We start from the raw sequence: 108656 nt of genomic DNA, 5'->3' as shown, positions 1-108656 counted from the left end.
TCAAGGCGATCGTCTCGGGCGTCAACCGCTCGATCCGCACGCGCCAGCTGGAGCTCGCGGCAGTCTGACCTTCGACGAGAACGCCCCCTCGGTCATCGAGCGAGGGGGCGTTCGTCGTCCAGGATGACGCTGAAGTGACCGGATCACTCGGCGCTGGGCTTGATGATGGGGATCACGCCCGTCTCGGCTGCGACCTTGCGGCGGTAGATCCGGCGCTGTTCGGGGAGCGAGACGTCGAAGGTGACGGCGAGGATGCGGATCACGCTCGTCACCGCGATGCCGATGACGGCCGCGACGGTGATGGGCATGCCCAGTGCCACCGCGATGACGATGAACGCGCACCCCGCACCGGCCGCGACCGCGTAGAGCGAGCCGACATGCATGATGGCGGTCGGCAGACCCATCAGCATGTCGCGGAGCACGCTGCCGCCGACGGCCGCGCAGACGCCGATGAAGACGGCCGGGACTTCGGGGATGCCGAACGCGAGCGCTTTGCTCGTTCCGAAGGCGCCGAACATCCCGATCACGACAGCATCGAGCACGACGATCGCCGTGTTCAGCCTGGTGAAGAGCCCGGCAAGGAGCATGCCGAGCAGCGCCGCACCACCGGCGGTCACCAGATACCACTGGTTCTGCAACGTCGCCGGGGTCTGTCCGAGCAGGATGTCGCGGATGAGACCGCCGCCCATGCCGATCATGATTCCGATGATCGCGACGCCCAGCCAGTCGAGGCGTCGCTGTCCTTGGAATCCCGAGGCGAACATCGCGCCCTGCACGCCGCCGAGTCCGACGCCGAGCAGGTCCGCCCAGAGCGGAATGATGAAGAGCGGTTCGGTCACGCCTCTATTCTCCTGCACGGAGGATAATCGAACGGTGCCCACTTACCGAGACGAAGCGGTGATCCTGCGCACCCACAAGCTGGGTGAGGCCGATCGCATCGTCACGATGCTGTCGCGACGGCACGGCAAGATCCGAGCCGTCGCCAAGGGCGTCCGTCGCACCTCGTCGAAGTTCGGGTCTCGTCTCGAGCCCTTCATGGTCGCCGATGTGCAGCTCTACCAGGGGCGCACACTCGACATCGTGCAGCAGGCGGAGTCGCTCGGCTCTTACGGATCCGACATCGCGGCGCACTACGACCGCTTCACCTCTGCCAACGCGATGGTCGAGACGGCCGATCGGCTCAGCGACTCCGAGGCGACGCCTGATCAGTATCTGCTGTTGGTGGGTGGACTGCGTGCGCTGTCTCGCGGAGAGCATTCGCCCCGCAGCATCCTGGACTCCTATCTGCTGCGCGTGATGGCGCTCTCCGGGTGGGCACCGTCGCTCGACGACTGCGCGCGATGCGCCACTCGCGGGCCGCATGCGCATTTCGTCGGTCAGCTCGGTGGCGCCGTGTGCCCGAACTGCGCGCCGGCGGGCAGTCCGAAGGTCGCGGAGAAGACGCTGTCGCTGCTGCGGTCGCTCATGGCCGGCGAGTGGGAGGCGATCGACGCTGCTCCGCAAGCCGACAACGCTGCGGCATCCGGCCTTGTCGCCGCCTATGCCCAATGGCACCTGGAGCGCGGCATCCGCTCGCTCGAGCACCTGGTGGCAGACATCCCCCGAGAAGGAGCACGGTGAGCCCCAAGCCCTACACCCACAAGGATGCCGTGGCCTATCGCCCGCTCGACTGGACCGGTGCGTATCCTCCGAGCTTCCGGGCCGTGCCGGAGCACGTCGCGATCGTCATGGACGGCAACGGCCGGTGGGCGAACCGTCGCGGCCTCAACCGCATCGAAGGGCACAAGGCGGGGGAGGAGGTGCTCCTCGATGTGGTCGCCGGTGCGATCCAAGCGGGGGTCAAGCACCTCTCCGTCTATGCGTTCTCGACCGAGAACTGGGCGCGCTCTCCTGACGAGGTGCGCTTCTTGATGGGGTACAACCGCGACGTTCTGCATCGCCGTCGCGATCAGCTCAACGAGTGGGGCGTCAGAGTCCGGTGGGCGGGCCGCAAGCCGCGGCTCTGGGGCAGCGTCATCAAGGAGCTGCAGTACGCGGAGCAGTTGACCGCGAACAACGACGTCCTCACCCTCACCATGTGCGTGAACTACGGCGGTCGGATCGAGCTGGTCGACGCGATGCGCTCGATCGCCGCCGACGTCGCCGCTGGTCGGGTGAAGCCGAACGCGATCTCCGAGAAGATGATCCGTCGCAACCTCTATGTGCCTGACATGCCGGACGTCGATCTGTTCCTGCGCAGCTCCGGCGAGCAGCGCACCTCGAACTTCCTCCTGTGGCAGGCCGCGTACGCGGAGATGGTCTTCCTCGACACGCTCTGGCCCGACTTCTCCCGCGAGGAGCTGTGGCGTGCCATCGAGGTCTACCTGTCGCGCGACCGACGCTTCGGCGGGGCGATCGACACACCCGACGCCCCCGCCTGACAACGCAGCCACCGTTCCGTCTCTCGCGGGTGGCGCAGCCTCACGATGATGAGGTGGGGGAAGCGCTCTCGTTTCAGGGGCATCTGGGCGGTCCAGAATCTGCGGGTCTTCGTCTGCCAAGCCAAGATGTTCCGCGCAGGGTCCCGGGTCGAGAGCACCTGCCAGATCGGCTTCTCCACGTTTCCGTTGTACATCTCCGTGCGCAGGATGCTGCGGCTCACAGTCCGTCGCAGGAGACGCGCTCGAACGATCGGCCAGGGGTAGTCCAGCCAGACCACGAGCTGCGCACGCGGAGTCATGATCTCGTCGGTGCCCTTGCTCGTGTACTGCCACTCGGTGACCCAGCGGTCTTCGGAAGCGAAGGCGCGCACGTCGTCGAGAAAGGACGGCCGCGGCGTCCACTTCTCGCCGTGGAACAGCGCGTCGATCTCGTGGTGTTCAAGGCTCCAGAGCATGGCGAGTCGGCCCGCGAGGGTGGTCTTTCCCGATCCGGTCACGCCGGCGATGAGGACTCGCTGCGGGCGGAACGGAAGCGGATCGTCTGCCGTGAGCATCCGAGACGTCACGATGCCAGGGCCCGATCGACGCGCCCGAGCCAGGTCTCGAGAGTGCGAGGGTGATCGAAGCGAACCACTTGCAGATGCGGATGGGATGCCTCGATGTGAGGCATGCGCTCCATCCATTTGGTGCGCGTGTTCTTCTGCCAACGCAGGATGTCGTTCTCGCCGGTCCATCCCTCGCGTTCCCACAGCGCCGGTTCGACGTTGCTGTTCCAGAGCCGCGTGCGCAGCAGTCGCCGCTTCAGCGTGCGGAGCAGGAGACGTCTACGCACGAGGGGATACGCGTAGTCCAGCCAGATCACGAGCTGCGCACGAGGAGCGAGGATCTCGTCGGTGCCCTTGCTCGTGTACTGCCACTCGGTGACCCAGCGGTCCTCCGCAGCGAAGGCGCGCACATCGTCGAGGAAAGACGGCCGTGGAGTCCAGTTCTCACCGTGGAAGAGTCCGTCGATCTCGACGTGACGCAGATCCCAGAGGCCGGCGATGCGCCGTGCGAGCGTCGTCTTGCCCGATCCTGTGACACCCGCGATCAGCACTCTCTCTGGCCGGAGCGGCAGAGGATCATCGGCGGAGAGCATCTGAGAATCCTAACGACGGAATAGCCCATAGGTGCATACGGTTGGATGTCAGTGTGAGTGAAGCCATCTCGATTGACATCTGGTCCGACATCGCCTGCCCGTGGTGCTACATCGGCAAGCGCAACCTCGAGAAGGGTCTCGAAGCCGTCTCCGGCGACGACGACGCCCCGCAGGTGAACATCACCTTCCACTCGTTCGAGCTCTCGCCCGACACCCCGGTCGACTTCGACGGAGATGAGATCGACTTCCTCGCCGGTCACAAGGGGATGCCGCGTGACCAGGTCGAGCAGATGCTCTCGCACGTCACCGGCGTCGCAGAGAACGCCGGTCTCGCGTACCGCTTCGACCTGCTGCAGCACACCAACACGGTGAAGGCGCACGAACTGCTGCACTTCGCGAAGGCCCAGGGTGTGCAGCATGAGATGGAAGAGCGTCTCATGTCGGCGTATTTCACCGAGGGCAAGCACGTCGGCCGCATCGACGACCTCGTCGAGCTCGCCGTCGAGGTGGGGCTCAACCCCGATGACACACGTGAGGCCCTCGTCTCCGCCCGTCACCTCGCCGACGTCCGCCAGGATCAGGCACAGGCTCAGGCCTACGGAATCCAGGGCGTGCCGTTCTTCGTGATCGACGGTCAGTACGGCATCAGCGGAGCGCAGCCGCCCGCAGCATTCGAGAACGTCCTGCGTGACCTCTGGGCCAAGCGCGGCGAGGCCGAAGCCGAGCCTGAGGCTGCAACAGCCGTCTAGCGGGTCAGCGCATCGAGCCAGACGGCTCGGTGCGCGCCCACGTAGTCGACGACAGCGGCCCAATGCGTGCCGTGGCCATCCGCGAACATGGATGCCCACGGCTCGCGGCGCTGCTGGTGAGCGGTGGTGAGCAGATCGAGCATCGCTGCGGCCCGCCGATGCATCGCAGAAGGAAGCCCTCTGCGGAGGTTGAGGTCTGCACCGTAGCCGTCCACGAACGCCCGCAGGCGCGTCGCCGCCAGCCCGGGTGACGCATCGGCGGAGAGTGTGAAGCTCTGCGCCGCATATGCGAGATCCCAGAGACGAGTGCTCGGTGCTGCGGCATCCCAGTCGATGAAGACCCACCGGTCTCCGACGACGAGGTTCCAGGGCGCGAGGTCGTTGTGGCACACGAGATCCGCACCGGGAGCAGCGATCGCCGTCTCCCACCTGATGTCGGCCGGATGCGAGAAGTCCGCGCTCGCGTCATGGATCGCTCGGATCATCGCCCCGACTCTGCGCAGTTCGTCGCAGGTCAGCGGGGGCGCATCTATTGCGAGGCGTCCTGGCACGTACTCGATGATCTGGCGTGCGGCGGCGTCCCGGCCGAGGGGCGAAGGAACATCGACGCCGCGCTCGCGCACGTGCACCATCAACGCATGGACGCCGGGCGTCGCCGCGGTCCAGATCTTGCGGACCGTATCGCCGACTCTGACGACAGGGCCGCTCGCGTTGCCACCGGAGAGTTCCTGCTCGTGATCCACGTCCCGCTGCCGTCCAGATCGCGAGTGACGCCGCGGTCGTCTAGCGCGTCAGCGCGGCTTCGATCGCGCCGACGATCTCGGGATCGTTCGGCTTCTGCTTCGGGCGGAACCGGACGACTTCTCCGTCGGGGAGCACGAGGAACTTCTCGAAGTTCCACTCGACGCGGCCGGCCTTGCCGCCGGCATCCGGCGTCTCCTTCAGCGTCTTGTAGAGCTCGGTGGCGTTCCTGCCGTTGACCTTCACCTTGTCGTTGATGGGGAACGTCACGCCGTAGGTCGTGGAGCAGAACTCCTTGATGTCCTCGACGGAGCCGGGCTCCTGCCCGAAGAACTGGTTGCAGGGGAATCCGACGACGCTGAACCCGCGGTCGCCGTAGAGACGCTGCAGTTCTTCGAGCTGCTCGTACTGCGGAGTGAGTCCGCACTTGGACGCGACGTTGACCACGAGCACGACATCGGCGCCGAGATCGTCGATCGTCTTCTCGTTGCCGTCGGCGTCGGTGAAGGGGATGGAGCGCACTGCGGGATCGGTCATATTCACAGCTTAGGTCGATGCGCCGATACCGGCTCCGTGTCTGGGAGAATGGAAGGGATATGACTCTCGCCACCGCCTCCGCTCGCACCCTCGACATCGGTCCGATCGCTCTCGACGTACCGGTCGTGCTCGCACCCATGGCGGGTATCACGAACACTGCTTTCCGACGTCTCTGCCGTGAGTACGGCGCTGGGCTCTATGTGAGCGAGATGATCACGTCCCGCGCGCTGGTCGAGCGCAACGAGACGACGATGCGACTTATCCGCCACCACGAGTCCGAGACCCCTCGGTCGATCCAGCTCTACGGCGTCGATCCGCACACCATCTCCGAGGCAGTCCGGATCATCGTCGCCGAGGACCACGCGGACCACATCGATCTGAACTTCGGCTGCCCGGTGCCCAAGGTCACCCGCAAGGGCGGGGGAGCAGCCCTGCCCTGGAAGAGCTCGCTCTTCTCGCAGATCGTCACGCAGGCCGTCAAGGCCGCCGGAGACGTGCCGCTGACGATCAAGATGCGCAAGGGTATCGACCCCGATCACCTCACCTTCCTCGATGCGGGTCGCGCGGCCGAAGACGCGGGTGTCTCGGCCATCGCCCTGCACGCGCGCACAGCGAGCGAGTTCTACTCCGGCTTCGCCGACTGGAACGCGATCGGCGAGCTCAAGCAGGCCGTGACGAGCGTCCCGGTTCTCGGCAACGGCGACATCTGGTCGGCCGAAGACGCCGTGCGCATGATGGAGCAGACCGATTGCGACGGCGTGGTCGTCGGACGCGGATGTCTCGGTCGCCCGTGGCTGTTCGGCGAGCTCGCTGCGGCGTTCGGCGCCGAATCCCACCCGGTCGATGCGACCCTCGGCTTCGTGGCCGACGCCTTCCGTCGGCACGCCGAGCTGCTCGTCGAGTTCTTCGAAGACGAGGACCGCGGGTGCCGGGACGTCCGGAAGCACGTCGCCTGGTACTTCAAGGGATACCCCGTGGGCGGCGACATCCGCACCGGCCTCGCGACGGCATCCAGCCTGGCGGAGATCGACGACCTGCTCGGCCAGCTCGATCACACGGCGCCATACCCCGGGGCGGATGCCGAGGGCCAGCGCGGGCGGTCCGGACGCCCGAAGCGTCCGGCGCTGCCGGACAAATGGTTGGAGTCGCGGGAGCTCGCGGCGTCGGCGTCCGAGATGATGCGAGGGGCGGAGATCGAGAACAGTGGCGGCTGATCCTCAGGCATACCCGGCGCGCGGTCGCTCGGACGGATACGACCCGCGCGACGCCGAGCGATTCTTCGCCGAGACCCATCGATCCGAACGCGACGACTTCGCCCGCGACCGTGCGCGGGTGCTGCACTCCGCGGCGCTTCGGCGCCTGGCTGCCAAGACGCAGGTGCTCAGCCCCGCGAGCACGGCGGACTTCGCCCGCAACCGTCTGACACACTCACTCGAGGTCGCTCAGGTCGGACGCGAACTCGCGACCGCGCTCGGGGTCTCTGCCGATGTCGTCGACACCGCCTGCCTCAGTCACGACCTCGGTCACCCTCCGTTCGGGCACAACGGCGAGCGCGCGCTCAACGAGTGGGCCGAGCCGATCGGCGGCTTCGAGGGCAACGCGCAGTCGCTGCGCATCCTGACGAGGCTCGAGGCCAAGGCCATCGATGACAACGGGCAGTCGGTCGGGCTCAACCTCACCAGGGCGAGCCTCGACGCGACGTGCAAGTACCCGTGGACCGTCGACAGCCCGGTGCCTGACCCCGGTGGGCGCCTCAAATTCGGCGTGTATCCCGAAGACGAAGCGGTGTTCCGCTGGATGCGCGACGGTGTTCCCGGGCGTCGACGCTGCATCGAAGCCGAGATCATGGATCTCTCCGACGACATCGGCTACTCCGTGCACGACTTCGAGGATGCGATCCTCAACGGCTACGTCGATGTCTCCCAGCTCGCCGATCCGCAGGCGCACGAGGCGCTGATCGATCGCATCCAACAGTGGGTGGGCTACGACTTCACCCGCGATGAGCTCGCCGACGCGCTCTACCGGCTGGCATCGCAGCCGATGTGGCTGCAGTCCTTCGACCGGTCGCGTCGAGATCTCGCCCGGCTCAAGAACCTCACGAGCGACTTCATCGGTCGGTTCGCGCGCGCGGCCGTCTCGGCCACGCGCGAGGCGTATGCCGGCCCTGCGCTCGTGCGCTACAACGCGCACGTCGTCGTGCCGCGCGTCATCGAGGCGGAGATCGCCGTTCTCAAGGGCATCATGGGGCAGGCGATCGTCACCATAGAGGCGCGTAAGGGCGTCTACAAAGAGCAGCGCCGCGTGCTGAAGAGGCTCGCCGATGCGCTGTGGTCGACCGATACGCTCTGGTCGGCAGGAGCGGATGTGCTCGAGCCTGCCTTCTCGGCCGACTTCGTCGCCGCGACGACGGATGCCGAGCGCGCACGGGTGATCGTCGACCAGATCGCGAGTCTCACGGATCAGAGCGCGATCGACTGGCACAACAGGCTGGTCGGCGAGATCGATCCCGCAGAGGTCGGCATCTGGACACCCCGTCACGCGCGACCGGGTGCACGGGAGCACACGCCGCGGCAGGCGGTCGTCGAAGGGGCAGGCTGATGCCCCGCATCCGTCAGGCCGACGTCGACGAGGTCAAGGCCCGCATCAACATCGCCGACATCGTCGGAGAGCGCGTCGCCCTCAAATCTGCAGGCGTCGGGTCGCTCAAGGGGCTGTGCCCGTTCCACGACGAGAAGAGCCCGAGCTTTCACGTGCGGCCTCAGGTCGGCTACTACCACTGTTTCGGATGCGGCGAGTCGGGCGACGTCTACTCGTTCCTGCGCGAGATGGACCACGTCAGCTTCACCGAGGCCGTCGAGCGTCTCGCCGGCCGCATCGGATATTCCCTGCATTACGAAGACGGCGGCTCCGCTCCGGAGACGAGCGGGCGCAGCCGCCTCTATGCCGCCAACACCGCGGCAGCGGAGTACTTCCGGGCGCAGCTGCTCACCGCCGACGCCGAGGCAGGACGCCGTTTTCTCGGTGAGCGGGGATTCGACGCCGGCGCTGCCGCGCATTTCGGTGTCGGCTTCGCTCCGCGCGGCTGGGACAAGATGCTGAAGGCTCTCACCGCGCAGGGGTTCACCCGCGACGAGCTGAGTGCCGCCGGCCTGGTGTCGACGGGGCAGCGCGGCGTCTACGACCGCTTTCGCGGCCGTCTCGTCTGGCCGATCCGCGACGTGTCGGGTCAGACCATCGGGTTCGGCGCGCGCAAGCTGTTCGACGACGATCAGGGCCCGAAGTACCTGAACACCCCCGAGACCCCGATCTACAAGAAGGCCCAGGTGCTCTACGGTCTCGATCTCGCCAAACGCGACATCTCGCGCGGTGACCCCCGTCGGGTCGTGGTCGTCGAGGGATACACCGATGTCATGGCCTGTCACCTCGCGGGGCTCACGACCGCGATCGCGACGTGCGGCACCGCGTTCGGAACCGACCACATCAAGGTGCTGCGTCGCGTCATGGGCGACGACAACGCCTCGGGAGAAGTCGTTTTCACGTTCGATGGCGACGAGGCAGGCCAGAAGGCGGCTCTCCGTGCCTTCACCGAAGACGATCGTTTCAACGCGCAGACGTTCGTCGCGGTGGCGCCCGACGGGCTCGACCCGTGCGACCTCAGGCTGCAGCGCGGCGATGCCGCCGTGCGCTCCCTGATGGAGACGAAGCAGCCGATGTTCGAGTTCGCGATCGACAGGAAGCTGAGCGGCTTCGATCTCTCGACGGTCGAAGGCCGCGTCGGCGCCCTTCGCGCGGCAGCGCCGATCGTGGCCGAGATCCGTGATCGGCTGCTGCGACCCGGCTACGAGCGCGTGCTGGCTCGGCGGCTGGGCATGGACCCCACAGAGGTGCGCAACGAGGTCGAGCGTGCGGCGCGCGGGGGATCGCAGTCGTCGAGACACGAGTCGACCAGGCACGAGAGTGCGAGCGACTCCGCGACCGGCACGCCAGGCGTGGCCCCGGTCACCCTTGCGAGCCTGCCGCGTACTGCGGATGCGGCAGTCGAGCGAGACGCTCTGATGGGGGCGCTTCAGTACGGACATCAGATCGATCAGGCGCTGCTCACGCGGGCCCTCAGCGCGCCGTTCCGGACACCTGGACTGGACGCCGTGCGCGAGGCCGTCGCATCGGCACCTGATCGGACCCGCGCCGGGTGGGTGACGGATACCGTCAACTCGGTGCGAGAACCCTACCGATCGCTCGCGGGCGAACTGCTGATGACCCCGTTCCCGGCGCGCAACGAAGAGGGCGCCGTCGCCTCGACGACCGACCTCGCCAAACGGCTCATCATGCGCATTCTGGAACACGAGAAGCAGGAGCTCCTCGGAGCCGTGCAGCGGGTGCCGGCGGACTCCGACGGCGGGCGTGCTCTGCGCATGCGCCTTCGTGACATCGACGTCGAGCGTCAGCGGTTCGCCGAGTCGTAACGGCGGCTGTCAGGCGCGGCAGGGCAGGATGGAAGAATGTTCTCTCGGCCCGAATCGACCAATGCGATCGACACCTCAGATCTGGTGATCGACCGCATCGGGCACAGCGGCCCGACCCGCGCCATCGACGGGGTCAGCTTCTCGCTCGCGCCTGGCGAGCTCATCTGCGTCGCCGGCCCGACCGGCTCGGGCAAGTCCACTCTGGTCGCCGCCCTGGCTGGTTCGACCGATCCGTCCGTCCGGGTCGTGGGCGGCAGCGCGCAGGTCTGCGGAGTCGACATCCGCAGGCCGGGACGCAAGCATCGCGTGCTCACCTACCGCACCGGTTTCGTGCCGCAGGGGGCCGGCGCCGATCTTCCTCCCCAGCTCACGGTCAACGAGGTCATCGCCGAGCCGATCCTGATCCGCGAGAAGCGGGTCAACACCAAGGCCCTGTCCATCCGGGTCGCGACGCTTCTCGACGAGCTGCACCTGCCGCTCGGAACAGCCGCGAAGTTCCCCTACGAGCTCAGCGCCGGGATGCGCCAACGCGTCGCGATCGCCAGATCGTTCGTGCTCGAGCCCCGGGTTCTCATCGCTGATGAGATCCTCGCCAACCTCGACCTCGAAGTGCGACCCGTGGTGTTCGATGCCATCACGCGGCGTCGCAAGGAGCAGGGGATGGGTGCGCTGCTGGTCACGAACGACGCCGACTTCATCCGCGAGCTGAACGCAGAGACGCTCATGCTGCGCGGCGGTCATGTGGTCGCCCGCGGCGTAGGCAAGGACCTGCTGTGGGCCCCGAATGCCGAGGCGGATTCGGGCCACTGACGGAGCTGTGGCCGACACGCCCGACCTTCGGCCCGTGTCACGACCACGCTCTGGAGTTTGCTAGGATTGACGAGTTGCCCGCGCAGCGGAGCACATTCCTCGGTAGCTCAATTGGCAGAGCAGCCGGCTGTTAACCGGCAGGTTCTTGGTTCGAGTCCAAGCCGGGGAGCCAATGAAAAGCCCCTCTTCGGAGGGGCTTTTCCCTTTCGCTCGTCAGTTCTCGGGTCATCTTCCTCGACCAAGGCGAAGACAGCACCGACAACGCGAACGAGGCCCCGTCGACTGACGGGGCCTCGTGCTGTGAAACGACGCCGGATCAGCGTGCAGCGCCCTTGAGCGAGCCGGTGGTCTGACCGGCGGGGTCAGAGATGACGCACTGCACGACGCGGTCGTTCAGCTCGTCCCACGTCTGCTGGGTGGGCGTGATCGGGTAGACCTCGAGCACGGAGTCGTTGAACGCGATGCCGACGAAGGTCGTGTAGGCGTCGCCGATGCACTCCTGCGAGGCGGCGTCGATGTTCTCCTCGGAGAACTCACCGTCGTCCATCGTGATCTCGTAGTAAACCTCTTCGTCGTGCGGCTGGTCGCACGGCACGACATCGGCGTCCTCGATCAGCCCGGTCGCACTAGCCATCTTGCAGTCGCCGAGCTTCAGCGCGAAGATGTCGATGTTCGAACTCTCGGTGACCTGTCCGGTGTCCTCGTCGCGGTCGGCATCGCCCGATCCGCCCCCCAGAATGCCGTTCAGCGCGCTACAGCCGGTCAGTGCGACCGACAGCGCCACAGCAGAACCTGCCAGCGCCAGTGCGCGTCGCGTGCGCATCTTCATCATTTCGTCCCCTCCAGAGCCTCTTGGTGCGCGGGTATATCGATATCCCGCCTCAAGCACGCTATCCGGCTCGGAGTCTGTGATGCAACTCCGAGAAGCCTTTGACTGGGCTGAGAGGTAAGGTCAGCCTTCCAGATCGTCGATGCCGGGCATCCAGCTGGCGCCGGGCTTGCCCCATCCGCGTTTCTTGGCGATCTTCTGCACCGTCTTCCAGTCTCCGTCCGAGAGGCGGTCGATGTAGAGGATGCCGTCGAGGTGGTCGAATTCGTGCTGCATGATGCGTGCACGCCATCCATCGACGGAGATCTCGACAGGAGAACCGTCGATGTCGGTGCCCGTGACGCGCACCCGCTCGGAGCGACGCAGCGGGAACCGCTCGCCGGGGAAGGAGAGGCATCCTTCGGATTCGAGCTCGTCGTCAGGCTCGCCCGGCTCCAGCGGCACCATCCAGAGCTCGGGGTTGATGATGACCCCGCGCCATGGCTGGTCGTCGTCGTCGACGTAGGCGTACGTGTAGATACGCAGGGGCACGCCGACCTGAGGCGCGGCGAGACCGACGCCGGGCGCGATGTCCATCGTCTCGAACATGTCGGAGACGAGGGTGCGGATGTCGTCGGTGATCTCTTCGACGACGGATGCGGGGGAGTGCAGGACGGGATCGCCCATGATGCGAATAGGAAGAACAGCCACGCCATAACCCTACTCGGCGCATATCGCCGGGTAGGGTCGTAGGGTGAGCATCTCCGTATGGACGGCTGGGGCGGAAGACGTCACCGACCAGCTGGTAGGCGCGTTCCAGAACCCGGGACTGCTCCTCGGCATCCCCCTCGCACTCGCGGGAGCGGTCTTCATGTCGCTCGGTGCTCAGTATCAGCACCGCGGCGTCGAGAAGATGGAGCGGCTGAGCGGTGCGGACGGGGCGTCCGGTCTGTCGATGGCTCAGGTGCGCGGGCTGCTGACGCGGCCGTCGTGGCTCGTCGGCACGTTGATGCTCGGCTTGGCCATCGTGTGTCAACTCGCGGCCCTGACCGTCGCGCCGCTGATCGTCGTTCAGCCGCTCGGCGCGATCGCGCTCGTCATGACGACGCTGCTCAATGCCCGCATCTCCGGGCACTCACCCACCAAGCAGTCGATCACGGCGATCGTCTGCTGCGTCGGAGGAATCTTCCTCTTCGTCTTCTTCGCGGCGATCTTCGCCACCGAGAAGGAGGTCACCGACACTGAGCTCTTCACGATCCTGGCGATCCTGCTCGTCGTGATCATCATCCTCGGTGCATGTTGGCTCGTGCTCCGTCACCGCATGCGTGCGCTCTTCTACATCGTCGGCGCGGGAATCCTCTACGGCTTCGTCGCGACGCTCGCGAAGGTCGTCATCAAGCGTGTTCAGGCGGGCAACTTCGACTGGATCACCATCGTCTGCGTGATCGCCCTGATCGCCGCGGCGGCCGTCGGCGCCTACTTCGTTCAGACGGCCTACAGCTCGGGTCCCCCGGATCTCGTCATCGCGGGTCTCACCGTCGTCGATCCGCTGATCGCCGTGCTCATCGGCATGGTCGTGCTCGGCGAGGCGGCCGCCGCACCGCCGTGGGTCCTCGTGATCTTCGCCATCGCCGGCGCGATCGCGGTATGGGGCGTCGTCGGATTGGCTCGCTACCACCCTCAGGTGCTCAGCGACAGCCAGGATCTCGGTATCACCCGCGGAAGCGACGACGCCACGGGTGGCGAGGCGAAAGAGGCCTGAGCCCGACCGACGCCGACCCGGCTCAGTACGCCGGATCGATGAGGTCGGGCGAGACCTCTGAGGCGGCGGCCTCGTCGACGAAGAACACCGTGCGCTTGCGGCCCTTGGCGCCGGCCGCCGGCACGTTCGTGTAGCTGGCGCCGGCAAGGGCGAGGCCGAGCGCCGACGCCTTGTCTGCGCCGGTGAGCACGAGCCAGACACGCTTCGAGGCGTTGAGCACCGGGCGCGTCAGCGTGACTCGCTCAGGCGGCGGCTTGGGGGAGTCCCGCACCGCGAGTGCGGCGGCATCCGTCACCGTGACTTCGGGGCGATCGGGGAACAGGGAGGCGATGTGCCCGTCAGGCCCCACGCCGAGGAAGCAGACGGCGAACGACGGCCACGGGTGCTCCTCGGTGCCGTAGCGCGCGAGCTCCGCGGCGTAGGCCGCGGCGGCCTCGTCGAGAGTGACCCCCTCGCCTGCGGCTGCGACCTCGTGCACGTTCTCGGTCGGAACCGGGATGTGGTCGAGGAGGGCCTCCCGCGACTGCACGGCGTTGCGGTCGGCGTCGTCGCGGGCGACGAAGCGCTCGTCACCCCACCAGAAGTGCACCAGTGACCAGTCGATCTGAGCCGACCGAGGGTCGTCACGCGTCGCGCGCAGGACCGCGGCGCCCATGGAACCGCCCGTGAGGGCGATATGCGCGATGCGGCCGTTGCGCGTGCGGGCGCGAAGCCGGGTCAGGAATCGGTCGGCCACGCTCGCGGCGAGTGCTGCGGGCGTCGGCTCGACCACGACTCGCTTCTCAGCGGATGCTGTCTGCGTCGACATCATTCTCCTGTCTCGGGCGGACCCAGCTTCTCCCAGCCCTCAGTGATCACTCGACCGTACAGGACGTCAGGGTCGAGGCGACGCAGCTCCTCGGCAAGGCACTCTCGCAGGGTGCGGCGGGGGAGGTGCAGGTCGTGATCGGGCTGATCCGGCTGCGTCAGAACCGCGACCCCGGGCGTGGGGCGCTCGAGCAGGATGTCACCGGACGAGCGGTGCAGCCGCACAGACTTGATGCCCTCCTGCCAGCGCTCCGGGTCTTCGTACGACCATTTGACGGGAATGTCGAGGGCCATCTGCAGCCAAGCGGCGAGCAGAGCCGTGGACGGAGAAGCAGAGCCGCCGCGAACCTCCACAGCAGTCACCTCTTCGAACGGGGGCTGATCGAGCACCGCGGCGAGCTGCTCGCGCCAGTGCGTGAGACGCGTCCAGGCGAGGTCGGTGTCTCCCGGAGCATGCGTCTTCCCGAGCTGAGCCAGGCGATCGCGGACATCGGGTGCCGTCGCGGCATCCGTGATGCGTCGCTGCGCGATCTTGCCGAGCGGAGACGCGGCCGGCGAGGTCGGTGCCTCTTCGGGCCACCAGGCGACGACGGGCGCGTCCGGCAGGAGCAGGCCGGTGACCAGGCTCTCTTCGTTGCTCGCGGCGTCCCCGTAAGCGCGGAGAACGACCACCTCGGAGGCTCCGGCGTCGCCACCGACGCGGATCTGCGCGTCGAGTCGTGATTCGCCGTCGCCCGTGGTGAGCACGATGACACGCATGGGATGCTCGCGCGATGCATCATTGGCCGCGTCGATCGCGGCCTCAGCGACGCCGTTGCGGGCGGAGATGATGAGCGTGAGCACACGGCCGAGCGCGACCGCTCCGCCTTCTTCACGCACCTTGACGAGCTGCTTGGCGACCTGGCTGACGGTCGTGTCGGGAAGGTCGATGATCATGGGCGTCTCCACACTCGTCCGTCACGGGCAAGGAGGTCGTCGGCGGATGCCGGACCCCACGAACCGGATGCGTACTGGTCGACCGGGCCGCCCTCGGCTGCCCAGTACTTCTCCACGGGGTCGAGGATCTTCCAGGAGAGCTCGACCTCTTCATGCCGCGGGAACAGCGGCGGGTCGCCCAGGAGGACGTCGAGGATCAGACGCTCGTACGCCTCGGGGCTCGCTTCGGTGAACGCGTGACCGTAGCCGAAGTCCATGGTGACGTCGCGCACGTTGGTCCCGTTGCCCGGCACCTTGGAGCCGAAGCGGATCGTGACGCCCTCATCGGGCTGAACGCGGATCACGAGAGCGTTCTGGCCGAGCTCCGACGTGTTCGAGCGACCGAAGAGGTGCTCCGGTGCCTTCTTGAACACGACGGCGACCTCGGTCACACGCCGTCCGAGGCGCTTTCCGGTGCGCAGGTAGAACGGCACGCCCGACCAGCGGCGGGTGTCGATCTCGAGCTTGATGGCGGCGTACGTCTCCGTGGCGGATTCCGGGTTCATCCCGTCCTCGTCGAGGAAGCCGGTGACCTTCTCGCCACCCTGCCACCCGCCCGCGTACTGCCCGCGGGCGGTGGCGACCGAGAGGTCTTCGGGAACGTGAACCGCGGCGAGCACCTTCTCCTTCTCGGCGCGAAGATGCTCGGCCGACAAGCTGATCGGCTCTTCCATGGCGGTGAGCGCGAGCAGCTGCAGGAGGTGGTTCTGAATGACATCGCGCGCGGCGCCGACGCCGTCGTAGTATCCCGCACGGCCGCCGACGCCGATGTCCTCGGCCATCGTGATCTGCACGTGGTCGACGTAGTTGCGGTTCCAGATCGGCTCGTACAGCTCGTTGGCGAAGCGCAGCGCCAGGATGTTCTGGACCGTCTCCTTGCCGAGGTAGTGATCGATGCGGAAGATCGAGTCGGCAGAGAACGCCACCTCGAGGGCGGCGTTGAGCTCGCGCGCCGACTCGAGGTCGTGACCGAAGGGCTTCTCGATCACGACGCGGCGCCAGCGCTCGTCGTCATCGTCGTTCGCGCCCACGAGACCCGAGTCCTTGAGCTGCTTCGCGACGAGAGGGAAGTCCTTCGGCGGGATCGACAGGTAGAACGCATGGTTGCCCATCGTGCCGCGCTCGACGTCGAGCTGGTCGACGGTCTCTCGGAGCTTGCGGAACGACTCGGGGTTGTCGAACTCACCCGAGACGAAGCGGATGCCCTGGAGCAGCTGCGCCCAGGTCTCCTCGCGGAACGGCGTGCGAGCGTGCTGCTTGACCGCGTCGTAGACGACCTGGGCGAAGTCCTGGTCCTCCCAATCGCGACGGGCGAAGCCGACGAGAGCGAATCCGGGAGGCAGGAGCCCGCGGTTGGCGAGGTCGTAGACGGCGGGCATGAGCTTCTTGCGTGACAGGTCTCCGGTCACACCGAAGATCACGAGGGCGCTGGGCCCCGCGATCCGGTTGAGACGGCGATCATCGGGGTCACGCAGCGGGTTGTGCCCGCGCGAGATGGGAACAGACATCGGTGGGGGATTCTCCTGGCTGTTACTTCTGTGCGGCTTCGAAGAGGGTGAGGACGTCGGCCGACGAGTCGGTGATCGTCAGGGAGACGACCGGGCGGCCGTGCTCGGCCAGAACGCCGGCGTCGCCGGCCGCCTGAGCCTCGATGAGCTGACCGAAGGTGAACGGACGCTCGGGGATCTCGAGATCGACGTCGGTGCGCTCCAGGATCTGCAGGAACACGCCCTGAGCGGGACCGCCCTTGTGATACTGACCGGTGGAGTGCAGGAAGCGAGGACCCCAGCCGAAGGTGGTCGGTCGACCGGAGTCGGCGGCGACGAGCTCGCGGAGCCCCTGCAGCTGCGGGACGTCGAGCCGGTTGACGTATGCCTGGATCGACACGTAGCCATCGGCAGGCAGCGCCGCCCACAGGGCGTCAAGCACGCCTTCGACGGTTCCCGACGCCGCAAGAGCGGGGTCGGACACACGCACCTCGACGCCGTTCTCTACGAAGGCGGGAGCGGTCGGCGCGGGACGCGCGTCGAGCAGACCGCGAGCCGCGACCTTCGCCGACTCGACATCCGGCTGATCGAAGGGATTGATCCCGAGCAGATATCCGGCGATCGCCGTGGCGTACTCCCACACGATCAGCTGCGCACCCAGCGAACCGCTGACGAGGATCTCGCCCTCGTGCTTCTCGCGCAGGTGGAACTCGTTCGCGTCGTCGACGAGCCGCACGATCTGCAGGTCGGACGGCTGCGAGTCGAGCTCGGGCGACACAGGCAGCAGCACGACGGGCAGGATGCCGGTCCCGTCTTTGCCGGTGGACTCCGCGATGAGCTGCTCGATCCAGTCGGGCAGGCCGTTGATGTGCGTGCCGTCGGTGATCAGGCCGAGCTTGTCACGACGCGGCACCGTGGCGGAGATCGCCGCGGCGAGGCGCAGCGCGGGGTTGTCGGCCGAATCGATCGCGACCTCGAGGAGCGAGGCCTCTGCCTCATCGAGGAGCTCATCGATGTCGGCGCCAGCGAGACCGGTCGGCACGAGTCCGAACGCGGTGAGCGCCGAGTAGCGTCCGCCGACGTGGGGGTCGGCGTTGAACACGCGATAGCCGGCTTCGCGAGCGGAGACGTCGAGCGGCGAGCCCGGGTCGGTGACCACGATGATGCGCTCGAGAGGATCGATTCCGACGTCGCGGAAGGCGGCCTCGAACGTGCGACGCTGCGAGTCTGTCTCGACGGTCGAGCCCGACTTCGACGACACCACGAGGGCGGTGCTCTGCAGGCCCTCATCGAGCGCGGCGAGCACCTGGCTGGGTGCGGTCGAGTCGAGGATCGTCAGCGGGACACCGGCGGTCTGGGCGATCACCTCGGGGGCGAGCGAGGAGCCGCCCATGCCCGCGAGAACGATGCGCGTCACGCCCTTCGCCTGCAGATCGGCGCGCAGGGCGACGATCTCGGCGACCAGAGGGCGCGAGACCGACACGGCCTCGACCCAGCCCAGGCGGATCGACGCCTCGGACTCGGCTGCCGGGCCCCACAGAGCCGCGTCGCCGCCGGTCACACGCGAGGCGATGAGATCGTGGACGAGAGCGGGAACCGTCTCGTCGATCGCGACCCGAGCCGCGCCAGAGGCGTGGATCGCAAAGGTCATCGCTGCGCCTCGAGGCCCTCGGCCACCTGCGTCAGCAGGTCGTGCCAGGAGTCGATGAACTTGGCGACGCCCTCGTCCTCGAGCACCTGCGTGACATCGGTGAAGTCGATCCCGAGGTCGGCCAGGCCGGCGAACACCGCGCGGGCCTCTTCGTAGCCGCCTGTGATGGTGTCACCCGCGACGACGCCGTGGTCGAAGGTCGCTTCGAGCGTCTTCTCGGGCATCGTGTTGACGACGTCCTTCGCGACGAGCTCCGTGACATACAGGGTGTCGGGCAGTGCCGGGTCCTTGACACCGGTCGATGCCCACAGCGGACGCTGTGCGTTCGCACCGAGCTTGATGAGGTCCTGAGCTCGCTTCTCGGCGAACTTCTGCTCGAAGAGCTCGTAGGCGAGGCGCGCGTTCGCGAGTCCGGCCTTGCTCTTGAGCGCTTCGGCCTCGTCGGTGCCGATCGCCGAGAGACGCTTGTCGGTCTCGGTGTCGACACGAGACACGAAGAACGAGGCGACCGAGTGGATGCTCGACAGATCGAAGTCGGCGCTGTGCGCCCGCTCGAGCCCGGTCAGGTACGCGTCGATGACCTCGGCGTAGCGCTCGAGGCTGAAGATCAGGGTGACGTTGACGCTGATGCCCGACGCGATCGCCTCGGTGATGGCGGGCAGACCCGCCTTCGTCGCGGGGATCTTCACGAGCAGGTTCGGACGGTCGACCTTGGCCCACAGCTTCTTCGCCTGCTCGACCGTGCCCTCGGTGTCGTGCGCGAGGTCGGGGGAGACCTCGATCGAGACGCGGCCGTCGACGTGGCCCGACTTCTCCCACACGGGGCGGAAGATGTCGAGCGCGGCGGCGACGTCCTGCGTGGTCGCGGCGAAGACGGCCTCTTCAGCCGTCGCGCCGGATGCGGCGAGCTCGGTGACCTGAGCGTCGTACGACGTGTTGTTCTTGTCGGTGATCGCGTTCGCGAAGATCGTCGGGTTGGTCGTGACGCCGACGACGTTGCGGGTCTCGATCAGCTCCGCGAGGTTGCCGGAGGAGATGCGGGTGCGTGACAGGTCGTCGAGCCAGATGCTGACACCGGCTGCTGCGAGGTCTGCGGTGGGGGTGCTCATGCGTTCTCCTTGATGGTCTCGCGTGCGGCCGCGATGACGGCCTCGGTGGTGATGCCGAACTTCTGGAACAGTGTTTTGTAGTCGGCGGAGGCGCCGAAGTGGTCGATGCCGACCGAACGGCCGCGGTCGCCCACGATGCCGCGCCAGCTGAGGACGGAACCGGCCTCGACCGAGACGCGGGCCGTGACGGCCTTCGGCAGGACCGACTCGCGGTATGCCTCGTCCTGCTCGTCGAACCACTCCAGCGAGGGAGCGGAGACGACGCGTACGTTGACGCCCTCCTCGGCCAGAGCTGCGCGGGCATCGACCGCCAGCTGCACCTCGGAGCCGGTCGCGATGATGATCACGTCGGGGGTGCCGTTCGGAGCCTCGGCGAGCACGTACGCGCCCTTCGAGACACCGTCGGTCGACGCGAAGACGTCGCCTTCGGCTGTGCCCTGGCCGCGCTCGAACACCGGGATGTTCTGACGGGTCAGCGCGATGCCGGCCGGGCCCTCGTGACGGCGCAGGATCTCGAGCCAGGCGGCCGAGGTCTCGTTGGCGTCGGCGGGGCGCACCAGGGTGAAGTTCGGGATGGCGCGCAGCGTCGCGATCTGCTCGATCGGCTGGTGCGTGGGCCCGTCTTCGCCGAGAGCGACCGAGTCGTGAGTCCAGACGAAGATGCTGGGGACGTTCATCAGCGCGGCCAGACGCACGGGCGGGCGCATGTAGTCGCTGAAGATGAGGAACGTGCCGCCGAACGCACGCGTCGGTCCGTGCAGCACGATCCCGTTGACGATCGCGCCCATGGCGTGCTCGCGGATGCCGAAGTGCAGCACGCGTCCGTAAGGGTCACCCGACCACTCGTGGGTCGACCACTCGGCCGGGATGAAGGACTTCGAGTCCTTGATCGTGGTGAGGTTCGACTCGGCGAGGTCGGCCGAGCCGCCCCAGAGCTCGGGGAGCTCGGCGGCGAGAGCGTTGATGACCTGCCCTGAGGCTGCACGGGTCGAGACGTCCTTGCCGCTCTCGAAGACCGGAAGGGCAGAGGCGATGTCAGCCGGCAGCTCCTTGGCCTCGAGGCGGTCGAGAAGCGCCTTGCGCTCGGGGTTGGCTGCGGCCCAGGCATCGAACGACTGCTGCCACGCTGCCCGGCTCTCGGCGGCGCGCTCCGCGAGGCCGCGGGTGCGGGAGATGACGTCGTCGGCGACGGCGAAGTGCTCGTCGGCGTCGAATCCGAGGACCTTCTTGGTCGCGGCGAGTTCGTCGCCACCCAGAGCGGATCCGTGGATCTTTCCGGAGTTCTGCTTGCCGGGCGACGGCCAGCCGATGATCGTCTTGAGGATGATCAGCGACGGCTTCGAGGTCTCGCCCTTCGCGGCCTCGATGGCGGCGTAGAGCTCCGAGACGTCTTCGACGTACTCGCCCGTCTTCTTCCAGTCGACGGTCTGGACCTGCCAGCCATAGGCCTCGTAGCGCTTCGCGACGTCCTCGGTGAAAGCGACGTTCGTGTCGTCCTCGATCGAGATCTGGTTCGAGTCGTAGATCGCGATGAGGTTGCCGAGCTCCTGGTGGCCCGCGAGCGACGAAGCCTCGCTGGTGACGCCCTCCTGGAGGTCGCCGTCACCGGCGATGACATAGACGAAGTGGTCGAACGGGCTGGTGCCCGCCTCGGCCTCGGGGTCGAAGAGACCGCGTTCGTAGCGAGCGGCGTAGGCGAAGCCCACTGCGGAGGCGAGTCCCTGGCCGAGCGGGCCGGTGGTGATCTCGACGCCCTTGGTGTGGCCGTACTCGGGGTGGCCGGGGGTGAGCGAGCCCCAGGTGCGCAGCGCCTTGAGATCGTCGAGCTCGAGGCCGAAGCCGCCCAGGTAGAGCTGCACGTACTGGGTGAGGGAGGAGTGTCCGACCGAGAGGATGAAGCGGTCGCGGCCCAGCCAGTCGGTGTCGGTCGGGTCGTGACGCAGGACCCGCTGGTAGAGGAGATACGCGGCCGGAGCCAGGCTCATCGCGGTGCCGGGGTGGCCGTTGCCGACCTTCTCCACGGCATCCGCAGCCAGAAGACGTGCGGTGTCCACCGCGCGTCGGTCGATCTCATCCCACTGCAATTCCGACACTGTGAAGCCCTTCTGCAACTGTTCGAGAGCGCCCGGATTGCACGATCGCAGTCCGCAACGCTACGGAAGGGTGTGATGTGCGCTGGGCGCGCGAGTCATTTCAGCATAGCGCCGAGGTTTGACCCATTACCCCCCTTTACAACGCTCCGCCCTTCCAGTAATTCCATGGATCTGTCACGGCTTCGCCGGGGCCATGGGACCGCGGCTCATCGTTGTTGAAACGCGATTCCGCGACGCCCGGGCGAGGCGGATGCGGAGGGTGGCCATGGGGCCATGACCGGCGACGGGCGAGCCCCTCGTCTCGCGTGCCCTAGACTGGGAAACGCTGTCGTGACGCGTGTGGAGGAGGCGATCGAGATCTCGACGATGTCTGATCAGACCGTTGTTAAGAAGTCCATCGGTCGCACCGTGAAGGCGTACGTCGCCCTCACCAAGCCGCGCGTCCTCGAACTGCTGCTGGTGTCGACCGTTCCGGTGATGTTCCTCGCCCAGGGTGGTCTGCCCGATATGTGGCTGGTGTTGGCCACCGTGATCGGCGGGTCGTTGAGCGCCGGGTCCGCCGCGGCGTTCAACATGTATCTCGACCGCGACATCGACGCTCATATGCATCGCACCGAGAACCGACCGCTCGTCACGGGTGAGATCACCCCGAGGGGCGCTCTCATCTTCTCGTGGACGCTGGCCGTCGTCTCGACCGTCTGGCTGTGGTTCACGACGAACTGGCTGGCGGCGACGCTGTCGGCATCCGCGATCTTCTTCTACGTCGTGATCTACACCATGATCCTCAAGCGCCGCACCGAGCAGAACATCATCTGGGGCGGTATCGCCGGATGCTTCCCCGTGCTCATCGGCTGGGCCGCGGTCACGGGTTCGCTCGACTGGCCGGCGTTCATCCTCTTCGCGCTCATCTTCCTGTGGACGCCGCCGCACTACTGGCCGCTCTCGATGAAGTACAAGGACGACTACGAAGACGTCGACGTGCCCATGCTCGGCGTGACCCGCAACGCCTCGCAGGTCGGGCTCCAGGTCATCCTCTATGCCTGGGCCACCGTGGCCTGCTCGCTGCTGCTGATCCCGATCGCGAACATGGGCCTCGTCTACGGCGTCTCGGCCGCCGTGTTCGGCGGCTGGTTCATCTACGAGTCGCACCGTCTCTACAACCAGGCGGTCCGGGGCAACGAGGCGCGGCCGATGCGAGTCTTCCACGCCTCGATCACCTACTTGACGCTGATCTTCGTGGCCGTCGCGGTCGATCCGCTGCTGCCCTTCTGAGCCTCGTCGTCCTCGTCGATCTGCTCGGCGGCCGCGTCCGTCGCGTCGCTCTCGACCGTCGTGCTCTCGTCGTCGTTGACGGCATCTGATTCAGCCGTCCAGTCGATCGGCTCGACGACCACGGGTGCGGGCGACGGCACGAGCGCCTGCACCGCGCTCAGCCCGACGGCGATCAGCACGCCGATGACGCCTGCGCCCAGAAGCGCGGCGCCGACGACCACGAGCGACTGCCCGACGTACACCTCGATGCCGGTGGCCGTGCCGTCGAGCAGCGTGCTCGTCATGGTGCCGATCTGGCCGGCGATGAGCCAGCCGCCCACGCCCGCTGACGCGAGCGAGAGAACGAGGAGGAGCCAGAAGCCGATGCTGCGTGTCAGGGACTTGTTCATGCCAGCCACGGTGCACGACGAACTGATGAGGGACTGATGTCGCAGCTATGCATCCCCCGTGCCGAGGTTCCGGGGCACGTCGATCGATCGGCTCACTCCGTCACTCCCGGGGCGCGACCGGCTTCTTCAGGTGCAGCACCACGACGGTGTACGCCGCGGCCGAGAGCGACGCGAGCACCATGTGGATGCCGACGAGCAGGGGAGGGAGACCCGTGCGCGCCTGCCAGATGCCGACGCCGACCTGCACGAGGATCGCGAGCACGAGCACGAGCAGCCACTTGCGGGGCTCGAGGCGCAGCACCCACGCCGAGATCGTGAGCGTGGCGACGAGCGCGGCGAGGACGTATCCGGGCCACGCGTGGACGTGCGCCAGGACGGTGGCGTCGAACCCGTGACGCAGCACGTCGGCATCACCTGAGTGCGGGCCGGACCCGGTGGTGAGCACGCCGAAGACGATCGTGACGGCGAGAGCCAGGCCGGTGACGTGGCTCAGGATCGCGAACCACTTCGGGACCGCGCGCTCCCTCGGGCCCGGCTGCCCGTAGAGACGCACCAGGAACGCCGCGGTGACGCACACGAGCAGCAGAGACGACACGTAGTGGAACCCGACGATGAAGGGGTTCAGGCCGGTGAGCACGGTGATGCCACCGACCAGCGCCTGTGCGACGACTCCGAGCAGGACGATCCAGGCGAGGGCGACGAGATCACGTCGTTCGGTCGTCAGACGCAACGAGCGCACCATGGCCGCGATCACGGCGATGAGCAGAGCACCCATCGCGAACGGCGTCGCGGGAAGTGAGAACAGCGACACGATCACGAAGGTGATGATGGCCGCGGCGATGCCGGCAGCCGCGAAACGCAGGGCGGAGAACACCAGCAGCCGGCCGCCGACACGGGCGAGGACGAGCAGCAGGACCGCGAGGGCAATGATGCCGACGACGCCCGTCATGACGCGGTTGCCGAACTCGATGATGCCGTGGATTCCCTGATCGGCATAGATCGGAACGAGCGACTCGGGAGTGCAGAGCGGCCACTCCGAGCATCCGAGGCCGGATCCGGTGAGGCGCACTGCACCGCCGGTGCCGATGATGATCGTCTGGGCCAGGAAAGACAGCCAGGCGAAGACGCGGAGCGCTCGTCCCCAGAGGATCGCATGCGGCGACGCCGGTGCGTTCACGGGGGAGGAGATCGAGGGCTGGGGCATAAGTCTTCTCCGAACCGCCCGGACACGGCGAGCGGCCCTGTCTTCAGGCGGAACCTGTAGAATCGGATTGTTGTGATGAGCGCTTACCGCGCTGAAGCATCACTAACAGTTTAGGCGCGATGGATGCGCCGGTGATGAGGGCCCACCAACGGCACCCGCTCCCGCAGACTCGACGGGGATCAGGTGTGTCGGGGCGGATGACACCGTTTGGGACCTGTGAGGAGAGTGTGTGATGTCGGATGTGCTGATCGACCGCCCGGAGCTTGACGGCCTGGGGGTGTACGAATTCGGATGGCATGACGAAGATGCCGCCGGAGCAATCGCCAAGCGTGGAATCTCCGAAGAGGTGGTTCGCGGGATCTCGGCGCTCAAGCACGAGCCCGAATGGATGCTGAAAACCCGTCTCAAGGGATACCAGCTCTTCGGCAAGAAGCCGATGCCGACCTGGGGCGCCGACCTCAGCGCGATCGACTTCGACAACATCAAATACTTCGTGCGTTCGACGGAGAAGCAGGCGCAGTCCTGGGAGGACCTGCCTGTCGAGATCCGCGAGACGTACGAGCGCCTCGGCATCCCCGAGGCCGAGCGCCAGCGCCTCGTCGCCGGCGTCGCCGCGCAGTACGAGTCCGAGGTCGTGTACCACCAGATCCGCGAGGACCTGGAGCAGCAGGGCGTCATCTTCATGGACACCGACACTGCCCTGCGCGAGCACCCCGAATTCTTCGAGGAGTACTTCGGCACGGTCATCCCGGCCGGCGACAACAAGTTCGCCGCGCTGAACACCGCCGTGTGGTCCGGCGGTTCGTTCGTCTACGTCCCCAAGGGCGTGCACGTCGAGATCCCGTTGCAGGCGTACTTCCGCATCAACACCGAGAACATGGGCCAGTTCGAACGGACCCTGATCATCGCCGACGAGGACAGCTACATCCACTACATCGAGGGCTGCACGGCTCCGATCTACAAGTCGGACTCGCTGCACTCGGCCGTGGTCGAGATCATCGTGAAGAAGAACGCCCGCGTTCGGTACACGACGATCCAGAACTGGTCGAACAACGTCTACAACCTCGTCACCAAGCGTGCGGTCGCGCACGAGGGCGCGACGATGGAGTGGGTCGACGGCAACATCGGCTCCAAGGTGACGATGAAGTACCCGTCGATCTACCTGATGGGCGAGCACGCCAAGGGCGAGACGCTCTCGGTCGCCTTCGCAGGCCCCGGGCAGCACCAGGACGCCGGCGCGAAGATGATCCACATGGCGCCGTACACCCAGTCGTCGATCGTGTCGAAGTCGATCGCCCGCGGTGGCGGTCGTGCGGGATACCGGGGCGAGGTCCGAGTGGACGCCAACGCGCACCACTCCGCCAACACGGTCCGCTGCGACGCGCTGCTGGTCGACACCAAGTCCCGCTCCGACACCTACCCGGCGATCGACATCCGTGTCGACGACGTGCAGCTCGGACACGAGGCCACGGTCTCGAAGGTCAGCGAAGAGCAGCTCTTCTACCTGCAGTCCCGCGGCATGCCCGAGGACGAGGCGATGGCGATGATCGTGCGCGGCTTCATCGAGCCGATCGCCCGGGAACTGCCCATGGAGTACGCGATGGAACTGAACAAGCTCATCGAAATGGGCATGGAAGGATCGGTCGGCTAAATGGCGGCCTCGACGACAGCGCCCAGTGAGGCGCAGCACACGAACGCGCACATCGACCCCGCAGCACAGGTCTCATCCGCCGGTTTCGTCCCGGTGCAGACCCGCTCGGAGCGCCCCCACTCCTTCGACCCAGACGACTTCGGTGCTCCCACCGGTCGCGAGGTCAACTGGAAGCACACCCCGGTCTCCAAGCTCTCGCCCCTCTTCGAGGTCGCGGGTTCGGGCGACGGCGTGAGCTACTCCTTCGGCTCGGGAGAGCAGTACGTGTCGGCGCCGCTGGCCGCGGGCGACGCACCGCGCGGAGAGGTCTTCCTGGCGGAGGACATCACTGCAGCGATCGCATGGCAGGGCTCGCCCGAGGCGCTGCACATCCGCATCCCGCGTGAAGAAGAGGTCGCTGAGCCCGTCTTCATCGCGATCGAGGGACTCGGTGCGGACCGTCGCGCAGATGCGCACGTCGTGATCGAGGCGCTCGAGCACAGCTCCGCCACCGTCGTGCTCCAGCATACGGGCGCGGCGCAGTACTCGCAGAACGTCGAGATCATCGTGCGTGACGGAGCGAAGCTCACCGTCATCAGCCTGCAGCAGTGGCAGGACGAGGCCGTGCACACGTCTGCGCACCAGGCCAGGGTCGACGCGGATGCCACGCTCAAGCACTTCGTCATCAGCTTCGGCGGTGGCGTCGTGCGCGTGAACCCGAGCGTCGAGCTCGCGGGTGCGGGCTCGGAGGGATACCTCTACGGCCTCTCCTACGCGGACGCGGGCCAGCACCTCGAGAGCCAGGTCTTCCTGCACCACAAGGGGCCGCACACCAAGGGCGACGTCCTCTACAAGGGTGCGCTCCAGGGCCAGGGCGCGCACAGCGTCTGGATCGGCGACGTGCTGATCGGCGCGCACGCGAACGGCACCGACTCATACGAGGCGAACCGCAACCTGGTGCTCACCGAAGGTGCTCGCGCCGACTCGATCCCGAACCTGGAGATCGAGACCGGCGACATCCTCGGCGCGGGCCACGCCAGCGCCACCGGTCGTTTCGACGACGAGCAGCTGTTCTACCTGCAGGCACGAGGGATCAGCGAAGAGGAAGCACGCCGCCTGGTCGTGCTCGGCTTCCTCACCGACATCGTCCAGCGTCTGGGAATTCCCGCGCTGGAGGCCGAGCTCCTCGCTGCGATCGAGACGGAGCTCGCCGAGGTGAACGCATGACCGCCGAGCGAGTCTGCGGTGTCGCCGAGCTCGAGCAGGACATGCCGCTGCGTGTCGAGCCGAACGGCGTGCCGATCACTGTCATCAAGGACTCCGAGGGCGTCATCCACGCCATCGGAGACACCTGCACCCACGGCGACATCTCCCTCTCAGAGGGCTTCGTCGAAGGAGAGACGGTGGAATGCTGGGCCCACGGCTCGGCATTCTCGCTGCTCACCGGCAAGCCCCAGAATCTCCCCGCTTATGAGCCCGTTCCGGTCTACGTCGTCGAGATCGACGGCGACGACGTGCTCATCGACCCGACTGTGACGAAGGAAGTCTGAATGTCTGTTCTCGAAATCCGCGACCTCTACGTGACGGTCGAGACCGAGGCGGGAATCACCCCGATCCTCAACGGAATCACCCTCACGATGAACACGGGTGAGACGCACGCGATCATGGGCCCCAACGGCTCGGGCAAGTCGACGCTCGCCTACACGATCGCCGGTCACCCGAAGTACACGGTGGCGTCCGGCTCGATCACGTTCGACGGCCAGGACGTCCTTGCGATGAGCGTCGACGAGCGCGCTCGCGCGGGCCTCTTCCTCGCGATGCAGTACCCGGTCGAGATCCCCGGCGTGACGGTGACGAACTTCCTCCGCACGGCCAAGACCGCGATCGACGGCGAAGCACCGGCGATCCGCGGGTGGACGAAGGACGTCAAGGCGGCCATGTCCAACCTCCGCATGGACCCGAAGTTCGCTCAGCGCAACGTCAACGAGGGGTTCTCCGGTGGCGAGAAGAAGCGCCACGAGATCCTTCAGCTCGAGGTGCTCAAGCCGAAGTTCGCAGTGCTCGACGAGACCGACTCCGGTCTCGACGTCGACGCGCTGAAGATCGTCTCGGAAGGCGTCAACCGCGCCAAGGAGGCGACGGGTCTCGGCGTGCTGCTGATCACGCACTACACCCGCATCCTGCGCTACATCCGCCCCGACTTCGTGCACGTGATCGTCGCGGGCAAGATCGTCGAAGAAGGCGGCCCCGAACTCGCCGACCGGCTCGAGGACGAGGGATACGACCGTTTCCTCGACCCCGCAGCCCCCATCGAGGCGTAGGCTGATTCGCATGACAGCCACCCTCACCGACGCGAAGTACGACGAGGTCACCGAGGCTCTCAAGGACGTCATGGACCCGGAGCTCGGGATCAATGTCGTCGACCTCGGCCTCATCTACGATCTCGCGTGGGATGACGAGAACGACGCTCTCGTCATCCACATGACGCTCACCAGCGCAGGCTGCCCACTGACCGACGTGCTCGAGGACCAGACCGCTCAGGCGCTGGACAGTGTCGTCGATCGCTTCCGCATCAACTGGGTGTGGATGCCGCCGTGGGGCCCTGAGAAGATCACGGACGATGGGCGCGACATGATGCGCGCTCTCGGCTTCGCCATCTGAGGATGCTCGAGGTCAAGGCTCTGCCTCTGGCCGAGCTCCGAGAGCGCAGCAGCGAGAAATGGCGGGAGTACCCCGCCGATGTGCTTCCGCTGTTCGTCGCGGAGACCGACTTCCCGTTGGCGCCGGCGATCTCATCCGCGCTTCGACGCGCTGTGGACATCGGCGACACCGGCTACATAGCGTCGCGGACCCCGCTGCCTGAGGAGTACGCGGCCTTCGCGCTCCGTCGCTTCGGCTGGCGCGCAGATCCTTCGCGGATGCGGACGACCGCGGACGTGAGCATGGGGATCGTCGAGATCCTGCGCCGCGTCACGCAGCCGGGGGAGCGCGTGGTCGTCACCCCGCCGGTGTATCCGCCGTTCTTCGACCTGGTCTCCGAGGCCGGAGCCGAGGTCGCTCGGGTACCGCTGATCGACACGGGCACCGAATGGGAACTCGATCTCGACGGCATCCGCGCAGCATTCGAAGACGGTGCGACCGCGATGCTGCTCTGCAACCCGCACAACCCGACGGGCACGGTGCACAGCCGTGACTCGCTGAGCGCTCTGGCCGAGATCGCCGACGAGTTCGGTGCTGCCGTGGTCTCGGACGAGATCCATGCTCCGCTCGCCCAGCCGGGAACAGGGTTCACGCCTTTCCTCGACACGGGCGACGCCGCCGAGCGCGTGGGCTACGCCGTCGTGAGCGCGAGCAAGGCCTTCAATCTCGCCGGTCTCAAGTGCGCCCTCATGGTGACCGCCTCCGATCGCCCCAGCGCCATCGTGCGCGGGCTCCCGATCGAGGTCGAGTGGCGCACGGGGCAGTTCGGGCTCCTCGCGGCCGTGGCCGCGTTCTCCGAGGAGAGCGACGAGTGGCTCGACGGCCTGCTCACGACCCTCGATGCGAATCGGGTGCTGCTGGAAGATCTGCTGGCATCGAAGCTCCCTGGCGCCCGCTACCGGATCCCCGATGCCGGATACCTGGCGTGGATCGATCTCTCGGGCCTGGAGTGGGGAGACAACCCCGCGCGTCGGATCCTGAAAGAGGCGAAGGTCGCCCTGCACTTCGGCCCCGCCTTCGGCGAGGAGGGCAGGGGGTTCGTCCGACTGAACTTCGGCACGAGCCCGGAGATCATCACCGAGGCCATCGAGCGCATCGCGACGCTCGTGGATCGATGACGACCGAACAGCAGCCGACCGCATCGATCTGGGACCGGGAGCGACTCTGGGTCACCGCCGGTGCCGTCTCGCTGATCTTCCTCGCCGCGATCGAGGCGCTGGCGGTCACGACCGTCATGCCGATCGTCAGCGAAGCGCTCGACGGGCGGGAGCTGTATGCCGTAGCGTTCGCCGGGACGCTTGCGACGAGCGTGATCGGGATGGTCGCAGCGGGTGCCTGGTCGGATTCTCGTGGGCCACGCGGTGCACTGTACGCAGCGGTGTCGCTCTTCATCGCCGGTCTGCTGCTGTCGGGGTTCGCGGTCTCGATGGATCAGTTCCTCGTCGGTCGTCTCGTCCAGGGCCTCGGCGCCGGTGGCCAGACGGTGGCGCTGTACGTGTTGGTGGCCCGTCTGTACCCGCCGCACCTTCACGGCAGAGTGTTCGCGGCGTTCGCCGCCGCCTGGGTGGTGCCGTCGATGATCGGTCCGTTCCTCGCGGGGGCGGTCGCGGAGTATCTCGACTGGCGCTGGGCGTTCCTCGGCGTCGCCGTGCTGACGACGGCCGCGTTCATCACCGTCGCGTCGCGGTTGCGAGGAGTCGACCTCGGTCACGGCGAACCGCAGAATCGCCAGGCGCTCGTCATCCGCCTTCTCCTCGCGGTGGTGGTCGCCGTCTTCGCGGTGCTGATCGGGTTCACCGCCGAGATGACCGTGCGCCTCGCATGGCCCGTGGCGATCGGGTCGGTCATCGTGATCGCCGTCGCACTGCTGCCGCTGGTTCCCCGGCGCACGCTCCGTGCCGGGCGCGGTCTGCCGAGTGTCGTCCTCATGCGCGGCATCGCCGCAGGCGCGTTCTTCGCGGCCGAGGCATACATCCCCTACCTGCTGATGGAGCGCTTCGAATTCACGGCGACCTGGGCGGGGATCGCGCTCATGTTCGCCGCCTTCGCCTGGGCAGGGGCATCGCAGCTGCAGGGGAGCTTCGGCGAACGCCTCGGCAACACCCGCATCACCGTGATCAGCCTGTCGCTCATCCTCGTGGCGCTCGTGCTCGTCTTCGCGTCGGCACAGTGGGGGGCGTCCCCGGTGTTCGTCGTCGTGGGTTGGGGGTTCGCCGGCGGTGGCATGGGGCTGCTGTATCCGCGCCTCACCGTGCTGACGCTCGCCTATTCGGACGAGGGCAATCAGGGTTTCAACTCGTCAGCGCTGTCGATCTCCGATGCCGCGGGTTCAGCGGTGACGATCGCTCTGGCCGGGTTGGCTGTTGCGACGCTGGGCGGGGATGCGGCGTCGTTCGGCGTGGTCTTCGCCTTCTGTTCCGGTCTGGTGCTGCTGGCATTCGTGCCGGGGCTCAGGCTGGGCCATGCCGCGGAGTCGTCTGAGGGCTGACGCCTGCGACGAGCGATTCCCGTGCGAGCGCGGTGACGCCGAGGTCGAAGACGCGGTCGAGGCCGGCGGTGACGTCGGACGTGCCGTCGGCGAGTGCCGCGCCATGGCTGTCAGCGTGCATGCGCTGCTGCACGAGCGTCGCGTGGCCGAGCACGAAGTGCAGGAGCGCTGTCGCACGCTCGGCGGCGTCTGAGTGCCCGTGACGTGCGAGGGCGGCTTCGAGCGCGGTCTGGGCGTAGGACGAGCCGAGGCGCAGGGCGTAAGTGCTGAGCACGAGCTCCGCCCCGTCGCGATAGGTGAAGAGGGCGTCGCGGATGCCGCGAGCGGTGGTCAGCACGTCGGCATCGTCGCGGGGGATCCCTGCGGTGATCCGGTCGGCGAGCTCCGCCAGAAGCTCCTGCTTGCTCGAGAAGTGCCAGTAGAGAGCGCTCGGCTGGACATCCAGCCTGCCTGCGATCCGCCGCATCGACAGATCGGCGAGGCCGACCTCGTCGAGAAGGGCCAGCGCCACGCGTGCGACGCCGTCGCGGTCGTGACGAGCGGAGTTGTGCTCTGGGCTCATGTGGTCAGTATAGTGAACACCGTTCAGGTGAACAGTGTTCAGGAAGGTGTCGGATCATGACCCAGCAACGCGATGACCTCGGTCGCGAACTCGCAAGAGTGGCGATCTTCGCCGCACTCATCGTCGTTCTCGGCATGGTGACGATACCGATTCCCGGCGGGGTGCCGATCACCGCGCAGACCCTGGGGGTCATGCTCGCCGGTGCTGTGCTCGGACCCCGTCTGGCCCCGCTCTCGATTCTTCTGGTGCTCGCTCTCGCCGCGATCGGGCTGCCCGTCCTCGCCGGTGGGCGGGGCGGCCTCGGTGTGTTCGTGGGGCCGACCGCCGGATACCTGCTCGGATGGGTGGTCGGCGTCATCGTGATCGGTCTCATCGTGGGCAGCGGTCGGCTCAGCTGGTGGCGGATCGCTCTCGGAGTCGTCGTCGGCGGCATCCTTGTGGTGTATCTCTGCGGGATCCCCGTGACGGCGCTCGTGCTCGGGCTCGGACTCGGGCCCACCGCGCTCGGGAGTCTGGTGTTCCTCCCGGGCGATCTGCTCAAGGCTGCGGCGGCGACGGCGCTGGTTCTCGCGCTGCGACGCGCGTACCCCAGGGCGTTCGGCGTGCGTGTCACCCCGGCGCCCGTGTCCGTTCGTGCGATCTGAGACCGCGGTCGGATCGATCTCTCTCGACGGTGTCACAGTCGAAAGAGAAGGGCGATCGATCCTGCGTGATGTGAGCGTCGAACTCGCAGCGCAGAGGATCGCGGTGATCGGGGCGAACGGATCGGGTAAGTCGACCTTCGCGCGCCTGCTGAACGGCCTCGTTCTGCCGGACGCAGGGCGAGTCAGGGTCCACGATCTCGATCCGCGGCGGGACACGAAGGCGCTGCGACGTCGTGTCGGTTTCGTCTTCACCGACCCTCAGTCGCAGATCCTGATGCCGACGCCCGCCGAGGATCTCGCGCTCTCGCTGCGTGGCTCGCCCCGATCGGAGATCGCCGCCCGGGTGGCCGGCGCACTTGCTGAGCACGGTCTGACAGACAGGGCGAATGCGCCTGCATCGGAGCTGTCCGGCGGTCAGAAGCAGCTGCTGGCGCTCGCGTCGGTTCTGATCACGGAGCCGCGATTGATCGTGGCAGACGAGCCGACGACGCTGCTCGACCTCCGCAATTCGCGAAGGGTCTCCGACCTGCTCCTGGCTCTGCCGTCGCAGGTCGTCATCGTCACGCATGACCTCGATCTCGCGGCGAGATGCGACCATGCAGTGCTCTTCGACGCCGGATCGCTCATCGCAGCCGGCGCCCCGGACGACGTGGTCGCCGAGTATCGCGGGCTGTGCGGATGATCCAGTCGTATCGGCCGGGGAACAGCCTCGTCCACCGGATGCCGGCAGGGCTCAAGCTCGCACTCTTCGCCTCGCTGGCGCTCGTGTCATCCGGATACCCTCATGATGCGTGGAGCGTCACGGTCTCGCTCGTCGTCGTGTGCTCGCTCTATCTCGTCGCCCGACTGCCGGCGAAGGTCCTGATCATCGAGATGTGGCGGATGCGCTGGCTCGCGCTGGTTCTCGGGTCAGCGCTGTGGATCTTCGTTTCGCCGCTCACTGCGTGGATCAGCACGATCAGGGTGACGTCGCTGCTTCTGCTGGCGGCGCTGCTCACGATCACCACGCGGATGGGGGATCTGCTGGGCGTTCTGCATCGGCTGCTGCGGCCGCTGGGTCGGCTGGGCATCGATGCAAATGCGGTCGCGATGACGATCTCGTTGACGCTCACGATGATCCCGGTGGTGGCCGGGTTCGCCCACGCCGTACGCGAGGCGCAGCGGGCACGAGGGCTCCGCCTCGGCCTGCGGACCGCCGTGCCGCTGATGGTCAGGACGCTACGCCACGCGGACGAGGTCGGTGACGCTCTCGCCGCTCGGCGACTGGTGTGATCTCCGGGCCAGGCGGAGGGAGAGCAGCATTGCGCCGACGGCGAGCGGGGCCGTCAGAACCGTCGTGCCTGCGATGAGGAGCAGGACGACCGAGGCGACGCCGAGCACCGCTGCGCTCTGGACCCGGCGAGCAGAGTCGGCCGCGGGGGGTGACGGCAGCGTCTCGATGCGAGTGAGCGACACCGCGATCACCGCTGTGAGGGTCAGTGCGGTCGCGAGCCAGAGCGGGCGAGACACCCACCATTCGAGGGTGCTCGGCTCGGGCAGGGTGATTCCGCCTGCGAGCGAGGCCATAGCGCAGATCCCGGCCATCGCGAGCAGCGCAGGCATGTGCCACAGGTAGATCGTCATGGTGCGTCTGTTGACGAATGCGCTGAACGCGGCCGGGACCGGGCGGCGACTGAGAACGCCGATGCGATCACGGAGAAGCGAGACGGCGCTCAGGTGCACGACCCCGACGAGGAGAAGGGCTGTGGTGGGCGGGTTGATGTTGGCCACGAGATCAGGGGAGTAGACCTCCGTCGCGAAGCCGCTGATGAGCGTGATCAATGCCACAGCTCCTGCGATCGCCCGTGTTCGTCGGCGGAGTCCGTCGATGGTGCCATCGGCGAGGAAGAAGCCGATCTGCTGCAGGGCGAGCCAGACGAAAGCGAGATTCAGGAAGCCCAGTCCCTCGAGCCCGGTGATCCCCCGGAGCGCGTCGACGCCGAGCGATGCCGCGACAAGTGCGGCCACCGTGATCAGCGGCTTCCGGGCGTGAGCTCCCGCGAGCGCAGGAAGAAGCGCCTGGCCGCCCAGGAAGACGGCGAGGAACCACAGGGGCTGGCTGTAGCGGAAGCCGGCCACGGCGATGATGTCGGCCGGCATGCCGGCGACGCTCAGGGCAGCGAGTGCCGCGCCGACGATCCCGATCGCGAACAGGGCCGGCCGCAGCAGCCGATGCACCCGGGCGGCGAGGAAGCCGGCTGCGGTGTCGCCGCGCTCCTGCGTGTGCCGGAAGGAGGTGTAGCCGGCGAACCCGCCGATGATGAAGAAGAGCGGCATCACCTGCAGAACCCAGCTGACGGGCACGATCCACCCTGTTCCTTCGCTGGCGTTCGAGAACACCGGGCTGCCGTCGACCACGGTGACCCCGACCATGATGGCGTGGAGCAGCACGACTCCTGTGACACAGATCGCACGCAGGAAGTCGATCGTGGTGTCACGCCCGCCGGGAGATGGCAGCGGCGGAGCGGTGCGCGGGGGTGCTTCGACGATGGCCATGTGTCCTCCTCGGATGGGGTGTCCGAGGAGCGTATGGACGCGGTGCCGTCCGGGGGATCACCCCCAGGACTGGTTCGCACCCCTACCGGAGTGTGATCCTGCGCAGGCTCAGGATGCGGGTTCGACCAGGCCGGAGTCGTATGCGAGGATCACGGCGTGCACGCGGTCGCGGAGCTGGAGCTTCGCGAGCACCTTGCCGACGTGCGTCTTCACGGTCTGCTCCGCGATGAACAGATCGGCCGCGATCTCGCTGTTCGACCTGCCCCGCCCGATGAGCACCAGCACTTCTCGCTCTCGGTCGGTGAGCTCGGCCAGCGATGTGGCGGCTCGCGGAGTGCGCGGCCGTCGACCGGCGAACTGCTCGATCATGCGCCTGGTCACGCTGGGAGCGAGCAGCGCGTCGCCGCCGGCGACCACGCGCACGGCGTGCACGAGCTCCTCCGGGAGAGCATCCTTCAACAGGAAGCCGCTCGCGCCGGCCTCCAGCGCGTCGTACACGTAGTCATCGATGTCGAAGGTCGTGAGCATGAGGATCCGCGGCACGTGGGCTGCGGGGTAGCCGGGGCCCAGGATGCGGCGGGTCGCCTCGATCCCGTCGATCTCCGGCATCCGCACGTCCATCAGGATGACGTCGGGGTCGAGTCGGGCAGCGAGCGTGACCGCCTCCGCGCCGTTGGCGGCCTGCCCCGTGACACGGATGCCGTCGTGAGCGTCGAGGAGCGCGGCGAACCCGGCGCGCACCATGGCCTGATCGTCGGCGATGAGGACGCTGATCGTCACGGAGTCTCCTCTGGTTGCCCTGGGGCGTTGTCGCGCGGGGTGAGGTCTCGGAGCGGCAGCGAGGCGACGACTTCCCAGCCGCCGTCCGTCGTGGCGCCCGCGGTGAACGTGCCGCCCAACAGCTCGACGCGCTCGCGCATGCCGCGGAGCCCGTATCCGCCGCCCGAAGACGCGGGTGAGCCTGATGCGCGGCCGTTGCGGACGCGGATACCGACCGCATCGGCGTCGGCCTGCACGCGCACGGTCACGGCGGCGCCCGATGCGTGTCGCACCGCGTTGCTCAATGCCTCCTGAGCGATGCGGAAGGCCGCGATCTGCACGGCCTGCGGCGCATCCGTCACTGATCCTGTGATCTCCAGGCCGACGGTCACACCGGCTCGACGGATGGTGTCGACGAGAGCGGGGATGTCGTCGACGCCCTGTTGCGGTGCGAGCTCGGCCGTCTGGTCTTCGGTGCGCAGCACCCCGAGCATCCGTCGCATCTCGGTCAGCGAGGTCCGAGCTGTGGCCGCGATGCTGTCGAACTCCACGGACGCGGCGTCGCCCATCTCCGGGAGCCGGTAGCGTGCGGTCGATGCCTGCACCTGGATCACCGACATGCTGTGCGCGATCACGTCGTGCAGTTCGCGAGCGATGCGGGTGCGCTCCTCGACGAGGGCCCGTCGCGATTCCTCGAGCGCGGAGTGCTCGCGCTCTCGTGTGAGCTCGGCAGACACCCGGACCCGTCCGGCGACGAGGATGGCCACCAGGAACATCGCCGCGGCCAGGGAGGTCGTGACGATGAGGTCGGCGGTGACGCTGCCGGCCGTGGCAGGAGTGGCCACGATCTCGGGGCGCAGCAGCGGCGCGGTGAGGGAGAGCAGAGCTCCGATGGCCAGCGGGAAGACGCCGAGCCTGGCCCCGTGGACGAAGGTCACGACGCCGACCAGGAGCACGAAGGTCAGCAGGGCGGGCACCGACCACGGCCAGGGCGCCTCGGTCGCGAGAGTCGGGACGACGAGGAGCGGAAGCGTGAACGCCGCAGCGCAGAACATCGCGATCGCCCAACGAGGGCGGCTCAGTGCCAGGAGGGGCGCCGCGCACAGCGCGGCACCCAGGATGAACGAGAGCGGCAGCGACGTGCCGTACAGCACAGTCTGGACCGGCACGAGCACTGCGAACAGCGCGAGGCTCGCCGCGCCGAGCGCCGCGAGCACGGCGGTCCGACGGCTGATGCGGGGAGCGCGCTCGGTGCGCGGCCGACGACGTGCCATGTCTGTCATCCTGCCAGTTGCAGAACACGGGCGCGCCTCCGGCGGGATGCCGTGACGCGGTCTATCACCAGCCCGACCACGAGCGCCACGGCGATGCCGATGCCGGCGCTCACGAGCGGCTGCTCCTTGATCCACGAGCCCGCGAGCAGTCCGATGGCGAGGCTCAGGGCGCTCCAGCTGATGCCTCCCACGATGCTCAGCGGAAGGAACCTCCGCCACGGAAAGCGCAGAGCGCCGGCTGACATGTTGACGGCGACGCGGCCGACCGGGATGTAGCGGGCACCCAGAATGAGCGCCGCACTGCGGTGCGTGAGCGCTCTCTCCGCGTGAGCGAATGCGGAGGCGACTCGCGGACGACGCATCCACGCCCACCGGGTCGTGCCCAGCCTGCGGCCGAGGGCGAACGCGATGTTGTCGCCGATGGTCGCGCCCAGGGCGGCGACGAGTCCGAGAGGCAGCAGCGCCCAGAACTCACCGGTCGACGCCAGTACTGCCGCCGCGGCCACGAGCACGGTCTCGCTCGGCACCGGTGGGAAGAAGCCGTCGATGATCGTCACTGCGAGCAGTACGGCGTACAGCCAGGGCGACGCGACGGTCTGCAGAATGAGCTCGTTGATAACATCCACCTCAGCAGGCTAGAAAGCAGGTGGCAGGTGGGGCATCACCCTGAGGTATCGACCGCATCCCCCCAGGGAGGTAGATCCGCCGACCGCCCGATCGAGGTCGGGGCGACCACCGTGCACGGTCTGATGGTCGACAGTCAGACCCGGTGCGAGCACTATCAGGGGCTGCTCGATGTCATCGCTCTCAGGTTCGCCTGCTGCGGTGACTGGTACCCGTGCCATCTGTGTCACGCCGAGCTCGCCGGGCACGAGGCGCACCAGTGGTCGACGGACGAGCGCGCGACGGAGGCGGTGCTCTGCGGCATCTGCGGTTCGCTGCTGCGCATCGATGCCTACCTCGGGACATCCGAGTGTCCGACGTGCTCGGCGGTCTTCAATCCCGGCTGCCGACTGCATCACGATCTGTACTTCGACTGAACACTCAGCCGGGCGATCTATACTGGGAGTTTGGCCCCTCGGCCTGAATCCCCTTGAACGAACGGACATCCCGCTGTGCTTGCCGTGCACGAACTCGAGATCCGCGTGGGCGCACGCCTCCTGATGGAGAACGTGTCGTTCCGCGTGAGCGACGGAGACAAGATCGGTCTCGTCGGCCGCAACGGTGCAGGCAAGACCACGCTCACCAAGGTGCTCGCCGGTGACGTCCTGCCATCCGGCGGAAGTGTGACCCGTTCAGGTCAACTCGGCTACCTGCCGCAGGATCCGCGATCGGGCAACCCCGAGGATCTCGCTCGCACGCGCATCCTCGACGCCCGTGGACTCGGCCAGCTCAACCTCGGAATGAGCGAGGCCGCGCTCGCGATGGGGTCGGACGACCCTGCGGTCGCCGACAAGGCGATGAAGCGCTACGCGCGCCTCACCGAGGAGTTCGAAGGGCAGGGCGGGTACGCGGCCGAGGCCGAGGCAGCCTCCATCGCGAACAACCTCTCGCTGCCCGACCGCATCCTCGACCAGCCGCTGTCGACACTGTCCGGTGGTCAGCGCCGTCGTATCGAGCTGGCCCGCATCCTCTTCTCCGATGCCGAGACGATGATCCTCGATGAGCCGACCAACCACCTCGACGCCGACAGCGTCGTGTGGCTGCGCGAGTTCCTCAAGAACTACAAGGGCGGGCTGATCGTGATCAGTCACGACGTCGAGCTCGTCGGCGAGACCGTCAACCGCGTCTTCTACCTCGATGCGAACCGCCAGATCATCGACACCTACAACATGAACTGGAAGAACTACCTGCGTCAGCGGGTGGCCGACGAGGAGCGCCGCAAGAAGGAGCGCGCCAACGCCGAGAAGAAGGCCACGACCCTGCAGCTGCAGGCAGCCCGCTTCGGGGCGAAGGCGTCGAAGGCCGCTGCGGCTCATCAGATGATCGCGCGTGCCGACAAGCTGCTCGCCGGACTCGATGACGTCCGCCAGGAGGAGCGCGTCGCCAAGCTGCGCTTCCCGAAGCCGGCCCCCTGCGGCAAGACCCCGATGATGGCGACAGGGCTGTCGAAGTCCTACGGTTCACTCGAGATCTTCACCGACGTCGACCTCGCCATCGACCGCGGATCCAAGGTCGTCGTGCTCGGTCTCAACGGTGCGGGAAAGACGACCCTGCTGCGCATGCTCGCGGGCGTCGACCAGCCCGACACCGGGCAGCTCGAGCCGGGGCACGGCCTGAAGGTCGGGTACTACGCACAGGAGCACGAGAACCTCGACGTGAATCGATCGGTGCTCGAGAACATGGTGTCGGCCGCTCCGCACATCACCGAGATGGAAGCGCGCAGGGTGCTCGGCTCGTTCCTGTTCACGGGAGATGACGTACTCAAGCCCGCCGGAGTGCTCTCGGGCGGTGAGAAGACGCGGCTCTCGCTGGCCACCCTCGTGGTCTCGTCCGCGAACCTGCTGCTGCTCGACGAGCCCACCAACAACCTCGACCCCGCGTCGCGCGAGGAGATCCTCGGCGCGCTCGCGCACTATGAGGGGGCGGTCGTGCTGGTCTCGCATGACCCGGGTGCAGTGCAGTCGCTCAACCCCGAGCGCGTGCTGATCCTCCCGGACGGCGTCGAGGACCTGTGGAGCCAGGAGTACCAGGACCTCATCGAGCTCGCCTGATCCTTCGCCTCTCGTGGCATAGTCGAGAGCGTGACGCACGACGACCATGACCTCGACCCCGCCCCGCTCAACGAGTGGCTGAAGGGCCGGCACGCTCTCACCGGGCTCGCCCCGGAGTGGGATCTCGGCACGCTGCCTGACGACCCGAGCGCACTCTTCGCGACATGGCTGCGCGCAGCGGCTGCCCACGGTGTGCCTGAGCCGCACACGGTGACCCTCGCTACGGTGGATGCCGACGGACTACCCGACGCTCGAACTCTCATCCTGAAGCGGATCGACGAGCGAGGCTGGGCATTTGCCAGCACGAGGTCGTCTCGCAAGGGCGCGCAGCTGGCTGCCTCGCCGGCCGCCGCGCTGAACTTCTGGTGGCAGCCCCAGGTGCGCGCGGTGCGAGTGCGCGGTCGTGTGGAGGAGGCGACGCCCGAGGAGAGCGCCGCCGACCTGGCCGCGCGCTCTCCGGCCGCGCGGGCGGACATCGCGGACGGTGACTGGGTGCTGTGGCGGATCGTGCCCACCCGAATCGAGTTCTGGCAGGGATCGAGAGACCGCCGTCACACGCGGGTCATCTTCGACGCCGTCGACGATGGATGGGAACGGACTGTCATCGGCGGCATGGCAGATCAGAAGACGGAGGGGTGAGGGGAATGAGCGGATACCAGGTGATCGAGATCGGTGCTCTCGACGAGTGGCGCGCACACCATGGCGGGTTCGACGCGCGGCGCTCGCGCGATGGCCGTCGTGTCGTCGATCACGAGCTGACGATGCAGTACATCGGCCTCACCGCGAACGCCCTCCAACCGGGAGAGGAAGCGGGCTACTGGCACGTCCATTCGCGGGTCGAAGAGCTCTATGTGTTCCTTGACGGGCGCGGGCAGATGGGCCTCGATGACGAGGTCGTGGAGGTGGGCCCGGGAACGGTGATCCGCGTGGGACAGCGCGTCGCGCGCACCTGGCGCGCTCGGCCCGACAGCCCGGGAGAGCTGCGCTGGCTCTGCATCCGAGCTGGAGGGGAAGAGCTTCCACATCTCCCCGATGACAGCGCTCGCCTGCCCGAGAAGCCGATGCCCTGGCGGGACTGAGCGGTGGCTGACCTCCTGCCACCGCGTCCATCATCACCGCCGGCTCTCATGGACGACTTCACGCGGGGGCTCGACGCGGAGAAGTGGATCCCGCACTACCTGCCGCACTGGACGGTGCCCGAGCGGTCTGAAGCGCGATTTGCTTTCGTCGAGGGCGGCCTGGAGCTCCGGATCGAGCACGATCAGCTCGACTGGCGGCCAGAAGACGCCCCGCTTCGGGTGTCGAATCTGCAGACGGCGACGTACTCCGGTCCGGTCGGATCGACCGTCGGCACGCATCGCCACCGCGAAGATGGACTCGTAGTTGAGACGGACACGCCGCAGCGACTGCTCTTCACACCCCGTCGCGGGCGGATCGACGTCACGGTCACGGCGAGCACCGACGAAGGATGCATGCTCGCGGTGTGGCTGGTCGGCACCGAACACCTCTCTGAGACAGACTCCGGCGAGATCTGCATCTTCGAGATCGACGCCTCAGCGATCGGGAGCATGACGAGGGCGCGCGTAGGCATCAAAGCGCACCATGACACGAGGTTGACGACCGACATGGCCGAGGTGACCCTCCCGTTCGATGCCCGGGAGCCGCATACCTGGACAGTGATCTGGGGCGATGGCGAAACGATCATCGGCTGCGACCGACAGGTCGTGCGCCGCTTCGGCCAGGCTCCGGACTATCCCATGGCCCTGATGATCGACCTCTTCGAAATCGGTGGGCCCAAAGGCGCGTATCCCAAGACCGCAGTCATCGGTGAAGTGACGGCCTGGGACTGATCGAAGGATCAGCGCGCGTCGAGCAGTTCGTCCTCGATGTCGGCATCCTTGTCGCGCCGCCGCGACTTCTTCACCGGCGCCGGCATCCCCTCGACCTCTTCACGGTGCTTCACGATCTCGGTGCGGATGATGTACCCGATGAAGACGAAGCCCATCAGTGCGAACAGGATCCACTGGATCGCGTACGACAGATGTGGGCCGGGGTCGTCGGTGGGCGAGTCGAAGCCGCCGAGGGTTCCTTCTCCGGATGGGTCCTCGCTGACGATCTGCCCGTATGCGCTGGTGATGACGTCGCCGCTGACCAACTCGGCGATCGACGGCAGGTTGATCGTGGGCACCTGCCCCTCGGGGGCGCCTCGCCCGGAGGCGGGGAGCTGCTCGCCCGGTCGCAGTCGGACGATGACTTCGACCTCGCCGCTCGGGGGCGCCGGAACAGAATCCGGGGAGTCGCCGTCGCCCGGCGGCACCCATCCACGATCGACGATGAACACGCGACCATCGGCGTCGCGGAACGGCACCAACACCTCGAACGCGCTCGTGCCGCCGTGCGGCCGGTTGCGCACCAGCAGCTGCTGGTCGGCGATGTACTCGCCGTTCAGCACCACGGGATGCCACACGTCACCGGGATCGAGCACTCCATCATCGCCGATGAGGTCGGAGAGCGGGACGGGGTCGGCATCGTAATTCTTCTCGACGAGCGCGATCTGCTCCGTCCGCGTCTCATTGCGCTCGAACTGCCAGTTCGAGAGGAACGCGCAGGCGATCGCGAATCCGATCGCGATCAGCACGTATATGGTCCATCGACCCATCCGGGCACTCACGAGGGCACACCATCTCTCACTGTCACGGGGAAGTCCCTGGCTGCCAGGTAGTCGTGGAGGAATCCGACGTGGTCATCGCACGCGAGCCAGACCTTCTCACGGTCAGCGGCGTGGATACGTGGATTGCGCCACACCACCTGCTTGGTCGCCGCGTCCCGGCATCCGGCACGCGAGCATTCCAGTCCACTCACTCGCGATCCTGGCGGCTCTCGTGGATGGTGAACACGTCAGGCGCGGAGTCGTCTTCGATCGGCAGGGTCGGGGCCGGAGCCGGAGCCTCCAGCTGCTGCACGGGGGACTCCGCCGTCGTCTCGGTGCTGTCGCTCCCCGCATTGGCGAACACGACCGCGATGTAGGGGAGGAGGGCGGCGGCCAGCGCGAACACCCAGGTGTACCAGCCGTACGGCTGAACGAACATCATCAGTGCGAAGCACACGATGCGGATGGTCATCGTGAGCGCGTATCGGCGCACGCGGTGGTCTGCCTCGTCTTTCGGCGATTGCGGAAGCGAGGTGACGGCAGGGACCAGGGGCTTGCTCTTCACGATGAGTCCAGCCTACGCCGGTGCGGGCACGACGGCGCGCCCGTCTGCCGCTCAGGCGGAGAAGAGGAAAGGCAGAGTGAAGGCGCCGAAGAACAGGGCGCTGATCACCGTCATGACGATCCCGATGACCAGGACGGCGACCATGATGTATCCCATGATGAGGCCGGCGAAGGCCATGCCACGGCCGCCGATCGCCGGGTTCTGCTTCGTCTGTCGCAGCGCCATGTGGCCGGTGATGACGGCCACGATCGACGCGAGCAGCGGCACGACCGCCCAGAAGAGCACGATGCCGGCGATTCCGCAGATCAGCGACGTGATCGCGAGTCCGCTGGCAGGGCGAGGAGCGGGGTACGGCGTCGCGCCGTAGTTCGCATAGCCGGCGCCTGGCTGACCCGGTGCAGACCCCCCGTAGTACGGCGGCTGCGCTGGAGCGCCGTACGGCTGAGCCACGGCGGAGCCATAGGGCTGCTGCGGAGCGTACTGTGGCGGCTGCGGCGACTGTGTCGCGTAGCCCTGCGGCGGGGCGACCGACGGCGCAGCGCCGGGATACGCCTGGTAGGGCTGCGCCGAGGGCGCCGGCGGGGCCGGGGGAGCCGATGCGATCGGCGCCGCCGGGGGAGTCTGCTGCTGTCCGTCCGCGGGGGTCGGGATGCTGTTGTCGCTCACGGTGGTGCCTTTCGTCGGGTTCAGCGTTCCAGCCAGGGCATGGATCTGTCAAACGTCCAGCCGGTGACGTCGAGGCATCATCGGTAGGATCGATCACGACCAGGCCGCCATACCCGCACCGGCCAGATCAGGAGTGGAAATGAGTTCTCGCGTCGTGCTCGTCACCGGCGGAAACCGCGGCATCGGTCGCGCGATCGCCGAACGATTCGTCAGGGACGGCTACCGCGTCGCCGTCACGGCTCGCAGCGGCGAAGGCCCCGAGGGCACTCTCACGGTGCGCGCCGATGTCACCGATGCCGCTGCGCTCGATGCCGCCTTCACCGAGGTCGAGCAGCAGCTCGGGCCTGTCGAGGTCGTCGTGGCGAACGCCGGGATCACCAAGGACACCCTGCTGCTGCGGATGAGCGAGGATGACTTCGACAGTGTGGTCGCGACGAACCTCGGCGGCACCTTCCGCGTCGTGAAGCGCGCATCGAAGGGCATGCTCAGGGCTCGATTCGGCCGGGTCATCCTCATCTCCAGCGTCGTAGGCCTCTACGGCTCGGCAGGCCAGGTGAACTACTCCGCGTCGAAGAGCGCGCTCGTCGGGTTCGCTCGGTCGCTCACGCGGGAGCTCGGGGGACGCGGCATCACTGCGAATGTCGTTGCCCCCGGATTCATCGAGACCGACATGACGGCTGAGCTTCCGGAGGAGACTCAGAAGCAGTACAAGGCGAACATCCCCGCCGGACGTTTCGCGACGCCCGATGAGGTGGCGGGCGTCGTCACGTGGCTCGCGGGCGATGACGCCGGGTACATCTCCGGTGCGGTCATCCCGGTGGACGGCGGACTCGGGATGGGTCACTGAGCCGAGTGCACGTCACTGCCTCAGCGTCGACTGATCGCCGCATCCATGAGGTCGGCCAGCCTGCTCGGCACCGAGAACTGCGGCCAGTGACCTGAGCCGATGCGCACGACCTCGGCATCGGCGATCGCCCGGAACTCGTCGGCGTACGGGCCCCACAGCTCGAGCTCGGAGTCGAGCGTCTCTCGGTCCATACCGCCCATGAGCAACGTCACAGGGACGGAATGCCGAGCCCCGGGGCCGAGCACGATCTCGTCGGTGGGCACTCTGGCAGGCACGCTGTGTGTGAGGGGCGTGGTGCGCGCACGCGTCGCGTCGTCGAGGTCGTCGACGTCTTCAGCGGGGAAGAAGTCCCACCCGGGGAAGGGGATGACACCGTCGACGACCTCGAACTCGCTGATGCCGAATCCGGGCGGCGGCGGCACGGTGTCGATGAATACGACCCGCGAGACGCGGTCGGGCCGCGCATCGGCGACACCCCAGGCGACATTGCCTCCGCCGCTGTGACCGACGACGACCACCGGCGTACCGACCGCGTCGACGGCGGCGACAGCGGCGTCGATCCACTCGGCGATGCCGATGTTCGCGGACTCGGCGGCGACCAGGCCCGTGCCGGGCATGGTCAGCGGATGCACCGTGTGTCCTGCGCGCTCGAGCTCGGTGGTCACGTCGCTCCAGCTGGATGCATCGAGCCAGAGACCGGGGATGAGGATGATGTCCATGCGCCCGAGGTTAGACGGGGCCTCGGACATTCGCTAGGGCAGCAGTGCGATGACCTCTGCGAGATCCTGCGGTCCGATGACCAGACTCGCGGCCTCCCGGACAGCGGGCTTCGCGTTGAACGCCAGACCGAGTCCGGCGACCGCCATCATCTGCAGGTCGTTGGCACCGTCGCCGATGGCGATCGTGGCGTGACGGGGCACGCCGAGCTCATCCGCCCACTCCAACAGTGAGGCGGCTTTCACCGCGGCATCAACGATCTCGCCGTCGACCCGACCGGAAAGAGCACCGTCTACGACCTCGAGTCGGTTCGCGCGCCAGCGGTCGACGCCGAGTCCGGGTGCGACATCGTCGAGGATCTCGTGGAACCCGCCGGACACTACGCCGACCACACCCCCGCGCTCATGTACGGCCGCCGTGAGCTCTCGCACGCCGGGAGTGGGCTCGATGCGTGCGAGCACACGCGCGAACCCCGACACCGGAACGCCTTCGAGCGCTGCGACGCGTGAGCGCAGGCTCGTGGCGAAGTCGATCTCTCCGCGCATTGCGGCTTCGGTCGCTGCCTGCACCTCGGCGCCGCGCCCCACCTCGTCGGCGATCAGCTCGATCACCTCGTTGCGGATGAGGGTGGAATCGGCATCGAGGACGACGAGGAATCGCGCGGCGGTCACGCCTCCGAGCCTATCGACCGGAAGCCGCTGGTCAGTGCACGGCGGTCTTCAGCCGACACCGTCAGCGCTCGATGAAGAGGCCCTTGCCCACCACGGTGATGCCGGATTCGGTCACGGTGAAGCCCCGGGCAAGGTCGCGTTCGCGGTCGACACCCACGGTCGCGCCGTCGGCGAGGACGACGTTCTTATCGAGGATCGCGCGATGCACACGGGAGCCCGCGCCGATTCTCACCCCGTCGAAGACGACGGAATCGGTGATGGTCGAACCACCGCCGGCAAGAGTCCACGGCCCGACGACGCTGCGCTCGAGGTGAGTGCCCGAGAGCACGGAACCGAGGGACACGATCGAGTCGATCGCATTGCCGATGCGCCCGACGGAATCGCGCACGAACTTCGCGGGCGGCGAGTTCACGGCCTGCGAGTGGATCGGCCACTCCATGTTGTAGAGGTTGAAGATGGGCAACGTGGAGATCAGATCCATGTGCGCGTCGAAGAAGGAGTCGATGGTACCCACGTCGCGCCAGTACGCGCGGTCGCGCGGCGACGAACCCGGGACGTCGTTCCGCTTCATGTCGTAGTAGCCCGCTTCACCCCGATCGACGAAGTACGGCACGATGTCGCCGCCCATGTCGTGACCCGACGTAGGCGACTCGCCATCCGCCTCGACGGCGGCGATCAGCGCGTCCGCGTCGAAGATGTAGTTGCCCATCGAGGCGAGCACCTCGTGCGGCGAGTCCTCGAGCCCGGCGATGTCGGTCGGCTTCTCGAGGAACTGCTTGATGCGCCCCGACTCCGTGTCCGCGTCGATCACGCCGAACTGAGAGGCCATCGCGAGCGGCTGGCGGATGCCGGCGACGGTGGCCTTCGCGCCCGACTCGATGTGCGCGTCGAGCATCTGCCGGAAGTCCATGCGGTAGACGTGATCGGCGCCGATCACCACGACGATGTCGGGCTTCTCGTCGTTGATGAGGTTGAGGCTCTGCAGGATCGCGTCGGCTGAGCCGGAGAACCAGCGCTTTCCCAGACGCTGCTGCGCCGGCACGGAGGTGACGTAGGAGTCGAGAAGCGCCGACATGCGCCAGGTCTGCGAGATGTGGCGATCGAGGCTGTGCGACTTGTACTGCGTGAGGACGACGACCTGGCGCAGACCCGAGTTGATGAGGTTCGAGATCGCGAAATCGATCAATCGATACTGTCCGCCGAAGGGCACTGCAGGTTTTGCGCGGTCGGCCGTGAGGGGCATGAGACGCTTTCCCTCGCCGCCGGCGAGGATGATGCCGAAGATCTTCTTTGGTGCGGACATGCACCAACCATAGATGTGATTCGGCTCGGCTAACTAGCATCTGGACAAGTGAGTCACTACCGTCTAGACATGCGCGTCGAGATGATCACGAAGGAATACCCGCCGGAGATCTACGGAGGTGCCGGTGTGCACGTCGCAGAGCTCGTCACGGCCCTGCGGCAGAATATCGATGTACAGGTCAGAGCCTTCGGCTCTCCCCGGAATGAGGCGGGTACTTTCTCGTATCAGGCCCCCTCCGAACTGGCTTCCGCCAATGCCGCGCTGCAGACGCTCGGAACCGATCTCGAGATCGTCGCGGCGATCTCCGATGCCGATCTCGTGCACAGCCACACCTGGTACGCGAACTTCGCCGGACATCTCGCGTCGCAGCTGCACGGCATCCCTCATGTGCTGACCGCTCACAGCCTCGAGCCGCTGCGCCCGTGGAAGGCGGAGCAGCTCGGCGGCGGCTACGCGGTGTCGAGCGGGATCGAGAAGCTCGCCTACGAGAACGCGGCGGCGGTGATCGCGGTCAGCGCCGGCATGCGCGAGGACATCCTGCGCAGCTACCCTTCCGTCGACCCCACCCGAGTGCGTGTGATCCACAACGGGATCGACGTCGAGAGGTGGCGTCCGGTGCAGAACCCCGCGTTCCTCGAGTCGGTCGGCATGGACCCCGCTCGACCGTCCGTTGTGTTCGTCGGCCGGATCACGCGTCAGAAGGGTCTGCCGTATCTGCTGCAGGCCGCTCGTCTGCTGCCCCCGGAGGTCCAGCTGATCCTCTGCGCCGGGGCACCGGACACCCCCGAGATCATGGCGGAGGTGCAGGAGGGCGTGCGACTCCTCCAGCAGACCCGCGAGGGAGTCATCTGGATCGATCGGATGCTGCCGCGTGACGAGCTCTCGGCCATCCTCACGGCGGCCACGACGTTCGTATGCCCGTCGGTGTATGAACCGCTGGGAATCGTGAACCTCGAGGCGATGGCCTGTGGTGCCGCTGTCGTCGGCACCGCCACCGGCGGCATCCCCGAGGTCGTGGACGACGGCGTCACCGGGCGCCTCGTGCCGATCGAGCAGCTGCAGGACGGCACAGGGACACCGGTCGATCCCGAGCGCTATGTCGCCGACCTCGCGAGCGTGCTCACCGAGGTGACATCCGATCCTGAGACGGCTCGCGCCTACGGCGCGGCCGGTCGGGAGCGCGCACGCGATGAGTTCAGCTGGGATGCGATAGCCGACACCACGCGCGCGCTGTACGCGGAGCTGACCGCTTGAGCCGATAGGCTGGAGGCATGTCGATCGCCCTGGAATTCACCGACGTCGTCGTGCGCCGCGAGGGGCGCGACATCATCGATCACGTGACCTGGCAGGTCGACGACGATCAGCGATGGGTGATCCTCGGACCCAACGGCGCCGGCAAGACCACGCTGCTCCAGCTGGCAGACACGCTGATGCACCCCACCGCCGGAACCGTCACGGTGCTGGGCGAGACGCTCGGGCGAACGGACGTGTTCGAGCTGCGGCCTCGCATCGGCTTCGCCTCCTCGGCGATGGCGAAGCGCGTGCCGCGCGACGAGACGGTGCTGAACACGGTGCTCACGGCGGCGTACTCCGTCCTGGGTCGCTGGAACGAGAACTACGAGGACATCGATGAGCGCCGTGCTCTGCGCGTGCTCGGCGACTGGCGTCTCGACCACCTGGCTGATCGCACGTTCGGCACCCTGAGCGACGGTGAGCAGAAGCGGGTCCAGATCGCCCGAGCGGTGATGACCGATCCCGAGCTGCTGCTGCTCGACGAGCCGACGGCCTCCCTCGATCTGGGCTCGCGCGAGGAGCTGCTCACGCTCCTGAGCGGCTATGCCTCATCGCCGACGACACCCGCGATGCTGATGGTCACGCATCACGTCGAGGAGATCCCGGTCGGGTTCACGCATGTTCTGCTCATGCGCGAGGGGCGCATCGTGGCAGCCGGCCCCGTCGCCGAGACCCTGACCGCCGACGCCCTGACAGAGACGTTCGGCATGCCGATCGTGCTCAGCAGCGAAGACGGTCGCTACGCGGCCCGCGCGGCATCCTGACGCGGATCTGATAGAATCGATCCTTGGTGCTCTCTGCACCGCAGACTTCCCTCGTCCCTGGCACAATCCAGGGCAGCAACTAAGGAATCCCATGAAGACTGACATTCACCCCGTGTACAAGGCAGTCGTGTTCCGCGACCTCGGCTCGGGCGAGACGTTCCTCACCCGTTCGACGGTCTCGAGCGACAAGACGATCGAGCTCGACGGCGTCGAGTACCCCGTCATCGACGTCGAGATCTCGTCGGCGTCGCACCCGTTCTACACGGGCAAGCAGCGCATCATGGACTCGGCCGGCCGCGTCGAGAAGTTCAACCAGCGCTTCAAGGGCTTCGGCGGATCGTCCAAGTAACGACCACCGCGATCGAAGGCCCCGTGTTCCTCGGAACACGGGGCCTTCGTCGTCTCCTCGCGGGTCGCGAGCGGGTCAGATGTCGATGACGATGCGTTCGCCGTCGATCCTGCTGGGCGGGTCGCCGGGAGAGGGCGCGGGCGCGGTGCGCTTCGTCTGGCGGTCGCGCTCCATCCCGGCCTCATGCGCCGACGGCATCCAGATCGCGTCGAACGAACCGCCCAGCCCGCCGCCTGCGCTCTCGTACTTCTTCTCGAGCGGCGCCTTCGCGTAGAGGGCCACGATCACCACGACGATCGCGATCACGACGACGAGGAGGATCGCGATCGTGAGGAGCATCCCGAGTGTGTCGGCCATGAGACCAGGCTATGCGGCTCCCGCCGCGTCGGCATCCGTCTGCAGGAGGATTCCGGCGGAGATGATCACCGGATGCGACGCCCGTGCGCGAGATCGATCAGATGCGTCAGCACCGGACCTGAGCGGACGCCGTTGTGCTCGTGCTCGCTGGTCACCCAGAGCGCCACACCGGGCAGGAGCCGGGCGGTCTCGAGCGAGAACTCCATCGGAACGTAGACGTCGTTCACGTACACCGCGGCGGCGCCCGTCGCACCGGAGCTCGCGAGGGCGACCTCGTTGTAGATCTGTGGCCACTCGAAGTCCGCCAGTGCGACTGTGACGTCGCGCCACGGCTGGAACGCCGGCACCGTCTCGGTCCATTCCCGGCGGATGTGCTCACCCGTGAACAGTGTGACGTCGTCGCGGAAGTCCTGGGGCTCGGTGCGTTCCGCCGACCAGCGCGTGGCCTGCCCGCTCGCGTAGCTCGACTCGTGGAAAGCGAAGTACAGAGGGTTTCGTCCGCTGTACGGCATGGCGTGCATCAGGTCATGGCGGAACGCGTTCGACGATGGGTCGCGCTCCAGCAGCGACCACACCGTCTGCCAGCCGTCGTTCGTGCCCAGCGCCGAGCCGACCGAGCGAAGGCGCGAGGGCGAGACCACTTCGCCGTCTGGGAGCACGATGTCACCGGCGTCTGCCCGGTCGACCAGGCGGCGCATGGCGTCCCGGTGCTCGGGGAACCTGCGGTAATACCTCTCGGAGGCCGAGCGCATCTTGTCGTAGCAGAGTGCATAGACGTCGTCGGGGTGCCGGTTCACGGTGCTGAGTCCCCCCGTGATGAACACGTCGGCGATCGAGTCCGCGTCGGTCGACAGGTAAGCCAGGGTGGTGAATCCGCCGAAGGACTGGCCGAGCACGCTCCACGTCTCCGCGCCGAGGTGCTCGCGCATCGCCTCGCAGTCGCGCACGATCGAGTCTGCGCGCAGATGCGTGAGGTATTCGGCGACCACGGCGGAGCCCTGGGCGAGATCGGCGTCGCCGACGGGGGTCGACAGTCCGGTGCCGCGCTGGTCGAGCATCACGACGCGGTAGTGCGCGAGTGCTTCGTCGAGCCAGGCCGGGGAGGTCGACGAATGGAACGGCCGGGGAGCCTCGTGGCCAGGACCGCCCTGCAGGAACACCAGGTAGGGGAGTCGCTCGCCCCCGTCGCGCGTGACGACGCGGGCGAAGACATCGATCGTCCGGCCGTCCGATGCGTCCCCCCACACCAGCGGGACTGTGAGCGTGTGCTCTTCGACGGTCAGATCGAGGAGGCGGCGGATGGTGGTCGTCATGTCACATCACATTCCCGATGTAGGAGTACTTGACGAACACCTCCGAGGCGATGTCCGCCTCGTGGAGCACGCCCTGCACTGCGTTCATCATGTAGTTCGAATCCCAGCCCATGTAGAGATGGTGTGTCTCGTCGAGCTGATCCCATTGACCTTTCCAGGCCATCGAGTCGTAGATCGGACCGCCGTGGGCGGTGCAGTACGACACGGCGGCGTCGCGCGTGTCCGTCCACGCACGGCGGAAGACGCGGTTGAAGAGATGCTTCACGTCGAAGACCTCCCAGCGCTCTCCGCGGTACTCGACGTACTCGAACTCCCGCTCCCACCCCGCCGGCCAGCCGCGTCGGCGGACCGCGTCGAGGACCGGTGTGAGGCCGTCGTCATCGATCTCGGGCAATGCAGGGCGAGACCAGATCCGCAGCAGGTCGGATGTGAGCCGGATCGTGCGCTGCGAGATGGCCGCGGTTCCCCATGCCTCTGTGGCCATGAGGGCCCTGGTCTCGGGGACGGAGCTGCGAGCGTATGCGGCGTCGCGTTTCGCGGCGTACGACTCTCCGAAGACCCGTTCGGCGAGCGACTGCTCGAGCAGCGTGAGGTTGCCGAGGGTCGGGGCGAGTGCGCGATGCGCGTTGCGCTCGTCATCCGAGTAATCGATCCACGGGCGCAGGCCGTCGCCTGACCAGCTGTCGCTGGGGACTGTGGGCACGATGTGCTCCACATCGAAACGGTCCGGGTCGTCGACCCCTTCGAGTCGACCGAGCACGTAGGCGGGGTGGGGGAGCTCGCTGTACTTCAGCACGGCGCTGACGCGCTCGTCCGACGGCGTGATCCGGGCGAATGCGCGCGCCAGAGCGTCTCGGCCGTTCGCCCTGGCGCGACAGAGCCGAGCCACGAGTCGCTCGTTCGGAAGATTGACGAGTGTTCGGCGCAGATACATCGCCTGGATCCACTCGAGTGTCTCGATGAGCTCGCCGCGTTCGATGAGTCCGCGGGAGTGGTCGCTGTAGACGCTCAGGACGAGAGGGTATGACGCGCGGCCGAAGGTGTTCACGAATCGCAGCTGCCGTGCGATCTCGAGGTCCCGCTCGAGCGACGGGTCGAGCAGGATGCCGTAGATCTCGGCGTAGTGACGCCAGACCTCGGCGTCCGCCTGCAGGTGATCGAGGTCGACGCGGGGGAACGACTGCCGGAAGGCGCTGTACACACCGTGCTCGCCGTTCGCCGCGACTTCGCGACCTGTGGTCATCACGAGATAGTGCCGCCAGAACGCCCCGATGGTCTCACCGGTGTGCTGCTCGATCGGGAGCCAGAACCGGGCCTCGACATCGAGCTGCTCGGCGTGGGTCAACCCCATCAGCATGTAGTTGTGGATGAGTTCGTGATCGCGCAGGGGCTCGCCCGTGGAGTTCAGGCTCTCGAAGATCTGCTGGGCGTTCGCGTCGGCGCCGAGCGTGATCGAGACGTGCTCGAGCTTCTGCAGCCCCGCCCAGATCTGCGGCGCCTCGTCGGCGTGCACCTGGCTGCGGAAGAACGCGTAGTTGTCATCGAACCGCGACTCGCGCTCTTCCTGCACCTCCCGATCCAGCACCACGGATTCGTAGAGCTCGGCCCACGCGTCGTGCGGCCGCAGCTTCGTGCGTGAGGGGTCGTCCGGGCGCACGAGCACTCGGTCGAGGTCGGCGGCGAGCAGAGGGTCGGTGTGCTGAACCGCATGCCGGAGTGCGGCGACGAGCAGCATCAACGTCGTGATGCGCTGCTGACCGTCGATCAGGACGAGGTCGGTGTCGGCCTCGCTGTCGTCCGCGGCCGAGAGGATCGATCCGATGAAGTGGCGGTGCGACGAGTCTTCGCGAGCGACTGCCCTGACGTCGGAGAGGAGCTGTTCGCAGCCGCCGATGTCCCACCGGTACTGACGCTGGTACACCGGCACGACGATGGTGGTGGAGTCCTGCGCGAGCCACTCGATCGTGTTGACAGCTTTCGCCTCGACGTTGGTCGCAGTGCTCATGCTGGTGTCTCGTCCTCCCGTAGCGCCCGGCGCCGAGGAGTCGCCAGGCGCCCGATTCAGTCTATTCGCTTATTCACGGTGGCCCTCGGCGGCGCTCCAGAGGTGCCCTGTTAGGCTTGCCTTATCAGGGCCTGTTAAAACGTGCTGGCCCCCGATGAAAGGACATGACCTAGATCATGGGATACATCAAATCGAAGGCGCTCGAAGACAAGGGCTTCGTCGTTCTCGACAGCTACGACCAGGAGCTCGACCCCAAGGAGTGGCTCGACATCGAGTACAACGACTGGAAGTCGTCGGGGGACACCCGCTTCGCTCCGCTCGCCAGTGCGAAAGGCGAGATCGAGTGCAACGGCTTCTGGAACCACAAGCCGCCGCGCACCGACAAGGACGGCGTCTGGATCGACTCGCAGACCGCCAAGGCGCCGAACCTCACGCGCCGCGCGCAGGAGCCGGGTGCCAACGTCGGCCGCTGCCGTGTGATCGAGCTTCAGCCGACCCCGTACGGCGAGTGCCTCTACAACCTGCACCAGGACGACAACAACCGTCTGAACCCCGACGGCACCGGCTGGGTCGTCCGAGGCTTCTTCAACCTCAGCGATGACAAGGACAGCTTCTTCGTCCTCCGCGAGAACCGCACCGACCCGAGCATCGAGTACCGCATCGCGCTGCCCGCAGGAGCGCAGCTGATCGTCGACACGCAGCGTCTGTGGCACGCGGCGACCCACGTCGGCACCGAGCCCCGCTACTGCCTCATCACGTCGTGGACGTCGGGCCCCGAGCTCGACGCCTATATCGAGAAGTACAACGGCACGCAGGATGTGCCGAACGTCGAGGTGCCGCAGGACGTGCTCGAGGCCGGCTACGCCGAGCAGGCTCGTCGTGACGCCGCCCGCGCCGCGTACTACGCCGCGAAGGGCCAGCAGGTCAAGCAGGCCATGAGCGAGGCGTGATCCTCGTCTGATACACGACCGCTCGCGGTCCGAAGGCCCCGGTCCTTGTGACCGGGGCCTTCGCCGTGTGAATCACATGCTTGTGATTTCGCCTGGTCTGGGCGAGAATAGCCCCATAACCGCATATTCACGCCAGTTCTCGTTGTTTCAGGTCGTTGGGGAAGACGCACCTGATGAAACGGAGAGATCATGGCGACGGCTTACGCACGCGGAGTGGTGTTCATCCACTCTGCACCTCGCGCGCTCTGCCCGCACCTGGAATGGGCGGTCGGACGCGCTATCGGTCGCGCGGTGAACTTCGACTGGAGCGACCAGCCGGTGCTCGACGGCGCTCGTCGTGCCGAGTTCTACTGGGACGGCCCGGTCGGCACGGGTGCTGCTCTCGCGACCGCGATCCGCGGATGGGAGCATCTGCGTTTCGAGGTGACGGAAGATCCGACGCCCCGCAGCGACGGCGGACGCTGGCTGCACACGCCTGACCTCGGCATCCACTACGCCCAGACGGATGCGGCGGGCAACATCGTCATCGGCGAGGACCGCATCCGCTATGCGATGGAGATCGCCGCCGGCAGTGCGACCGAGCTGCAGCGCGAGCTCGATATCGCGCTCGGCGCCGCGTGGGACGAGGAGCTGGAGCCGTTCCGTCATGCGAGCGACGACGCACGCGTCGTGTGGCTGCACAAGGTCGGCTGAGCCGACACCCCAGACCTGGAACGGGAAGGCGCGAGTATCGGATGCCGGTGAGTGATCCCGGACGCCGAGAAGGCGAATTCCCGTTCCACACATGACGAAGACCTCGTTCCTGAAGATCAGGGACGGGGTCTTCGTCTGTCAGATGACAGCCGAGCGCGGGATCTCGGACTCGGCCGCGGTTCCTCCGGCCATGACGTCCTCCCACGCGAGTCGGAGTCGGTCCATCGCCTCTGCGGTGCGCTCAGGTGTCAGGGTGATCGGAATCCGCAGGCGCCTCTCGAGCACGCCGCCGGTGGAGAATCGCGGCCCTGGCGGAAGGATCAGTCCGTGATCACGCGCGGCGAGCGATAGAGCTGTCGACACCGGGGCGCCCAGGTCGAGCCAAGCGGAGAGCCCACCGCTCGTCGGCGGCATGGACACGGTGTCGAAGGACTCGAGTCCCGCCGCCACGGCGGCGCGACCTGCCCGCAGGCGTGTCGCGACGTGCGCGGTGAGCGCCGGCATCTCCTGCAGCAGCTCGACGGCGATGCACTGTTCGAGCAGCGCCGTGCCGAGCTCGAACGAGGGGCGGGTGGCGAGCAGGCGGGCCATCACCGAGCGGTCGGCCCGGATCCAGCCGATGCGCATGCCGCCCCAGGCGATCTTCGACATCGAGCCCACGGTGATCACATGCGGGCTGAACGCCGAGAAGGGCAGCGGGGTCCACTCCCGATCGATGTCGAGTTCGGCGGTCGTCTCATCGATGATCAGGTGCGTGCCGACGCTCCGAGCCGTCGCCGCGATTCGCGACCGCTCGACATCCGAGAGCGTGGCTCCCGTCGGATTGTGGAAGTCGGGGATGAGGTAGGCGAGGTGGGGACGGCCGCGCAGCAGAGTGTCGGTGAGGTGGCCCTCATCCCATCCCGTGACATCGACCGGGGTCGGCAGCAGCCGGTAGCCGTGGCGGTGAAGTGCCTCGAGTGCATGCGGGAAGGTGGGCTGCTCGACGAGTGCGCGCTCGCCCCGTCGGCCGATCGTGGCGAGCAGCAGGTTGAAGGCGTTGAGCGCACCGGATGTGATCATGATCTCGTCGGCATGCGTCGGCACTCCCCGCTGCGTGAATCGCTGCGCCACCGCCTCACGTAGCTCGGGAAGGCCCCGCAGTGAGTAGCCGCTGGTGCCGCGCATCGCCGCGAGCCGGGGGAGTGATCGCACGGTCGCGTCGTACAGCCCTGGTGTCGAATCCATCGATGCGATCGACAGATCGATGGCCGACTCGTCTTCTGCACCTCTTCCCGGGGCGACGGTATGCGGCAGGGTGACCCGAGTGCTGCCCCCGTGCAGCCGTGAGACGTACCCGTCGCCCTCCAGAAGGTCGTAGACACGGGTCGTCGTCGAGCGGGAGCGACGCAGCTCCAGCGCGAGCGCTCGCTCGCTCGGCAGCCGTTCGCCCACAGTGAGTCGACCGTCGAGGATCAACGCGCGGATGTGCTCGGCGAGGGCCTTCGCCGTGGCGCCGGCGATGTTGTGGGCACCGAGCTGCTGGACGAGCCGTGAGGTCATGACTCCAGCATGCACCAAAGTGGCCTGAAGAAAGCAGGCCACTTCTCACCGAGTGGTCTCGTGAACGCGATGGACGACTGGGCCAGCATTGAGGGATGCGACTTCGTTCCGTCCTCCTCCCGATCAGCGCCACCAGCCCCCGCGACGTCGTCGAGCGCATCGTGCAGCTGCTCGTCGGCCTGTTCCTCTACGGCGTCGCCCTCGGGCTGATGGTGCGCGGCGGTATCGGCGTCGCCCCGTGGGACGTCCTCGCACTCGGAGTCTCGGGGCAGACGGGGATCGGATACGGGGCGGTCACCGTGCTCGTGTCGGTGCTGGTGCTGCTGCTGTGGATCCCGTTGCGGCAGCGGGTCGGGCTCGGGACGCTGCTCAACGCCCTGCTCGTCGGACCCAGCGCAGATCTGGCTCTCGCCGTCATTCCCGCACCGTCGTCGATCTGGGTCGGCGCTCCGATGTTCGTGGCCGGGCTTCTGCTGCTCGCCTTCGCCACCGGTCTCTACATCGCGGCAGACTTCGGTCCCGGCCCGCGAGACGGTCTGATGACGGGGCTCGTGGGGCGCACGGGGTGGCCCGTGTGGCTCGTGCGCACGCTCATCGAGGGGAGCGTCCTGCTGATCGGCTTCCTGCTCGGCGGTCCGGTGGGCGTGGGGACGGTGCTCTTCGCCTTCGGAGTCGGGCCCCTGATCGGCTGGTTCCTGCCGTGGACCACTCGCGTCCGTGCGGCGAGGTCGCGCCAGCTCGCACGCGCGTCCGCGCGCTAGGTCCTCAGAGACGAGGAGCGGCCCCCGGGATAACCCGGGGGCCGCTGTTCGTCTCTGTCGCAGGTCAGTCGGCGCTCGCGAAGACGGCGACGGCGTTGTGGCCGCCGAAGCCGAACGAGTTGCTGATCGCGATCTGCGGGCCGTCGCCGAGGGGCGTGGGCTCGCCGGAGAGGCGGAACGGCACGGCCGGGTCGGGCTCGGTCATGTTGATCGTCGGCGGGGCGACGCGGTCGCGGAGCGCGAGCAGCGAGAAGATCGCCTCGAGGGCTCCCGTGCCGCCGAGCAGGTGGCCGGTCGACGCCTTGGTGGCCGAGACGGGGATCTCGTCGATCCGCTCGCCGAAGACCTTCCTCAGCGCGACGTACTCGTTGGGGTCTCCCACGGGGGTCGACGTCGCGTGCGCGTTGATGTGGGTCACCTGGTCGGCGGTGATGCCGGCCTCGTCGAGCGCCTGCGTGACGGCGCGTGCGGCCCCGTTGCCCTCGGGGTCGTTGCCTGTGATGTGGTACGCGTCAGCGGTGACGCCACCGCCGAGCACGTAGCCGTAGATCTTGGCACCGCGCGCCTTGGCATGCTCCTCGGTCTCGAGGATGAGCACGGCTGCGCCCTCGCCCATGACGAAGCCGTCGCGGTCGATCGCGCCGGGACGCGAGGCTGTGGCCGGGTCGTCGTTGCGGCGGGACAGAGCCTGAGCAGAGGCGAACGACGCCATCGTGATCGGGTGGATGGCCGATTCTGTGCCGCCGGCGATCACGACGTCGGCGAGACCGTCCTGCAGGTGGTGGAAGGCGTGGATGATCGACTCGGTGCTGGAGGCGCATGCGCTGACGACGGTCTGCGCATACGCGCGAGCCTGGAACTGCAGCGACAGGTTGCCGGCTGCGGCATTCGGCATCAGCATCGGGACGGTCAGCGGCATCACACGGCGGGGGCCCTTCTCACGCAGGGTGTCCCACGCGTCGAGGAGAGTCCAGAGGCCGCCGATGCCGGTCGCGAAGTCGACTCCCAGGCGCTCGGGAGCGACCTCGGGGGAGCCGGCGTCCGCCCAAGCCTCACGTGCGGCGATGAGAGCGAACTGCGACGAGGGGTCGAGCCGCTTCGCCTCGTGGCGGGGCAGGACCTCTTCGGGGCGGACGATCGCTTCGGCCGCGAAGGTGACGGGGAGGTCGTATTCCTTCACCCAGTCGTGCTCGAGGGTGCGGGTGCCGGACCGGCCGGCGAGCAGGTTCGCCCAGTTCTCGGGGGCGGTCCCGCCGATGGCGGACGTGGCGCCGATGCCGGTGACGACGATGCGCTTGGTCATGTGTGGTTCCTTGTCGGGCGGGTCGAGCGGAGAACGGGCAAGGCGGAGGATGCCACGCCCCGCGAGCGCGGGGGTGGCATCCTGCGAGGATTACTCCTGGCCTGCGACGATGAAGTTGACGGCGTCGCCGACGGTCTTGAGGTTCTTGACCTCGTCGTCGGGGATGGTGACGCCGAACTTCTCTTCTGCGTTGACGACGATCGTCATCATCGAGATCGAGTCGATGTCGAGGTCGTCGGTGAACGACTTCTCGAGGGCGACCTCGGATGCGTTGATGCCGGTCTCGTCGGTGATCAGCTCTGCGAGGCCTGCGAGGACCTCATCGTTGGTGAAAGCCATGTGGTCTTCCTCTTTCTTACGGGTTGTATTCGGAACCGTGGAACAGTCTAGGGAAAGTCGGCGCGTTCTCAGGGGAGGACGACGACCTGAGCGGCGAACACGAGTCCGGCGCCGAAGCCGATCTGCAGCGCGAGACCACCCGAGAGCTCGGGGTGCTCGGCCATCAGACGGTGGCTCGCGAGAGGGATCGAGGCGGCCGACGTGTTGCCGGTGGTCTCGATGTCGCGTGCGATCACCGTGGACTCGGGGAGCTTGAGCTGCTTCGCGAACTCGTCGATGATGCGCATGTTCGCCTGGTGCGGGATGAACGCGGCGATGTCGGTCGGCTCGACGCCGGCCTTGTTGAGCGCTTCGCGCGCGACCTTCGCCATCTCCCACACGGCCCAGCGGAAGACCGTCTGACCCTCCTGGCGCAGGGTCGGCCACGGCACCTCGCCGTCGCGGAACTCGGTGAGAGTCGCGTTCATGCCGACCGCATCGGCCTTCGAACCATCCGATCCCCACACCGCCGGGGCGATGCCCGGCGTGTCGCTGGGGCCGATGAGGGCGGCGCCGGCGCCGTCGCCCAGCAGGAACGAGATGCTCCGGTCGGCCGGATCCACGACGTCTGACAGCTTCTCGGTGCCGATCACGAGGGCGTAGCGGGCGGCACCGGACTTGATCAGCGCGTCTGCCTGAGTGATCGCGTAGGCATAGCCCGCGCAGGCGGCGTTGACGTCGTATGCAGCCGCCGGGTTCGCACCGACGCGGTCGGCCACGATCGCCGAGACGGACGGCGACTGCTTGGGGTTGCTGATGGTGGCGACGATCACGAGGTCGACCTGGTCGGCAGGGATGCCGGACTTCTCGATGGCCTCTGCTCCGGCGATCGTGGCGAGGTCGATCGCATCCGTGCCCTTGTCGGCTCGCACGCGGGTGACGATGCCGGTGCGCTGGCGGATCCACTCGTCGCTCGAGTCGATCGGGCCGATCAGGTCGTCGTTCGGCACGGCGTTCTCGCCGCGGGCAGCGCCATAGGAGTAGATCCGCGTATAGGCGGGACCGGTGATCTGGTTCAGGATGGGGCTCATGCGGCTTCTCCGTTCAGCAGCGCGACGGCCGCATCGAGATCATCGGGGGTCTTCACAGCCACGGAGGGGACTCCGCGCAGGCCGCGCTTGGCGAGTCCGGTGAGCGCGCCCGCGGGTGCGAGCTCGATCAGACCGGTGATGCCGTGTTCAGCGAACGACGACATGCAGAGGTCCCAGCGCACCGGCGACGACACCTGGTCGACGAGGTAGCTCAGGGCCTGCGATCCGTCGGTGACCACGGATCCGTCGCGGTTCGTCCAGAGTGTGATCTCGGGGTCGGCCGGGGCGACCGTGGCGACCGCGTCGCGCAGTGCGGCGACCGCCGACGCCATGTACGACGTGTGGAACGCTCCGGCGACCTGCAGCGGGATGACGCGGGTGCCTTTGACGGGTTCGGTGGCGAGAGCGTCGAGCCCGGCGAGCTCGCCGGCGACGACGAGCTGGCCGCCGCCGTTGTAGTTCGCGGGGGAGAGCCCGAGTTCGGTGAGACGGGTGAGCACGGTCTCTTCGTCTCCGCCCAGCACGGCGCTCATGCCGGTCGGGGTCTGGGACGCGGCGTCCGCCATCGCCCGACCTCGGATGCCGACCAGGCGCATGCCGGTGTCGGCATCGATCACACCGCTGCTCACGAGCGCGGCGATCTCGCCGACCGAGTGTCCGGCGACACCGTCGGCTCGGCGACCGGCACGCGCATTGAGCGCGTTCGCAGCGATCAGCGACGCAGCGACGATCAGAGGCTGGGCGATGCGCGTGTCTCTGATCGTGTCAGCGTCTGACACTGTTCCGTGCTGCTGGAGATCGACCTCCGCCGCCTCGGAAAACGCGGCGAGGCTGTCTGCCGCACCGTCGAGTTCGAGCCAGGGGGAGAGGAATCCGGGGGTCTGCGAGCCCTGTCCAGGGCATACGACGACAATCACAGACCCCAGTCTGCCAACGATCTGCGGTGAGCGGTGGATGATCCATCACAAGATTCGAGAAAACCCTTGTGTGTGGCGTACAGCTGATCGGCGCGCGGAGCGCAGATCAGCGCGAAGGGCGACGCAGGGGAGCCCGGCGACGGACCTGCTCTGCGGCGCCGATCGACCCGAGGATGAGCGCGGTCTGCAGGATCAGAGCCTCGCGAGGACCCGTGGCGTCCCAGCCGATCACCTCGCTGACACGCTTGAGGCGGTAGCGCACGGTGTTCGGGTGCACGAACAGCTCTCGGGCGGTGGCCTCGAGCGAACGCCCGTTGTCGAGGTAGCTCCAGAGGGTGGTCACGAGATCTGTGGAGTGCGCCTGCAGCGGACGGTAGATGCGCTCGATCAGCGTCTGCTTGGCGAGCGGATCGCCCGCGAGCGCCCGCTCGGGAAGGAGGTCGTCTGCGTCGACAGGCCGGGGAGCGCTGCGCCAGGCGCGGGCCACAGCGAAACCTGCGAGGGCCGCCCGTGCGCTCTGACTCGCGTCGACGAGTGCGGCGACCGCGGGGCCGAGGACGACGTAACCGGGGCCGAACGAGGGTTCGAGGCGCGAGGCGATCTCTTCGAAGCCGAGTTCTTCCTCTTCGCCTTCTGCCGGTTCCTGGCCCGCGATGCGAGCGCGGCCGATCACGAGCACGAGTCGGGATCCCTGCACTCCGATCAGCACGTCGACCGCGAGCTTCCGCGCTGTGCGGCGCACGAGATCGACGTCGAACTGCGGGGGAGTCGTGCCGACCAGCACCGCGACTTCTCCGTGACCGTGCCAGCCCAAGGCGGCGATCCGGCTCGGCAGCTCTTCGTCCGCCTCACCGGTGAGGATGGAGTCGACGACGAGCGCCTCGAGCCTCGCATCCCACAGACCACGAGCCTCAGCGGCTCGGGCGTAGACGTCGGCAGCGGCGAAAGCCACGTCGCGCGAATAGAGCAGGATCGCCTCGCGGAGATCTGCGCCTCGTCCGGCGACGCGCTCCTCTGTCACCTCGACCGTGACACGGATGAGTTGCAGAGTCTGCTGCAGGCTGACGCTGCGCAGCAGCTCGCGCGGCGCCGCGGCGAAGATGTCGGCGGCGATCCATGGCGTCGAGGTCGGATCCTCATACCACTGGATGAAGGAGGTGATGCCCGCCTGAGCCACCAGCCCGACCGCAGAGCGGCGGGCTGGTGGCATGTCGGCGTACCACGGAAGGGTGTCCTCGAGGCGCTTGATGGTCACCGAGGCGATGTCGCCGGAGATCCGGCGCAGCCAGGTGAGCGTGGCGGACTTGTCCATGCCGCGCGAAGAGGAACCCGTCACCGATGGCTCAGCTTTCGCCGCCCGCGTTGCCGCTGGTGCCGGCGTTCACGTCGTGCAGGCTGTACTTCTGGATGGCCTGCGCGGCGAGAGAACGGTCGACGACCCCGTCTTCGGCGAGCGACTGCAGCGTGCGGACGACGATCGACGGACCGTCGATCTTGAAGAACCGACGAGCGGCTGCACGCGTGTCGGAGAAGCCGAAGCCGTCGGCACCCAGCGTCGCGAAACGCTGCGGAACCCACGGACGGATCTGGTCCTGCACGGCGTGCATGAAGTCGCTCACGGCGACGACCGGACCTTCGGCCCCCTGCAGCTTCTGCGTGAGGTACGCGGTGCGCGGCTCTTCCTCCGGGTGGAGGAAGTTGTGCTCGTCGGCGGCGAGTCCGTCGCGGCGCAGCTCGGTCCATGAGGTGACCGACCAGACATCGGCTATCACGCCCCAGTCGTTCTTCAGCAGCTCCTGCGCCTCGAGTGCCCAGGGGAGTCCGACGCCCGATGCGAAGAGCTGGGCGCGCGGGCCCTCGCCCTCTCCGACCGAGATGCGGTGGATGCCGCGCACGATGCCGTCGACGTCCACATTCTCAGGCTCGGCGGGCATCACCATCGGCTCGTTGTAGAGCGTGATGTAGTACATGACGTTCGGGTCTTCGTGGTTGCCGCCGTACATGCGCTCGAGACCGGAGCGCATGATGTGCGCGATCTCGTAGCCGTAGGCCGGATCGTACGAGACCGTCGCCGGGTTGGTGGCGGCGAGCAGGTGCGAGTGGCCGTCGGCGTGCTGCAGGCCCTCACCGGTGAGCGTGGTGCGGCCGGCCGTGGCACCCATGATGAACCCGCGGGCCATCTGGTCGCCGGCGGCCCACTGGGCGTCACCGGTGCGCTGGAACCCGAACATCGAGTAGAAGAGGTAGATCGGGATAAGCGGCTCGCCGTGCGTGGCATATGAGGTGCCCGCCGCGGTGAACGCCGCCAGTGCGCCGGCCTCGTTGATGCCGACGTGCACGATCTGGCCCTGCGGGCTCTCCTTGTAGGCGAGGAGGAGCTCACGGTCGACCGACGTGTAGTGCTGACCGTTCGGGTTGTAGATCTTCGCAGACGGGAAGTACGCGTCCATTCCGAACGTACGGGCCTCGTCGGGGATGATCGGGACGATGCGGTGGCCGAAGTCCTTCGAACGCAGCAGGTCCTTCAGCAGACGGACGAACGCCATGGTCGTGGCGATCTCCTGGGTGCCCGAACCCTTCTTGGGCAGTGCGTACGCGGTGTCGTCGGGGAGCGAGAGCCCGACGTGCGTGGAACGACGCTCCGGCAGGAAGCCGCCGAGGGCGTTGCGACGCTCGAGCATGTACTGGATCGTCTCGTCCTGGGGGCCCGGGTTGTAGTACGGGGGCAGGTACGGGTTCTCCTCGAGCTGCGAATCCGTGATGGGGATGTGCATCGCGTCGCGGAACGTCTTGAGGTTGTCCAGCGTCATCTTCTTCATCTGGTGGGTCGCGTTGCGGCCCTCGAAGTGCGGACCGAGGCCGTAGCCCTTGACGGTCTTGGCGAGGATGACGGTGGGCTTGCCCTTGTGCTCTGTCGCAGCCTTGAACGCGGCGTAGACCTTGCGGTAGTCGTGGCCACCGCGCTTGAGGTTCCAGATGTCGTCGTCGGAGTAGTCCTTGACGAGGGCTGCGGCGCGCTCGTCGCGGCCGAAGAAGTGCTCGCGGACGTACGCGCCGGACTCGGCCTTGTACGTCTGGTAGTCACCGTCGGGGGTGACGTTCATCAGGTTGAGCAGCGCGCCCTCGGTGTCGCGGGCGAGCAGGTCGTCCCATTCGCGACCCCAGACGACCTTGATGACGTTCCACCCCGCACCGCGGAAGAACGACTCGAGCTCCTGGACGATCTTGCCGTTGCCGCGCACAGGGCCGTCGAGGCGTTGCAGGTTGCAGTTGACGATGAACGTGAGGTTGTCGAGACCCTCGTTGGCAGCGACCTGCAGCTGACCGCGGCTCTCGACCTCGTCCATCTCGCCGTCGCCGAGGAATGCCCAGACGTGGGACTCGGACGTGTCCTTGATGCCGCGGTTCTCGAGGTACTTGTTCGACATCGCCTGGTAGATGGCGTTGATCGGACCCAGACCCATCGAGACGGTCGGGAACTGCCAGTAGTCCGGCATCAGTCGAGGGTGCGGGTACGAGGGGATGCCGTACGGCGCGTGCGACTTCTCCTGGCGGAAGCCGTCGAGCTGGTCTTCGCTCAGACGGCCCTCGAGGAAGGAACGGGCGTAGGTGCCGGGGGAGGCGTGGCCCTGCACGAAGATCTGGTCTCCGCCGCCCGGGTTGTCGAGACCCTTGAAGAAGTGGTTGAAGCCCACTTCGTACAGCGCGGCCGACGACGCGTAGGTCGAGATGTGACCGCCGACGCCGATGCCGGGGCGCTGCGCGCGGTGCACCGTGATGGCCGCGTTCCAGCGGATCCAGGCGCGGTAGCGGCGCTCGACCTCTTCGTCACCGGGGAACTCGGGCTCGTTCTCGGGCGCGATGGTGTTGATGTAGTCCGTGGTCGGGACCATCGGCACGCCCAGGTGCAGCTCCTTGGAGCGCTTGAGCAGGCTGAGCATGATCTCGCGGCCTCGACCGTGGCCCTTGGCGTCGACGAGCTCGTCGAGCGACTGCTGCCACTCGCCCGTCTCATCCGGATCGCTGTCGAGCGGGCCCTGGGAATACGGATCCTGGTCGTGCACAGTCACGGGGAGCCTTTCGTCAAGCTGGCAGGTCATGCCAATGAAACGGGAAGCGACGCGGGCAGCCTTGTCGGCTGTGCACAACGCGTGCCGCCCTCAGCCTATCCCCCTTCCACGACATCAGCGCGCACCGGGTCATCTGTAGACTGGACGCACCAGGGCCTTTAGCTCAGCTGGTAGAGCGCCACGTTTACACCGTGGATGTCGTCGGTTCGATCCCGGCAGGGCCCACCTCGATCTCGTCCTGGCTCTGGGCTGCGCTGGAAGATACCGCACGCTGGCGCTGATGGCTAGACAGGACGCCTTCTTTCCTGAGACGTCACGCCTCTCGTAGAGTTCTTCGTGGACTCTGAGCGGCTCGCGGACGTCAAGTCGATGCCGGGAAGGAGGCCACGTGAACACGTGTCAGAAGTGTCAGTTCGCAGTGGCCAATCCGGTCGGCAGCCTGAGCGTATCCCGCGTCGGACTGCTCTCGGACGCCCGGTTCCCCGGCCGCAGTGTCGTCAGCCTGCGCGATCACCACGACGACATCGCCGACGCGCCGCCGGCAGTCGCGGAGCTGTTCATGGCCGACATCCACTGCGCGACGCGCATCATCCGACGAGCCACCGGCGCCGACCGTGTCGATGTCGCCTTCTCCGGCGACACGGACTCGCACGTGCACGCGCACCTCGTCCCGCGTCGCCGCGACCGCGATCCGCGGCCGGACAACGGCCCATGGGAGGATCCGAGGGGGCACCGCCCGCTCGAGCCGCTGCCCGAGGCGATGGCCATCGGTCTGCTCAGTGCCGCGTTCGACGTCGCTGGCGCCGGTCCGCTCAGCTCATAGGCGAGTCATGATCGGGGTTGAGCGGCGCCACCGCTCTCAGAGCTCGTCCTGCCATCGGGTTCGCGGACGACGTACAACCCGGACGGTGCGTTCGCGGTGAACGCGAGCGCCTCGATCCACTGCCGGTTGAGGTCGGGCACCTGGCCGACGGAGTAACTGAAGACGAGGTTGCAGCCCGGGTGCAACCACACCGTGCTGCGACCGCCGCCGACGCTGGAGTCATCCCTCCACGTGAAGAGAAAGGGCTCACTTCGTCGTAGCTTCGTCGTCACGACCACCTGCAGATGGTGGAGCGTGCGATCGTCGATCTCGGCCTTCTGGCTTCCCTCGTACACGAACCTGCCCATGATCTGCCGTTGCCTGCTGAACTCTTGTCAGCGTGAGGTCGGCGGAAGCTTGTCGACGCCGTGCCGGTGGGGCTTGTCGGGTTCGGCGGCCGTCTCGGGCGTCGCATGCGCGCGCCCGGTCGGTGATCCGGAGCTCGGGTAGTGGGGCTCTTCGATCTCGATCGCCCTGTCACGCTCGTCGAGCGGAGGCAGATGATCGAGCGGTTGCTTGATGTCGTCCGGGTGGCTCATGGCGACAGGCTCCATCAGGCTCCGAGCGATGAACAGGGGCTTGTGATCAGGAGGATCCTGTGGTTCCGGACATCGGTCCGGGGCGTAGGGTCGACGCTATGCGTCCGAAACCGCTGCTCGTCTTCGACGGTGACTGTGCCTTCTGCACCACGTGGGTGCGGCGACTCGAGCGGTGGCTCGTCAGATTTCCCGAGGCTCAGCCGTGGCAGTGGCTCGACCTCGATGAATTCGGACTGAGCTCGGACGACGTCACCCGCTACGTATGGTTGCTGGTCGGCGAACGCCGGTTCCGCGGTCACGCGGCTTTCGCGGCGCTGCTGAGGATGCAGCGCTCGAGGCCCCTGCGCGTCGTGGGCCAGGTGCTGGTCACGCCCCCGTTCTCGTGGGCAGCGGCACTCGGCTACAGACTGATCGCCCGCTTCCGGCACCGGCTTCCCGGGGGCACCGCCGCCTGCGCCCTGCCGCGGGCCGAGAGTCGCGATGTCAACTGATCGCGACTCCGGTACTCTCGGCGCATGGCCACCGCAACGTCGCAGACCCCGAAACGCGAGGCCTTCGGCTCGCGCAACGTCTTCATCCTCTCTGCGATCGGCTCTGCCGTCGGTCTGGGGAACATCTGGCGGTTCCCCTACGTGGCGTACGAGGGCGGAGGCGGGGCGTTCCTCATCCCGTATCTGTGCGCGCTGCTGACCGCCGGAATCCCGCTGCTCTTCTTCGACTACGCGATCGGACACCGATTCCGCGGTTCCGCGCCGTTGGCCTTCCGGCGGATGCACCGCAGGGCTGAGCCGCTCGGCTGGTGGCAGGTGCTCATCTGCGTGGTGATCGCGGTCTACTACGCGGTGATCATCGCGTGGGCTGCGATGTACACCTGGTTCTCGGCGCAGTTGACCTGGGGGCCCGGCAACGAGAACGACTTCTTCTTCGTGGACTTCCTCCGCTCAGCCGACGTCGCCGAGATCGGCATCTCGACCGAGTTCGTGCCTCAGGTCGGGCTGCCGCTCGTCGCGGTCTGGCTGATCGTCATCGTCATCATGGCGCTGGGCGTCAAGCGGGGCATAGGCAGGGCCAACATGATCCTGATGCCTCTGCTGACGGTGATGTTCGCGATCCTCGTGGTGCAGTCGCTGTTCCTTCCCGGCGCGATGGACGGGCTGAACGCCTTCTTCACCCCGAACTGGGAGGCACTCGGAGACCCCGCCGTGTGGGCATCGGCCTACGGTCACATCTTCTTCTCGCTGTCGGTGGCCTTCGGAATCATGGTGACGTACTCGTCGTACCTGAAGCGCAAGACCGACCTCACCGGTTCCGGTCTGGTCGTGGCGTTCGCGAACTCCGGCTTCGAGATCCTCGCGGGAATCGGCGTGTTCGCGGCCCTCGGCTTCATGGCGCAGGCGCAGGGCACCGAGGTTGCCGGAGTCGCATCGTCGGGGATAGGCCTGGCGTTCATCGCGTTCCCGACGATCGTGTCGCAGGCGACCGGCGGCTCGATCATCGGCGTCCTGTTCTTCGGGGCGCTGGTCTTCGCCGGCGTGACCTCACTCATCTCCATCCTCGAGGTCATCGTCGCGGCGCTGCAGGACAAGCTCGGGTGGGCGCGCATCCGCACGACCCTCACAGTGTCGATTCCGCTCGCGATCGTCTCGATGGCCCTCTTCTCGACGACCACTGCTCTGTCGGTCCTCGATACGGCTGACGCGTTCGTCAACGCCTTCGGCATCATGGCCGTCGCGCTCGTGGCCGTGATCGTCGTGGCCTGGCTGCTGCACAAGCTGCCGGCGCTCGTCGATCACCTCGATCGCCGTTCGAGTTTCCGAGTAGGTCGGGTCTGGATGCTGCTCGTCGGTGCGCTCGCGCCCCTGGTGCTCGGCTACCTGTTGGTCACCGAGCTGATCTCGAAGATCGCAGAGCCGTATGGCGGCTATCCGGGATGGTTCCTCGCCGTCTTCGGATGGGGCATGGTGATCGCCCTCGTCGTGATGGCGCTGCTGCTGTCGGCGCTGCCGTGGAGCGGTCGTTCGCACGCCAAGGACGACCCGGAGTACGACGAGTTCCTCGCCGAGGAAGACTACGAACCCGATGCGGAAACCTCGTCGATTCCGACGGTGCCGGGCTCGGAACCTCGCACGATGGAGAAGGGAGCAGGCGCATGACCACGACAGCCATCGTCATGATGATCATCGCGATGGTCACGATCTGGGGCGGACTCATCGCCGCCGTCGTGAACCTCGCGCGTCACCCCGAGGTCGCGGACTCGGAACCCGCTCCGCCCGTGGAACTCTGACCGACGCCGGTCGCCGCGCCTGATCGCGGCGTCGCCCCAGGACCCGCACCCCGCATATCTCTTCTATCGTTCGTCGGCCGGCCAGCTCAGACGACTCAGCGCGCCGATCACCAGGGTCGCTCTCCCGTCGGCGCGCAGACAGGTCAGCAGCGTGCGCCCGCACCCGCGGCAGAGCAGGATCACGCCGGCCGGATCGAGCTCGGCGACGGCGTCGGCGAGGTCGGCTTCCCTCTCGCAGTGCGTGCATGCCGCTCGGGCAGCGGTCATGTCCCTGCCGAAGAACTCGAGCAGGATCCCGCCGGCGGCGTTGCCGTCGACTCTCGTGCGATGACCGGGGTGGACAGCGTCCATCAGGAACCTCCGAAACGCTCGGTGCGGATGCGGTCGGGCGGATGCCCCGTCGCAACGAGCAGATCTGCGACCGCCTCGACGAAGCCGGTCGGCCCGCAGACGTACACCGAGGGGCGCTGTGCGGCGGGGATGGTCGAGGCCTCGAGCGTCGCAGCATCCACCCTGCCGGCGCGGCGGGCGAAGCCGACGGGTGCCGAGCGGCTGTACGCCCAGTCGACGCTGAAGGCGTCGTCGGTGAGATCGCCCAGTTCGTCTGCGTAGAACGCGTCTTCCGCGGAACGCACCGCGTACAGGAGCCGCATCGGTGCGGAGCTGGCCGAGCGCGCATGTTCCCGGGCCATCGCGAGGAGCGGCACTATCCCTGATCCGCCCGCGATGAGCTGCACGGGTTCCGTCTGCGCAGGGGTCCACACGAAGTAGGCGCCGATCGGACCGCGAACCTCCAGCTCGTCGCCGGGTCGGACATCCTCGACGAGATACGGAGAGACCTCGCCATCCGGCAACTCGTCGACGGCCAGCTCGAGCACGTCGCCCTCCCCGGACGATGCGAGCGAGTACGACCGCACGGCCTGATAGCCGTCCTCAGCGGTCAGGCGCACGTCGACGTGCTGGCCGGCGAGGTTCCCCGGCCACCCGTCGACCCGTAAGGAGAGCACACGCCCATGCGGTGTGGCTCGTCGGACCTCCAGGACGCTGGCGACAAGCCACAGCGACGACGAGGTCACCAGTAACGCTCCTCTTTCCACGGATCGCCGTACATGTTGTATCCGTTCTGCTCCCAGAACCCCGGTTCGTCGTTCACGAGCAGATCCAGGCCGTGGACCCACTTCGCGGATTTCCAGAAGTAGAGGTGGGGGACGAGGAGCCGGGCGGGGCCGCCGTGCTCTGCGGCGAGCGGCTCGCCCTCGAACTCGAATGCGATCCACGCCCTGCCGCCGGTCAGATCGGCGCGCGGGACGTTGGTCGTGTACCCGCCGTAGGAGAAGACGCGGGTGAAGTCGCCGTCTCCGGCATCCTGCAGCAGATGATCGAGGGAGACGCCACGCCACTGGGTGCCGAGCTTCGACCACCGGGTCACGCAGTGGATGTCTGTGGTGATGGTGTCGATCGGCAGCGCCTGGAGGTCGTCCCACGACCAGGTGCGGCGGATGCCGTCGAGACCGACGACGGCGAACTCCCACGTATCGGTGGAGACGCGCGGCGTCGGCCCCGCCGAGAGGACGGGGAAGTCCTCGGTGAGGTACTGCCCCGGGGGGAGGCGGTCATCCGATTCGCGTCGCCGTGCACCGAAGCCGCGGGAGATCACACCCATGATCGTCTTCTTTCGTCGAGCCGGAGCGGGAGCTCGGAGTCGCTCCTGAGGAGGCGCACTCCGTATGCGACCGAGTCTAGGGCCGCGTCGGACCGAAGAGCTCGATCATTTTTTACTCATAAACGTGTTGTTCATGCTAGCTTCACTCGTAAAACAGTTGTTCAAGCCACGGAGTCACATTGCTGAGTAGTTTCGCTGTTTCTGCTGATTCCTCTCAGCCCGACAACACCTCCGTCTCGCCCGAGAGGCTGGCACGCGACAACATGCCGCTCGCGACCTTCCTGGCAGTCGAGAAGGCCCGCTCTGCGACACATGTCGACCTCGACGATCTGCTCTCCGCCGCGCGCATGGGCCTCGCACGAGCAGCGATGTCGTACGACGCAGCGCGCGGCATTCCGTTCGGCGCCTTCGCGAGCAGTCAGATCAACTGGGCGATGCTGTCGGAGATGCGTCGAGCAGACCCCGCCGGCGAGCGCAGCCGCGACAAGATCGAGCGCCTGCGGGTCGCCGCCGAGACAGTGCTCGCCCGCACCGGCCGCGTGGCGAGTTCGACGGAGCTCGCGAGGGAGTCGGGGTTCGCGGTCGACGTCGTCGCGGAGATGATGAAGCTCGACGAGATGGTGCGGACGGCGGTCAGCTTCGAAGAGCACTTCGACGCCGAGACCGGACGTCAGGCGGCCGACCTCACCGACAACGTCATCCTCCCCGAGCACGCGGTCGAGCAGTCCGAGACGCGGACGATGATCAACCGCGTGGTCGACGCACTGCCGGCGGCCATGCAGCAGGTGGTGCGTGGGATCTACCTCGAGGATCGGATGGTGAAGGACATCGCCGAAGAGCTCGAGGTCAGCCATGCCTACGTGTCCAAGCTGCGGTCCAAGGGCCTCTCGCTGATGCGCGAAGCCATGGAGGCGTGGGAGAACGGCACTTCGGGTGACCGCACGACCAAGGCGAGGGCCGAGTTCTTCGAGAGCCTGTTCGGGCCGGTGCGCGCCGAGAGCCGTGACCGGTCGAGCGAGCTTCTCGCCGCTGTCTGACGCCTCTGCCGGAATCTTCCGAATCGTTGGTTACGACCGCGGCGCATGTCGCGAATGTGGATTGTGCAGGCCCACGGATGGGCTCGCGTCCAGCCCCATAACCACGGAGGAATTCTCATGGGTCTTCAGATCGCAACCAACGTCGGTGCACTCAACGCGTACCGCAACCTCTCTGTCAACCAGAACGACGTCTCGAAGTCGCTCGAGAAGCTGTCGAGCGGTCTGCGCATCAACCGCGCAGCCGACGACGCAGCCGGCCTCGCCATCTCCGAAGGTCTGCGCTCGCAGGTCAACGGCCTGAACGTCGCAGCCCGCAACGCTCAGGACGGCATCTCGGTCATCCAGACCGCAGAAGGCGCCCTGACCGAGGTCCACTCGATCCTGCAGCGTGTCCGCGACCTCGCGGTGCAGGCGGGTTCCGACTCGAACAACGCGGATTCGCGTGACGCCATCAAGACCGAGATCAACACGCTCGGCGAGGAGCTGACCCGCGTCGCAGCCAGCACGAACTTCAACGGGATCAAGCTGCTCGACAGCGCGAGCACCCTGACGTTCCAGGTGGGTGCGGGCTCGGAGGCGGCCGAGGACCAGATCGCGGTCACCCTGACCGACTTCTCCGGCCTGGGTGCGACGATCAGCGGCCTGACCGTCGACTCCGCAGCGACTGCTCTCGCCTCGATCGCGACGATCGACACGGAGATCACCGGTGTCTCGTCGGCTCGCGCCGGTCTCGGTGCGGTGCAGAACCGCTTCGAGTCGACGATCAACTCGCTGCAGGTCTCGGCCGAGAACCTCGCTGCGGCCAAGAGCCGCATCGCGGACACCGACATGGCCGCCGAGATGGTCAAGTACACCGCCTCGAACATCCTGCAGCAGGCCGGCACCGCCATGCTCGCGCAGGCGAACCAGTCGGGCCAGGGCGTCCTGCAGCTTCTCCGTTGAGTCGCTGCGCCTGAGGCGCATCAGGCGCCCGGGCGGAGTCATCTCCGCTCGGGCGCCTTCCTGTAGGACACCCTTGACCGCATCGCACGGAAGACGACCGGGATGAAACTCGACGGACTCGTATCAGGGCTCAAGACCGAAGAGCTCATCAAGGCGCTGATGGACGTCTCGGCGATCCCGAAGACGCTGATCACGAATAAGATCACAGATCGAAACTCGATCATCACCAACCTCCAGTCGCTGAACACCACGCTGCAGGAGCTGGTCGCGAAGTCGAAGACCGCAGCGGGTGCGACCTCTCTGGCCTCATTCACCGCGTCCTCGTCATCCGAGACCGTCACCGTCACGGCCGGAGCCAAGGCCAGCGCGTTCTCGACCGCCATCGTCGTCGATGCCGTCGCCACCGCGCACTCGATCGTGACGGCAGCAGGCGGATCCACGGAGTGGGGCGGCGCGTTCACGCTCGTCGGCTCAGACGGCGAATCGATCGAAGTGACACCCCTCGGCACCGGGCCGCAGGATCTCGCCAAGGCCATCAACGCGTCGAAGGCGGGAGTGAGCGCCACGGTCGTCCCCGCAGGGATCGATGCCGACGGCAAGCCCCTGTCGCGCATCCAGCTGACGTCGATCGAGACCGGCGCTGCCGGAGAGTTCACCGTGCACAGAGGCACGGTGGCAGACGTCGCCGCCGGAACCTCTGTGGATCTCGGTGCCGAGCCCGGCGCCGCCGTCATCACGCAGGGAGCCGACGCCCGCATCCGTCTGTTCGCCGGCACTGCCGCAGAGCAGACGCTGAACAGCGCGAGCAACACGATCAGCGTGGGGGAGGGCATCGAGGTCACGGTCACGAAGCCGAGCACCGATCCGGTGACGGTGACAGTGGCTCGGGATGCGAAGAAGCAGACCACGACGGCCGAGACGTTCGTCAAGGAGATCGCGTCGCTCCTGACCCGCATCGACAAGGGGTCGACCGCGACGGTCGGAGCAGTCGGGGAGGCCACCACGCTGGGCGTGTTCACGGGAGACAGCACGGTCCGAAACCTTCGCGGTGCACTTACGAGCGCGATGCAGCATCCGGTCGACGGCGTCTCGCCCTCGACGATCGGCATCTCGATCAGCGACAAGGGTGTGCTCTCCTTCGATGCAGAGAAGTTCGCCAAGGCGCTGGCCGAGGACCCTGAGAAGACCCAGGAGCTGTTCTCGGCGATCGCGGGCCGTGGCGAAGGAGTCACCGAGCAGTACTCCGACAAGTACGACGGTCTGCTCACCCAGAGGATCACCGGCCAGGAGGCCGAGGTCAAGACGCTCAAGACCCAGGTCGAGCGATGGGACATCCGACTCGAGCAGCGCCAGGCCACACTCGAGCGCACCTACGCCCAGCTCGAGGTGCAGCTGTCGAAGCTGCAGTCGCAGTCGTCGTGGCTCACCTCGCAGCTCGCCGGCCTCAACAGCACGACGACGTCGTGACCTGAGCACCGCCACCACCATCGCATCGGAGAACAGAACCATGCCCATCACCTCTCTCGACCGCGCCAAGCAGCAGTACCTCGAGCAGCAGGTCGCCTCGGCCACGCCTGAGCGCCTTCTCGTGCTGCTGTACGACCGCCTGCTGGTCGACATCGAACGCGCAGACGCTTCGCAGGACTCCGGAGACTGGGCGGCGGCGGGCAACCACCTCGTGCACGCGCAGCAGATCGTCGCCGAGCTGAACGGCTCGCTCACCGATGAGTGGGACGGCTCCGCGGAGCTGCATGGTGTGTACACCTACCTCACGGGTCGTCTGATCACCGCCAACATCGCTCGTGACCGAGCCGCCACCGCAGAGTGCCGAGCTCTCGTGGTCCCGCTGCGCGAAGCGTGGCATGCCGCCGCTGCGGCGATCACGTCGAGCACGCAGTCGCCCATCACGGCACTGGCCTGAGCGACCGTGCCGGACAACCTCTCGGCCTGGCTGACCGTGCTCGATCAGTTCGAGCGGGCCCTCGACGCCGCCGACGAGCAGCTGGACGAGCAGCCCTTCGAGGCGCCGCCCGGCCCCGTGCCGGACGAACTTCGCGAGCGCGCGGAGGCGGTTCTCGCGCGCCAGCAGCTCATGATCGGCGGACTCGTCACCTCCCGCGCCAACGTCGCTCGAGAGATCGCCGCTCTGCGACGGGTGCCGACCTCGAAGACCGATGCGCCTGCATATCTCGACGTCCAAGGTTGAGAATCACGGTTACGGGAGCGGTCGCGTGTCGCGATAGTCGACTCAGAGCACGGATCGCTCGACGATTGGCCACGGATCGGCCTCTCCACCAACGTCCGGAGTGCCCCCGTGCTCGAATCCGTCACCTCCTCTGCGCTGATCAGCGCCCTCGACGGGCTGGCCCTGCGCCAACGCGCGATCGCTGAGAACATCGCCAACGTCAACACCCCCGGCTACCAGGCCCAGCGCGTGCAGTTCGAGGATGAGCTGCGCTCAGCCGTCGAAGGCGGTTCGGGCACCGTCGGCGCGACGGTCGAGCGATCGCTCGAGCCGACCAGACTGAACGGCAACAACGTCAATCTCGACACCGAGACCCTCTCGAACATCGACACCGTGTTGCGCTTCCAGTTCGCGAGTCAGGCGATCGGCGGCCAGGCGGCGTCGATCACCAAGGCGATCGGGCAGGCCTCCGCATGACCTTCGACGCGATCGGCATCGCCGGCACCGGCCTGACCGCGCACCGCAAGTGGCTCGACGCGCTCAGCGACAACATCGCGAACGTGAACACTGCCACCCCTGCGGGCCAGGAGGCCTTTCGAGAGAAGTTCGTCACGGTGCAGGCCGGCACGGAGAGCCCCGGCGTCTATGTCGCCGGCGTGGTCGAATCCGATGCCGAGGCCAAGCTCGTGTACGACCCCGAACACCCCTACGCGAACGACGACGGCTACGTGCAGTACCCGAACGTCGAGCTCGGCGATCAGATGAGCATGCTGATCCTCGCCCAGCGCGGCTACGAGGCGAACGCCGCCGTGGTCGATCGTGCCAAGACCACCTACGAGGCCGCACTTCAGATCGGCCGCAACTGATGTCGGGCATCGAGGCAGTCGGCGCGGCCGGCGTCACGCCGCTCTCCGCGCTCAGCTTCGAGACGGGCCCAGAGGCATCCGGCGCGTCGGCATCGGGCAGCACCTTCGCGACATCGCTCTCGGGCGCCGTGGAGAACCTCCAACAGTTGCAGTCCTCGTCGAACGAACTCGCGGTCCAGGCGGTCACCGGTGACCTGCAGGACATCCATCAGGCGATGATCGCCTCGACACGCGCCTCCGTGACGCTTGATCTGGTGGTCGCGGTGCGCGACCGCAGCGTCTCGGCATTCAACGAGATCATGAGGATGCAGGCCTGACGATGCCCAAGATGCTCACGAGCTACTACGACCGCGCGAAGCAGGTCGTCTCAGGATTCACGCTCGCACAGCGAACGATCGCCATCATCGGCGTCGCGCTGCTGGTGATGGGAGCGATCGCGCTCGGCGCGTGGCTCACCAAGCCGCAGATGAGCCCTCTGTTCACGGGCCTCAGCGCCGGCGATGCCTCGGCCGTCGTCGAGCAGCTGAAGTCGGCGGGCGTGGGCTACGAGCTCACCGAGGGCGGCGCGACCATTCTCGTCCCAGACGACCAGGTCTACGCGCAGCGACTGGCAGCGGCATCGGCCGGGCTTCCCGGCGACACCAGCGAGGGGTACACGCTGCTCGACGACATGGGTGTGACGGCAAGCGAGTTCCAGCAGTCCGTCACCTACAAGCGCGCGATCGAAGGCGAGCTCGCGGGCACGATCGGCGCCATGGAGGGCATCTCCACCGCGTCGGTGCAGCTCGCGATCCCCGAGGAGAGCGTCTTCGTCTCGGAGCGGCAGAGCCCGACCGCATCCGTGTTCGTGAAGACCCGCAACGGCTCGACCCTCGGCGACGAGAAGATCGAGGCCATCGTGCACCTCACCAGTGCCGCAGTGCCGGGGATGACCCCGGAAGACGTCGCCGTCACCGATCAGGACGGCCGGGTGCTCTCCGCCGTCGGCACCGGACTCACCGGCAGCTCGTCGAAGCAGGCGACGGAGCACGAGGCGAAGGTCGCGGCGTCGGTCAGCAGGATGCTCGAGACGATCGTCGGGCCCGGCAACGCCACAGTGACGGTCGCGGCCGATGTCGCGAACTCGACCTCGGAGCGCATGGACGAGACGTACTCGGCCCCCGAGGGCGAGCTGCGAGCCTCGGAGGAGACCAAGACGGAGACCTACAACGGCGGTCAGGCCGGCGGCACCGGCGTGCTCGGCCCTGACAACATCGCGGTTCCCGACAACGCAGACGGCACCGGTGCCTACGAGTTCGAGGAGACGTCGCGCGACAACGCCGTGAACAAGTCCACCGAGAAGACCATCACTCCGGCAGGAGAGGTCACGAGGCAGACGGTCAGCATCGCGCTGAACAGGGGAACAGTCACGGGTGTGACGGCGAACCAGATCGAATCGCTCGTGGCGTCGGCCGCCGGCATCGATGTCGAGCGGGGTGACGAGATCGCCGTCGAGTTCGTCGAGTTCAACCAGGCAGGAGCGACGGCGGCGCAGACCGCTCTCGCGGCGGCAGAGGCCGAGCGCGAGGCGCAGCTGCAGCAGGAGCTGCTGCGATCCGCGATCATCGGGGGATCGATCCTGCTGGCCGTGATCATCCTGATCGTCTTCCTCGTCGTGCGCCGCAAGATGAAGCGCCGCGTCCTCTACACCGATGAGGGCCCGATCGAGTACTTCGCCACGGTCACCGAGAGCGAGGAGCAGAAGCTCCGTTCGCTCAGGGGGCTCAAGGAGGCGGAGGCGATCATCGCCCCCGCCCCCACAAAGCTGCTGCCCTCGGCATCGGTCGACCTCGATGACGAGCCGGAGCCCGACAAGGTTCTCGTCGAGCGCCGGCGCCGTGAGATCGATGATCTGGCGAAGCGCGAACCCGACACGATCGCCAGCGCACTGGCCGACCTGATGGACGAGGCGACCGTATGAGCGCACTGACCGAGCTGCTCGATGCGCAGGCCGACACGGTCGAGGTCTCGACCGCCGTGGCACCCGCAGTGACTCCCGTGCCGGAGATGAGCGGCCTTCGCAAGGCCGCGATCGTGCTGATGAACATGGACCGCGCCGCCAGTGCGGAGGTCCTGCGTCATCTCGGTGAAGAGCGATCCGAGATGCTCGCCGCGGAGCTCACGCAGCTCGGAGGGGTGGACGTCGCTTCGACGGCCCGCGCTCTCGCTGAGTTCCGGCGCATCGCGACCGGCGGTTCGGTGCCGTCTCGAGGCGGGCAGGAACTCGCCACCGGACTGCTCGAGACGGCGTTCGGGCGCGAGAAGGCCGTCGGCATGGTCGGCCGGGTGATGTCGCAGGGGTCGGTGTCCTTCGACTTCCTGAACGCAGCCGACCCGGCCCAGCTCGCCACGATCATCGAGGGCGAGCTTCCGACGACGGTCGCCGTGGTACTGGCGAACCTGCGAGCCGATCGAGCGGCGGCCGTGCTCGCCGCGCTGCAGGACCCGCTGCGCACGGATGTCGCCCAGGCGATCGCGACGATGGGCACCGCCACCCAGGAGGCGATCTCGATCGTCGCCGACTCCCTGCGCTCTCGCACCGGCGTCTTCGCCATGCGCGACAACCACGAGTCGATCGGCGGCGTCCAACCCCTGGTCGAGATCATCAACCGGTCTGACACCGCCCTCGAGAAATCGCTGCTCGCGAGCCTCGAGGGGCGCGACCTGGCATTGGCAGAGGACATCCGCAGTCGCATGGTCACGTTCGCCGACATCGCCCGCCTCGAGGACCGCGACGCCCAACGGGTGCTGCGAGGTATCGACCTCCGCATGCTGGCGCTCGCGCTGAAGGGCGCAGACGAGCAGATCACCGACAAGGTGAAGAGCAACATGACCGAGCGCAACCAGGAGAATCTCGCGGAGGAGACCCGAGTGCTCGGCCCCGTGCGCATGCGTCAGGTCGACGAAGCCCGCGCCGAGATCGTGCGCATCATCCGCGACCTGGAGGCCGCCGAGGAGATCACGATCTCTCGCGAAGACGAGGATGAGCTCATCGAGTGATCCCTCTGACGGCAGGTGATTCGGCCGCGATGGTTACGGCCGCGAAGGGACGTCGCGATAGTGGGCAGGGAGCACGGATCGCTCGACCTTCGGGCCACGGACAGGCCTCGCCCTTCGATTCCGAGGTGTCCGCCGTGCTCGATTCCGCCTTCACGCCGCTGGTCGTGCCGCGCGTCGGCGAGACTCCGATCGACCTCCGAGGCGAGGCGGACCGCGCCCGCACCAGGGGCTACGCCGACGGCTTCGCCGAAGGACGCAGGCTCGCCCTCGAAGAGGGAGACGCACAGCGCGCCGCGGATCACCAGCGGATGCAGGAACTCCAGGAGCTGTACCTGCACGAGCGCGGCTCCGGGCTGCGTGCACTGGAGACCGCGCGGGCGGCGCTGGATCAGCGTGTCGACGAGCTGAGCATGCTCGCCGCCGACCGAATCGAAGAACTCGCCGTGGTACTCGCCACGGCGATCCTCGGAGCTGAGCTGTCGGATCCTGCGCGATCCGCGGCTCACGCGCTTCAGCGGGCCCTGCTCGAGATGCCGGCGGACAGATGGACACGCGTCACCTTCAGTGAGCAGGACGCCGCGAGACTGCAGGAGGAGGCGTCCACGATGGACGCGCTGAGCGGCATCCAGATCTCGACCTCTCACGTCGTCGACAACGGCGGCGCCATCGTCGAGATCGAGAACGGCGCGGTCGACACGCGCATCACCGCAGCGCTCGCCCGCGCCGCCGCAGCTCTCGACGGCGACGACCACGACGCCGGGGTGATCGTGTGACCACCGGGACGCAGTCGTGGCAGCGCGCACTCGCCGCCGCACGTCCTGAGCGATCTGGCACGGTGAAGGCGGTGCGAGGACTCGGGGTGGAGGTGCTCGGCATCGATGGCGCGGTGGGCGACCGCATTCGCATCGATGCGGCGGACGGTCGTCCGGTCGATGCCGAGATCGTCGCAGTCGACGGAGCCTCGGCACGGTGCATGCCCCTCGGTCGGCTCGACGGGATCACCGCTCGCGCCCGTGTGCGGCATGGGGGAGCACCGTTGCAGGTGCCCACGGGACGGGCGCTGTTCGGACGCGTGCTCGACGGACTCGGTAGGCCGATCGACGGCAAGGGGCCGCTCGACAGGAGCGCCGCCCTCGTGTCGCTCGACCACGATGCCCCGAGTGTGATGGACCGCCAGCGCATCGACAGGCAGCTTGGACTCGGCGTGCGCGTGCTCGACACCATGACGCCCGTGGGGTCGGGTCAGCGTCTCGGCCTCTTCGCCGGATCGGGTGTGGGCAAGTCGTCGCTGATGTCGATGATCGCCCGCGGTTCGACCGCCGACGTGAACGTCATCGCCCTCGTCGGTGAGCGCGGTCGTGAGGTGCGGGAGTTCCTCGAGGACGACCTGGGTCCCGAGGGTCTGGCGCGCTCGGTCGTGATCGTCGCGACGTCGGACCAGCCGGCGATGGCGCGGTTGCGTTCGGCGTTCGTCGCCACACGGATCGCGGAGGGTTTCCGCGATGACGGACTCGACGTGGTGCTGATGATGGACTCCTTGACGCGTGTCGCCATGGCGCAGCGCGAGATCGGGTTGAGCGCCGGAGAGCCGCCAGCCACTCGCGGCTATCCGCCGTCGACGTTCTCGGTGCTGGCGCGGCTGCTCGAGCGTGCCGGAACGGGGTCCGTCGGGTCGATCACCGGTCTCTATACGGTGCTCGTCGACGGCGACGACCACAACGAGCCGATCGCGGATGCCGCCAGAGGGATCCTCGACGGGCATGTGGTGCTCGATCGGGCGCTCGCGATCCGCGGACACTTCCCTGCGGTCGACGTGCTCGGGTCGGTGTCTCGCGTCGTGTCGAAGATCACCACGCCGGAGCAGCGGCAGAACGCGGTGATGTTGCGCAGCGTGCTGGCGGCCCGGCGCAGCGCGAACGACCTGATCGAGATCGGCGCCTACCGACAGGGAGCCAACCCGATGGTCGACGCCGCCCTCTCTCATGAGGCCGCGATCTCGCGGTTCCTCACCCAGAGCATGGACGAGTTCGCAGCATCCGACGCGTCCTGGCAGCAGCTCGCCACCCTCACCACCGATTTCGGAGGACTCACCCCATGACCTTCCCACTGGCTGGTCTGCTGCGTGTGCGCGGCGCCCAGGAGCGTGTCGCCGCCGAGCATCTCTTGCGTGCCAGCGCAGCACGTGCGCAGGCCGAGACGGCCGAGCAGAGTGCGATCACGAGCCTCGCCGACATCAGCGCGCAGATCGATGATCCTCGGACGCTGATGGCCATGGCCGCGGCGCGCGCCGCGGGGCGCAGCACGCTCAGCGATCTGCAGGCGCTGGTCGACATGAGGCGCAGTGCTGAGTCCGAGGCCAGGTCGGCCCACGTCGAAGCGCGACGCGATCTGAAGGGGCTCGAGCGACTCGAGAGCACCCACCGTGTCGAGACCGCCAAGGCCGAGCTCGCCGCCGAGCAGACCGCGCTCGACGAGATCGCGGTCGTGCGCACCTCGCGACGTGAGGGGAGCGCAGCGTGACCGGGCTGGCAGCGGTGATCGCACGCGTCGACGCGATCGAGACCCAGATCGTGTCGCTGGATCCAGCGGGGCGCGCGGCCGCAGCAGCTGCGACGGAGGCGACTGCTGAGACATCGGCGGCCAGCTCGACGACGTTCGCCGGGGTGCTCGAAGCGGCCAAGGCGGCCTCCGGCACCGAGACCACCTCGGGCACCGAGACCACCTCCGCCACCGCGACCACCGAGTCGTCAGCGGCTGCCGGCACCGGTGCGTCCGGCGGAGAGAACGCCCAGGTCCTGGCAGCACTCCAGACCCTGTTCTCGGCCAACGCTTCGAGTGCAGGCGGTTCGACTCCGTCGATGCAGAAGATCATGGAGATGCTCGGATGAGCGCGGTGGGACTGCTCGCGTCCATGCCCGTTGCCGGCTCCGGCGAGGCGGACACCGTGGGCCGAGCGTCGGGAGACTCCGGCTCGCTGTTCGGTGGCGCCCTCACCGCAGCAGGTCAGGTGCTCGACGGCGCGTCGGACTCCGGCACGGCGACGCTCGATACAGTCAGGCAGGGCGGGCCGGCGGAGGCTTCAGCGGCCCCCGACCGCACGAGCGACCGACAGGCGGCGATCGCGGCGATGACTCACCTCGTCGCATGGTCGGCTCCGGCGACCCCTGTGCCCTCCCCGACGCCCCTCCAGGCGACGACCCCGCAGGCGACGACGTCCGAGCCGACGCTCGCGGGCGAGGCGACTCCGGACACGACGGCGGAGACGACGCCGATCGTGGCCGGGGCGGAGGAGACTCCTGTCGACCCGTCGAGCAGAGTCGTCGAGACGGATGCGGTGGCGGCTGCACCGGCTGTTGTCGGGTCAGTGCCGGCGACGCAGACGGCTCCGAACACGGAGACGACGTCGGTGCCTGCGCCCGCTTCGGCTCCGGCGACCGTGCTCGCTCCGGCTGCCGTGGCGTCGTCGGCCGGAGCCGGCGCATCGGCGGTCGCCGACGGCCGTGCCGAACTACGGATGCAGGGCCGACCGTCGGGCCACGTGCGAGACCTCGGTGTCGATACGGCGGCGACCCCGCGAGAGCCCGCGGCAGGCGGTGCCGACGTACCGCTGTCCGACCCGGTCGGAGCCACGCCTCGGCAGGAATCGCTCCCGAGGCAGGGCCTGCCCGTGATCCCGGCTCCTCTCGGCTCTCCCGCGCCCGCGGTCGGCGGCGCCCTCGAGCACCGGATGTCGAGCGATGCGGGGGACCAGGCGCCGGGAGCGCAGCCCGTGCTCGCAACGGCCTCCGCCGCGCCGGTCACTCCGACAGTCGCGACGCTCACCCCCGTATCGCCGCCCGATGCGGCCACCACTGCGAACCGTGCGGTCGCGGCGCAGGTCGCGCCGGTGGTCGTGAGCATCGCCCAGCGTCCGATGGGCACTCACCAGCTCACGATGACGGTGAACCCCGACAGCCTCGGCCCGGTCACGGTCCGCGCACAGATCAGCGCCTCGGGCGAGGTGCAGGTAGAACTCAGCGGTGCGACCGACGCCGGTCGCGACGCGCTGCGGACGATTCTCGTCGAGCTGCGCCGCGACCTCGCCGCCGTGATGCCGCACGCCACATTGAGCGTCAACCACGGCACGTCCGCAGACGGAGCCGGCGATCGCGGCCAGCAGACTGCGGGCGAAGCACCGGCCGAGCAGGGCGGCGGCGATCGCGACGCGAGCCGCGGCCGACCCGACCACCGCCGCGGGGCCGAGCAGGTCGCCGATCTCTCCCGCACCATCCAGACAACGCCCTCTGCCGGTTCCGGCGCGGGGCTCGACATCTTCGCCTGAGAGGACGACCGAATGACTGTCGACGCCGTGAGCGCCCCGACCTCGATCCATACGGGGGGCACGACCGACCCCGCAGCCCGCAAGCAAGTTCTCGACGGGGAGGTCTTCCTCAAGCTCCTGGTCACCCAGCTGACGCATCAGGATCCCTCGAGTCCGATGGACACCAACGAGATGATCTCGCAGACCACCCAGCTCGCCATGATGGAGCAGCTGACGGCACTCGCCGACAGCGGCGCCGAGGCGTTCGCCCTGAACATGCGTCAGGCCGCGAGCGCGCTCATCGGCCAAGAAGCGAGCTACAAGGATGCCGATGGAAAGACCGTCTCCGGCGTCGTGACCAAGGTCTCGTTCGACGGACCCGTCCCGCAGGTGACCATCGGCGACAAGACCGTCGCGCTCGACGCCATCACCGGCGTCGCCACGACGCAGACCCCCATCGCTCCGACCACCCCCGCCGCAGCCTGATCCCCGTCTCACCCAGGAAGAGAGAACCCCATGCTTCGCTCGCTCTACTCCGGAATCTCCGGCCTCCGCTCGCACCAGACCATGCTCGATGTCACGGGCAACAACATCGCCAACGTCAACACGGCCGGGTTCAAGGGCTCGTCCGTGCTGTTCCAGGACTCGCTGTCTCAGCTCGTCGGCAACCCCGGGATCCCCGACGACGAGGTGGGCGGTCGCAACCCCGCTCAGGTCGGTCTGGGCGTGCAGGTGGCCGGCGTCCGCACCAACTTCGCTCAGGGCTCTGCCCAGGCGACGGGTCGCGGCGGCGACCTGATGATCTCGGGTGATGGATTCTTCGCCGTCCGATCGGGCGGAGAGACCCTGTACACCCGGGCGGGTGGGTTCTCGTTCGACCCCACGGGCAAGATGGTCACCGCTGACGGCTCGGTCGTGCAGGGCTGGTCGGCGCAGGACGGTGTCGTCAACACCGGGCAGGCGACGGGCAACATCGTGCTCCCTCTCGACGCCGTGTCGCCCGCGAAGGCGACGACGGAGGCGACCGTCACCGGCAACCTGCCGTCGACCGCAGCGACCGGCGATGAGCTCGTGCGCGACGTCACCGTCTACGACGCTCAGGGCACGCCCTCTACTCTCAGCCTGACGTTCACGAAGACGGCGACCGGATGGGACGTCACCGAGCCTGCGAGCGGTGCGACCGGGGCTCTGGCCTTCACCGACGGCAAGCAGACCGGAGCGGGCCTCACGCTCACCGCCGGTGCTGTGAGCGTCGATCTCGGTTCTGTCACCGGCTACGCGACCATGTCGACGGTCGCTGTGTCCGAGCAGGACGGATCCGCCGCCGGCACGTTGAAGTCGTACAGCATCACGGGTGACGGTTCCATCGTGGGCACGTTCAGCAACGGCGCGACGCAGACTCTCGGCAAGATCGCCATGGCCACGTTCGCCAACCCCGAGGGGCTCGAGAAGGCCGGCGGAACGGCCTACCGGGCATCCGTGAACTCCGGGGCGGTGCGCATGGGCGAGCCCGGCGAGGCAGGGTTCGGCGACCTCGTCTCCGGTGCGCTGGAGATGAGCAACGTCGACCTCTCGCAGGAGTTCACCAACCTGATCGTCGCTCAGCGCGGCTTCCAGGCCAACGCCCGCATCATCACGACCAGCGACGAGGTCCTTCAGGAGCTCACCCAGCTCAAGCGCTAGCGCCTGACGGACCCGCAGGGTCAGTCACCACGCGGCCCGCCCCTGGTTACCGGGGGCGGGCCGCGTCGCGATAGTCGGGGCAGACTTCCCCCTCTCATCCGAAGCCCGGAGACCCCCGAATGATCATCGTCACCCGCCTCGACCGCACCCGGTTCGCGGTGAACCCCGACCTGATCGAACGGATCCACGCGTCACCGGACACGACTCTGCACATGGTCGACGGGCATGTCTACGTGGTCGAGGAAGACCTCGACCACCTGATCGACCTGATCGTCGCCTACCGGGCCCGTGTCCTGGGTGCAGCCCAGGCCCTGACCTCGCAGATGGAGGCGTGATCATGGATCCCGCGTTCATCATCGGAGTGATCCTGGCGTTCGGCGCGCTGGTCGCGATGATCACGATGGAGGGGGCGAGCTTCGAGGCTCTGCTCATTCCCGCGCCCATGATCCTGGTGCTCGGCTCGACGATCGGCGTGGGCATCGCCAGCCACACTCTCCGCGACACGATCCTCGCGGTGAAGAGCCTCGGACGCATGGTCCGAGGACCCAAGATGACGCCGGAGGCGGTGATCCCGTTCCTCGTCGGATATGCCGAGAAGGCTCGGGGTGAAGGTCTTCTCGCTCTCGAGCAGGAACTCGACTCCGCACCGGACGAGTTCACCCGGCAGGCTCTCCAGGCGCTCGCTGACGGCACGGATGCCGAGGACCTGCGGACGGTCATGGACGACGAGATCACCGCCACGTCGTCGCGCAATCGCATCGCATCGAAGTTCTTCGCCTCGCTGGGCGGATACGCGCCGACGATCGGGATCGTCGGCACCGTCGTCTCGCTGACGCACGTGCTCGAGAAACTGGATGAACCTGACCACCTCGGTCCGATGATCGCCGCGGCCTTCGTGGCGACTCTGTGGGGCCTGCTCTCCGCGAACTTCATCTGGAACCCGATCGCCGGCCGATTGGGGCGGATCGGGGCGGTCGAGCTCGAGCGGATGACCCTCGTCTCCGAGGGGATGCTCGCCATCCAGGCGGGCAGTGCGCCCCACCTCCTGCAGGAACGGCTCGAGGCGCTGTCGACCGTGAAACCCAAGCCCGGCAAGCAGAAGCGGGAGTCGGCGCCGGCAGAGGGCGTCCAGTGAGCACAGCCCGCAGAGCTCGCGGTCGCGGGCATGAGGACGACTCGCACGACGAGCCGGACGAACGCTGGGCTGTGTCGTACGCCGACATGGTCACGGTCCTGATGTGCCTGTTCATCGTGCTGTTTGCCGTGTCGAACGTCGACAAGACGAAGTTCGAGATGCTCGCGAACAGTCTGGCGACGGGCTTCGGGCAGGAGAGCACCGAAGGCGGCGCTGACACCGCGGAGGGCATGATCGTGCCGCCCGAGCTGCAGGACGACGACGGGGTGGTAGACCTGGCCGCCCGCGCGGAGACCGAGTTCGAGTCTCTCGTGGGTCTGCGTGATCGCATGAGCACGTCGCTTGCGGCTCAGGGTCTGCAGGACACCGTGCAGTTCGTCATCGACGATCGGGGGCTCCAGGTCGGGCTGGTCGGCGCCGAGACCTTCTTCGCCGACAACAGCACCGACCTCTCGGCGAAGGCGGATGCCGTGCTCGACACCATCGGAGACGTGCTGGCCACGGTCGACAACCAGGTGAGCGTCGAGGGGCACGCCGATCACCGGGTCTCGGCAGCCCCTTTTCCGACCAACTGGGAGCTCTCGGGAGGACGCGCGACCCAGGTGGCCCGATTCCTCGTCGAGCATGAGGGCCTCGGAGGGCCCCGCGTGAAGGCGATCGCGTTCTCCGACACCCGCCCCATCGTGCCGGGCGACACCCCTCAGGCGCTGGCCAGCAACAGACGCGTCGACATCATCGTCGAGTCGAACGAAGAAGAGCAGGTGAGAGCGCTGATACCCGCTCTCGCCGCTGCCGCGAGCAAGTGAGCTCACGTGAACACCACTGTCGAGGAGACCGTCATGACCGCATCCGCTGTGCTCGATGATCCGGCCGTGCGCCATCCGGCATACGATTTCGGGCGCCCGGCGCAACTCGGACGTGAGAGCACCCGGCACCTCGAGGCGGCGTTCGAGTCGTTCGCCCGGCTCTGGTCGTCGCAGCTCACGGCGAAGATCCGTGTGCGCGCGCACCTGACGCTCGAGAGCGTCGACCTCGTGTCGTACGAGGAGTACTCCGACACGCTCCCCGGAACCACGGCGATGGTCGCCGGGTCGTTCGCCGACCGTGATGAGCCGTGCGTCGTGCAGTTCGGCCTCGACAGCGCCCTGCTGTGGGTCGTGCAGATGATGGGCGGCAGGAGCACGTCGCTTCCCGAAGCGCGCACCTTCACGCCGATCGAGCTCGCTCTCGTCCGCAACCTGATGGAGGGCACGTTCGAGCATCTCCACGCCAGCCTCGACTCTCTGCTTCCCAGCGCGCCCAGGTTCAGTGCGGTGCATTACAACCCCCAGTACATGCAGGTCATCGCCGCCACCGCCGCAGTGATCGTCGCCCGCTACACGATGCGCCTGGGGGACTCGGAGTCGACCGCGACCGTCATGCTGCCCGCGTCGGCGGTCGTCGATCGCCTCGCTGCCACGGGATCGGACGCTGCCTCCGCTCACACGGCCGATCAGACCCTAGAACAGGTGCGAAGCACCCCGCTGGAGCTGACGCTGCGTCTCGCCCCCATCACGATCGGCACGGGCGAGATCCTCGACCTCGCGCCCGGCGATCTGCTGCGTCTGCCGCACCCTGAGACCCGACCCTACGAGCTCATGGCGGGACAGACCCGAATCGCCCTCGCCACACCGGGCAGCCGGGGCTCGCGCCTCACCTGCAAGATCACGACCACCCATGAGGAGACCCACTGATGAGCACCTTCCACGAGACCGCGATCGCCGCGGCGATCGCCGGCAAGCTGCCGTTCGGCTACCCGGTGATCCCGGCACCCTCGACCGACCCCGGCGCGGCAGGCGACGCGGTCGTCGTCACCTTCACCGGCAGCCCCGGCGCGCGCATCGCGATCCAGGTCGTCGATCCGTCGCAGCTCGAGGACGGCTCCAAGAACGCAGCGCTGACTGATCGACTGCATCCGATCTTCGAGGCGGCCACCGCAGTGCTCGGCAGCGGCTCGCTCGGCGACGGCGCGATCGTGCCCGCCGCCGAGGTCTTCACCGACTCGGGCACGCAGGTGTTCGACATGGTCGACGCCGACGGCAGCGTCGTGGCGCGCGCATCCGTGCGCATCGACGGAGCCAGGTCCGCCGCGCCGGCGGGCCCGCAGCGCCTGAATCGCATCGCGGGCGTCGAGATGGAGCTCGTGGTCGAGATCGGACGCACGCGGATGCCGGTGCGCGACGTGCTCTCGCTCGAGCCAGGGCGTGTGGTGGAGCTCGACCGCGCCGCCGGGTCTCCGGCGGACATCAAGCTGAACGGGCGTCTGATCGGGCACGGCACCGTCGTGGTCGCGGAGGGCGACTTCGCGATCCGCGTCGAGCGCATCCTCGACGGCGCCGAGACGGTCTGACCATGGACGACATCCTCGTCGCGCTCCGCGCGATCGTGGCGCTCGGAGCGGTGCTCGCGCTGCTGCTCTTCCTGAGCCGTCGCCTGCAGAAGTCGCAGGCGAAGGGGGTGAGCCCGCTGGCCGGACTGATGCCGAAGAGGCTCGCCAAGCTGACCGAGCTCGTGCCTTCGCGTCCGGCGGCAGCCCCGCGCGCTCGTCCCGAGAAGATCACGGTGGTGGCGCGGTCGGGGATCGGCGGCAAGGCGCAGCTCGTGGTGGCCGAGTTCGGCGGCATCCGCTATGTGCTCGGCGTGACCGAGCACGGGATCAACGTCGTCGACACCCAGGAGGCGCCTCCGCTCGCGGAGGAGATCCTCGCAGAGGAGAAGCGCCCCGCCGTCTCCGAGATGCCGGACGACATCGTCGACCGCGCGCTCCGCTCCGTCGCCTGACGGCCGTCAGCGCGTCGGTCGTCGCGGTTACGTGCACCGCATCGTGTCGCGATAGTCGACTGCGAGCACGGATCGCTCGACCCTCTGGCTACGGATCGGCCACGTCACCCATCTTCGGAGTGCCGCCGTGCCCGTATCCGCCGCAGTCGCCGCGTCGCCGTCTGCGCGCGCACAGCGTGTGCCGCGCCGTGCCTGGGCGCTCGTCGGAGCCGCTGTCGGCATCGCGGCGTTGCTGGTGCTGCTGCAGACCAGCGGCGCACACGCCGCTGCACCCCTGCTCCCGACGGAGATCGGTGACGGTGACGGCGACGGGGTGACGATCAACGGCATCAACGGGGCGCCGTCCGACAGCATCATGACGCTGCTGGGCATCACGGTCCTCAGCGTCGCTCCCGCCCTGCTGCTGATGATGTCGAGCTTCACCAAGATCTTCGTGGTGCTCGCGCTCACCCGCAACGCGCTCTCGCTGCCGTCGATCCCCCCGAACCAGGTCCTCGCCGGACTCAGCCTGTTCCTGACGCTGTTCATCATGTGGCCGGTGCTGACCGACATCAACGCCGTCGCGGTCGCGCCGTTCACCGACGGTCAGATCGACTTCGGCAGAGCGTTCGAGCTCGCCCAGGAACCGCTGAGGGAGTGGATGCTCACCTACACCCGCGAAGAGGACATCGCGCTCATGCACCGGGCGGCGCAGATGGACAACCCCACGGACGCCGCCAGCATCCCGCTGCAGACGCTCGTGCCGGCGTTCATGATCAGCGAGCTGCGCGCCGCCTTCCTGATCGGGTTCATCATCTTCGTGCCCTTCCTCGTGATCGACCTCGTCGTCGCCAGCGCCCTGATGTCGATGGGCATGATGATGCTGCCTCCCGTGATGATCTCGCTGCCGTTCAAGATCCTCCTCTTCCTGCTCATCGACGGCTGGGGCATGGTCATCACCGCCCTCGTCCAGTCGTACAACGGGGGTGGCTGATGAATCCCGAGGCCGTCATCGACATCGGGCAGGCGGCGCTGATCGTCGGGGCGAAGCTCTGCGCACCGCTGCTCATCACCGCCCTCGTGGTGGGATTCGCGATCTCGCTGCTGCAGTCCATCACCCAGGTGCAGGAGATGACGATCTCGTTCGTGCCGAAGCTCGTCGCCGTCGGCATCGCCCTGCTCGTGACCGGGCATTGGATGATCGCGGAGATGATCGCCTTCACGAACGAGATGTTCGCGCGAATACCGTCGCTGCTGAACGGCGGCTGATGGACATCCCCATCGACTTCACATGGCTCGAGGCGACATCGCTCGCCTGCGTCCGGATCACGGCCTTCCTCGTGCTGGCCCCGCCGTTCAGTCATGGCACGATCCCGATGCGGATCCGCGCGATGCTCGGCGTGGGTCTCGCTCTTGCCGTGTCGCCGGTGGTGACGGTGGGGTACGAGCGTCTCGACACGGGGGCCTTCATGCTCGCCCTCGCCGGTCAGGCACTGACGGGCGCGCTTCTCGGCTTTCTCGTGATGGTGCTCTTCAGCGCGATCCAGGGCGCGGGCCATCTCGTCGACACCTTCGGCGGTTTCCAGCTCGCGCAGGCGTTCGACCCCGGCATGGCGATCAACGGCGCGCAGTTCACTCGGCTGTTCCAGATGACCGCGATCATGCTGCTGTTCGCCTCGGACGGATACCAGCTCGTGCTCGGAGGTCTGTTCCGCTCGTTCGATGCGGTGCCGGTCACCGGCATGATCGATCTCGCCAAGCCGGCGGAGGCGCTCGTGGGGGCTGCGGGGCAGATGATGCTCAGCGCCGTGCAGATCGCCGGCCCGCTGCTCATCGTGCTCTTCCTCGCAGACGTCGGGCTCGGACTGGTCAGCCGCGTCGCGCCGGCCCTGAACGCTTTCGCGATGGGCTTCCCGATCAAGATCGGCCTCACGCTGCTGCTTGTCGGATTCGTCTACGCGGCGCTGCCCGGTGTGGTCGCGGTCATCGCCGAGGAGGCCGCGCGGCTGCTCCTGGGGGTGACGCGATGAGCGAGTCCGACAGTGGCGAACGCACCGAGAAGGCGACCGAGCGTCGCCTGAAGGAAGCACGGAAGAAGGGGCAGATCGGCCGCAGCCAGGACTTCACCGCGTGGGTGTGCATCGCAGCCGCCGCTGTGATGATGGTGCCGACGATCGCCTCGGGCACGCAGGTCGTCACCGAGCTCTTCCTCGCGGTGACCCCCGTCGCGATGAACCCCACCGACGACGCGGCCCTCGACGTGCTGGGTTCGGCGATCGCGTCGCTCGGCGGCATCCTGCTCCCGATGCTGGTGGTGGTGCTGCTCGCGACGACGGCCACCGCGGTCGCTCAGGGCGGCATTCATCTGCGCGGTGTGACGATGCGCACCGAGCAGTTCAACATCGTGTCCGGGATGAAACGCGTCTTCGGGCAGCAGGCGCTCTGGGAGGGCGCCAAAGCGCTGCTGAAGACGGTGGCGATCGGGCTCGCGCTGTGGATCGTGGTCTCCGGCCTCGTCCCCGTGCTCATGGCCAGCGGCAGCCACAACATCACCTGGCTGCTCGAGCAGGCGGCCGGGGGAGCGATCGCGCTCCTGCAGGTCGCCGTCGCCGTCGGCATCCTGCTCGCGGCGATCGATGTGGCCGTGGTGATGCGACGCAACCGCAAGCACACCCACATGACGAAGAACGAAGCCAAGGACGAGCACAAGAAGAGCGAGGGCGATCCGCTGGTGCGTTCTCAGCGCCGTTCGAGGCAGCTCGCCATGAGCCGCAATCGGATGATCGCCGCGGTGGGCGACAGCGATGTCGTTCTGGTGAACCCGACCCACGTCGCGGTGGCGCTGCGTTACGAGCCGGGCAAGTCGGCCCCTCGTGTCGTCGCAAAGGGGGCGGGGATCGTCGCCCAGAAGATCCGTGAGAGGGCGGAGGAGGCCGGCGTGCCGATGATCAGGGACGTTCCGCTCGCTCGGGCGCTGCACGCGGCCTGCGACCTCGGGCGGGAGATCCCCGAAGAGCTCTACACCGCCGTCGCCCAGGTGCTCGCCTTCATCGAGCACCTCAAGCGCCGAGGGTCGGCCAGGGGGACGCACACGATGCCCTTCGCGAGCACCAGGGACCGCGGCCTCTGAGCCGGGGTCGCGATCAGATTTCGAACGACGAGAGAGAACGAAGGCGAGACGCATGATCGGTCAGCTGCTGTCCAAGGCGACGGTGCCCGTCGGGGTGGTGGGCATCATCCTCCTGCTCATCGTGCCCATCCCGACTCCTCTCCTCGACGTCCTCATCGTCCTGAACATCTCGTTCGCGCTGCTGATCCTGCTCACCGCGATGTTCATCAAGAAGCCGCTCGACTTCTCGGTCTTCCCCAGCCTGCTGCTCGTCGCGACGCTCTTCCGCCTCGGTCTGAACGTCGCGTCGACGCGTCTCGTGCTCAGCGAGGCTCACGCGGGACAGGTCATCCAGGCGTTCGGACAGATCACGATCAGCGGATCGCTCGTGATCGGCGCAGTGATCTTCCTCATCCTCACCGTCATCCAGTTCGTCGTCGTCACCAAGGGCGCAGAGCGTGTCGCCGAGGTCGGAGCGCGATTCACCCTCGATGCCATGCCGGGCAAGCAGATGGCGATCGACGCCGATCTGAACGCCGGGCTGATCACGGATACCGAGGCGCGCAGGCGCCGCGCCGAGGTCGCGGCGGAGGCGGACTTCTACGGTGCGATGGACGGTGCGTCGAAGTTCGTCAAGGGCGACGCGATCGCGGGCATCGTGATCGTCGTCATCAACTTCGTCGGCGGCATCATCATCGGCATGGTGCAGCACGGCATGGAGGTCGGCGACGCGCTCGAGACCTACAGCATCCTCACCATCGGCGACGGACTGGTCACCCAGATCCCGGCACTGCTCATGGCGGTGTCGACCGGCATGATCGTCACGCGCGAGAACGCGGAGGCGGAGATGGGCCAGGCGGCCGGTCGCCAGCTCATGCAGTCGCGCAACGCCCTCGTGATCACGGGGCTCGCAGCCATCGCGATGGGCTTCATCCCCGGGATGCCTCTGGTGATCTTCCTGGCGATCGGGGCGGTGCTGCTGTTCGCTGCATCCCGCGTCAAGGCGAACGAGGATCGAGACGCCGCGCGCGAGGCCGATGCGCTGCAGCAGGAGGCGGTCGAGGCCGGGGTCGAGGGGCCGGAAGACCTCATGGACAGGATGCGGGTGCATGCCCTGGAGATCTCCCTCTCACCCGACATCGTGGACCTGGCCTCCGGGGGAGCGGGGGATCTGCTCACCCGGGTGAAGTCGCTCCGTCGAAAGCTCGCCCTCGACATCGGCATTCTGATGCCGCCGGTGCGCACCCGCGACAACATCGATCTGCCCGCGCAGACCTACTCCATCCTCATCGCAGGGGTCGAGGCCGGGCGCGGATCCGTGCCGCGCGGTCACGTGCTCGCGATCGGCACGGGACTCGAGCTGCTTCCGGGCACGGCCGTGGTCGACCCCGTGTTCGGCCTCGAGGGCAAATGGGTGCCCGCTGAGATGTCGCACGCCGCCGATATGGCGGGTGCGACGGTGATCGATCGCGCGAGTGTGATCATCACCCACCTCTCGGACATCGTGCAGAGCCAAGCCGATCGTCTGCTCTCCCTCGAAGACGTGCGACAGCTGACCGAGCACCTGAAGCAGTCCAGCCCGACGACGGTCGAGGAGCTCACGCCCGCCGTGCTGTCTCTCGCCGCGATCCAGCGCGTGCTGGCAGGGCTCCTCGCCGAGCGGGTGCCGATCAATGACCTCGCCCGCATCTACGAGGCGCTCGCCCTTCGGGGCAAGACCTCGACCGAGACGGCGGGTCTGATCGATGCCGCCAGGGCGGCACTCGGTCCGGCGATCGCGTCACGGTTCGCCGAGGACGGACGGATCCGGGTGGTCATGTTCGAGCCGATGCTCGAACAGCAGATGCTCGAGGGCATGCGTGTTGTCGACGGTCAGCCGCAGATCGTGCTGACACCGGAGTCGACCATGCACGTGCTCGAGAACGTGCGTCGCACCGTCGCCGAACTCGAGCAGGTGGGTCCGGAACCCGTGCTCGTGTGCGCTCCGTCTCTGCGTCAGGCCGTGCGTCGCATGGTCTCGTCGCAGGTCAGCGGCCTTCCCGTGCTGTCGTATGACGAGGCAGCGGCCGGCGGACTCGCGACCGATGTGGTCGGGGTGGTGCGCGTGACGCACTCGGCTCTTCCGAGCGCGGCGGTGTAGCGTCGGATTCTGCTCATTTACGAGCTGAGTGCGATACGTTTGTGAGCAGAGGGCGCAACAGCGCTCACGCCATGGAAGGCAGACGACGCATGCTGGTACTCACGAGACGCGCAAACGAGAGCATCGTGATCGGCGACGACATCACCGTCACCATCCTCGCGGTGACGCCCGGCGGTGTCCGTGTCGGCATCGATGCTCCTCGGGACAAGCGCATCAACCGCGCCGAGATCGTGCTCGCTGTGAGCGATGCGAACCAGGAAGCAGTCCAGACCTCTTCTGACGAGTCCGCGGAATCGCTTCTCCTCGGCGTCCTGGGAAAGACGCCCTCCGCGTCCTGATCCGGTTGCCGCGGGGTCATCTCGCTGCGCTTCGAGTTACTGGGTCGAGCGTTGTCGCGATAGTCGTGGATGTGACGGGCGATCCCGCCACGCAAACCGCGACATGACGAGGTGACGAATCGTGGCCGCTCACGACCTGAGCATGCAACTGATGCGAGAGCGCGATCTGCTGGAAGTGCTGCTCTTCAAACTCGACGAGCAGCAGATGCTGCTCGCGACGGGACGCAACCGTTGGATCCACCATGCGGCGAACGAGATCGAGCGGGTCCTCGCGGCCATGCCGACGGTCGCCCTCTCGCGTGACACGCTGGTCATCGCGGTGGCCGACGAATGGGGGGTGCCGGAGGCCACGACGCTCCGTGAACTGATCGACGCCGCGCCGACCGACGCGTGGCGGGAGATCCTGACCGGTCATCTGGACGCCATGACGACTCTGGCCGACGAGATCGGCGACATGAAGAAGGTCAATGAGCAGCGTCTGCGCACCGCCGTCCGGGTGACGCAGGAGACGATCGCCGGTCTCGGCGCGCCGACCGGTGAATACGACACGCACGGTGATGTCGTGCGTGGCGGGGACGCCCGACTTCTCGACACGAGGGTGTGAGGGCACGATGTCGTCTTTCGCCGCACTCCGTCTCGCAGAATCCGCGCTCTCCGCCGCTCGCGCGGGGATGACCGTCACCGGGCAGAACATCGCCAATCAGGCCACCCCCGGGTACACACGCCAGCGCGTGGAGCAGACCTCCCTCTCGGCGCCGGGGCAGACGGGACTCTGGCCGTCCGGACTCGGCATCGGCGGCGGTGTCGGGGTGACCGGGATCGCGCGGCTGGGTGACGACATCCTCGATGCTCGTGTCCGCGATGCGCTCTCGACGTCAGGCTTCTGGGCAGCTCGCGCGACGGCTGCCGGCCGTGCCGAAGATGTGCTGGCCGAACCGACCAAGGACGGTCTCGCGGCGAACCTCGACCGCTTCTGGGCCGGCTGGTCCGACCTCGCCAACACGCCGGATCCGGCGGCCGCGCAGGTCGTGCTCACGAATGCCAATGTGCTCATCGGACAGATCGCTGCGGGGTACCAGACGATCGCCGGCCAGTGGAGCGACCTGCGTGGACAGGTCGACAGTCAGCTCGCCGACGTCAATGCCGTCGCCGGCCAGGTGGCCTCGCTCAACGGTCAGATCAGGGATGCATTGCAGTCCGGGCGGAACGCCAACGAGCTGATCGACCAGCGCAACGTCCTCGCCCAGCAGCTCTCGACCGCGGTCGGTGCCAAGGGCAACGTCGAGGCGGACGGGACCCTCACTCTTCGCGTCGACGGCAACGCGCTCGTGTCGGGCGACAGCAGTCGGGCGCTCGTGGCGAGCGGGCCGCGTGACATCGCCGACGCCGGTCGGATCACCGTCGCGTGGGCTGATCGACCGGGCCTGGCAGTGCCGATCACCGGCGGCCTCGTCGGTGGCACGATCAGCGCTCTCGCCCCCGCATCGGACGGCGGCACGCTCGCCGGTGTCGCAGCGGCCTACAACGAGACGGCGACCGCGCTCGCGACCGCCGTGAACGACGTGCACCGCACGGGTGTCACGTCGTCGGGCGCTGCCGGGGGCGACTTCTTCGCGCTCGACGGCGCCGGTCCGGCCGCTCTCGGACTCAGCGTGGTTCCCACGGGTCTCGATCAGCTGGCTCTGGCGGCTCCGGGAGCGGGAGCGAAGGACACCACGATCGCCGACCGCATCAGCGCTCTCAGCGGCTCGGCCACCGGACCCGGCAAGACCTGGTCGACCTTCGTCACGGGATTCGCAGTCTCCGTCGCGGGCGATCTGCAGCGCGCCGACATCGCCGACATGGGAGCCGTCGCGGCTGTCACCGCCCAGCAGTCGAACTCGTCGGTGGACGGCGATGAGGAGACGATCAACCTCCTGACCTACCAGACCGCCTATCAGGCGGCGGCCCGCGTGCTGACCGCTGTCGATGAGGCACTGGACCTGTTGATCAACCGCACCGGCCTCGTCGGCCGCTGACTCTGGGGAGAGTGAACATGATCGGTCGTATCACCAGCAACACCATGACGCAGCAGTCGCTGCGTACGTTGCAGACCAACCTCGCAGACCGCGAACGTCTGCAGAATCAGGCGGCTTCGCAGCGCGCCTTCCGCTCGCCGAGCGAAGACCCTGCGGCGGCGGCCACGGCGCTCGGCGTGCACGGCGACCAGTCACGCGTCGCCCAGTTCGCCCGCAACCTCAGCGACGGGATGGCGTGGGTGACAACCGTCGACACCGCTCTCGGTGCCAGCGCCGACCTGCTCAACCGCGCGCGGGATCTCACCGCTCAGGGGGCCAACTCCGGGGCGCTCAGCCCGACTGCGCGCGAGTCGATCGCGCAGGAGCTCGAATCGATCAGTGCGGAGCTGCTCGCCAAGGCGAACACGAGGGTGCTCGGTCGCAGCGTCTTCGCCGGCACGAGCGATGCGGGATCCGCCTTCGACGCCACCACCTTCACGTTCAACGGCGGGGCGGGCGACGGCGTGCTTCGCCGCATCAGTGACAACGAGACGGTGCGCGTCGACTTCGACGGCTCGCAGGCGTTCGGCGAGGGCGCCGGCAGCGCGTTCGCCCTGCTGAACGACATCGCGGCAGATCTGCGCAGCGGGGTCGAGGTCGGTTCGCGTCTCGGAGACATCGACGCGCGACTGAAAGATGTCAACGCGGCTCGCGGATCGACGGGCGCGCGTCAGGTGCAGATCGAGCGTGCGTCGGCGCAGAACCTCTCGGCGTCGATCGACCTCGAGGCCCGCCGTGCCGAGGTCGAGAACGTCGACAGCCTCGAGGTGCTCGTTCGGCTGCAGTCGGCCGAGCTCGTCTTCCAGTCCGCCCTGCAGGTGACGGCCCGATCGCTGCAGACCAATCTGATGGAGTTCCTGCGATGAGTTCATCCACCGACCACGGGACTGCGGCGCTGGACGTCGAGTTCGCGTCGCCGATGCCGGGGCTGAGCTCGCACACGGCGTTCACCCTCGATCGGATCGACGGTGCAGAAGGGCTGCACGCGCTGCGAGCGACGGATGCCGATGTGCGACTGTTCCTCCTCGACCCGCTCGCCGGGGACTACGGCTACGAGCCGACCATCCCCGAGGAGGTGAGAGCGCAGATCGGCGCCGCCGACGAATCGGAGATCCGTGTGTTCGTCGTGGCGAACCCTTCTGCAGACGGCGTCTACATCAACCTGCGCGCTCCGATCCTCATCCATGCGGAGTCCGGCCGTGCGGTGCAGGCGATCCTCGAGGACCAGCGGTACCCGATCCGCGCTCTTCTGGGCGGGTGAGCGGGGTTCGTCGCTCGACGGCCCTCGGCGGGGCGGACTCTCGGCAAGCAGAGGATTCTGAGATTCACCGCATATACCAAGGAAGAGCATCTATCCTCTGAATAGCACAGGCTGGGGTACTGGCGGGATCCCGGCGTCGTCGCAGGAGATCGGGGCCTGAGGCACGTCATGGATGCGGTTGGTAGGGGTACAGCGCACGGCGCTCGGTGACGAGCGACATTCCATGGGACGGAAGACAACATGAGCACATCAAGGACGCTCGAGACGAATCGGGTGAGCAAGCGGGAGTTCGTGCAGAGATTCGCACGCCGCGGTGGCATCTCGGTTCAGGCGGCGCAGACCGCATACAACGCCATGATCGACGAGCTCCTCGACCTCGTCGGCCGAGGCAATACGGTGACGCTCACCAACTTCGGCAAGTTCTATCCGCAGACGCACAAGGGGCATCGCGTGCAGTTCGCGAAGGACGACGGGGACGCCGAGGTCAACGACTACACGGTGCTGAAATTCTCCGCGACTCGCGAAGTGAACCGTCGAGTCAAGGTGAACGATTAGTCATCGTTATCTGAACGTAAACGAGAATCCCCGGAGGTTTCGGCCTCCGGGGATCTTTCTTGCCCGTCGCACCCCTAGCATGTAGGTGAAAGTAGTTCTGGTCGCTGGGGAGAGACCACGCTGTGAGTCGCTGGGGAGGGCTTGCACTTACAGTGAAAGAGGCGAATCCGGTGCCCATGCGCGCGCGCGACCAGCTCGTGGTCGATCACCTGCACATCGTCGGCGCAGCAACGGCGTATGTCGCTTCCCGCATCACGCATATCTCCCGCGACGACCTCGCCTCGGCCGGTGCTTTCGCGCTCGTTCGTGCGGCGGAGAAGTTCGATGCGAGTCTCGGTGTGCCCTTCGGAGCGTTCGCGCGGGCACGCGTCAACTGGGCGTTGAAAGACGAGCTGCGGTCGATGGACTGGGCGCCGCGAGACGTGCGAGTCCGGGCCAAGCAGACGACCAAGGTCAGGCAGACCCTGTCGGCAGCGCTCGGCCGCACGCCCACGGTGGCGGAGATCGCGGCAGCCATGGGTGTCGAGACGGCAGTTGCACGAGAAGGGCTGGCGGACGCCGAGCGTCTGCTCACCAGTCTCGATGCGCCGGACGCGCCAGAGATCGTGTGGACCGGATACCTGCCGGAAGAGCTCGCGATCGCATCCGAGCGCGATGAGTTCCTGCGACGTGCCGTGGACGCGTTGCCTGAGCGCAAGCGGTCGATCGTCAAGGCGATCTACTTCGACGACCGCACCGTCACGGAGCTCGCGGACGAGCTGGGCGTGTCGCACGCCGCCGTCTCGCAGCAGCGAGCCGCGGCGGTGCGCATGCTCCGGGATGCGCTGGATCGTCACTACGCCGACGTCCCGCCGACCGAGTCCGCGCCCGTCGCGCGCTCATCCGCCTCAGGACTGGACGCCTACTTCGAGCGCCTCGCGGCCAGCGGCCAGCGGTTCACCCGCGCGATCCTGTCCCACGCCGTCGGCGTCTGATCAGGAGCCCGCGCGACGGCGCTCCGACGGAGCGGTCAGAGTCCGAAGCCGTAGCTCGCCTGACCCACCAGGATGAGGCTCACCGTCGTCGGGTAGACCTCGGGCTCCTCGTCTTCGTCATCGAGCAGCTCGAGCTTGTGGATCGGCACGAAGATGCTGCCGTCCGGCTCGAAGATGAGGTCCTTGGGCACGAACGACGCGAAGATGGACCGCGTCGCATTGCGCAGTTCGAAGGTGCGCCCGACGTCGCCGCGCTCGAAGAGGTTCATCTCGACCTCATCCGACCAGACCTTGCCATCGGGGAAGCGGGCCTCGATGCGATAGGTGCTCGGTTCGACCGACTTGATGTTGAGGTCCTCCACGACGTCTGCGAACAGCGCGTCCGGCTGTTCGAGCTCGAATGCGATGGCACGGAGGTGGTCGTAGTTGAGGCGAGCACGGCGGGAGAACAGGGCGACGTTCTCGATCTCGTCGGGGTCGGCGTGCGGGGCCTGATCGATCAGATACTGCCGCACCTCGTCGGGACCGGGGTACTCGAATCGCATGTGGTAGTGGAATCGCCCTGGGCGGTTGACGATGTAGGTGCTGACGTCGCTGATGTCGTTCACGGTCAGGCAGTAGATGCGCTTCACGGACGAGAGGCCGTCGAACAGCGACAGGAACTGATTCTGCCGATTGCCTCCTTCACCGCCGCCGCGGCGTCCGGCGGGGAAGACCTTCTCGAACTCGTCGAAGATGATCAGGCACTCATCGAGGGTGTCGAGGAACTCGACGATGCCGTCGTTGTCCTCTGAGACGATGACCACCGGCAGACACTGTTCACGGGCCTCCTCGGCCACCATGCGCAGGAACAGCGTCTTGCCGATTCCCTTGTCGCCCGAGAGCATCACGCCGAGGCTGCGATCGGTGAGGGCATAGGAGCGGAAGATCTTGTCGACCTTCCTGTCGCGGCCGCCGTAGACGCGCTCGGTGCCGACGGTGAGATCGTCGATCTTGATCAGACTGAAGCCCTCTTTCGACGTGAAATGCACCCGGTACGTGCCGAGAGGGAATTCGTGATGAGTGCGGACGGCCGCGTCGTACACGCGGACGTGTCCACCCGTCTCGATGTAGGTGCTGGTCAAGATCCTTCTCCTTCGCTCCCCGTACTCATATATCGGTCGAGATTGGATCGCCGTAAGGCGTTCGAGAAGAAACTTTTCGCAGTACCCTGAGCGGACAGTGGGCGTGGGGACGCTCGGGTCAGGGGAACCATCATGGGCGTGTACGCAGCAGACGAGCAGCCGGTCGCAGGTTCGATCGTGATCGTGGTCGAGGCCGCGCCGCAGGGGTTGATGCAGTACACCCTGGATCCCGATGATCGGCAGCCCGTGTGGCAGGTGGTGCTCGTCGCTCACGACGACGCCGTGATGGGAGCCGTGACGACACCGGAGCAGACGGCGGAGCTGCTGGTGCGCGGGAGCGTCGAGTGCATCAGGCAGAGCATCCCGAGCCTCGAGGTCGGCGGCCTGACCATGCGACCCGAGCTCGGCCCGAACGACAACGCGCAGATCGTCGCGGCCGGCGAGGCCAGTTTTCTGAGGTCCGAATGGGATGCGGTCGTGCGGCAGGTCGACGATCTCTCCGAGAGCTGACAGCGTGCCCGTTCGCCCATGCCCGCCGCAAGGGCTTCAGCCGGGAGTCAGGTAGGCGTCGACGATGAGCGGACCGCGGATCTCGCGCAGCTCATCGATGATGCGATCCACACCGCGGGCGGAGACCGACGTCATCTGCAGATCGTGGGGGCCCAGCGGTTCCAGCCGGCCTGTGCGGATGCGGATGACCTCCCAGCCGGCGGAGCGCAGGGCACGATCCTTGCGCAGATCCGTGTGCTCACGCTTGCCGACGTGCTCGAGTCCATGGCGCCCGACGGTGTCGTACTCGATGGCGACGCGAAGCTCCGGAAGCAGGATGTCGGGCCACACCTCGGTGTGACGGAAGAAGGGCCGCGAGACCTTCACCGCATTGACACCCGGTGTGAAGGAGAGGCGGTCGGCGAGCGCCGCACGAAGCCGGGCTTCGGCGGCGGATGCCGGTGCAGGAGCGCACACGCTCGAGAACGCCTCTCCGGTCGCCAGATCGGGAGTCTTGTCGCACAGCGCGAGCTGAGGTTTCGGGCGCCGCGGAACCGCGCGTGCCTCACCCAGGATCACGGGTTGAGGCCTGGCGAGCAGCGAGCACTCGGGGCACCATGCCGATTGACGACGCACTCGCCCCGGGCGCTCGCGCTGTTCTGTCGGGGTGGCGGCGAAACGGTGGCCCACCCGGCATTCCCAGCACAGCAATACGTCGGCCGCCAACGGCACCTGCGACAGCGCGATGCCGTGATTGAGCTCGGGGTGGTACTGGCGGATCAACTCGGGGTAGGCGGCCCATTGCGAGCGATAGGTGCCGACGTCGTAGGGCACCTCTCGCCCGCGCGAGAACTGGCGTCTTGCCCACCACGACTCCACGGGTTCAGTCACGTCGGGCAACCTACCGGTCGCCGCCGACATCGCCAGGGGGCGTCGGACGTGACAGACTCGCGGAGAAGAACGAGTCCGGTGAACGGACAGAGGGAGTCATCATGCCGCAGCGGATCGTGATCAGTGGCGCATCGGGTCTGATCGGCACGGCCCTCGCGTCGTCGCTGCGCTCGGACGGTGCGGAGGTGACGACCCTCGTGCGTCGCCCTCCGCGCGAGCCCTCCGAAGTGCAGTGGACTCCCGGCGAGCGCGAACTCGACCCCGATGTGCTGGCAGGGGCCGACGCAGTGGTTGCCCTCGGCGGGGCGAGCGTGGGCCGGTTGCCGTGGACCCGGCGCTACCGCAGGGAACTGGTCGAGTCCCGGCTGACCACCACTCGCACGCTCGCGACCGCGGTGCGCGCACTGCGCGAAGATGCTCCGGCGCTCGTCTCGGCATCCGCCGTCGGCTACTACGGCTCGGCACCCGGCGAGATACTGACCGAGGCGTCGCTCGCCGGAGACACGTTCCTCGCCCAGCTCTGCGTGCGCTGGGAGCAGGAGGCGCTGCGCGCGGGGGAGCAGACGAGAGTGGCGCTGCTGCGCACAGCCCCGATCATCCACCGCCAGGGAGTGCTCAAGCCGCTGATTCAGCTCACCCGGTTCGGGCTCGCGGGTCCCATCGGCCCTGGCACCCAGATCTGGCCGTGGATCTCTCTCGAAGACGAGGTCCGGGGCATCCGGCATGTGATCGACCAGCGCCTCGAGGGGCCCGTGAACTTCACCGGCCCGACGCGCGCCTCGGCGAACGACATCGGTCGCGCACTCGCGCAAAAGATGCGGCGTCCGTTCTGGATTCCCGCTCCGACCTGGGCGCTGAGACTCGCGCTGAGCCGTGCCGCTGCCGACTCGCTGCTCATCTCCGACGCCGATGTGCGACCTGCCGCGCTCGAGGAGTCCGGCTTCGAGTTCATCCACAAGACCGCGAAGCAGGCCGTCGACGCCGCGCTCTGAGCACGATGCGGCTACAGCCCGCTCGGCTCAGCGGGCGTGCGGGTCGCGCCGGTTGAGGGTCTCGACCACCTGCGAGTAGTCGCCTCGCGCTTCGCCGTAACGCAGGAACTTCACGTTCTCGACCTGGATCTCGGTGGCGTCCGGCTGGGTCTCGATGAGTTCGACGACCTCGCTGACGAACTCGTCGAGGGGCATCGCGAAGTCGCTGGTCTCCTGTCCGGGCATGAGGGACGTGCGCACGGCAGGCGGTTCGAGCTCGAGCACGCTCACGCTCGTGTCGGCGAGCTGCAGGCGCAGCGATTCGCTGAGCATGTGGATGGCGGCCTTCGTGGCGTTGTACGAGGGCGTGACGCGCAGCGGGGCGAAGGCCAGTCCCGAGGACACCGTCATGATCGTGGCATCCGGCATGGTGCGCAGGTGCTCGATGAAAGCCGCGATCAACCGGATCGGTCCGAGCAGGTTCGTGGTGACGGTAGCCTCGGCCGTCTCGAGGAACCCTTCGGACGATTTCCAGTCCTCGGGGCGCATGATCCCGGCCATCGCGATGACGACGTTGAGCGAGGGATGCTCGACGAGGACGGACTGTGCGGCCGCGCGGATGCTGTCAGCATCCGTCATGTCGATCCGAACCTTGTCGATGTCCGGGTTCGCCGCGGCGATCTCGTCGAGCAGGTCGACACGACGCCCGCCCACGATCACGGTGTTGCCTCGCATGTCGACCGACTACTACGCGCGTCTCGAACAGCAGCGCGGTCCGCAGCCGAGTGTGCAGATCCTCGCTTCGCTCGCGCGGTCGCTGCGCTTGACTCCCGATGAACGCGACTACCTCCACCGCATCTGCGGGCACAGCGCCCCGGATCGCACGACGTTCACCGACTATGTGCATCCAGGCATGCTCCGTGTTCTCGACCGCCTCGATGACACGCCCGCGTTCGTGGTGTCCGTGCTCGACGAGGTCCTGATCCAGAACGACGCCGCGCGGGCTCTGCTCGGTGATGCGAGCGGCCTGGAAGGGATCGAGCGCAGTGGGATATACCGCTGGTTCGCGCACCCTCACGACGAGCGCAGGCGCTACCCGGAGCAGGACCACCCGCGCCACAGCGGTGTGCTGGTGGCGTCGCTCCGATCCGCCTACGGCGCGCTCGGCGAGCGCTCACGCGCAGGCGAGATCGTCAAGGAGCTCACCGCTCGCAGTCCGGAGTTCGCCGAGCTGTGGGAGGTGCACGAGGTGCGGCGGCGTTTCGAAGACCACAAGGTCCTGATCCATCCGGAGATCGGCCCGATCGAGGTCGACTGCCAGGCGCTGTTCACGGAGGATGAATCCCAGGCGCTCATCGTGCTGACCGCGGCCCCGGGCACTGACGCTGCGAGCAAGCTCGAGCTGCTCAGAGTGCTCGGGACACAGCGGGTCTGACCGGCACCCAGCACGACACCCTGCTGCTGTACTCCAGGAAGTCCGATCCGAATCTCGCTTCCAGATCCGCCTCCTCGAGCGGCCGGACGACTGTGTTCCAGAGCAGCGATCCGAAGATCGAGTAGGCGACGACGAGCCACGAACCGAGGATGAGGCCGACGCTGATCCCCTGCGCGATGCCGGCGACCGCCATGGGGTTGCGAACGTACCGATACGGGCCCGTGATCACGAGTCTTCGCGCCATCTGTGACGGGAGCGGGGTGCCCTCGCCCTCGACGGACATCGACACGGCTGACCAGACCCCCAGGGCGGTCGCTGCGACGAGCAGCACCCCGCCGGCGAGGTGCACGACGAGCGGGGCCTCGATGCGCAGCGACCAGCGGGCCTCGATGAGCGACACGACCACGGGGATGGCCACCAGGAACGTGCCCCAGAAGAAGAGGGTCTGCAGTCCGGTGCGGGCGAGCAGCGCTCGTGTCCCGACCCTCGCAGCGGGTCGGAACGCGAGGGGGCCGGTGACGAGCCACTCGACAGGCGCCCTTCCGCAGAGAAGGACGATTCCGGCCGCGATGCTCGCTCCGGCGGCGATCACCATGACCAGCGCGCCCCACCCCGCGAGACCCGTCACGGTCGCGTAGACGGCCATGGCGGCGGCAACGATGGCCGTCCACGGAACGGTGATCCACAGAGCCCATCGGGAACCGGCCGCGATGATCGCCGAACCGATCACGAAGAGCGGGATGTCGAACACCGACACGAGTCCGGCGGGCAGGTCTCCGAGCGTGAGGTGACGCACGTCGGCCGACAGTGCCACCGCGATCCACCAGGCCGCTCCGGCCAGAGCCTGCACAGCGAAATACAGCCGGGCGGTCACCGGTGTGATCGGGATCCCTGCGATGACCGGCATGCAGTCAGTCTATGAGCGCCGTGTGCGGACGCCCGCTCAGCATGCTGCCTCAGGACTCCTCGTGCGATGCGGGATCCGCGTCGAAGAGCCGCCCGTCTGCGCGTCCGAGCGCCGTGATCGCAGCGACCTCGGCCGTCGTCAGTACCACTTCTCCGGCGGCGAGGTTCGACACCTGGTGCTCGAGGGAGGATGCCTTCGGAATCGCGACCGTCTCCCGCGCGATGTGCCAGGCGAGCACGGTCTGCGCGGGGGAGATGCCGTGGGCTGCCGCCACCTCGCCGATCACCTGTTCCTCGATCAGCTCCTTCGCCCGACCGAGCGGACTCCACGCCTCGGTCAGGATGCCGTGCTCTCGGTGATAGGCGAGCTGCTCGTCCTGCGGGAAGTACGGGTGCACCTCGATCTGGTTCACGACGGGGCGAACGCCGGTCTCGCGCTCGATGCGCTCGAGGTGCTCGGGGAGGAAGTTCGAGACGCCGATCTGTCTCACGACCCCGCGCTGCTGGGCCTCCACCAGCGCTTCCCATGCCTGCACGTATTCGTCCTGATGCGGGTTCGGCCAGTGGATGAGGTGCAGGTCGATCGCGTCGACGCCGAGCCGCGAACGGCTCTCCTCGATGCTGGTGCGAGCTTTCGCCCGCGGGTGATGACGGCCGGGCAGCTTGGTGGTGACGATCAGCTCCGAGGCCTCCACATCGGACGCGCGCGCGCCGCGCCCCACTGAGCCCTCGTTCTCGTAGTTGAATGCCGAATCGATCAGGCGGTACCCGGCGCCGATCGCCGTGGTGACCGCATCCGCGCCCGCGTCGCCGTCGAGCGCATAGGTCCCGAGCCCGAGAGCCGGGAGGGCGAAGCCGTTGTGTGCCGTGAACTGAGGAAGAGCCGTCATGGCGCCAGCGTACGCTGGAGCGATGAGCGAGGTGCAGAGGATGGCGTCGGACCACGATGTCCCCGATAATGCCGATCGGTGTCCGTGCGGCTCCGGAGACGTCTTCGGCGGGTGCTGCGGACCACTGCTCGGCGGGGCTGCGGCGCCGACGGCCGAGCGCCTGATGCGCTCGCGCTACACGGCGTTCGCGGTCAAGGATGCCGCGTATCTCCAGGCGACCTGGCATCCCTCGACCCGTCCCGCCGAGATCGACCTCGACGACGACGTGGTCTGGCGACGGCTCGTGATCGTCGATCGCATCGGCGGGGGTCCTTTCGATCGTGACGGGGAAGTCGAGTTCGAGGCCTTCTGGCGGCAGGACGCCGAGCGGGGTTCGCTCCGTGAGCGGAGCCGCTTCGTGCGCGAGGATCGCAGGTGGCTGTACCTCGACGGGCAGGTCGGGTGATGGACGTCACCGCGCAGCGACTAGATTTGAGAGCGTGAACGCCAGCCCAGAACACCAGCGCATCCTGCTCGACGTCGCCGACCTGGACCGGCGCATCGCGCAGGCGGAGCGCGCGCGCACCAAGCCGCCTCAGGCGGCCCGCATCACCGAGCTCGTCGCCATCCGTCAGGATCAGCTCCGCGAGCTGACCGCGCTGACCGGCACGCGTGACGATGTGCGCACCGAGCTCACGCGGCTGGAGTCCGATGTGAAGCTCGTCGAACAGCGCCGGGCCCGCGATGCCGATCGCCTCGCCACGGCGACGAACTCGAAGGAGGCGCAGGCGCTCGAGCACGAGATTGCCAGCCTCGCCAAGCGTCAGAGCGATCTGGAGGACATCGAGCTCGATGTCATGGGCCGTGTCGAAGACGCCGACGCAGCTGTCGCCGCTCAGCAGGCGCTGCTCGGAACGACGACGGCAGAGGGAACCGCGCTCACTGCTCAGGCCAAGGCAGACGTCGCTGCCGCGACCGACCTCATCGCCCAGTTGACTCGCGATCGCGAAGCGGTGACGGCACCACTTCCTGCGCCGCTCCTGGCCGAGTACACGCGTCGCGCCGCGAACAGCGCCGGCGCCGCTGTGCTGTCCCGTGGCACCTGCGAAGGCTGCCGGATGCTGCTCCCTGGCACCGATCTGAACGACATCCGCAATGCTGCGGACGACCTCGTCGTCTACTGCCCCGAGTGCGGGTGCATTCTCGTGCGCACCGAGGAATCCGGGCTGTGATCTCTGCGCCGCGAGCGCGACAGCGGTGAGCTCGCGGCAGGCCGAGCGTCGAGTCCTCCTCGTAGCGGCTCGCTCGGGCGGTTACACCGCGGTGGAACTCGATGCCGACGACGCTGAGGCCCGCCGTTTCGAGCTCTCCGCGGCGGAGATGCCCGAGTGGGTCGCGGCTCAGGAGAGCGAGAACCCGCCGCGCTGGGTGATCCGCAGCGCCAGGGAGATCTATCCCGTGCTTCTCGATGCAGGTGTCCTTCTCGGCCGATCGCATGACCTGCTGCTCTGCCATGCGATTCTTCGCGACACGGACAAGGTCCCCCGCCCGCTCGCTCCGTCGTCGTCCTGGGTGCGACGGGAGCCGGTCGACGAAGCCCCGGCGCTGTTCGACGTCGTCGCGCATGACGCGCCGGATGACCCTGTCGGGGACGCCCTCGATCAGTACCGCGAGCAACGCCGCGTTCTCAAGGACAGCAAGGACGGTCGCCTGACGCTGCTCACCTCGGCCGAATCGGCAGGGGGGCTCATCGCAGAGGAGATGCGCGCAGCCGGCCTGCCCTGGAACGAGTCGGTGCACGATGGCATCCTCACCGAGATACTCGGCACCCGCCCGATGGCGGGAGGTCTGCCGAGCCACATGGTGGCTCAGGGCGACCGGGTGCGTTCGATCCTCGCAGACCCCACCCTCAACCTCGAAAGCCAGCCGAAGCTGCTCCGCGCTCTGCACCGCGTCGGCGTGCAGGTCGAGTCGACCGGTCGGTGGGAGCTCGCCCAGCACAGCCATGCCGTGGTCGAGCCTTTGCTGGCGTACAAGAAGCTGTCGCGGTTGCTCAGTGCCAACGGATGGTCTTGGCTCGCCGAGTGGGTGCATGACGGGCGCTTCCGCCCGATCTACATCACGGGCGGTGTCGTGACGGGGCGGTGGGCATCGGCCGGCGGTGGCGCCCTCCAGCTGCCGCGCAACCTGCGCGCCGCCGTGCGCGCTGACGAGGGGTGGACCCTGGTCGTCGCCGACGTCGCTCAGCTGGAGCCGCGGATGCTCGCAGGGATGGCGGGCGACCGTGCGATGGCCCGGGCGGCGCAGGGAAAGGACCTGTACGCCGGGGTCGTGGAATCGGGCGCCGTGGCGACGCGCGAAGAGGCGAAGTACGCGGTGCTCGGGGCGATGTACGGAGCGACGACCGGCGACAGCGGGCGGCTGGTTCCCCGGCTGCGCAAGGTGTATCCGCGGGCGATGGCGCTCGTCGACAAGGCTGCACGGTTCGGCGAGGACGGGGGAGTCGTGTCGACCTGGCTGGGACGATCGTCTCCTCGTCCGTCGATCGAGTGGGAAGCGATGCAGGCCGCCGCCACCGACGCCGACGCCGATCCCGCAGAGGTGGCACTCGCCCGGCGTCGCGCGCGCGACTGGGGACGCTTCACCCGCAACTTCGTGGTGCAGGGCACCGCGGCCGAGTGGTCGCTGATCTGGCTCGCTGAGATCAGGCACCGCCTGCAGCGACTTCCCGAGGCGGAGCGAGAGGCCCCGGCATCCGGGATCTTCGGCTCACGCGCGCACCTGGCCTTCTTCCTGCACGATGAGGTGATCCTGCACGTTCCCCGAGAGCAGGCGGATGCCGCAGCGGATGCCGTGCGGGAAGCCGCTGCGGTGGCCACGCGCCGACTCTTCGGGGACTTCCCCATCGACGTTCCGCTCGATCTGCGGATCGCGGAGTCGGCTGAGAAGTGAGCCGCGCTGGTCGTAGACTGAAGGTGCGAATGGGTCGACTGGACGGTCGCGTGGCGGGCAACCGCACCGAGGAACGTCCGGGCTCCTCAGGGCAGGACGGTGGGTAACACCCACCCGGAGCAATCCGCGAGAAAGTGCCACAGAGAGCAGACCGCCCCGCAAGGGGTAAGGGTGAAAGGGTGGTGTAAGAGACCACCGGGGGCCATGGTGACATGGCCCGCCAGGTAAACCTCGTCCGGAGCAAGGTCAGACAGAGGATGTTGACGCGGCTCGCCGAGTCCTCGGGTAGACCGCTAGAGTGCCACGGCAACGTGTCGCCGAGAGAGATGGCCGTCGAAGGGGCGAAGAACCCCGGAACAGAACCCGGCGTACAGGTCGGCCCATT

124 protein-coding genes, 2 tRNA genes and 1 other RNA gene (2 of these 127 only partly in view) are annotated in these 108656 nt (G+C 67.5%); 80 read left to right on the top strand and 47 right to left on the bottom strand.

All coding sequences use genetic code 11. From position 1 onward, the window contains the following. Positions 1-68: the 3' portion of a 2-isopropylmalate synthase gene (gene leuA / locus ACZ0AA_RS05525; protein WP_400859910.1), read on the top strand. 1687 nt of this gene lie to the left of the window's left edge; only the last 68 of its 1755 coding nucleotides appear in the window; the start codon falls outside the window, past its left edge; its stop codon occupies positions 66-68. 75 nt (positions 69-143) lie between these two features. Here leuA and ACZ0AA_RS05520 read toward each other — a convergent pair whose 3' ends face one another. Beyond that, positions 144-839 (bottom strand): trimeric intracellular cation channel family protein, encoded by a 696-nt coding sequence (locus ACZ0AA_RS05520; protein ID WP_400859912.1) that lies wholly within the window; start codon positions 837-839, stop codon positions 144-146. A 34-nt stretch (positions 840-873) separates the two neighbouring features. Here ACZ0AA_RS05520 and recO point away from each other — a divergent pair, with 34 nt between their 5' ends. Beyond that, positions 874-1620 (top strand): DNA repair protein RecO, encoded by a 747-nt coding sequence (gene recO, locus ACZ0AA_RS05515; protein WP_463512355.1) that lies wholly within the window; start codon positions 874-876, stop codon positions 1618-1620. Further along, on the top strand, positions 1617-2420 hold the full coding sequence (locus ACZ0AA_RS05510) for an isoprenyl transferase (protein WP_463512354.1): 804 nt from the start codon (positions 1617-1619) through the stop codon (positions 2418-2420). Before recO ends, ACZ0AA_RS05510 begins: the two co-directional genes overlap by 4 nt. On the opposite strand, the gene ACZ0AA_RS05505 is transcribed toward ACZ0AA_RS05510, so the two are convergent. Next, on the bottom strand, positions 2360-2974 hold the full coding sequence (locus ACZ0AA_RS05505; protein WP_463512353.1) for a P-loop NTPase family protein: 615 nt from the start codon (positions 2972-2974) through the stop codon (positions 2360-2362). The two genes, ACZ0AA_RS05510 and ACZ0AA_RS05505, sit on opposite strands and share 61 nt — an antisense overlap. 8 nt (positions 2975-2982) lie before the next feature. Further along, complete coding sequence (locus ACZ0AA_RS05500) at positions 2983-3558, bottom strand: P-loop NTPase family protein (RefSeq protein ID WP_463512352.1); 576 nt, start codon at positions 3556-3558, stop codon at positions 2983-2985. Positions 3559-3611: 53 nt separating this feature from the next. Here ACZ0AA_RS05500 and ACZ0AA_RS05495 point away from each other — a divergent pair, with 53 nt between their 5' ends. Continuing rightward, positions 3612-4307, top strand: coding sequence for a DsbA family oxidoreductase (locus tag ACZ0AA_RS05495; RefSeq protein ID WP_400859921.1), 696 nt, complete (start codon positions 3612-3614; stop codon positions 4305-4307). On the opposite strand, the gene ACZ0AA_RS05490 is transcribed toward ACZ0AA_RS05495, so the two are convergent. Together ACZ0AA_RS05490 and ACZ0AA_RS05485 are read right to left on the bottom strand one after the other, a co-directional pair. Continuing rightward, the gene (locus ACZ0AA_RS05490; RefSeq protein WP_463512351.1) at positions 4304-5050 is read right to left on the bottom strand and encodes a phosphotransferase; all 747 of its coding nucleotides are present in this window, start codon (positions 5048-5050) and stop codon (positions 4304-4306) included. The genes ACZ0AA_RS05495 and ACZ0AA_RS05490 overlap by 4 nt on opposite strands. A 40-nt stretch (positions 5051-5090) precedes the next feature. Next, the gene (locus tag ACZ0AA_RS05485; protein ID WP_463512350.1) at positions 5091-5585 is read right to left on the bottom strand and encodes a glutathione peroxidase; all 495 of its coding nucleotides are present in this window, start codon (positions 5583-5585) and stop codon (positions 5091-5093) included. A 59-nt stretch (positions 5586-5644) separates the two neighbouring features. Between ACZ0AA_RS05485 and dusB the strand changes: the two genes are divergently transcribed. From dusB to ACZ0AA_RS05460, 5 genes are all read left to right on the top strand, one after another. Further along, the gene (gene dusB / locus ACZ0AA_RS05480; protein WP_463512349.1) at positions 5645-6799 is read left to right on the top strand and encodes a tRNA dihydrouridine synthase DusB; all 1155 of its coding nucleotides are present in this window, start codon (positions 5645-5647) and stop codon (positions 6797-6799) included. After that, on the top strand, positions 6789-8183 hold the full coding sequence (locus tag ACZ0AA_RS05475; RefSeq protein WP_463512348.1) for a deoxyguanosinetriphosphate triphosphohydrolase: 1395 nt from the start codon (positions 6789-6791) through the stop codon (positions 8181-8183). The genes dusB and ACZ0AA_RS05475 overlap by 11 nt, the downstream gene beginning before the upstream one ends. Beyond that, positions 8183-10048: a DNA primase gene (gene dnaG / locus ACZ0AA_RS05470; protein ID WP_463512347.1), complete on the top strand. Its 1866-nt coding sequence runs from the start codon at positions 8183-8185 to the stop codon at positions 10046-10048. The genes ACZ0AA_RS05475 and dnaG overlap by 1 nt, the downstream gene beginning before the upstream one ends. Before the next feature lie 36 nt (positions 10049-10084). After that, positions 10085-10858 carry an ATP-binding cassette domain-containing protein gene (locus tag ACZ0AA_RS05465; protein ID WP_463512346.1) on the top strand — a complete coding sequence of 258 codons (774 nt, stop codon included), beginning with the start codon at positions 10085-10087 and terminating at the stop codon, positions 10856-10858. Between the two features lie 96 nt (positions 10859-10954). Next, positions 10955-11030: transfer RNA gene (locus ACZ0AA_RS05460), tRNA-Asn, on the top strand. A gap of 144 nt (positions 11031-11174) precedes the next feature. On the opposite strand, the gene ACZ0AA_RS05455 is transcribed toward ACZ0AA_RS05460, so the two are convergent. Both ACZ0AA_RS05455 and def read right to left on the bottom strand, forming a co-directional pair. After that, on the bottom strand, positions 11175-11681 hold the full coding sequence (locus ACZ0AA_RS05455) for a septum formation family protein (RefSeq protein WP_400859931.1): 507 nt from the start codon (positions 11679-11681) through the stop codon (positions 11175-11177). Between the two features lie 129 nt (positions 11682-11810). After that, positions 11811-12377: a peptide deformylase gene (def, locus tag ACZ0AA_RS05450; protein WP_463512345.1), complete on the bottom strand. Its 567-nt coding sequence runs from the start codon at positions 12375-12377 to the stop codon at positions 11811-11813. Positions 12378-12426: 49 nt separating this feature from the next. On the opposite strand from def, the gene ACZ0AA_RS05445 reads away from it, so the two are divergent. Beyond that, on the top strand, positions 12427-13428 hold the full coding sequence (locus ACZ0AA_RS05445; RefSeq protein WP_400864549.1) for a DMT family transporter: 1002 nt from the start codon (positions 12427-12429) through the stop codon (positions 13426-13428). 22 nt (positions 13429-13450) lie between these two features. Here the strand turns inward: ACZ0AA_RS05445 and pgl are convergent, their stop codons facing one another. Genes pgl through tkt form a run of 6 tightly spaced genes read right to left on the bottom strand, consistent with a single transcriptional unit; the run spans position 13451 to position 21550 of the window. Further along, positions 13451-14236, bottom strand: a complete 786-nt coding sequence (pgl, locus tag ACZ0AA_RS05440) for a 6-phosphogluconolactonase (protein WP_400859935.1) — start codon at positions 14234-14236, stop codon at positions 13451-13453. After that, positions 14236-15171 (bottom strand): glucose-6-phosphate dehydrogenase assembly protein OpcA, encoded by a 936-nt coding sequence (locus ACZ0AA_RS05435; RefSeq protein WP_400859937.1) that lies wholly within the window; start codon positions 15169-15171, stop codon positions 14236-14238. Before ACZ0AA_RS05435 ends, pgl begins: the two co-directional genes overlap by 1 nt. Continuing rightward, complete coding sequence (zwf, locus tag ACZ0AA_RS05430; RefSeq protein ID WP_463512344.1) at positions 15168-16718, bottom strand: glucose-6-phosphate dehydrogenase; 1551 nt, start codon at positions 16716-16718, stop codon at positions 15168-15170. The genes ACZ0AA_RS05435 and zwf overlap by 4 nt, the downstream gene beginning before the upstream one ends. A 22-nt stretch (positions 16719-16740) precedes the next feature. Next, entirely contained in the window at positions 16741-18348 is a 1608-nt protein-coding gene (locus ACZ0AA_RS05425) for a glucose-6-phosphate isomerase (protein WP_400859941.1), read from the bottom strand. Beyond that, positions 18345-19457, bottom strand: a complete 1113-nt coding sequence (tal, locus tag ACZ0AA_RS05420; RefSeq protein WP_400859942.1) for a transaldolase — start codon at positions 19455-19457, stop codon at positions 18345-18347. Before tal ends, ACZ0AA_RS05425 begins: the two co-directional genes overlap by 4 nt. After that, entirely contained in the window at positions 19454-21550 is a 2097-nt protein-coding gene (gene tkt, locus ACZ0AA_RS05415; protein ID WP_400859944.1) for a transketolase, read from the bottom strand. Before tkt ends, tal begins: the two co-directional genes overlap by 4 nt. A gap of 366 nt (positions 21551-21916) precedes the next feature. Here tkt and ACZ0AA_RS05410 point away from each other — a divergent pair, with 366 nt between their 5' ends. Then, positions 21917-22822 (top strand): heme o synthase, encoded by a 906-nt coding sequence (locus tag ACZ0AA_RS05410; protein ID WP_400864552.1) that lies wholly within the window; start codon positions 21917-21919, stop codon positions 22820-22822. Here ACZ0AA_RS05410 and ACZ0AA_RS05405 read toward each other — a convergent pair. Together ACZ0AA_RS05405 and ACZ0AA_RS05400 are read right to left on the bottom strand one after the other, a co-directional pair. Then, positions 22768-23211: a hypothetical protein gene (locus ACZ0AA_RS05405; RefSeq protein WP_463512343.1), complete on the bottom strand. Its 444-nt coding sequence runs from the start codon at positions 23209-23211 to the stop codon at positions 22768-22770. The two genes, ACZ0AA_RS05410 and ACZ0AA_RS05405, sit on opposite strands and share 55 nt — an antisense overlap. A 100-nt stretch (positions 23212-23311) precedes the next feature. Then, the gene (locus ACZ0AA_RS05400; RefSeq protein ID WP_463512342.1) at positions 23312-24415 is read right to left on the bottom strand and encodes a COX15/CtaA family protein; all 1104 of its coding nucleotides are present in this window, start codon (positions 24413-24415) and stop codon (positions 23312-23314) included. Positions 24416-24647: 232 nt separating this feature from the next. Between ACZ0AA_RS05400 and sufB the strand changes: the two genes are divergently transcribed. The 7 genes from sufB to ACZ0AA_RS05365 are packed head-to-tail and all read left to right on the top strand — an operon-like array spanning position 24648 to position 31233. Beyond that, positions 24648-26066 (top strand): Fe-S cluster assembly protein SufB, encoded by a 1419-nt coding sequence (sufB, locus tag ACZ0AA_RS05395; protein WP_400859949.1) that lies wholly within the window; start codon positions 24648-24650, stop codon positions 26064-26066. Further along, a complete protein-coding gene (sufD, locus tag ACZ0AA_RS05390; protein ID WP_400859951.1) occupies positions 26067-27272 on the top strand; it encodes a Fe-S cluster assembly protein SufD in 1206 nt (401 codons plus the stop codon). It begins immediately after the preceding gene. Then, on the top strand, positions 27269-27595 hold the full coding sequence (locus ACZ0AA_RS05385) for a non-heme iron oxygenase ferredoxin subunit (protein ID WP_042537584.1): 327 nt from the start codon (positions 27269-27271) through the stop codon (positions 27593-27595). Before sufD ends, ACZ0AA_RS05385 begins: the two co-directional genes overlap by 4 nt. Continuing rightward, positions 27596-28366: a Fe-S cluster assembly ATPase SufC gene (gene sufC / locus ACZ0AA_RS05380; RefSeq protein WP_400859953.1), complete on the top strand. Its 771-nt coding sequence runs from the start codon at positions 27596-27598 to the stop codon at positions 28364-28366. 10 nt (positions 28367-28376) lie between these two features. Continuing rightward, entirely contained in the window at positions 28377-28706 is a 330-nt protein-coding gene (locus ACZ0AA_RS05375) for a metal-sulfur cluster assembly factor (RefSeq protein WP_060926108.1), read from the top strand. Between the two features lie 2 nt (positions 28707-28708). Beyond that, a complete protein-coding gene (locus ACZ0AA_RS05370) occupies positions 28709-29863 on the top strand; it encodes a MalY/PatB family protein (RefSeq protein WP_463512341.1) in 1155 nt (384 codons plus the stop codon). Continuing rightward, positions 29860-31233, top strand: coding sequence for an MFS transporter (locus ACZ0AA_RS05365; RefSeq protein WP_463512340.1), 1374 nt, complete (start codon positions 29860-29862; stop codon positions 31231-31233). Before ACZ0AA_RS05370 ends, ACZ0AA_RS05365 begins: the two co-directional genes overlap by 4 nt. Here ACZ0AA_RS05365 and ACZ0AA_RS05360 read toward each other — a convergent pair. Continuing rightward, positions 31196-31795: a TetR family transcriptional regulator gene (locus tag ACZ0AA_RS05360; RefSeq protein WP_463512339.1), complete on the bottom strand. Its 600-nt coding sequence runs from the start codon at positions 31793-31795 to the stop codon at positions 31196-31198. The two genes, ACZ0AA_RS05365 and ACZ0AA_RS05360, sit on opposite strands and share 38 nt — an antisense overlap. Positions 31796-31851: 56 nt before the next feature. Here ACZ0AA_RS05360 and ACZ0AA_RS05355 point away from each other — a divergent pair, with 56 nt between their 5' ends. The 3 genes from ACZ0AA_RS05355 (at position 31852) to ACZ0AA_RS05345 (ending at position 33711) form a co-directional block, all read left to right on the top strand. Further along, entirely contained in the window at positions 31852-32439 is a 588-nt protein-coding gene (locus tag ACZ0AA_RS05355; protein WP_400859959.1) for a biotin transporter BioY, read from the top strand. 70 nt (positions 32440-32509) lie between these two features. Next, positions 32510-33121, top strand: coding sequence for an energy-coupling factor ABC transporter ATP-binding protein (locus ACZ0AA_RS05350; RefSeq protein WP_463512338.1), 612 nt, complete (start codon positions 32510-32512; stop codon positions 33119-33121). Then, the gene (locus ACZ0AA_RS05345) at positions 33118-33711 is read left to right on the top strand and encodes an energy-coupling factor transporter transmembrane component T family protein (RefSeq protein WP_463512337.1); all 594 of its coding nucleotides are present in this window, start codon (positions 33118-33120) and stop codon (positions 33709-33711) included. The genes ACZ0AA_RS05350 and ACZ0AA_RS05345 overlap by 4 nt, the downstream gene beginning before the upstream one ends. Here the strand turns inward: ACZ0AA_RS05345 and ACZ0AA_RS05340 are convergent. The 4 genes from ACZ0AA_RS05340 to ACZ0AA_RS05325 form a co-directional block, all read right to left on the bottom strand. Then, complete coding sequence (locus ACZ0AA_RS05340) at positions 33658-34974, bottom strand: acyltransferase family protein (RefSeq protein ID WP_463512336.1); 1317 nt, start codon at positions 34972-34974, stop codon at positions 33658-33660. The two genes, ACZ0AA_RS05345 and ACZ0AA_RS05340, sit on opposite strands and share 54 nt — an antisense overlap. A gap of 108 nt (positions 34975-35082) precedes the next feature. Next, positions 35083-35754, bottom strand: a complete 672-nt coding sequence (locus ACZ0AA_RS05335) for a response regulator (RefSeq protein WP_463512335.1) — start codon at positions 35752-35754, stop codon at positions 35083-35085. Next, positions 35751-37007 (bottom strand): sensor histidine kinase, encoded by a 1257-nt coding sequence (locus tag ACZ0AA_RS05330; protein WP_463512334.1) that lies wholly within the window; start codon positions 37005-37007, stop codon positions 35751-35753. The genes ACZ0AA_RS05335 and ACZ0AA_RS05330 overlap by 4 nt, the downstream gene beginning before the upstream one ends. Before the next feature lie 5 nt (positions 37008-37012). After that, positions 37013-37633 carry a DedA family protein gene (locus ACZ0AA_RS05325; RefSeq protein ID WP_463512333.1) on the bottom strand — a complete coding sequence of 207 codons (621 nt, stop codon included), beginning with the start codon at positions 37631-37633 and terminating at the stop codon, positions 37013-37015. Between the two features lie 27 nt (positions 37634-37660). On the opposite strand from ACZ0AA_RS05325, the gene ACZ0AA_RS05320 reads away from it, so the two are divergent. The 5 genes from ACZ0AA_RS05320 (at position 37661) to ACZ0AA_RS05300 (ending at position 41571) form a co-directional block, all read left to right on the top strand. After that, a complete protein-coding gene (locus ACZ0AA_RS05320; protein ID WP_463512332.1) occupies positions 37661-38047 on the top strand; it encodes a CHY zinc finger protein in 387 nt (128 codons plus the stop codon). 75 nt (positions 38048-38122) lie between these two features. Further along, on the top strand, positions 38123-39721 hold the full coding sequence (locus tag ACZ0AA_RS05315) for an ABC-F family ATP-binding cassette domain-containing protein (protein WP_042537558.1): 1599 nt from the start codon (positions 38123-38125) through the stop codon (positions 39719-39721). A gap of 30 nt (positions 39722-39751) precedes the next feature. Then, on the top strand, positions 39752-40360 hold the full coding sequence (locus ACZ0AA_RS05310) for a pyridoxamine 5'-phosphate oxidase family protein (RefSeq protein WP_400859972.1): 609 nt from the start codon (positions 39752-39754) through the stop codon (positions 40358-40360). A gap of 5 nt (positions 40361-40365) precedes the next feature. Beyond that, on the top strand, positions 40366-40800 hold the full coding sequence (locus tag ACZ0AA_RS05305) for a cupin domain-containing protein (protein WP_400859974.1): 435 nt from the start codon (positions 40366-40368) through the stop codon (positions 40798-40800). Between the two features lie 48 nt (positions 40801-40848). Next, positions 40849-41571 (top strand): family 16 glycosylhydrolase, encoded by a 723-nt coding sequence (locus ACZ0AA_RS05300; RefSeq protein ID WP_400859976.1) that lies wholly within the window; start codon positions 40849-40851, stop codon positions 41569-41571. Positions 41572-41579: 8 nt separating this feature from the next. On the opposite strand, the gene ACZ0AA_RS05295 is transcribed toward ACZ0AA_RS05300, so the two are convergent. From ACZ0AA_RS05295 to ACZ0AA_RS05280, 4 genes are read right to left on the bottom strand one after another with little or no spacing between them, the layout of a single operon-like run. After that, entirely contained in the window at positions 41580-42380 is an 801-nt protein-coding gene (locus ACZ0AA_RS05295) for an SURF1 family cytochrome oxidase biogenesis protein (protein ID WP_463512331.1), read from the bottom strand. An 8-nt stretch (positions 42381-42388) separates the two neighbouring features. Further along, the gene (locus ACZ0AA_RS05290; protein ID WP_463512330.1) at positions 42389-42583 is read right to left on the bottom strand and encodes a hypothetical protein; all 195 of its coding nucleotides are present in this window, start codon (positions 42581-42583) and stop codon (positions 42389-42391) included. Next, on the bottom strand, positions 42580-42936 hold the full coding sequence (locus ACZ0AA_RS05285) for a DUF3099 domain-containing protein (RefSeq protein ID WP_463512329.1): 357 nt from the start codon (positions 42934-42936) through the stop codon (positions 42580-42582). Before ACZ0AA_RS05285 ends, ACZ0AA_RS05290 begins: the two co-directional genes overlap by 4 nt. A gap of 51 nt (positions 42937-42987) precedes the next feature. Further along, positions 42988-43602: a DUF4190 domain-containing protein gene (locus ACZ0AA_RS05280; RefSeq protein WP_463512328.1), complete on the bottom strand. Its 615-nt coding sequence runs from the start codon at positions 43600-43602 to the stop codon at positions 42988-42990. A gap of 139 nt (positions 43603-43741) precedes the next feature. Between ACZ0AA_RS05280 and ACZ0AA_RS05275 the strand changes: the two genes are divergently transcribed. Continuing rightward, positions 43742-44449, top strand: coding sequence for a beta-ketoacyl-ACP reductase (locus ACZ0AA_RS05275; RefSeq protein ID WP_042537549.1), 708 nt, complete (start codon positions 43742-43744; stop codon positions 44447-44449). Positions 44450-44469: 20 nt separating this feature from the next. On the opposite strand, the gene ACZ0AA_RS05270 is transcribed toward ACZ0AA_RS05275, so the two are convergent. The 3 genes from ACZ0AA_RS05270 to glgC all read right to left on the bottom strand — a co-directional run bounded on the left by ACZ0AA_RS05270 (position 44470) and on the right by glgC (position 47140). Continuing rightward, complete coding sequence (locus ACZ0AA_RS05270) at positions 44470-45168, bottom strand: alpha/beta fold hydrolase (protein ID WP_463512327.1); 699 nt, start codon at positions 45166-45168, stop codon at positions 44470-44472. Positions 45169-45201: 33 nt separating this feature from the next. Then, a complete protein-coding gene (gene serB, locus ACZ0AA_RS05265; protein ID WP_400859987.1) occupies positions 45202-45837 on the bottom strand; it encodes a phosphoserine phosphatase SerB in 636 nt (211 codons plus the stop codon). Positions 45838-45898: 61 nt separating this feature from the next. Next, complete coding sequence (glgC, locus tag ACZ0AA_RS05260; protein ID WP_400859988.1) at positions 45899-47140, bottom strand: glucose-1-phosphate adenylyltransferase; 1242 nt, start codon at positions 47138-47140, stop codon at positions 45899-45901. Between the two features lie 69 nt (positions 47141-47209). On the opposite strand from glgC, the gene glgA reads away from it, so the two are divergent. The 3 genes from glgA to ACZ0AA_RS05245 all read left to right on the top strand — a co-directional run bounded on the left by glgA (position 47210) and on the right by ACZ0AA_RS05245 (position 49546). Continuing rightward, complete coding sequence (glgA, locus tag ACZ0AA_RS05255; protein ID WP_463512326.1) at positions 47210-48394, top strand: glycogen synthase; 1185 nt, start codon at positions 47210-47212, stop codon at positions 48392-48394. Between the two features lie 17 nt (positions 48395-48411). Further along, positions 48412-49197, top strand: coding sequence for an ABC transporter ATP-binding protein (locus ACZ0AA_RS05250; protein ID WP_463512325.1), 786 nt, complete (start codon positions 48412-48414; stop codon positions 49195-49197). 91 nt (positions 49198-49288) lie between these two features. After that, positions 49289-49546, top strand: coding sequence for a type B 50S ribosomal protein L31 (locus tag ACZ0AA_RS05245; RefSeq protein ID WP_042537536.1), 258 nt, complete (start codon positions 49289-49291; stop codon positions 49544-49546). Positions 49547-49621: 75 nt separating this feature from the next. Here ACZ0AA_RS05245 and ACZ0AA_RS05240 read toward each other — a convergent pair whose 3' ends face one another. From ACZ0AA_RS05240 to ACZ0AA_RS05230, 3 genes are all read right to left on the bottom strand, one after another. After that, entirely contained in the window at positions 49622-49903 is a 282-nt protein-coding gene (locus tag ACZ0AA_RS05240) for a hypothetical protein (protein WP_463512324.1), read from the bottom strand. A 65-nt stretch (positions 49904-49968) separates the two neighbouring features. Continuing rightward, on the bottom strand, positions 49969-51216 hold the full coding sequence (locus ACZ0AA_RS05235) for an alpha/beta fold hydrolase (RefSeq protein WP_463512323.1): 1248 nt from the start codon (positions 51214-51216) through the stop codon (positions 49969-49971). A gap of 1 nt (position 51217) precedes the next feature. Further along, positions 51218-53221 (bottom strand): DUF262 domain-containing protein, encoded by a 2004-nt coding sequence (locus ACZ0AA_RS05230; RefSeq protein WP_463512322.1) that lies wholly within the window; start codon positions 53219-53221, stop codon positions 51218-51220. Between the two features lie 176 nt (positions 53222-53397). On the opposite strand from ACZ0AA_RS05230, the gene ACZ0AA_RS05225 reads away from it, so the two are divergent. Then, the gene (locus tag ACZ0AA_RS05225; RefSeq protein ID WP_400860000.1) at positions 53398-54171 is read left to right on the top strand and encodes a hypothetical protein; all 774 of its coding nucleotides are present in this window, start codon (positions 53398-53400) and stop codon (positions 54169-54171) included. A 189-nt stretch (positions 54172-54360) separates the two neighbouring features. Then, positions 54361-54864: a DUF3145 domain-containing protein gene (locus ACZ0AA_RS05220; RefSeq protein ID WP_400860001.1), complete on the top strand. Its 504-nt coding sequence runs from the start codon at positions 54361-54363 to the stop codon at positions 54862-54864. Between the two features lie 138 nt (positions 54865-55002). Here the strand turns inward: ACZ0AA_RS05220 and yczR are convergent, their stop codons facing one another. After that, on the bottom strand, positions 55003-56406 hold the full coding sequence (gene yczR, locus ACZ0AA_RS05215) for a MocR-like transcription factor YczR (protein ID WP_463512321.1): 1404 nt from the start codon (positions 56404-56406) through the stop codon (positions 55003-55005). 95 nt (positions 56407-56501) lie between these two features. Between yczR and yczE the strand changes: the two genes are divergently transcribed. After that, positions 56502-57167: a membrane protein YczE gene (gene yczE, locus ACZ0AA_RS05210; RefSeq protein WP_400860005.1), complete on the top strand. Its 666-nt coding sequence runs from the start codon at positions 56502-56504 to the stop codon at positions 57165-57167. Positions 57168-57231: 64 nt separating this feature from the next. On the opposite strand, the gene ACZ0AA_RS05205 is transcribed toward yczE, so the two are convergent. The 6 genes from ACZ0AA_RS05205 to aceE all read right to left on the bottom strand — a co-directional run bounded on the left by ACZ0AA_RS05205 (position 57232) and on the right by aceE (position 64866). Next, a complete protein-coding gene (locus ACZ0AA_RS05205; protein WP_463512320.1) occupies positions 57232-58470 on the bottom strand; it encodes a beta-ketoacyl-[acyl-carrier-protein] synthase family protein in 1239 nt (412 codons plus the stop codon). Positions 58471-58560: 90 nt separating this feature from the next. Further along, positions 58561-58809: an acyl carrier protein gene (locus ACZ0AA_RS05200; RefSeq protein ID WP_017202249.1), complete on the bottom strand. Its 249-nt coding sequence runs from the start codon at positions 58807-58809 to the stop codon at positions 58561-58563. Between the two features lie 68 nt (positions 58810-58877). Continuing rightward, on the bottom strand, positions 58878-59879 hold the full coding sequence (locus ACZ0AA_RS05195) for a beta-ketoacyl-ACP synthase III (RefSeq protein WP_463512319.1): 1002 nt from the start codon (positions 59877-59879) through the stop codon (positions 58878-58880). Next, positions 59876-60796 carry an ACP S-malonyltransferase gene (locus ACZ0AA_RS05190; protein ID WP_400860011.1) on the bottom strand — a complete coding sequence of 307 codons (921 nt, stop codon included), beginning with the start codon at positions 60794-60796 and terminating at the stop codon, positions 59876-59878. Before ACZ0AA_RS05190 ends, ACZ0AA_RS05195 begins: the two co-directional genes overlap by 4 nt. Before the next feature lie 106 nt (positions 60797-60902). Next, entirely contained in the window at positions 60903-62108 is a 1206-nt protein-coding gene (locus tag ACZ0AA_RS05185) for a PucR family transcriptional regulator (RefSeq protein ID WP_400860013.1), read from the bottom strand. A gap of 31 nt (positions 62109-62139) precedes the next feature. After that, a complete protein-coding gene (aceE, locus tag ACZ0AA_RS05180; RefSeq protein ID WP_463512318.1) occupies positions 62140-64866 on the bottom strand; it encodes a pyruvate dehydrogenase (acetyl-transferring), homodimeric type in 2727 nt (908 codons plus the stop codon). Positions 64867-65018: 152 nt separating this feature from the next. Here aceE and ACZ0AA_RS05175 point away from each other — a divergent pair. Both ACZ0AA_RS05175 and ACZ0AA_RS05170 read left to right on the top strand, forming a co-directional pair. Further along, positions 65019-65091 (top strand) — tRNA-Val (locus tag ACZ0AA_RS05175). Positions 65092-65254: 163 nt separating this feature from the next. Further along, positions 65255-65689, top strand: coding sequence for an HIT family protein (locus ACZ0AA_RS05170; protein WP_463512317.1), 435 nt, complete (start codon positions 65255-65257; stop codon positions 65687-65689). A 5-nt stretch (positions 65690-65694) separates the two neighbouring features. On the opposite strand, the gene ACZ0AA_RS05165 is transcribed toward ACZ0AA_RS05170, so the two are convergent. Continuing rightward, positions 65695-66036 carry a DUF7882 family protein gene (locus tag ACZ0AA_RS05165; protein WP_463512316.1) on the bottom strand — a complete coding sequence of 114 codons (342 nt, stop codon included), beginning with the start codon at positions 66034-66036 and terminating at the stop codon, positions 65695-65697. 27 nt (positions 66037-66063) lie between these two features. Next, entirely contained in the window at positions 66064-66267 is a 204-nt protein-coding gene (locus ACZ0AA_RS05160; RefSeq protein WP_400860019.1) for a hypothetical protein, read from the bottom strand. 98 nt (positions 66268-66365) lie between these two features. Between ACZ0AA_RS05160 and ACZ0AA_RS05155 the strand changes: the two genes are divergently transcribed. The 3 genes from ACZ0AA_RS05155 to ACZ0AA_RS05145 are packed head-to-tail and all read left to right on the top strand — an operon-like array spanning position 66366 to position 68551. After that, positions 66366-66758: a thiol-disulfide oxidoreductase DCC family protein gene (locus ACZ0AA_RS05155; RefSeq protein ID WP_400860020.1), complete on the top strand. Its 393-nt coding sequence runs from the start codon at positions 66366-66368 to the stop codon at positions 66756-66758. Positions 66759-66782: 24 nt separating this feature from the next. After that, complete coding sequence (locus ACZ0AA_RS05150) at positions 66783-68420, top strand: sodium-dependent transporter (RefSeq protein WP_463512315.1); 1638 nt, start codon at positions 66783-66785, stop codon at positions 68418-68420. Then, positions 68417-68551 carry a methionine/alanine import family NSS transporter small subunit gene (locus ACZ0AA_RS05145; protein WP_400860023.1) on the top strand — a complete coding sequence of 45 codons (135 nt, stop codon included), beginning with the start codon at positions 68417-68419 and terminating at the stop codon, positions 68549-68551. The genes ACZ0AA_RS05150 and ACZ0AA_RS05145 overlap by 4 nt, the downstream gene beginning before the upstream one ends. A 63-nt stretch (positions 68552-68614) precedes the next feature. Here ACZ0AA_RS05145 and ACZ0AA_RS05140 read toward each other — a convergent pair whose 3' ends face one another. From ACZ0AA_RS05140 to ACZ0AA_RS05130, 3 genes are read right to left on the bottom strand one after another with little or no spacing between them, the layout of a single operon-like run. Continuing rightward, a complete protein-coding gene (locus tag ACZ0AA_RS05140; protein WP_463512314.1) occupies positions 68615-68902 on the bottom strand; it encodes a DUF6510 family protein in 288 nt (95 codons plus the stop codon). Continuing rightward, the gene (locus tag ACZ0AA_RS05135) at positions 68902-69627 is read right to left on the bottom strand and encodes a ferredoxin reductase (RefSeq protein WP_463512313.1); all 726 of its coding nucleotides are present in this window, start codon (positions 69625-69627) and stop codon (positions 68902-68904) included. Before ACZ0AA_RS05135 ends, ACZ0AA_RS05140 begins: the two co-directional genes overlap by 1 nt. Continuing rightward, a complete protein-coding gene (locus ACZ0AA_RS05130) occupies positions 69624-70214 on the bottom strand; it encodes a sulfite oxidase-like oxidoreductase (protein WP_463512312.1) in 591 nt (196 codons plus the stop codon). The genes ACZ0AA_RS05135 and ACZ0AA_RS05130 overlap by 4 nt, the downstream gene beginning before the upstream one ends. Before the next feature lie 263 nt (positions 70215-70477). On the opposite strand from ACZ0AA_RS05130, the gene ACZ0AA_RS05125 reads away from it, so the two are divergent. From ACZ0AA_RS05125 to ACZ0AA_RS04955, 35 genes are all read left to right on the top strand, one after another. Beyond that, positions 70478-71251, top strand: a complete 774-nt coding sequence (locus tag ACZ0AA_RS05125; protein ID WP_400860030.1) for a sigma-70 family RNA polymerase sigma factor — start codon at positions 70478-70480, stop codon at positions 71249-71251. Between the two features lie 117 nt (positions 71252-71368). Beyond that, a complete protein-coding gene (locus ACZ0AA_RS05120; protein WP_400860033.1) occupies positions 71369-72193 on the top strand; it encodes a flagellin N-terminal helical domain-containing protein in 825 nt (274 codons plus the stop codon). A gap of 102 nt (positions 72194-72295) precedes the next feature. Beyond that, positions 72296-73660 (top strand): flagellar filament capping protein FliD, encoded by a 1365-nt coding sequence (fliD, locus tag ACZ0AA_RS05115; RefSeq protein WP_463512311.1) that lies wholly within the window; start codon positions 72296-72298, stop codon positions 73658-73660. Between the two features lie 40 nt (positions 73661-73700). Continuing rightward, on the top strand, positions 73701-74114 hold the full coding sequence (fliS, locus tag ACZ0AA_RS05110; RefSeq protein WP_400860037.1) for a flagellar export chaperone FliS: 414 nt from the start codon (positions 73701-73703) through the stop codon (positions 74112-74114). A gap of 6 nt (positions 74115-74120) precedes the next feature. Then, positions 74121-74399 (top strand): hypothetical protein, encoded by a 279-nt coding sequence (locus ACZ0AA_RS05105; RefSeq protein ID WP_463512310.1) that lies wholly within the window; start codon positions 74121-74123, stop codon positions 74397-74399. A 108-nt stretch (positions 74400-74507) separates the two neighbouring features. After that, a complete protein-coding gene (locus ACZ0AA_RS05100; protein ID WP_400860041.1) occupies positions 74508-74855 on the top strand; it encodes a flagellar basal body rod protein FlgB in 348 nt (115 codons plus the stop codon). Continuing rightward, the gene (gene flgC / locus ACZ0AA_RS05095) at positions 74852-75244 is read left to right on the top strand and encodes a flagellar basal body rod protein FlgC (protein ID WP_400860043.1); all 393 of its coding nucleotides are present in this window, start codon (positions 74852-74854) and stop codon (positions 75242-75244) included. Before ACZ0AA_RS05100 ends, flgC begins: the two co-directional genes overlap by 4 nt. Further along, positions 75244-75561 (top strand): flagellar hook-basal body complex protein FliE, encoded by a 318-nt coding sequence (gene fliE / locus ACZ0AA_RS05090; RefSeq protein ID WP_400860045.1) that lies wholly within the window; start codon positions 75244-75246, stop codon positions 75559-75561. Before flgC ends, fliE begins: the two co-directional genes overlap by 1 nt. A 2-nt stretch (positions 75562-75563) precedes the next feature. Further along, positions 75564-77204 carry a flagellar basal-body MS-ring/collar protein FliF gene (gene fliF / locus ACZ0AA_RS05085; protein ID WP_463512309.1) on the top strand — a complete coding sequence of 547 codons (1641 nt, stop codon included), beginning with the start codon at positions 75564-75566 and terminating at the stop codon, positions 77202-77204. Next, the gene (gene fliG, locus ACZ0AA_RS05080) at positions 77201-78283 is read left to right on the top strand and encodes a flagellar motor switch protein FliG (protein WP_400860049.1); all 1083 of its coding nucleotides are present in this window, start codon (positions 77201-77203) and stop codon (positions 78281-78283) included. The genes fliF and fliG overlap by 4 nt, the downstream gene beginning before the upstream one ends. A gap of 134 nt (positions 78284-78417) precedes the next feature. Next, a complete protein-coding gene (locus ACZ0AA_RS05075; RefSeq protein ID WP_463512308.1) occupies positions 78418-79056 on the top strand; it encodes a FliH/SctL family protein in 639 nt (212 codons plus the stop codon). Further along, positions 79053-80381: a FliI/YscN family ATPase gene (locus ACZ0AA_RS05070; protein ID WP_463512307.1), complete on the top strand. Its 1329-nt coding sequence runs from the start codon at positions 79053-79055 to the stop codon at positions 80379-80381. Before ACZ0AA_RS05075 ends, ACZ0AA_RS05070 begins: the two co-directional genes overlap by 4 nt. Continuing rightward, the gene (locus ACZ0AA_RS05065) at positions 80378-80803 is read left to right on the top strand and encodes a flagellar export protein FliJ (RefSeq protein ID WP_463512306.1); all 426 of its coding nucleotides are present in this window, start codon (positions 80378-80380) and stop codon (positions 80801-80803) included. Before ACZ0AA_RS05070 ends, ACZ0AA_RS05065 begins: the two co-directional genes overlap by 4 nt. Continuing rightward, positions 80800-81171, top strand: a complete 372-nt coding sequence (locus ACZ0AA_RS05060; RefSeq protein ID WP_463512305.1) for a hypothetical protein — start codon at positions 80800-80802, stop codon at positions 81169-81171. Before ACZ0AA_RS05065 ends, ACZ0AA_RS05060 begins: the two co-directional genes overlap by 4 nt. Next, a complete protein-coding gene (locus ACZ0AA_RS05055) occupies positions 81168-82604 on the top strand; it encodes a hypothetical protein (RefSeq protein WP_463512304.1) in 1437 nt (478 codons plus the stop codon). The genes ACZ0AA_RS05060 and ACZ0AA_RS05055 overlap by 4 nt, the downstream gene beginning before the upstream one ends. A gap of 12 nt (positions 82605-82616) precedes the next feature. Beyond that, positions 82617-83069, top strand: a complete 453-nt coding sequence (locus ACZ0AA_RS05050) for a flagellar hook capping FlgD N-terminal domain-containing protein (RefSeq protein WP_463512303.1) — start codon at positions 82617-82619, stop codon at positions 83067-83069. Between the two features lie 30 nt (positions 83070-83099). Then, complete coding sequence (locus ACZ0AA_RS05045) at positions 83100-84266, top strand: flagellar hook protein FlgE (RefSeq protein WP_400860061.1); 1167 nt, start codon at positions 83100-83102, stop codon at positions 84264-84266. Positions 84267-84385: 119 nt separating this feature from the next. Continuing rightward, entirely contained in the window at positions 84386-84601 is a 216-nt protein-coding gene (locus ACZ0AA_RS05040) for a flagellar FlbD family protein (RefSeq protein ID WP_400860063.1), read from the top strand. A gap of 2 nt (positions 84602-84603) precedes the next feature. After that, positions 84604-85401 (top strand): motility protein A, encoded by a 798-nt coding sequence (locus ACZ0AA_RS05035; RefSeq protein WP_400860065.1) that lies wholly within the window; start codon positions 84604-84606, stop codon positions 85399-85401. Further along, positions 85398-86207 (top strand): OmpA/MotB family protein, encoded by an 810-nt coding sequence (locus tag ACZ0AA_RS05030; protein ID WP_463512302.1) that lies wholly within the window; start codon positions 85398-85400, stop codon positions 86205-86207. The genes ACZ0AA_RS05035 and ACZ0AA_RS05030 overlap by 4 nt, the downstream gene beginning before the upstream one ends. 33 nt (positions 86208-86240) lie before the next feature. Continuing rightward, entirely contained in the window at positions 86241-87134 is an 894-nt protein-coding gene (locus ACZ0AA_RS05025; protein ID WP_400860067.1) for a flagellar motor switch protein FliM, read from the top strand. Next, on the top strand, positions 87134-87790 hold the full coding sequence (locus ACZ0AA_RS05020; protein WP_400860069.1) for a FliM/FliN family flagellar motor switch protein: 657 nt from the start codon (positions 87134-87136) through the stop codon (positions 87788-87790). Before ACZ0AA_RS05025 ends, ACZ0AA_RS05020 begins: the two co-directional genes overlap by 1 nt. A 2-nt stretch (positions 87791-87792) precedes the next feature. Then, entirely contained in the window at positions 87793-88221 is a 429-nt protein-coding gene (locus tag ACZ0AA_RS05015) for a flagellar biosynthetic protein FliO (protein WP_463512301.1), read from the top strand. Between the two features lie 127 nt (positions 88222-88348). Continuing rightward, positions 88349-89194, top strand: a complete 846-nt coding sequence (gene fliP / locus ACZ0AA_RS05010) for a flagellar type III secretion system pore protein FliP (RefSeq protein ID WP_463512300.1) — start codon at positions 88349-88351, stop codon at positions 89192-89194. After that, positions 89194-89469 (top strand): flagellar biosynthesis protein FliQ, encoded by a 276-nt coding sequence (gene fliQ / locus ACZ0AA_RS05005; protein ID WP_042541106.1) that lies wholly within the window; start codon positions 89194-89196, stop codon positions 89467-89469. The genes fliP and fliQ overlap by 1 nt, the downstream gene beginning before the upstream one ends. Then, the gene (locus ACZ0AA_RS05000) at positions 89469-90230 is read left to right on the top strand and encodes a flagellar biosynthetic protein FliR (protein ID WP_400860074.1); all 762 of its coding nucleotides are present in this window, start codon (positions 89469-89471) and stop codon (positions 90228-90230) included. Before fliQ ends, ACZ0AA_RS05000 begins: the two co-directional genes overlap by 1 nt. After that, positions 90227-91330 carry an EscU/YscU/HrcU family type III secretion system export apparatus switch protein gene (locus ACZ0AA_RS04995; protein ID WP_463512299.1) on the top strand — a complete coding sequence of 368 codons (1104 nt, stop codon included), beginning with the start codon at positions 90227-90229 and terminating at the stop codon, positions 91328-91330. Before ACZ0AA_RS05000 ends, ACZ0AA_RS04995 begins: the two co-directional genes overlap by 4 nt. A 52-nt stretch (positions 91331-91382) precedes the next feature. Beyond that, complete coding sequence (locus tag ACZ0AA_RS04990; RefSeq protein ID WP_400860078.1) at positions 91383-93449, top strand: flagellar biosynthesis protein FlhA; 2067 nt, start codon at positions 91383-91385, stop codon at positions 93447-93449. 89 nt (positions 93450-93538) lie between these two features. Beyond that, positions 93539-93787, top strand: a complete 249-nt coding sequence (gene csrA, locus ACZ0AA_RS04985; RefSeq protein ID WP_400860080.1) for a carbon storage regulator CsrA — start codon at positions 93539-93541, stop codon at positions 93785-93787. 142 nt (positions 93788-93929) lie between these two features. After that, on the top strand, positions 93930-94391 hold the full coding sequence (gene flgN / locus ACZ0AA_RS04980) for a flagellar export chaperone FlgN (RefSeq protein WP_463513824.1): 462 nt from the start codon (positions 93930-93932) through the stop codon (positions 94389-94391). A gap of 7 nt (positions 94392-94398) precedes the next feature. Next, a complete protein-coding gene (gene flgK, locus ACZ0AA_RS04975; RefSeq protein ID WP_463512298.1) occupies positions 94399-95805 on the top strand; it encodes a flagellar hook-associated protein FlgK in 1407 nt (468 codons plus the stop codon). A gap of 17 nt (positions 95806-95822) precedes the next feature. Further along, positions 95823-96710 (top strand): flagellar hook-associated protein FlgL, encoded by an 888-nt coding sequence (gene flgL / locus ACZ0AA_RS04970; protein WP_400860083.1) that lies wholly within the window; start codon positions 95823-95825, stop codon positions 96708-96710. Beyond that, positions 96707-97105, top strand: a complete 399-nt coding sequence (locus tag ACZ0AA_RS04965; RefSeq protein ID WP_463512297.1) for a flagellar assembly protein FliW — start codon at positions 96707-96709, stop codon at positions 97103-97105. The genes flgL and ACZ0AA_RS04965 overlap by 4 nt, the downstream gene beginning before the upstream one ends. 240 nt (positions 97106-97345) lie before the next feature. Next, on the top strand, positions 97346-97660 hold the full coding sequence (locus ACZ0AA_RS04960) for an HU family DNA-binding protein (RefSeq protein WP_053096320.1): 315 nt from the start codon (positions 97346-97348) through the stop codon (positions 97658-97660). 176 nt (positions 97661-97836) lie between these two features. Further along, positions 97837-98634 carry a sigma-70 family RNA polymerase sigma factor gene (locus tag ACZ0AA_RS04955; protein ID WP_463513823.1) on the top strand — a complete coding sequence of 266 codons (798 nt, stop codon included), beginning with the start codon at positions 97837-97839 and terminating at the stop codon, positions 98632-98634. Positions 98635-98669: 35 nt separating this feature from the next. Here ACZ0AA_RS04955 and ACZ0AA_RS04950 read toward each other — a convergent pair whose 3' ends face one another. Then, a complete protein-coding gene (locus tag ACZ0AA_RS04950) occupies positions 98670-99758 on the bottom strand; it encodes an AAA family ATPase (RefSeq protein WP_400860086.1) in 1089 nt (362 codons plus the stop codon). A 132-nt stretch (positions 99759-99890) separates the two neighbouring features. Between ACZ0AA_RS04950 and ACZ0AA_RS04945 the strand changes: the two genes are divergently transcribed. Next, on the top strand, positions 99891-100268 hold the full coding sequence (locus tag ACZ0AA_RS04945; protein ID WP_463512296.1) for a hypothetical protein: 378 nt from the start codon (positions 99891-99893) through the stop codon (positions 100266-100268). 36 nt (positions 100269-100304) lie between these two features. Here the strand turns inward: ACZ0AA_RS04945 and ACZ0AA_RS04940 are convergent, their stop codons facing one another. Then, complete coding sequence (locus ACZ0AA_RS04940) at positions 100305-101138, bottom strand: zinc-ribbon domain-containing protein (RefSeq protein WP_463512295.1); 834 nt, start codon at positions 101136-101138, stop codon at positions 100305-100307. A 101-nt stretch (positions 101139-101239) separates the two neighbouring features. On the opposite strand from ACZ0AA_RS04940, the gene ACZ0AA_RS04935 reads away from it, so the two are divergent. Next, complete coding sequence (locus tag ACZ0AA_RS04935; protein ID WP_400860090.1) at positions 101240-102130, top strand: TIGR01777 family oxidoreductase; 891 nt, start codon at positions 101240-101242, stop codon at positions 102128-102130. Positions 102131-102157: 27 nt separating this feature from the next. On the opposite strand, the gene ACZ0AA_RS04930 is transcribed toward ACZ0AA_RS04935, so the two are convergent. Beyond that, on the bottom strand, positions 102158-102844 hold the full coding sequence (locus tag ACZ0AA_RS04930) for an SDR family oxidoreductase (RefSeq protein ID WP_463512294.1): 687 nt from the start codon (positions 102842-102844) through the stop codon (positions 102158-102160). On the opposite strand from ACZ0AA_RS04930, the gene ACZ0AA_RS04925 reads away from it, so the two are divergent. Then, the gene (locus ACZ0AA_RS04925) at positions 102843-103544 is read left to right on the top strand and encodes a helix-turn-helix transcriptional regulator (protein WP_463512293.1); all 702 of its coding nucleotides are present in this window, start codon (positions 102843-102845) and stop codon (positions 103542-103544) included. The genes ACZ0AA_RS04930 and ACZ0AA_RS04925 overlap by 2 nt on opposite strands. Here ACZ0AA_RS04925 and ACZ0AA_RS04920 read toward each other — a convergent pair. Beyond that, entirely contained in the window at positions 103516-104451 is a 936-nt protein-coding gene (locus ACZ0AA_RS04920; RefSeq protein ID WP_463512292.1) for a methyltransferase family protein, read from the bottom strand. The two genes, ACZ0AA_RS04925 and ACZ0AA_RS04920, sit on opposite strands and share 29 nt — an antisense overlap. Positions 104452-104500: 49 nt before the next feature. Next, positions 104501-105340 (bottom strand): aldo/keto reductase, encoded by an 840-nt coding sequence (locus ACZ0AA_RS04915; RefSeq protein WP_463512291.1) that lies wholly within the window; start codon positions 105338-105340, stop codon positions 104501-104503. 22 nt (positions 105341-105362) lie between these two features. Here ACZ0AA_RS04915 and ACZ0AA_RS04910 point away from each other — a divergent pair, with 22 nt between their 5' ends. The 4 genes from ACZ0AA_RS04910 to rnpB all read left to right on the top strand — a co-directional run. Continuing rightward, entirely contained in the window at positions 105363-105785 is a 423-nt protein-coding gene (locus tag ACZ0AA_RS04910; RefSeq protein WP_463512290.1) for a YchJ family protein, read from the top strand. A 34-nt stretch (positions 105786-105819) separates the two neighbouring features. Then, positions 105820-106551, top strand: coding sequence for a zinc ribbon domain-containing protein (locus ACZ0AA_RS04905; RefSeq protein ID WP_400860102.1), 732 nt, complete (start codon positions 105820-105822; stop codon positions 106549-106551). A gap of 25 nt (positions 106552-106576) precedes the next feature. Continuing rightward, a complete protein-coding gene (locus tag ACZ0AA_RS04900; RefSeq protein WP_463512289.1) occupies positions 106577-108271 on the top strand; it encodes a bifunctional 3'-5' exonuclease/DNA polymerase in 1695 nt (564 codons plus the stop codon). Between the two features lie 30 nt (positions 108272-108301). Further along, positions 108302-108656, top strand: an RNA gene (rnpB, locus tag ACZ0AA_RS04895) — RNase P RNA component class A (it continues 2 nt past the right edge of the window).

This window comes from Microbacterium sp. AC035 (assembly GCF_979258485.1).
This window is presented reverse-complemented; position numbering and strand designations above follow the sequence as displayed.

Bases quoted from the DNA above. Each gene is read 5' to 3' on its own strand.
- ACZ0AA_RS05055 (WP_463512304.1), top strand. From the start codon at position 81,168: ATGAGCGCGGTGGGACTGCTCGCGTCCATGCCCGTTGCCGGCTCCGGC.
- yczR (WP_463512321.1), bottom strand. From the start codon at position 56,406: ATGACCTCACGGCTCGTCCAGCAGCTCGGTGCCCACAACATCGCCGGC.
- ACZ0AA_RS05340 (WP_463512336.1), bottom strand. From the start codon at position 34,974: ATGGCCATCGTCGAAGCACCCCCGCGCACCGCTCCGCCGCTGCCATCT.
- flgN (WP_463513824.1), top strand. From the start codon at position 93,930: ATGCAACTGATGCGAGAGCGCGATCTGCTGGAAGTGCTGCTCTTCAAA.
- ACZ0AA_RS05500 (WP_463512352.1), bottom strand. From the start codon at position 3,558: ATGCTCTCCGCCGATGATCCTCTGCCGCTCCGGCCAGAGAGAGTGCTG.
- ACZ0AA_RS05425 (WP_400859941.1), bottom strand. From the start codon at position 18,348: ATGACCTTTGCGATCCACGCCTCTGGCGCGGCTCGGGTCGCGATCGAC.
- ACZ0AA_RS05400 (WP_463512342.1), bottom strand. From the start codon at position 24,415: ATGCCCCAGCCCTCGATCTCCTCCCCCGTGAACGCACCGGCGTCGCCG.
- ACZ0AA_RS05375 (WP_060926108.1), top strand. From the start codon at position 28,377: ATGACAGCCACCCTCACCGACGCGAAGTACGACGAGGTCACCGAGGCT.
- ACZ0AA_RS05065 (WP_463512306.1), top strand. From the start codon at position 80,378: ATGACCTTCCCACTGGCTGGTCTGCTGCGTGTGCGCGGCGCCCAGGAG.
- ACZ0AA_RS05305 (WP_400859974.1), top strand. From the start codon at position 40,366: ATGAGCGGATACCAGGTGATCGAGATCGGTGCTCTCGACGAGTGGCGC.
- ACZ0AA_RS05195 (WP_463512319.1), bottom strand. From the start codon at position 59,879: ATGAGCCCCATCCTGAACCAGATCACCGGTCCCGCCTATACGCGGATC.
- ACZ0AA_RS04930 (WP_463512294.1), bottom strand. From the start codon at position 102,844: ATGCGAGGCAACACCGTGATCGTGGGCGGGCGTCGTGTCGACCTGCTC.
- ACZ0AA_RS05295 (WP_463512331.1), bottom strand. From the start codon at position 42,380: ATGGGTCGATGGACCATATACGTGCTGATCGCGATCGGATTCGCGATC.
- fliG (WP_400860049.1), top strand. From the start codon at position 77,201: ATGAGCGCACTGACCGAGCTGCTCGATGCGCAGGCCGACACGGTCGAG.
- ACZ0AA_RS05465 (WP_463512346.1), top strand. From the start codon at position 10,085: ATGTTCTCTCGGCCCGAATCGACCAATGCGATCGACACCTCAGATCTG.
- ACZ0AA_RS05185 (WP_400860013.1), bottom strand. From the start codon at position 62,108: ATGGACAAGTCCGCCACGCTCACCTGGCTGCGCCGGATCTCCGGCGAC.
- sufB (WP_400859949.1), top strand. From the start codon at position 24,648: ATGTCGGATGTGCTGATCGACCGCCCGGAGCTTGACGGCCTGGGGGTG.
- tal (WP_400859942.1), bottom strand. From the start codon at position 19,457: ATGAGCACCCCCACCGCAGACCTCGCAGCAGCCGGTGTCAGCATCTGG.
- ACZ0AA_RS05225 (WP_400860000.1), top strand. From the start codon at position 53,398: ATGGGATACATCAAATCGAAGGCGCTCGAAGACAAGGGCTTCGTCGTT.
- ACZ0AA_RS05345 (WP_463512337.1), top strand. From the start codon at position 33,118: ATGATCCAGTCGTATCGGCCGGGGAACAGCCTCGTCCACCGGATGCCG.
- ACZ0AA_RS04965 (WP_463512297.1), top strand. From the start codon at position 96,707: ATGAGTTCATCCACCGACCACGGGACTGCGGCGCTGGACGTCGAGTTC.
- flgC (WP_400860043.1), top strand. From the start codon at position 74,852: ATGACCTTCGACGCGATCGGCATCGCCGGCACCGGCCTGACCGCGCAC.
- ACZ0AA_RS05220 (WP_400860001.1), top strand. From the start codon at position 54,361: ATGGCGACGGCTTACGCACGCGGAGTGGTGTTCATCCACTCTGCACCT.
- ACZ0AA_RS05120 (WP_400860033.1), top strand. From the start codon at position 71,369: ATGGGTCTTCAGATCGCAACCAACGTCGGTGCACTCAACGCGTACCGC.
- ACZ0AA_RS05370 (WP_463512341.1), top strand. From the start codon at position 28,709: ATGCTCGAGGTCAAGGCTCTGCCTCTGGCCGAGCTCCGAGAGCGCAGC.
- ACZ0AA_RS05505 (WP_463512353.1), bottom strand. From the start codon at position 2,974: ATGCTCACGGCAGACGATCCGCTTCCGTTCCGCCCGCAGCGAGTCCTC.
- ACZ0AA_RS05205 (WP_463512320.1), bottom strand. From the start codon at position 58,470: ATGACCAAGCGCATCGTCGTCACCGGCATCGGCGCCACGTCCGCCATC.
- ACZ0AA_RS05455 (WP_400859931.1), bottom strand. From the start codon at position 11,681: ATGCGCACGCGACGCGCACTGGCGCTGGCAGGTTCTGCTGTGGCGCTG.
- sufD (WP_400859951.1), top strand. From the start codon at position 26,067: ATGGCGGCCTCGACGACAGCGCCCAGTGAGGCGCAGCACACGAACGCG.
- flgK (WP_463512298.1), top strand. From the start codon at position 94,399: ATGTCGTCTTTCGCCGCACTCCGTCTCGCAGAATCCGCGCTCTCCGCC.
- ACZ0AA_RS05165 (WP_463512316.1), bottom strand. From the start codon at position 66,036: ATGGGCAGGTTCGTGTACGAGGGAAGCCAGAAGGCCGAGATCGACGAT.
- fliD (WP_463512311.1), top strand. From the start codon at position 72,296: ATGAAACTCGACGGACTCGTATCAGGGCTCAAGACCGAAGAGCTCATC.
- ACZ0AA_RS05160 (WP_400860019.1), bottom strand. From the start codon at position 66,267: ATGAGCCACCCGGACGACATCAAGCAACCGCTCGATCATCTGCCTCCG.
- ACZ0AA_RS05155 (WP_400860020.1), top strand. From the start codon at position 66,366: ATGCGTCCGAAACCGCTGCTCGTCTTCGACGGTGACTGTGCCTTCTGC.
- ACZ0AA_RS05025 (WP_400860067.1), top strand. From the start codon at position 86,241: ATGACCGCATCCGCTGTGCTCGATGATCCGGCCGTGCGCCATCCGGCA.
- ACZ0AA_RS05385 (WP_042537584.1), top strand. From the start codon at position 27,269: ATGACCGCCGAGCGAGTCTGCGGTGTCGCCGAGCTCGAGCAGGACATG.
- ACZ0AA_RS04935 (WP_400860090.1), top strand. From the start codon at position 101,240: ATGCCGCAGCGGATCGTGATCAGTGGCGCATCGGGTCTGATCGGCACG.
- ACZ0AA_RS05275 (WP_042537549.1), top strand. From the start codon at position 43,742: ATGAGTTCTCGCGTCGTGCTCGTCACCGGCGGAAACCGCGGCATCGGT.
- fliF (WP_463512309.1), top strand. From the start codon at position 75,564: ATGCCCAAGATGCTCACGAGCTACTACGACCGCGCGAAGCAGGTCGTC.
- ACZ0AA_RS05300 (WP_400859976.1), top strand. From the start codon at position 40,849: ATGGACGACTTCACGCGGGGGCTCGACGCGGAGAAGTGGATCCCGCAC.
- ACZ0AA_RS04915 (WP_463512291.1), bottom strand. From the start codon at position 105,340: ATGACGGCTCTTCCTCAGTTCACGGCACACAACGGCTTCGCCCTCCCG.
- fliE (WP_400860045.1), top strand. From the start codon at position 75,244: ATGTCGGGCATCGAGGCAGTCGGCGCGGCCGGCGTCACGCCGCTCTCC.
- ACZ0AA_RS05270 (WP_463512327.1), bottom strand. From the start codon at position 45,168: ATGGACATCATCCTCATCCCCGGTCTCTGGCTCGATGCATCCAGCTGG.
- ACZ0AA_RS05245 (WP_042537536.1), top strand. From the start codon at position 49,289: ATGAAGACTGACATTCACCCCGTGTACAAGGCAGTCGTGTTCCGCGAC.
- sufC (WP_400859953.1), top strand. From the start codon at position 27,596: ATGTCTGTTCTCGAAATCCGCGACCTCTACGTGACGGTCGAGACCGAG.
- ACZ0AA_RS05485 (WP_463512350.1), bottom strand. From the start codon at position 5,585: ATGACCGATCCCGCAGTGCGCTCCATCCCCTTCACCGACGCCGACGGC.
- dnaG (WP_463512347.1), top strand. From the start codon at position 8,183: ATGCCCCGCATCCGTCAGGCCGACGTCGACGAGGTCAAGGCCCGCATC.
- ACZ0AA_RS04920 (WP_463512292.1), bottom strand. From the start codon at position 104,451: ATGCCGGTCATCGCAGGGATCCCGATCACACCGGTGACCGCCCGGCTG.
- zwf (WP_463512344.1), bottom strand. From the start codon at position 16,718: ATGTCTGTTCCCATCTCGCGCGGGCACAACCCGCTGCGTGACCCCGAT.
- ACZ0AA_RS05240 (WP_463512324.1), bottom strand. From the start codon at position 49,903: ATGGCCGACACACTCGGGATGCTCCTCACGATCGCGATCCTCCTCGTC.
- ACZ0AA_RS05125 (WP_400860030.1), top strand. From the start codon at position 70,478: ATGCCGCTCGCGACCTTCCTGGCAGTCGAGAAGGCCCGCTCTGCGACA.
- ACZ0AA_RS04990 (WP_400860078.1), top strand. From the start codon at position 91,383: ATGATCGGTCAGCTGCTGTCCAAGGCGACGGTGCCCGTCGGGGTGGTG.
- ACZ0AA_RS04995 (WP_463512299.1), top strand. From the start codon at position 90,227: ATGAGCGAGTCCGACAGTGGCGAACGCACCGAGAAGGCGACCGAGCGT.
- ACZ0AA_RS05130 (WP_463512312.1), bottom strand. From the start codon at position 70,214: ATGGGTGTGATCTCCCGCGGCTTCGGTGCACGGCGACGCGAATCGGAT.
- pgl (WP_400859935.1), bottom strand. From the start codon at position 14,236: ATGTCGACGCAGACAGCATCCGCTGAGAAGCGAGTCGTGGTCGAGCCG.
- ACZ0AA_RS04945 (WP_463512296.1), top strand. From the start codon at position 99,891: ATGGGCGTGTACGCAGCAGACGAGCAGCCGGTCGCAGGTTCGATCGTG.
- ACZ0AA_RS05140 (WP_463512314.1), bottom strand. From the start codon at position 68,902: ATGGACGCTGTCCACCCCGGTCATCGCACGAGAGTCGACGGCAACGCC.
- ACZ0AA_RS05045 (WP_400860061.1), top strand. From the start codon at position 83,100: ATGCTTCGCTCGCTCTACTCCGGAATCTCCGGCCTCCGCTCGCACCAG.
- ACZ0AA_RS05330 (WP_463512334.1), bottom strand. From the start codon at position 37,007: ATGGCACGTCGTCGGCCGCGCACCGAGCGCGCTCCCCGCATCAGCCGT.
- ACZ0AA_RS04955 (WP_463513823.1), top strand. From the start codon at position 97,837: ATGCGCGCGCGCGACCAGCTCGTGGTCGATCACCTGCACATCGTCGGC.
- ACZ0AA_RS05250 (WP_463512325.1), top strand. From the start codon at position 48,412: ATGTCGATCGCCCTGGAATTCACCGACGTCGTCGTGCGCCGCGAGGGG.
- yczE (WP_400860005.1), top strand. From the start codon at position 56,502: ATGCGACTTCGTTCCGTCCTCCTCCCGATCAGCGCCACCAGCCCCCGC.
- ACZ0AA_RS05015 (WP_463512301.1), top strand. From the start codon at position 87,793: ATGGACGACATCCTCGTCGCGCTCCGCGCGATCGTGGCGCTCGGAGCG.
- glgC (WP_400859988.1), bottom strand. From the start codon at position 47,140: ATGTCCGCACCAAAGAAGATCTTCGGCATCATCCTCGCCGGCGGCGAG.
- ACZ0AA_RS05355 (WP_400859959.1), top strand. From the start codon at position 31,852: ATGACCCAGCAACGCGATGACCTCGGTCGCGAACTCGCAAGAGTGGCG.
- fliQ (WP_042541106.1), top strand. From the start codon at position 89,194: ATGAATCCCGAGGCCGTCATCGACATCGGGCAGGCGGCGCTGATCGTC.
- ACZ0AA_RS05410 (WP_400864552.1), top strand. From the start codon at position 21,917: ATGTCTGATCAGACCGTTGTTAAGAAGTCCATCGGTCGCACCGTGAAG.
- ACZ0AA_RS05405 (WP_463512343.1), bottom strand. From the start codon at position 23,211: ATGAACAAGTCCCTGACACGCAGCATCGGCTTCTGGCTCCTCCTCGTT.
- csrA (WP_400860080.1), top strand. From the start codon at position 93,539: ATGCTGGTACTCACGAGACGCGCAAACGAGAGCATCGTGATCGGCGAC.
- ACZ0AA_RS05145 (WP_400860023.1), top strand. From the start codon at position 68,417: ATGACCACGACAGCCATCGTCATGATGATCATCGCGATGGTCACGATC.
- glgA (WP_463512326.1), top strand. From the start codon at position 47,210: ATGCGCGTCGAGATGATCACGAAGGAATACCCGCCGGAGATCTACGGA.
- ACZ0AA_RS05200 (WP_017202249.1), bottom strand. From the start codon at position 58,809: ATGGCTTTCACCAACGATGAGGTCCTCGCAGGCCTCGCAGAGCTGATC.
- fliS (WP_400860037.1), top strand. From the start codon at position 73,701: ATGCCCATCACCTCTCTCGACCGCGCCAAGCAGCAGTACCTCGAGCAG.
- ACZ0AA_RS05020 (WP_400860069.1), top strand. From the start codon at position 87,134: ATGAGCACCTTCCACGAGACCGCGATCGCCGCGGCGATCGCCGGCAAG.
- ACZ0AA_RS05035 (WP_400860065.1), top strand. From the start codon at position 84,604: ATGGATCCCGCGTTCATCATCGGAGTGATCCTGGCGTTCGGCGCGCTG.
- ACZ0AA_RS05435 (WP_400859937.1), bottom strand. From the start codon at position 15,171: ATGATCATCGACCTTCCCGACACGACCGTCAGCCAGGTCGCCAAGCAG.
- ACZ0AA_RS04925 (WP_463512293.1), top strand. From the start codon at position 102,843: ATGTCGACCGACTACTACGCGCGTCTCGAACAGCAGCGCGGTCCGCAG.
- flgL (WP_400860083.1), top strand. From the start codon at position 95,823: ATGATCGGTCGTATCACCAGCAACACCATGACGCAGCAGTCGCTGCGT.
- ACZ0AA_RS05365 (WP_463512340.1), top strand. From the start codon at position 29,860: ATGACGACCGAACAGCAGCCGACCGCATCGATCTGGGACCGGGAGCGA.
- ACZ0AA_RS05000 (WP_400860074.1), top strand. From the start codon at position 89,469: ATGGACATCCCCATCGACTTCACATGGCTCGAGGCGACATCGCTCGCC.
- ACZ0AA_RS05235 (WP_463512323.1), bottom strand. From the start codon at position 51,216: ATGACGACCACCATCCGCCGCCTCCTCGATCTGACCGTCGAAGAGCAC.
- ACZ0AA_RS05360 (WP_463512339.1), bottom strand. From the start codon at position 31,795: ATGAGCCCAGAGCACAACTCCGCTCGTCACGACCGCGACGGCGTCGCA.
- ACZ0AA_RS04960 (WP_053096320.1), top strand. From the start codon at position 97,346: ATGAGCACATCAAGGACGCTCGAGACGAATCGGGTGAGCAAGCGGGAG.
- ACZ0AA_RS05050 (WP_463512303.1), top strand. From the start codon at position 82,617: ATGACTGTCGACGCCGTGAGCGCCCCGACCTCGATCCATACGGGGGGC.
- ACZ0AA_RS05150 (WP_463512315.1), top strand. From the start codon at position 66,783: ATGGCCACCGCAACGTCGCAGACCCCGAAACGCGAGGCCTTCGGCTCG.
- ACZ0AA_RS04910 (WP_463512290.1), top strand. From the start codon at position 105,363: ATGAGCGAGGTGCAGAGGATGGCGTCGGACCACGATGTCCCCGATAAT.
- ACZ0AA_RS05040 (WP_400860063.1), top strand. From the start codon at position 84,386: ATGATCATCGTCACCCGCCTCGACCGCACCCGGTTCGCGGTGAACCCC.
- dusB (WP_463512349.1), top strand. From the start codon at position 5,645: ATGACTCTCGCCACCGCCTCCGCTCGCACCCTCGACATCGGTCCGATC.
- ACZ0AA_RS05230 (WP_463512322.1), bottom strand. From the start codon at position 53,221: ATGAGCACTGCGACCAACGTCGAGGCGAAAGCTGTCAACACGATCGAG.